Consider the following 101,230-nt stretch of genomic DNA (forward strand, 5'->3'; position numbering starts at 1 on the left):
CTGCTCTTCGGTTCAAGCGCGGGGGCAGGGGCGAGCTTCGCCTCCGGCTGCGGCGCTGGCGTCTCGGGTATCGCGGCAAAGCTCACCGGCGTAGCCAACGGCGCCGGCTCCGGCTTCTTCTCAAGGGATGTCTCGAGCCGCTTCAGCCGCTCGTTCACTTCGCGGATCGTCGCGTCGAGTGCCGTGGTGTCCTCGGCCGGCTTGTCCTTCGCGGCCGCCTTCATCACCTTGCTGACGCGCTTTTCGATTTCGGCATAACCGGCCTCATCGAGCCCGGCCTTGCCCGGCGCATCGAGTTGCCGCATCGCATCGGACGTGCGGGCCGCCACCATTTCCGCCAACTGGTCGAAATCCGGCGGCTCGGCTGCGGCTGGCGTCGAGTACATCTTGGCGAGGCCGGTCAGCTGCTCGCCGGTCTGGTCCATGCGCGCCACCAGCTGGCGCACTTGTGCCTCGAGCTGGCTGACACTGAGGTCCGCCGGGCGATCGCTCACCTTGTCGCTCAGCACCTCGAGCTGCTGCTCCAGCGCCGCAAAGCGCGGCTCCAGCGCGCTCACCACCGTGCTGCGCAGCGCTTCCATGTCGAGCTTCAGCCCACCGACTTCGGCACTCCGCCCCTCGACGTCCGAAATCCGATCGTTGAGAGCGTCGATCAGCTCGATCAGCCCCTGCGGCTGCTGCGGCGATTTCATCGCCTGCGCCACGCGGCCCAGTTCAGCCGTGATCTTCTCGAGCTCGGCCGGCGGCATCGCCATGGCCCGCTCGATCGAGTCGACCCGGTCATAGATATTGCGAACGCCGTCCTCGATCGCCGCCATGGCCTCCTTGAGGCCATCCTTCGGGCTCTCGACCCGGTTGGCATACTGCACCTGGAGGTCGGCGAGCCGCCCCACCGTCGCGCTCACGTCGTCGAGCCGCGCCGTCATGCCGCTCATGTCGGAGCGGTCGGCATAGTGCTTCTGCAGCTCCGCGAGCTTGCCCACCGTCAGCGCCACGTCGTCGAGCCGCTTATTCAGCGCCGCCATATCGACCTTCGGGCCCTCGGCGATCAGCTTGGCGAGGCCAGCGATATGGCCCTCGAGCCGCTTGACCTGTCCGGTCTCGCCCACCGCGCCGGCCAAGAGCTCCACCACATGGCTGAGCTGGCTCACCTGTTCGGCGATCTCGCGCACATTGGTGGTCTGGCCCTTGGCCTGCACCCTGAGCTCGCCCTCGAGCCGCTCGAGGCGGGTGGAGATGCCGCCCACGGCTTCCGCCAGCTCATCGAAATGCGGCGAGGCCTGCAGCGGCATTTGCTGCTGCGGCATCTGCATTTGCATCTGCGGGGCAGGGGCGGCCGCGGCCCCGAAATGCCGCGAGCGAATCTGCTGGATCGCCGCCTCGAGCGTATCGCGCGGGTTGGCGTGCTGCAGCGGCTCGTCGCGATCGGAGAATTTCTCGATCGCCCGCTGTACCGAGCGCAGCGCTTCACGATGGCGCGTATCGGGCTCGGCTTCCGTCACCTGGTGGCGCAGGTCGCGCATCCGCTCGGCGAGGCCCTGATAGGTCGGCTCGGGCCGCGCCGTGCGCGCCACCTGGGTTTCCACCTGGTCGAGCAGGGCCACCAGTTCGCCACGCAGCTCCTGCCATTCGCCGGAGGCTGGCTGGCCGTAGTCTTGCGGTTGGAACGTGGAAGTCGCGCGGGCCATCGGTCGATCCCAAGCACCTGAAACAGAACACCTCAGACCCAGTTCGGGCCATGAGCATCGGTTACTCTTGGGAAAACATGGTAAAGATCGCGTTAAGCTCCGTCGCATTTTGCGAATCGATGCGACTGGGCTGTGGAAGAAAGCGAGCTGGCTTCCCGGCAGCGATCCCTCGACAAATCTGAATCCCCACGCCCGTCTTAAGTGGGATACAAAAGCCGTTAGCCGCTTGTTAGGTAGGGCCCCCAGGAGTCCACGCGTTCATGACCACCCGTCGCATCATCATCGTCGACGACCATCCGCTGTTCCGCGCCGCGCTGCGCCAGACGCTGGCCGGCGGCGATCCCTCGATCTCGGTCGAGGAGGCGGGCGACCTCCCGGCCCTCAGCGCCGCGCTCGAAGCCGACCGCGATTGCGACCTGGTGCTGCTCGATCTCAACATGCCCGGCGTGCGCGGTTTTTCCGGGCTCTTGCTGCTGCGTGCCCAGTATCCCGAGATCCCAGTGATGATCGTCACCGCCGTCGAGGATGGCGGCATCGTCCGCCGCGCTTTCGAGCTCGGCGCCTCGGGTTACCTCCACAAGTCGGTCGGTCCCGCCGACATCCGCCGCGCCATCGAAACGGTGCTGTCGGGCGAAGTGTACGTGCCGGAGGGCATGGAGTTCCCCGCCGAGGATTCCCAGTCCGCCCTGATGCGGCGTCTCGCAACGCTCACCCCGCAGCAGGTCCGCGTGCTGATGATGCTCAGCGACGGCCTGATGAACAAGCAGATCGCCTACGAGCTCTCGATCTCCGAAGCGACGGTGAAGGCGCACGTCTCGGCGATCCTCCAGAAGCTCGACGTCGACAGCCGCACCCAGGCGGTGATCGCAGCCAGTAAGATCGAGGATGGCCAGTTCGACGAGTTGCTCAGCGGCGCGTAGGCGCAAGGCCGTCGAGCAGGAAGTCGAGGCCTTTCCTGAAGGCCCCGTCCCAATCGCTATCCAGCAGCAGGCGAGTGCGTTCGATTGTCGGATAGCGTTCGCTGAGATCTGTGAGGCGCTGCTGCGCGGCAGCCCTGTCCTCGTCCGAACGCTCAAAACTCCCGCGGGTGACGGTCGCGCCCATGACATAGTTCCACAGCGACCAGATCGCGACATTGAGATCTGCCTCCGCCACGCCGGCCTTGGACAAGGCCTCGCTTAGCCGCTCCAGGCGGCTGAGGATGTTCGGGCCGAGCGCCAGGCGCGGCAACAGCGCCGCCGACCAGGGATGGCGCAGCATCGCGGCGCGCCAGTCTTCGAGCAGATGAACGACTTCCCCCCGCCAATCCTCGGAGCCAGCCGTTTGCGGCGGCTCGCGATACTCGAGCACCGCGTCGAGCGCCAGGTCGAAGACCTCCTCCTTGTTGCCGACGTGCCAATATAGGCTCATCGCGCCCGAGCCGAGGCCATCGGCCAACCCGCGCATCGTCAGTCCGTTGACCCCGTGGGCATCCAGCAATTCTACCGCAGTAGCCACGATGCGCTCGAGCGAGAGCGGCGGCTCACCGCGCTTCTCCTGTACGGGCTGGACGCCCGTCCGCTGAGCTCCCTTTCTCCCAGCACCGCTCCGTTTGCCGACCATCCGTCTTCCTCGCTGCTCCGAGCACCGATCTAGGCCGGCAGCGCGACCGCTGTCGATCCCCGACCGATTGACTCGTACGTGGTACGATGTCATCACTCGTACACCGTACGAGTTCTATCGCAAGGACGAGTCGAAGTTCAACCTCGAGGCCGCAAGGCACGCTACTTGCGGTCTTCGGAGCCGAGAGAAATCATGTCACGCACAATCAGGCAGCTGCTTGCCGGAGGACTAATCATCATGACCATGGGCGTTCCCACTGCGACGACGGCCGGCGAGAGCGATCTCAAGCTGACCATCGTCAACCCGCCAAACCTCGGCGACCCCTCGGCCAATGGCTACAGCACGGCAGTGATCGCGCCCGCCAATGCCCGCGTGGCCTATATCTCGGGGCAGGGCGGCCAGGACAGCACGGGCGGCCTGTCGCCCGACTTCGCCGCGCAGGTCAAGCAGGCCTACGCGAACCTGCGCACCGCCCTCGACGCGCTCGGCGCAAAGCCGGATCAAGTCGCCAAGCTGACGACCTACGTGGTCGATCACGACATGTCCAAGCTCGGGGTGCTGACAAGGAACGTCGTAGAAATGTTTGGCGAGGCGCTCCCGGCGCAGACCCTGGTCCCCGTCCCCAGGCTGGCCGTCGACCCCATGCTGTTCGAGGTCGAAGCGATCGTTATCCTGGACTAGGGAGCGCCGCGAGAAATTCGTGCGCTCGCTGCCAGGCGAGCGCACTGGCATCCCGGTCAAGGGCCGTAGCGCCCGAGCCGTGCCGGCCCTAGGCCTCCACCCGCTTCCGCCCGCGCTGCCCGGCAAGCTGGCTGATCGTGGCCCTGAGCGCCGCCGGCTTCACCGGTTTCGTCACCACCGTGATGCCGCGATCCTCGGCGAGCGCCCGCACTGCCGGGCTGCGGTCGGCCGTCACCAGTGCCGCCGGCAGGTGCCCGCCCACATTGTGCCGCAGCCACTCGATCGCATCGAGGCCGGAGGTCTGGTCGAGGTGGTAGTCCATCAGCACCAGGTCGGGCAGCCAGCCGAGCAGCAGCCCGTCCTTGTCGATATCCTTGAGCGAGCGCGCCGAGCGCACATCGCACCCCCAGCCGCCAAGCAGCCCCTCCATCGCATCGAGGATCGCCCGCTCATTGTCGACGCAGAGGATCCTCAACCCGCTGAGGTTCGATGTCGGCTCGCGTTCCGGGCTCGCCTCCGGCACCACCTTGGGCGAGCGGTGGTGCGGCAGGTAAAGCGAGAAGCGTGAACCACGGGCTTCCTTGCTCTCCAGCTCCATCGTCAGCCCCAGCGCCGTCACCAGCCGCTTGACGATCGATAGCCCCAGCCCCAGCCCCTGCGCCATCCGCGCGCCGTGCTCCAGCCGGCTGAACTCGGCGAAGATCAGCGCATGCTGGTCCTTGTTGAACCCGATGCCGGTATCGATCACGTCGAACCGCACGCGTCCGCCCTTGAGCCGCGCCCCCACCAACACCCGGCCACCGGGCCGCGTGTACTTGATGGCGTTGGAAACGAGGTTCTGGATGACGCGCGCCGTCAGCGCCCGATCGCCAACCACCGCGAGCGACGTATCGACCAGCCTGAGGTCGATCTCCTTTTTCAGCGCCAGCGGCGCGAACTCGACATCGACCTTCTTGAGCAGGTCGCGCACCTGGAACGGCGTCGCCGCCGGCTTCACGGCGCCCGCATCGATCCGCGAGATATCGAGCAGCGCCGCCATGATCTCCTCGACCGCCGTCAGCGAGGCCTCGATCGAGTGCGCCAACTCGTCGAGCCCGGTGCCGCCGGCCCGTTCCACCAGCGTCGAGGTGTAGAGCCGCGCCGCGTTCAGCGGCTGCAGCAGGTCATGGCTCGCCGCCGCAAAGAACCGCGTCTTGTCGCGATTGGCCGCATCCGCCTTGGCCCGCGCCACTTCGAGCTCGGAGTTCACCCGGATCAGCGCCGCAGTGCGTTCCTCGACGCGCCCCTCGAGCGTCTGGTTCATGCCCGCGAGTTCGGTCTCCGCATCCACCCGCGCCGTCACATCGGCAAAACTGATCACCAGCCCGCCATCCGGCAGCCGCGCCGAGTGAAACTCCAGCACCTGGCCCTTGGCCCCGAGCCGCTGGCTCACCGTCGTGTGCGATTGTGTCAGCGTCTGCACGCGCTGCACCGCCAGCGAGATCGCATCGCCGGCCCCCAGGTCGCCGCGCCGCGCCACGAACAGCGCCATGTCGTACAGCGGTATCCCCGGTCGCAGCAGCTCCTGCGGCACTGCCAGCAATTCGCCATAGCGCGCGTTGCAGGTGACCAGCCGCAGGTCGCGGTCGAACACAGCCACACCCTGCGGGATGTAGTCGATCGCCTGTCGCAGCGAATCCTGTAGGTCGGTCAGCGTCTCGATCATCTCTTTTTTCGCGCCCGTCCCAAGTATCTGCCCCGCGTCATCCCCTCGCAAGGCCGCACAAAGTCGCGTTGCGCGCTCCTGATCCTCCCCGCGGGGCGGGGGAGGGGGACCACCCGAAGGGGTGGTGGAGGGGGCGGCCACACGCGCCGACTGCCAGCCGGCTGCGGTTGCTTTGGGGCCCGGTGCTCCACAGCGCCACCTCCAACTCAACAGTTGAGTTGCTTTGTCGACAAGAAGCGGAAAAACTCCGGTGAGGGCGCGGCTTGGGGTCATTTGCCGCAACGGGAGGGCCGGTCGGCGCCGCCAACCAAGGGGACTGACATGTTCAAGGAATTTCGCGATTTTGCCTTGAAAGGCAACGTCATGGATCTGGCCATCGGCGTGATCATCGGCGCGGCGTTCGGTGCCATCGTCTCGTCCATCGTCGATGACCTGTTCATGCCGATCATTGGCCTGATCCTGAACGGGATCGACTTCTCGAACCTGTTCTTCGTCATCTCCAACCCCAACAACCTGCCGGTGCCCTCTGTCGCCGCCGCCAAGGCCGCCGGCGTCGCCACCATCAACTACGGCCTGTTCATCAACGCTGTGGTGAAGTTCACCATCATCGCCTTCGTCCTGTTCCTCGTGGTCAAGGGCATCAACCGCCTCCGCCGGCAGGAAGCCGCCGCCCCCGCCGCCCCACCGGCCCCGACGACGGAAGAAAAGCTGCTGACCGAGATCCGCGACGCGATCAAGGCGCAGAAGTAAGCGCCAGCTCGCCCGCCAGTTCGAACGCACGTCCGGCCGTCAGCCGGACGTGCCTTCTACTATCAGATAGGACAATAGTCCTTGACGTGCGCCACACAGGCATTTATCCCTATCATCATTAAGGGCTCCCGCATACGTAGTTCTTCTAATCGGAGTGCGCGGGCAGTTGTTGCATGGTGCGCGACGATAGTTCGTTGCGTTGGTGTGGGCTGAATACTCGTAAGAACAGCGTCTTGTATCGTGCGTCACGGCGTCCACGCAGAGCTTCCGGCTCGCGTTGAGCCAGAGCGCGCAATCTCGTCTTTACGTCGTTTGTTGCCGGAGGACGTCGTGACTGAGTCATTTTACTATCCGTCATTTCTGCACCGGGATCGCTTGATCCACGTCCTCGATGCCGACGCCTCCACCTGTGAGGCGTTGAGCGTCCTGTTCCGGCTCGAGGGCTTCCAGACCGCATTTTCGGTCGATGCCGCGCATTTCCTGAGCGGCGTGGAACGCCGCCGGCCCGACGTCGCCATCATCAATATCCGCATCGGCAACGAGGACGGTTTGGCCATCCTCAAGCGCGTCAAGACCCTGCGCACGGGGACACCGGTGTTCATCCTGGAGGATCGGCCGGAGGTCGATTCCGCCGTGCTCGCGATGAAGGCCGGCGCCACCGATGTCTTCACCAAGCCGATCGATTCCGAGCGCCTGGTCCGCGCGGTGCGCGAGGCGCTGAGGCAGGACATCCAGCTCGGCGCCGTCGTTGCGGGCGGCCGCCGCCATATCGAGGTGCGCGGCTTCGATCAGCTTACCCCGCGCGAACGCGAAGTGCTGCAGCTCATCACCAACGGCCAGTCCAACAAGGAAGCCGGCCGCGAACTCGGCATCTCCCCCCGCACCATCGAGGTGCACCGCGCCCGCGTCATGGAAAAGCTCGGCGCCCGCAACACGGCTGATCTGATGCGCATCGTGCTGACGAGCTGAGGCGCCGGCGGGTACAGGGCTTCGGCCGGCGCTAGCCGACCCCCACCCCTGTCCCCTCCCCTGAACAGGGGGAGGGAGCCGATAACCTCGGTGTCAGTGCCAGGCATCTCCCTCCCATATTTAGGGGGAGGGGACAGGGGTGGAGGTCGGCTCGCGCCAGGCGTTCGGGTCCGCCGGGATCGTGGCGCCTACCCAGGAAAGTCCACCTGTGTCTCCGGGCGCGCGGCCACGAACTCGGGCAGATCGCGACAAGTCGCATCGAGCGCCCCGAGCAGCGGGTACGGCGCCAGATCACACCCGAACCGCCGGGCATTGGCCATCTGCGGTACGAGGCAGGCCTCAGCCAACCCGGGCGCATCGGTGAACCCATAGCGCGTCGACCGTGTCCGCCGCGCCAGCGCCGTCTCGAGGCTCTCGAACGCCGTCGCCACCCAGTGCCGATACCAGCCGTCCACCTGCGCTTCGCTCGCGCCCATCGGCCCCGCGAGGTACTTCCGCACCCGGTTATTGTTGATCGGGTGCAGATCCGCCGCGATCAGCAGCGCAAAGGCCCGCGCCTCCGCCCGCTCGATCGGATCGTCCGGCAGTAGTGGGGGCTCAGGATAGAGCTCCTCCAGTAGCCCGATGATCGCCATCGACTGCGCCACGATCCGCCCGTCGATCTCCAGCGCCGGCATCAGCCCCTGCGGGTTGATGGCGCGATATTCGGGCGAACCGGCGGAAGGCACCGGCACGTACTCGTAGCCGATGCCCTTGAGGTTCAGCACGATACGAACGCGCTGTCCGGCGGAATTCTGATAGCGGGAGTGGAGGCGCAATTGCATGCCGGCACCTTGGCGCGTGGCCTTGTCACAATCCAGCCTTTGACAGACTCGCCGCCGCGACTATCGTGGCTATCGGGCTGGTGCAGCCCGCCGCTCGCGCCCTCAGGGGAGAGGTGAATGCACCGTCTGAAATGCCGGGTTTGAGCCCTCAACGGACAGCCCGTCGGCAATGCGAGCACTGACCTTGCGTGCTGTCCGCCAGAGGATCAGACCATGCATAGCTTTCTCGACTCGAAGGTTATGGCTAAGGCCTTGCGCCAGGCCCTCGCCGAACGCGGCCAGGAGATTTCGCACTCCGACGCGCTCGAACTCGTCGCCCGCCAGTTCGGCTTCGCCAACTGGAACATGCTGTCGGCCCGCATCGACGCCGCCCAGCTGACCGCGCTCGGACTCCCGCCCGGCTGGCACGTCGCCGGCCATACCGACGAGCGCAACTACCGCCTCGGCCTCGACCCGAAAACACCGAGCGCCGCGCTGATCGAGAGCCGCCCCGACCGCAACTATGCCATCGACCGCGCCGCCGGCGAGACTGCCGTCCTGATGCAGTCGATCCTCGCCGACCCCTATCGTGGCAGGCGGCTGAAGCTCACTGCCGAGCTTCGCACTGAAGACGCCGATAGGGCGACCTTGTGGATGCGCGTCGATGGCGCCGACAACCGCCTCCTCCACTTTGACAACCTCTCGCGCCGCCCGGGCGGTCCGCTCGAAGGCAGCAACGGCTGGACCGAGCGGCACATCGTGCTCCCGGTGCCCGACAATGCCGCCACCATCCATTATGGCTTCATCCTCCGCGGCAGAGGCAAGGCGTGGGCTCGCCGCTTTACCCTCGAAGCCGTCGGCGCCGAAGTCGCCACCACCGAGCCGGAGCCCCGCTACCTGAGCCGTCCCACCAACCTCGATTTCGGCGGTGAGCGGCCCACCGCGTGACGCCGTTGACTTCGGGCGCGCGAAGGTGACATTGAGCGGCAGGCCCGTGCAGCCTGCCGCTCGCACCCCTCGGGGACGGTGAACCGCGCGACTTCATCCTTGTGGTTTGACCTCGGGCAAGCCGTCAGCAACGCGAGCACTGACCCTCATCGCTGCCCGGTGAAAGGTTCAGACCATGCAGACTTTCCTTGATGCCAAGCAGATGGCCCGCGCGCTCCGCCAGGGCCTCGCTGAGAAGAAGCTCGAGCTCGGCCACTCCGATTGCCTCGAACTGGTGGCGCTGCAGTTCGGCTTTGCCGACTGGAACACGCTCGCCGCCCGCATCCGCCTCGAAGAGTCCCCACCAACCCTGCCGGCCGGCTGGACCCTCACCGGCATCGGCCGTGGCAACGCCTATCGCGCCGGCCTCGATCCCGACATTCCGGACGCCATGCGCGTCGCCTCTACCAGCCCCAACGGCATCGTCGATGTCGACGAGTTCGGCGGCCTGATGCGAACCATCCCGGCCGACGCCTGGCGCGGCAAGACAGTGCGGTTCGGCGCCGAACTGATGGGCAAGGCGGTCGAGCGAGGCGCCATTTGGCTGAAGCTCGACGCCGCTGACGGCCGCCCGATCAACGTGGCGAACACGCCGGCACGGGGCGATTTCGGCTGGACCGGCCGGGAGGTGGTGATGGCGGTGCCGGAAACCGCGGCGCTGATCCGCTATGGGCTGCAACTGGCAGGGAGCGGGGAGATCTGGGCACGGGGGTTCAGGCTGGAAGAGGCGGTTTAGGCGTAATGGTTCGGTGATCGCCTTCTCCCACAAGGGGAGAAGGCGATTATCTCAGCCGCCAGCGCCCGTCAGCGTCAGATCCCCACCCATCAGCTTGTTCGAGCTGACCTTCTCGGTCGGCCGCTCGCGCGGCAGCTCGAGGCTGGCCCAGACGCTCACCAGCGCGTGGCGCAGCTCGATGATCATCTCGTCGGTGTGCAGCGGCGTCGGCGTGATGCGCAGCCGCTCGGTGCCCTTGGGCACGGTGGGGTAGTTGATCGGCTGGATGTAGATGTTGTGCTTTTCGAGCAGCATGTCGCTCGCCGCTTTGCACAGCCGCGCATCGCCGACAATGATCGGCACGATATGCGTGTCGGTCTTCAGCACCGGCAGGCCGGCATCGCCGAGAATGTCCTTGGTCAGGTGCGCCTGGCGCTGCTGGCCCTCGCGCTCCACCGTTGAGGTCTTGAGGTGCTCGATAGAGGCGCGCGCCGCCGCGCACAAAGCCGGGGGCAGGGCGGTGGTGAAGATGAACTCCGGTGCATAGGAGCGCACCGCGTCGATGATCGCCTGGTTGGCGGCGATATAGCCGCCCATCACGCCAAAGCCCTTGGCCAGCGTGCCCTCGACGATGTCGATCCGGCCCATCAGCCCGTCGCGCTCAGCCACGCCGCCGCCGCGCGGGCCGTACATGCCCACCGCGTGCACTTCGTCGATATAGGTCAGCGCGCCGAATTCCTCGGCCAGGTCGCAGATCTCGGCGATCGGCGCCACATCGCCGTCCATCGAGTAGATCGACTCGAAGACGATCAGCTTGGGCCGCTTCTTGTCGACCGAGGCGAGCAACTCGCGCAGATGGCCCGCGTCGTTGTGCCGGAAGATCCTCTTTTCCATGCCCGACTGGCGCACGCCCTGGATCATCGAGGCGTGGTTGAGCTGGTCGGAAAAGATCACGCAATCCGGCAAGAGCCGCGCAATGGTGGCGATCGCGGCTTCGTTCGAAACGAAGCCGGAGGTGAAGACCAGGGCGCCTTCCTTGCGGTGGAGGTCGGCGAGCGAACGCTCCAGCTCGACCAGCGGACGGTTGGTGCCCGAGATATTGCGGGTACCGCCGGCGCCGACGCCGAGCTTGGCGGCGGTCTCCTGCATCGCAGCGATGGTCACCGGATGCTGGCCCATACCGAGATAGTCGTTCGAGCACCAGATGGTGATCTCGCGCTGGTTATCGGCATTGTCCCGGAAGATGGCTCGGGGAAAACGCCCGGCAATTCGTTCGAGGTCGGCGAAAACGCGGTAGCGTTTTTCCTGCCGCAAGGTGTCGACGGCGTCCTCGAAAAACCCGCGATAGTCCATTGTCCCACTCTCGAAGTGCAGGCTATGCGCCCTGTGGCGAACCCACCTGCGAACCGATAGCTAGTCCTGCGGCATCGGCATTGACATAGGTCAATTCGCCGCGCGGCGACCAATACAAGTCATTGGCCGGACTGAGCCTTGCCAGCGAACCTTGGAACCATCCTAAACAATGGGGCGGCCGCTGCCAATCAAACAGATGTGCGTGGGGTTGTCGCATCGGCCTTGGCCTGCCGGTGATATTCGCCGTTCAGAATGGGTTCAGCGCGGCCATGTCAGTTCCCCTGTCACTGGCCGTCTTACCGAGTTAACGGCCCCGATGCCTTTCCGTTGACCCGGCCTTGGCGTCCGATAGTATCAACCATACGGAAACAGGGGGATCCGCCATGAAGAGCTTCTCTTCGTCCAGCTTCGCCAACGACCACGCCGAGGTTCTCGACCTAGCGCTGGCCGCCGTCAACAAGCACCCGCAGGCGCTGTTCACCGATTTCCAGTGGTTTCTCTACGAGGCGCGCGACACGGTGTTTTTCACCGCCGCCTCGAAGTCGCATTTCACCAAGGACTCGCTGGCCAATCTCGTCGCCGACATGGTGGCGCTGGCCCCGCAGCTGAGCCACGGCTTCGTCGGCGCCCGTCCCGGCCAGCCGTTCCCCAAGCATCTGCTCGATGCCATCACCCATGTCGAGGAAGTCGACGAGTTCGACGGCTACCCCGACAAGTGGGTGTCGAAGTCGCCCGATATCTTCGGGCGTGACGACCTGCCGCTGTTCCGCGTCTCCGCCGTCGTCCGCCGCGGCGGCCCCGATGCCGAAGGCCGCGCCTCGATGATCCAGGTGCGCTCGAGCCACGCGCTGCTCGAAGGCTCGGACTCGGCGCTGCTCACCCGCTCGGCCTCCGCCGGCCACGGCGTCATGTCCGACAAGTCCAACAAGGTCGGCCTCGGCGCCCGCATCAAGGGCACGCTCCGCGGCTGGGGCATGACCTTCATGTACATCACCCTCGCCAACATTCTCGCTCCGGCCGAAAAGCCGTGGGGCTTCAAGACCCTGGCGCTGAAGCGTCATCGTCTGCGGCTGCTTGCCAACAAGCTCGGCGTGCGCCAGCGCTCGCTGATGTTCGCGCTCGTCACCCACGCCCTCAACGGCGAGGGCGAGGATCGGCACATGTCGAAAAAGGTGATCGGCGCCGCCTACACCATGCTCGATGGCAAGCGCCACGACGCCGATGACGATTTCTTCCGCGTCCGTGCGCTCGAGGCCAAGTTCGAGGTGATCGACGATTTCGTCGAGTACGTCCGCAAGGTCGACGACACCATCGACAAGATCGAGAAGAAAGACATCACCAAGTTCCAGGTGATGATGAACTCGATGTTCAAGTCGCTGCGCACGCTGAACCGGCTGGTCCCTGCGCTGCCCAACAAGCGCTTCTGGCGCTTCAACGGCGGCATCCACATTGTGCTCACCCTGGTCCCGCCGCACCGCACTTACGGTCCGATGACTCACGGCATGATGGAGCCGATCTACTGCGGCGCCTGGCACCCCGCCGCCAACATCTGCACCTTCTGTCCCGGCCGCGAGTACATCACGCTGAACTTCTCGATGGAGACGCGGCATATCGCCAATGTCGAGAAGATCGAGCAGCTGCTGCAGAAGGTCGAGGCCATGGACGTGGCGCCGACGGGCAAAGTGATCGTCGAGGACGACTCGGTCTGAGCCGCGCAGCGGCACAGACCCGTGACTAACGAAAGGGCCCTCACCGGGCCCTTCGCATTTTCAGTGGTTGGTAGGGTGCCTTACATCACCAACTCCGCCCTCACCGGGTAGTGATCCGACCCCACATCCCCTAACACCTCATACCGCCCCGCCTTGATCCCTCGCGTCAGCACGTGGTCGATCTGCACCGCCATCCACGACCTCGCCGCCGGCCACGAATAGCCCAGCCCCGAACCCGCCGGCCACTGCACCCCCAACCGCATCAGCGGCTCGATATTGCCCGACCACAGCGTCGTATTCAGATCCCCGGCGATCACGACCGGCAACGTCTCTGCCGCAACTCGCTCCGCCAGCCGCGTGAGATACTCGCGATTGTCCGCTGTCAGCCGCTGTGAGGCCGGTGGCATCGGATGCGCCACATAGACCACCATGTCTCCGAAATCCGCCCGCAGCAGCGGCAGCCCCCGCTGCCCCACACGCTCAATGGTCCCGGCAAGCGGACGCTTTGCATAAAGCGCCACTCCGAACACCCCGAGGTCCGTCGGCGCAAAGCTGTAGGGATACCGATCCTTCAGCCCATCCAGGGCCGCTACCCAATCCGCAGTCGTCTCCGCCGCCGCGAAGATGTCGGCGTCCTCTGACCGCACCAGTGCCGTTACCTTGCCGAACTCTCGATTGTTGGCCAGCACATTGGAGAACATCAGGCTCACCGCCCGCCCCGGCGCCGTTTCCGCCAGCACTGGCCGATCGATCACCCGCAGCGCCATCGGCAGCACGCTGATCGCCACCACGACGCCGGCCAGCCCGATGACCCTCGGCCCGCGCAACGCCACTGCCACACCGAGCCCGATCAGCGCGGCGATCGCCAGTTGCACCCGGAACGGCGCAATCATGTCACCGGGCCACGCGCCGAACAGCGGCACCAGCGATAGACCAAGCAGCGCCAGCAGCCCCAGCGTGGCCATAACCCGCAATGCAATAACGATCATTTGCCCATCCCCATGCCCGAGGACAGCAATCCCACCTATTGCGTCAGCACGATGGTCGCGTCGCGCTCAGCGCGCAAAGCCGCCGATCTTCGCCACGACCATGTCGTGATCCGACAGCACCTCGCCATCGGGCGCCACCGACGGCACGATGCGACTTTCCTCCACCACCAGCCCGCGCGTCAGTAACCAGTCGAGCTTCCACGTCCCGCGCGGGCTGCGGCTTACCCGGCTCGGTCGTGTCGTCGTTTGCCCGATCGGCCCGCCATGCCGTACGAAGCCGCACCCATAGGCATGCGCGAACAGCGTCTCCTTCTCGAAGTCGCCGCCGTCCGCCAGCCCGGTATTGAGGTCGCCGCCGATGATGACAGGTGTGTCGCCCGCGAGTTGGTCGATGGCGTCGATCAGCCCGCGCACCTGCGCCTCGCGGTAGCCAGCGTCGCCGCGGTTCTCGAGATGCACCGACACCGCATAGAGCGGACCTTCGGTGGTCATCACGCTCGCCGCGATGGCACACCGCGTGCCCACCCGCCGCGCCGGGCTCTCGGGCGTGAACCAGTGCCCATGCGCTTCCAGCCGGATCATCACCGGCGCCTGCAGCGCCGACCGCGCCAACAGCGCGTTGCCGTGAAAACCATGCCGGTTGAAGTTGTCCTTGCAGAACTCGAGTTCCACTTCGGCGCCAAGCTCCAGTTCCAGGAATTCCACCCCGAACGCGTAAGCCATATCCAGCTCCCCGGCGACATCGCGCGACGTGTGCCGCTGACCGGTCCGCGCCATGCCGTTGTCGACCTCCGACAGCAGCGCGATGCCAGCGCCCTCGCGCTTCAGCATCGCGGCGGATTGCTCCACCGCATAGCAGCGCTCGAGGTTCCAGGCAGCGACGGTCAGCGGAAACGCCAGCACCTCGCTACCGCCCGTCGCCGGTGCCTCCACCCGCTGCAGGCATTCGAGCCCGGCCATCGCCGCGGCATGGTTGGCCTCGGTGCGCTCCAGCGCATCGAGTCGATCCCGCTCCGCCTGCGGCGGACCATTGAGCAGGGCAATCTGGGCGGGCTTGACGAGATCGAGGGACATGGCGCGCGGACTTCATGAGGGGGAGGGAAGCGCTCCCTAGCCAGCGGATATGTCTTCCCGGTGACAAATCGTGCCTCCGCGTACCCTCGCGTACGGAAGTCGCCTTGCCGCGCGGCGCCCCTCACGCTAAATCCCCCGCAACAACAGTTTTCCGGGGGTTTCCGTGTCCGACTACGCCATTTATCCCAGCCTCAAGGGCGTGCCCGTCATCGTCTCCGGTGGTGCCTCCGGTATCGGCGAGGGCGTTGTCCGCGCTTTCGCCGAGCAGGGTTCGAAGGTCGGTTTCGTTGATATCGCCGACGAGGCCGGCAACAAGCTCGCCGCCGAACTGAACGCTGCCGGCGCCACCGTGAAGTTCACGCGCTGCGATATCACCGATATCGCCGCCTACCAGGCCGCTATCCGTGATTTCGAGGCGGCGCACGGCCCGGCCCTGGCGCTGGTCAACAACGCGGCCAACGACACGCGGCACACCATTGCCGAGATGACGCCCGAGGCCTGGGACCGCAACATGGCCGTCAACCTCAAGCACGCGTTCTTTGCCACGCAGGCGGTAGCGCCGGGGATGATCGCGGCGGGCAGGGGCTCAATCATCAATTTCGGTTCGGTCAGTTGGATGACCAACACGCCCGAGTTGACCGTCTACACCTCGGCCAAGGCGGGCGCCCATGGCATGTCGCGCTCGATGGCGCGCGAGTACGGCAAGCACGGCATCCGCGCCAACACGCTGGTTCCGGGGTGGATCATGACCGAACGGCAGCTCAAGCTCTGGGCCACGCCCGAGGCGTTCGCCATGCTGGAGCAGGTCCAGCCGGTGAAGGGCCGGCTCTACCCTGACGATATCGCCCGCATGGTGCTGTTCCTCGCTGCCGACGATTCGAAGATGATCTCGGGTCAGGATTTCCTCGTCGACGGTGGCTGGGCGCACGGCTGATTCATCCGCAAAAGGACCGCTTCAACACAACGCGATCCTGATCTAACGTCGGCGCGGGCAAATGGCAGAAGGCGAACACCTTGCTGCCGCAATCGGTGGCGAGAACCAGCGCCACACCTACGGGGGACGTCCATGAAATCCAAGATTCTGATCGCCGGCCTCGCGGCCCTGTCGCTGAGCGCCTGTACTTCGATCAATCCCTATACCGGCCAGAGCCAGCTCTCGAGCACCACCGGCGGCGCCCTGATCGGCGCGGGCGGCGGCGCAGTCGTCGGCGGCATCATCGGTGCTGCTACCGGCAATGACCCGCGCGTTGCGGCGTTGATCGGCGCGGGCGTCGGCGGCCTCACCGGCGCGGCCATCGGCAGCTATATGGATCAGCAGGAAGCCGAGCTCCGCGCTCAGCTGCAGGGCACCGGCGTGTCGGTCACCCGCGTCGGCCAGCAGATCATCCTCAACATGCCGTCCAACATCACCTTCGCCACCGACTCGGCGACCGTGCAGCCGCAGTTCAGCGAAACCCTGGTTTCGGTCGGCCTCGTGCTGAAGAAGTTCAACAAGACCGTCATCGACGTCTACGGCCACACCGACTCGCAGGGTTCGGACAGCTACAACCAGGAGTTGAGCCAGCGCCGCGCCACCGCGGTCGCGACCATCCTCGCCAGCCAGGGCGTCGACCAGCGCCGCTTCTACATCACCGGCAAGGGCGAAGAGGATCCGATCGCCTCCAACGGCACCGAGTCCGGCCGCGCGCAGAACCGTCGCGTCGAAATCCAGCTCTCGCCCATCCAGGGCTGAGTCTCACTTCGATCAAGTTCGAGGCCCGGGCACCTCCCGGGCCTTTTTCATTGCGCGGTCGTCGTTGCCGCGGGTGCGGTCACCGGCGCGCGGGTATTGCTGGCAAGCAGCTGAAACCCGAGCAGGATCACCACGACGATCCCCACCCCGATCAGCCCCATTTGCCACCAGTTGGTCGGCCCGGTCGCGCCGATCGTCTCCTCGACATCGCGGGTGACCTGCAGCGACGAGTCCTCGGGCAGCGAAATCGGCATCCCGTTCTCGTCGATGACCTGGTCGACTTGCGCCGCCTTCGGCGTCCCTTTCGTCCTCACAGCAGCCATTCCATTCCCCTCCCGTGGCTAGTGTTCAATGGCCGTCCCGGCGCTTTGGTTCCTGCTGAATACCGCGCTCAGCCGACGTTCAGGCGTCGCGTCCCAGCATCACCGGCATAGAACCAGCCGAGAGGATCACGACCATGCTCCGCATCGTTCTGCTTTCCGCCGTTCTCGCTGCCACCCTGGGTGCCGGCCCCGCTTCCGCCGGGCGCAACAACAGCGACAGCATCCCGCCAAACTGCACCCTCGATCCGTTCACCGGCAAGATGACCTGTCACATCTGGCCGACCTGTACGCTCGATCCCTTCACCGGCAAGATGAACTGCCCGGTCCCCAAGGCGACGATGACGCGCCAAAGGGACTAGCTAGCCGTTGACGATGATCGGCGTGCCGACGGAAACCCGCGAGTAGAGATCGATCACGTCCTGGTTGATCAGCCGCACGCAGCCCGACGACACCGCCTTGCCGATGCTCCAGTACTCGCGCGTGCCGTGGATGCGGTAGATCGTGTCCACCCCGCCGCGATAGATGTACATCGCCCGTGCCCCCAGCGGGTTGTTCGGCCCGCCAGGCATGCCGCCCGCAAACTCCCGCGTCTCGGGCTGACGCTGCATCATCGAGGATGGCGGATACCACGTCGGCCACTGCGCCTTGCGCCCAATGCTGCCGCGCCCCGACCAGGTGAACCCGTCGCGCCCGATCCCGACGCCATAGCGGATGGCACGGCCACCGTCCTGCACCAGGTAGAGGTAGCGCTGCGAGGTCTCGACGACGATGGTGCCCGGCCGCTCGCCCGTCGGGTCGTCCACCTCGGTCCGCAGGAACGCCTGGTCCACCTTGTTGAGGTTGACCGCCGGCACCGGGTACCGCTCCTCCGGCATCGCGCCGTAGATCTGCAGATAGTAGGGCGAGATCACCGCCGGCAGCAGGTTGGGCAGCGTCATCTGCCGGCTGCCCACCATCGCCGAGCAGCCGCTCAGCGCGAGCCCGCCGAAACTCGCCGCACCCAGAAGAAACGCCCGCCGCGACGGGCCGTTATTGCCGATCGTCTTTGTCTGCACGGAACCCGCCCCCGTAAAAGGCCGCCCACCAGAACGTTCTACTACTTCAGCTTGCGCACCATTATGGCGCCGCGAAGTTGGCTGTCGATCAATTTATCGTTCGGCCCCACGCCGCCCGCGCCAGGTCGCGCAGCTGCAGCGATTCCGCCCAACGGTCGGTCAGGTCCGCCCCGTCCGCCCCGGCAATGGCGTAAGGCTGCGGTCCCAGCTCGCACACGAAGCTCAGCGCATCGTCCGGGCCAGCCCGGTTCTTCCAGTCGGCAAAGCCGTTCCGCCACCAAGTGCCGAACTGCTCGAGCCACGGCGCATGCTGCGGGAACGACAGCGGCAGCTGCACCTGCTCGCTGCTCGCCACCCGGCCATGGAAGGCCCAGCAATGCTCCAACACCGTCGCGATCTGTGCCTCGATCTCGTCGGACACGGGGAGGACGATCTCCCGACCGACCACATAGTGAGAGAGGTCGCCGAGCAGCTTCAGCTCCGGCAGGGCGGCGATCAGGTCGAGCGTGAAATGGAGGTCGTTGGTCATCCGGTCGCGATGCGTCTCGACATAGACCGGGAACGCCACCTGTTCGCTGATCTTCAGCCAGCCCTCGGCAATCCGCACCGCCTCGGCCAGCGTACGCGGCCGAAGGTTGGGCTGGATGTTGATATGGTGCACGCCGAACGCCGCGCCCCATTCCAGCGCCGGCAACAGACTCTCGACATCGGTTGGAAAGCACAGCCCCTCGACCACCAGCCCAGCCGATTTCGCCAGCCGCGCGGCCCGCTGCGCCTCGTCCGGGTCGACCCACAGCGTGCCGAACCCGTCGAACCCGGCATTGGCGATCATCTCGACATTGGCCTCGAGTGACCGCTCGGGCGGCGCGCCCTTGAGGCCGAGCATGGACCAGAGCGACTGGAGGATGAGCAGCTTCTGCATCGCGAGCGCTCCTAGATCAGCACCACGCTTTCCTGCTCGTTGGGGTCGGTTCGCGCGATCAGCGCCCGCGCCATCTTGCTGGTCGGGTTGAACGGCTGATGCGGCACGCCTGCGGGGATGTAGACGTAGTCGCCCTCGTTCACGACGTCGGTGAACTCGAGGTTCGGCCCATGCCGGAACGACGTCGAGCCCTCGATCTGGAAGATCGCCGTCTCGTGCGCCTCGTGATAGTGCGGCTTCGCCTCGGCCCCCGGCGGGAGCACGGCCATGTGCATGCAAATGCCCTTGGCGCCCGCCGACTCCGCCGAAACGCCGGCGAAGTAATCGAGCCCCTGCTTGCCGTGAAAGCCCAGGCCGCCACGAATAACCTTGCACTCAGCCGCCATTCTACTGTCCTCCGCCACTCCGCCCACCGTATTGAACGGTAGTCACAGCAGCAAGACGGTCGGGCTGGCGCTTGGTTCTTCCATCCCCACCCACCGCCGTCATCCCCGCGAGGGCGGGGACCCAGCGGCACGCTCAGGTTCCGGTTGTTGAGAGATCGCACTAGGTTCCCGCCTTCGCGGGAATGACGCCGGTGGAGGGGGCCCCTACCGCGCCTCCGGCCCACTCGGCCGCTGCGTCAGCACGGCATCCAGTTCCAGCAGCCGCCCCTGCCGCAGCACCTGCAGCCGCACCCGCCGCCCGATAGCGTCCGCCGTCAGCATCCGCAGCAGCGGCCCCGGGCCTTCCACTGGCCGCCCATCGAGGCTCAAGAGCACATCGCCCTCGCGCACTCCGGCCCGCGCCGCCGGCCCGCCCTCGACAATCGAGTGCAGCACCGCGCCGGTGCGGCTGCCGACATGCGCCGCATCCGCAACTCGCCGCGGCAGGTTCACCGTATCGGCGGCAACGCCCAGATAAGCCCGCCGCACTTCGCCGTGCTGCAGCACTTCGCCTAGCACCAGCTTCACCGTGTTGCTCGCCACCGCAAAGCAGATGCCCTGCGCGCCGGCGATCATCGCCGTGCTGATGCCAACCACCTCGCCAAGGCTCGAGACCAGCGCGCCACCCGAGTTCCCCGGGTTCAGCGCCGCATCCGTCTGAATCACATCCTCGATCGGTCGCCCCGACGGCGACCTCAAGCTCCGCCCCAGCGCCGAGATCACGCCCGCTGTAACGGTGGACTCGAATCCCAGCGGATTGCCGATGGCGATCGCGATGTGCCCGCGCTTCAGGCTGCCGCTATCCCCCAGCGCCGCGATCGGCAGAGCGCTGCCATCGACTTTGAGGATAGCGAGATCGGTATCCGGATCCGCCCCCAGCACTCGCCCGGCCAGCCGGTGACCATCGGGCAGCGCGACGTGCACGTCCTTGTGGTTGCCCACCACGTGCGAGTTGGTCACCACCAGCCCGTCCTGCGACAGCACTACGCCCGAGCCATGTCCCTTGCCGTCGGTCGTCACCATGCCCACTGCCGGTCCGACCGCCTCGGCGACTTCGGACACAGTGAGCGAATAGACATCGAGCAGGCGCTGGTCGGGGGTGGGAAAGGGCAGGGCTTGCGGCATCGGAATACTCCGGATTTCGTCCCGCTAATGTGGGTTTCGCGAGCCAGCGCGGCGATCCTGCCCATATGGGGAGCTTTCGAGCCGGCCGGTCCGGGCGCAGATTTTCGGCAACATCGCAACAAGGCCACTCACATGTCCTTCCCCGAACTCCAGGCGCTTTCCGCCTCCCTCGCAGCTCTCACTGCGTCAATCGCTCCCCGTATCATCGCCATCCAGGGCCGCGATGGCCGCGAACTCTCGGGCTTCATCTGGCGCACCGGCCTCGCCATCACCGCCGACGAGGCGCTGGAAGCCGAGGACGAAGTCGCCGTTCTGAAGGCCGACGGCAGCGTCGTCTCGGCCCAGATCGCCGGCCGCGACGCCACCACCGACGTGGTGCTGCTGAAGTTCGAGACCGGTGAATTCCCCGACTGGACGCAGGCTGCGCAGCCCGAGCCCGGCTCGCTCGCCGTGCTCGTCGGCCGTGGCGAACACTCCGTCCTCTCCGGCCTTGCTTCCGTCACCGAGGTTGGCCCCGCCTGGCGCAGCATGCGCGGTGGCGACATCGATGCGCGCATCACTCTCGGTCTCCGCCTTTCGACCCGCAGCGAGGGCGGCGCGGTCGTCGCGCCGGATGGCAGCCTCATCGGCATGGCGGTCACCGGCGCCCGCCGCCGCACCCTTGCCATCCCCGCCGCGACCATCGCCCGTGCCGTCGCCACCCTCAGCGAAAAGGGCTATATCCCGCGCGGCTGGCTCGGCGTCAGCCTCCATCCGCTCGGCAAGGACGGCGGCGCCATCGTCGTCGGCCTCGAGCCGGATAGTCCTGCTGCACGCGGGGGCTTCCTTGTTGGCGACATAATCACCACATGGGGTGGTGACCAGGTGCATTCCGTCGGCGACGTCGCCGATCGTTTGAGCACCGGCACCGTCGGGACGAATATCAGCTTGGGAGTGCTACGCGGTGGCAGTGCATTGGAACTCGAGATCAACATCGGCGAGCGCCCTCGAAACTGAGGGCCCGGTCGCCCAGTCCGTCCTTGGCGGACTGGTCCTCGGCGTCGCGTTCGATCTCACCGATCCGGCCCTCGAACAGGTGCTTCGCACGCTGATCGCCGGTCGCCACGACCTATACGAAGCGGACGCGGAAGAGGCGGCCGTCACCATTACCGATCGCCCGACGTCGCTGGGCGGCGTCACCGGCCCGCACCGCGTGCTGCGGATCGGCGCAGACGAAGCGCGCCGCAACGCCATCGATAGCCTGGATCCCGGCCTGATCCTCGCCGCTGCAACCCTCATTGGCGCCGGTTATGCGCTGGAGCGCGAAACCGTCGAGCGTGCCGACAACCAGCGCCTTCCCGCCTCGCTGCTGCCGCGCCTCAGCCAGCGCGAGCGCCAGGTCGCTGAACTGCTGGTCGATGGCGCCTCGAACAAGGTCATCGCGCGCGCGCTCGATATCTCGGTGCACACGGCCAAGTTCCACGTCACCGCGATCCTTGAAAAGCTCCACGCCCGCAACCGCGCCGACGCGGTCTCGATCATCCTGCGCGAAGGCCTGGTCGCGATCTAGCGACCGGCCGTCAGTGCGGCTTGGGCGGCGCCATCAGCGTCGAGAAGATCCGCCCGATCAAGGTCTGTTCGCTCGGCTTGTCCGCGGTTTCGCCGTTGAGCTGCACCAGCAGTGCCGAAGTGGCATCGAGCCGCTGGCTCTGCAGCATGGCGATCCGCAGCGCCAGCTCAGGGTGCTTCTCGAGAATGCGCATCGCATCCCGCACCACCCGCACCTTGCTGTCGCGTTCGGCCCGCACCGTGGCGCTGTGGGGCCTACCGAGCAGCACCGACATCTCGCCGATCATCGCATCCGAGTGCTCGATCGTCGCGATCTCGACGCCATCGCGCTCGACCACGAACTTGCCGCTCTCCAGCACATAGAGATCGCGCCCGGGCATGCCCTGGGTGACGAGCTCTTCGCCACGGGCAACATCGAGCGTCGGCGAGGAATAGGTGAGGGTAAGCAGGCTGGCCATTGTCATCCCCACGTGATCAGGCAGCGGGAAGCCTAGCGCGTCCCGCTCGCGCCATGAAGGGCCATTGTGAGCTAGACCAGCCGCAACCGCACGTCCTCCACCAGATGATCGCTGCCCTTGCGGAGGATCAGGTCGGCGCGCGATCGGGTCGGCTCGATATTCTCGACGAGGTTGGGCAGGTTGATCGAGCGCCAGTTGTCGAGCCCGAACTTGCCGGCTTCCTCTTCGCTCATGTCGGCATAGCGCTTGAAGAACGACGCCGGGTTGCGGAAGGCCGTCTCCCTGAGCCGGAAGAACCGCTCGAGATACCAAGCCTCGAGGTCACCCGCGTCGGCGTCGATGTAGATCGAGAAGTCGAGGAAATCCGAGGCGTAGAGGATCGGCGCGCCGGCCTTTCCGGGCAGCCCCGGCTGCAGGATGTTGAGTCCCTCGACGATCAGGATATCGGGCTGGTCCACCACGATGTGCTCTCCCCGCACAACGTCATAGACGAGGTGCGAGTAGATCGGCACCTCGAGCGCCGGCGCACCCGATTTCACCTCCGCCAGGAAGGAGACCAGCCGTCCCCGATCGAAGCTCTCGGGAAACCCCTTGCGACGCATCAGGCCGCGTTCGTTCAGCACCGCATTGGGGTGCAGGAACCCGTCGGTGGTGACGAGATCAACCTTGGGGCTCGACGGCCAGCGCTGCAGCAGCGCGCGGAGGATGCGCGCCGTCGTCGATTTCCCCACCGCCACCGATCCGGCGACGCCGATGATGAACGGCACTTTGCGACCGTCCGTGTTGAGAAAGCGCGAGGATACTCGGTGCAGCCCTTGGATCGCCTCGACGTATAGCGACAGCAGTCGCGTCAGCGGCAGGTAGACCTGCTCTGCTTCCGCCAGCGAGATGGGGTCGGACAACGCCCTGAGCCGCACCACGTCGTCGGCGCTCAGCGTCATCGGCTCGCCGTCTCGCAGCGCCACCCATTCCGCCTTGGTGAAGTGATGATAGGGCGAGAGCTCGGCGGACTTGGTCATGCGCCCTTGAGCCGTTCGGCGATCACCTCTGCCAGGCGCTCCGCTACCTGCTGCTTGTCCATCTCCGGCCACGCCTCCGCGCCGTCGCTCGTCAGCAGCGTTACCCGGTTCCGGTCCCCGCCCATCGCGCCGCCGGCCGCCGAAACATCATTGGCAACGATGATGTCGGCGCCCTTGCGGCCGAGCTTCGCCAGTCCGTTCGCCACCACATCCTGCGTCTCGGCGGCAAACCCCACGACGACCGCCGGCCGGCGCACATGATGCCCGATCGTCGCGAGGATATCGGGGTTTTCCACCATGCTGAGGCTCGGCGCCCCACCGCCGCCCGGCTGCTTCTTGATCTTGTCCGTCGCAACGCTGTCGACCCGCCAGTCCGCCACCGCCGCAACGAACACCGCGCCGTCGGCGGGCAGGGCGCTCTCCACCGCCGCCAGCATCTCGCGCGCCGTCTCGACACGCGTCGTGCTCACTCCGGCCGGATCAGCCACGGCCACAGGCCCACTCACCAGCCGCACCTCTGCCCCCAGCCTCGCCAGTGCCGCAGCAATCGCATGCCCCTGCTTCCCCGACGAGCGATTGGCGATGTAGCGCACCGGATCGATCGGCTCATGCGTCGGCCCCGACGTCACGATGAATTTCCTGCCCGCCAATGGCCCGGCACCCCCGAGCCGCGCCACCACCGCAGCGACGATCTCGTGCGGTTCAGCCATCCGCCCCTCGCCAGCTTCGCCGGCCTCCGCCATCGCCCCAGCATTCGGCCCAACGAACTGCACCCCGTCGCCCAGCAGCGTCGAGCGGTTCCGCCGTGTCGCCGGATGCGCCCACATCCGCGGGTTCATCGCCGGCGCCATCAATATCGGCTTGTCGGACGCCAGCAGCACCGCGCTCGCCAGATCGTTCGCCGCACCTGTCGCCAGCTTCGCCATCAGGTCCGCCGTCGCCGGCGCCACCACGATCAAATCGGCCTCGCGCGACAGCCGGATGTGGCCGACATCGTGCTCGTCATTGCGGTCGAACAGATTGGAAAACACCCGGTCCGCGCTCAGCGTCCCCACCGACAGCGGCGTCACGAACTCGGCCGCTGCCGCGGTCATCACGCAGCGCACCCGCGCGCCCTCATCCCGCAACCGCCGGATCACCTCCAGCGCCTTGTAGGCCGCGATCCCGCCGCCGATGATCAGCAGCACCCGTCGATTCTGAAGCTTCATGGCCAAGCCACCGCATCATGAGACCGCTAGCCGTCTACACGATGTGACAGCGAACTCCTACCCGTCAAAGGGCGAGGCTGGCATGCTTGCTTCAGGGAAGACCGGGCAATAAGAGCGGGAGTTCCACCGCGCCTTTCAACGGGCGCTATTCCGTGCTTTGATCCGGCCATTGGAGGCTCAGGACATGCTGCAAGGACGCTATAGGTGCGCTTAGAATGAAGATTATTATGGTTGTTTGCCTGACGGCGCTGGTCGCCGGCTGCGCGAGCACAGGCCAGGTCCTTACCAAGGAAGTCGCCTACCTCGATAAAGACGGCAAGGTGAAAACCAAGACCGTCGAGTACACCGTGCCGGCACCCAAGAAGGTGCCCATGGTTACCACGTACGGTAACCAGTCCCTCGCATTCGGCGGCTGACCCGCACGAGCCCGCTCGAGCGGTGATCCTCTACTCATCCGCTCCACGATCGGCAGCACCTCGGTGCCAAGCCTAGAGCGGACCCGCGGTCGCCGCTCGACCGGCTGTCTGTTTCCACATGGTGTGCGTCGGCACGGACAGTGCCCGGCCGCTTGCGATGTAGCTCGCCGGGTCGCGAGCCTTCGCTGCGGGCATCCCGCTGGGACGATAGAAATGGAATGGAAAAGTGGTGCCCGGGACCGGAATCGAACCAGTGACACGCGGATTTTCAATCCGCTGCTCTACCAACTGAGCTACCCGGGCAACCGTGGCGCCCGAGGGCGCTAAGTCGGGCGGTTTATAGGGGGCATTGCCGGGGTGTGCAAGCGGGTTTTGCCGGTTGCCCCGCAGCTTGTGGAAGGGCCCGCGCGGGGCCCTTCCGGATTGGCCTTGCCGCTACTCGGCGAGGTCGCGTCCCTTGGTGTCGCGGAGGAAAATCCCGCCCACTACCACCGTCATCAGCGCCACGACGATCGGGAACCACAGGCCGAAATAGATGTTGCCTGCGGCCGCCACCATCGCCGTCGCCACCAGCGGCAGCAGCCCGCCGAACCAGCCATTGCCGATGTGGTACGGCAGCGACATCGAGGTGTAGCGGATCTTGGTCGGGAACAGCTCTACCAGGTATGCGGCGATCGGCCCGTACACCATGGTCACGAAGATCACCATGATCCACAGCACCCCGATGGCCATCCACCAGTTGATGCGCGACGTATCCGCCGGCACCGTCGCATACTCGATCACATCCACCGAGGTCGCGGCGGCGTCCACCGCCGGCACGGCCGTCACCGTGGCCAGCTTCTTGGCCGCCGGATCGGCCGCGACCCGTGCCGCATTGAGCGCGGCAATCGCGTCGGTCGGCTTCTTGTCGGCCTGCGCCTGGGCAATGGCCGCTGCCTGCTCGGGCGAGATCGCGATCGTCGACGGTGTCGCCTTGAGGTTCGGATAGCCCGAGTCGATCAGCGCCTGGTTCCAGCTCGGCGCCGTGAACCCGGTCACCGTGGTGCCGTTGATCGTCAGCGTCGCCGGCGACCCTGCCGGCAGCGCCACCGAGTTGAAGCTCAGTCCACCCTTGGTGAGCAGGTCCTTGCCGCGGTCGCAATCGCCGAACACCGTGCCCGGGAACACGAACACGTTGAAGTGGCACTGCGCCGGATCGGCCGCCACTTCGATCGTGGTCTTCTGCTGGTATTCGTAGAGCGCCGGGTTCACCGCCTGCGCCAGCCAACCGAACAGGGTGAAATAGCTCAGCGCCGCGATCAGGCACCCCGCGAGGATGATGTAGAGCCGCCCGATCCGGTCGCTCAGCGAGCCGAAGAACACGAAGAATGGCGTGCCGAGCAGCAGCGCGAGGCCGACCAGCATGTAGGTCGTGAGGTAGTCGACCTGCTGGGTGATGTTGATGAAGAACAGCGCGTAGAACTGCCCCGTATACCACACCACGCCCTGGCCGGCGGTTGCCCCCAGGAGCGCCAGCAGCACCAGCTTGTTGTTAGGATATTTGAGGAAGCTGTCGGTCAGCGGCGACTTCGAGCCTTTGCCCTCTTCCTTCATCTTCTTGAAGATCGGGGATTCGTTGAGCTTCAGCCGCACCCACACCGAATAGCCGAGCAGCACCACCGAAACGAGGAACGGGATACGCCAGCCCCAGTCTGCGAATACCGCAGTGGGCATCGAGGTGCGCGACAGCCCGATCACCAGCAGCGACAGGAAGAAGCCCAGCGTCGCCGTGGTCTGGATCCAGCTGGTCGCGTAGCCGCGCCGGCCGGGCTGCGAGTGCTCGGCCACATAGGTCGCCGCCCCGCCATACTCGCCGCCAAGCGCCAGGCCCTGCAGCAGCCGCAATAGCACGAGCAGAATCGGCGCCGCCCATCCAATGGTCGCGTAGGTGGGCAACAGGCCGACGGCGAAGGTGGAAATACCCATCACCAGCACGGTGATGAGGAACGTGTACTTGCGGCCGACCAGGTCGCCGATCCGGCCGAAGAACAGCGCCCCGAACGGCCGGACCAGGAAGCCCGCGGCATAGGTTGCAAACGCCGACAGCAGCGCTGCCGTTTCGTTGCCGGGTGGGAAGAACAGCGCCGCGAAGAACGGCGCCAGCGTGGCGTAGAGATAGAAGTCGTACCACTCGAAAATCGTGCCGGTCGACGACGCGACGATGACGAATCGTTCGTCCTTCGTCAGGCCGGACCCTCGGCCTGACGTTACGGCCGTGTCTGCAGTAGCCATTGGTTCCCCCTCAGGACCAGCAGGCCGGCCCCCCACGGACCGGTGCAGAGCGACTGTTGCGATGATCTGATGACAGTTACAGCAGCATCGCTGACGTGTCCGCGGTTTGGTGATGCGCAATGCACCGTTGTTTGCGGCCTTGCGCTCCGGCCGACGATGCTTAGTCTCTCGCGACGTTTTGGAGGATGAAGATGCTGGAAGATCTCAAGGGGAAGCGCGCGCTGGTGACCGGCTCGTCGACGGGTATCGGCGCCGCGGTGGCGCGTGAGCTCGGCCGGCTGGGCGTCGCCGTTGCAGTGCATGGCAACAAGAACGCCGAGGCCGCCGAGGCCGTCGCCGCCGAAATCCGCGCTGCGGGCGGCAAGGCCGTGGTGGTCATCGGCGACGTCAGCAACTCCGCCTCCGCCGCAAAGATCGTCACCGATGCGGTCGCCGGGCTTGGCGGGCTCGATATCCTCATCAACAATGCAGGCGCCATCCTCGATCGCGTCACCAATGCCGGGTTCGATGAGGCCATGTACGAGCAGGTGTACAATCTCAACGTGCGCTCGGTGCTGGCGGTGACCAAGGCGGCCTACCCGCATTTGAAGGCAGCCGGAGGTGGCTCCATCGTCAACACCGGGTCGATCGCTGGCCGCTTCGGCGGCTTCGCCGGCTCGTCGGTCTATGCCTCGGCCAAGGCCGCGGTCCACTCGATCACCCGCAACGCCGCCCGCGAATTCGCCCCCGACCACATCCGCGTCAATGTCGTCGCTCCGGGCTTCATCATCACCCCGTTCCACGACAAGACCCCGCAATCGGTGAAAGACACCGCCGCCGCCCAAATCCCGATGCAGCGGCTGGGCACCGCGGAGGATTGCGTCGGCGCGTATGTGTTCCTGGCCTCGGACTCGATGTCCGGCTACATCACGGGGCAGATCATCGATGTGAACGGCGGGCAACTGATGCCGTAGGGGTGGGGCGGGAACCTCAATGCTTCCACACCCCGGTGGTTGAAACGGCGGTTAGGCAAGGGCGCGCCCGCCTACTCCTCGTCGTCCCCCGCCTCATCGACCTTCGGGACCCCGTCCTCCTCATCCACCTCAACCGGCTCCGCCGGAATCACATAGCTGCCGCTGAGCCAGCGATTGAGGTCGATATCCTGGCAGCGCCCGGAGCAGAACGGATGGTGCTGCTGGCTCGACGGTTTGCCGCAGATCGGGCAGGGCCGCGTCGGCTTCAGCTTGATGATTTCGGCAGTCATCTCAGACCGCCGTCAGGCTCGACTGGTTGAGCCAGTTGAAGTGCACCGGATAGCCCTCGCCCGCTAGCAGCCCCACCGTCTCGTTGAGCGGGAGGCCAACCACGGCCGAGTACGAACCCTGCAGCTTCAGCACGAACGCCCCGGCAATACCCTGGATGGCGTACCCACCCGCCTTGTCGCGCCATTCGGCGCTGGCGAGGTAGCTTTCGATCTCGCGCGCCGAAAGCCGCTTGAAGCGGATGCGCGTCTCGACCAGGCGTTTGCGCATCTGGCCCGACGGCGTCAGCATGGTGACGGCGGTGAACACCCGGTGCGAGCGGCCCGAAAGCACGCGCAGGCACTCGGAGGCTTCTTCCATCGTCTCGGCCTTGGGCAGGATACGGCGGCCCACGGCCACCACCGTGTCGGCAGCCAGCACCAGCGCATTGCCGGCGATTCCGGTGCTCTTGGCCTTATGCTGCGCGGTGATCGCCTTCTGGTCGGCGAGACGCTGCGCCAGCTTGCGGGGCAGCTCGCCCTTTTCGGGCGTCTCGTCGATATGCGCCGGCACCAGATGCTCGGGCTCGATGCCGATCTGGTTCAGCAACGCCAGGCGTCGCGGCGATGCGGACGCGAGAATGAGCTCGGGACGGCTGGCCATGGAGTGCCCTATTTGAAGCGGTACGTGATCCGGCCCTTGGTCAGATCGTAAGGTGTCATTTCGCACAACACCTTGTCGCCCGCCAGCACGCGGATACGATTCTTGCGCATGCGGCCGGCAGTATGGGCGATGATCTCGTGCTCGTTTTCGAGTTTTACCCGAAAGGTCGCGTTGGGCAGCAGTTCCGTTACCACCCCCGGAAACTCGAGCACTTCTTCCTTGGCCATACTGTCTCCATCGGAGGCGCGCGATGGCTCTGCCGCCGCGCTCCCGAACTTACCTGAAGCGGTAGTTGATCCGGCCCTTGGTCAGGTCGTAGGGGGTCATTTCAACCAGCACTTTGTCGCCGGCAAGCACGCGGATGCGGTTCTTGCGCAACCGCCCGGCCGTATGGGCGATGATCTCGTGCTCGTTCTCCAGCTTCACCCGAAAGGTCGCGTTGGGCAGCAGTTCCGTGATCACGCCCGGAAATTCGAGCACTTCTTCCTTAGCCATTCTCTCTCCTGAGACGGCCCCGCGAAACACGATACTGACAATGTCGGGGGCTTGAATTGGGCGCCACCTATACTGGATGCCGCCCGGTTTGTGAACCACCCGTGGGTGGGGATGCTATGTTCATATGGTGCAGCGCGCTGGATTTGAGAAGTAGGCCACCTCCTACCTTCTCCCCTTGTGGGAGAAGGTGGCGCGAAGCGCCGGATGAGGGGTCCGCGAAACGAAGTGCCGCGCGGTCGGAGCGATGCGACGAGCGACGGCGTTCTCGGAGGCAACCCCTCATCCGCCCTTCGGGCACCTTTCTCCCACAAAGGGAGAAGGCAACTCCGCAACGTCTGCGTTAAGCCGCCTTGGTCGGCGCTGCCACCAGCTTCTCCAGCCGCTCGCGCACCCGCTGCTGCAGCGTATCCCTCAACGTGCGGTACGCACTCAGCACCGCCTCACGGTTCCCCTCCGTCTCCGTGGGGTCCGGCATCGGCCAATGCTCGATCGCGCCCATCTCCAGCCCGCGCCGCTCCACCGCCTCCGGCGCATCGTTGGACAGCGTAATCACCAGGTCGAAGTGGTTGGCCACCAGCTCGTCCATGGTGTGCGGGGTGTGGACGCTCATGTCGACGCCGATCTCTTCCATCACCTCGTGCACGAACCCATCTGCCTTGCCCGAGCGAACGCCAGCTGAGCGCACGATCAGCCGCCCGGGGAAGAACCGGCGCGCCAGCGCCGCGGCGATTGGCGAGCGCACCGAGTTCATCGAGCAGACGAACAGCACCGTCGGCAGCGTCGACTCGCGCTCATCGATCCGGCTGGCAAACGGCTGCACCGCGCAGATCAGCGTGAAGAGGCGCCTTGCCGTGTTGAGGTCCATCTCCAGCTTGTTGTCGAGCCGGGTGCGCAGCAGCTCCGCAGCATCGTTGTGCAGTCCGCGCCGCGCCATGTCGACGGTTTCGATCTGGTAGGTCGAGCCAGTCTTGATCGCGTCGTAATAGCTCTCGCGGATGCGGAAATAGTCGCGGATCAGCCGGCGGAACGGCGTCAGCGACAAATAGTGCGCGGCGATCGGCTCATAGGTGTCCGGGTTGCGCACATCGAGCACGATGTAGTTGCTGACGATCGAGACGTGCAGCGCATATGGCCCCGTCGCCTTCACCCGCGCCGGGGCGAAGACGTTCTCCTCGACTAGGTCGTAGATGGCGATGCGCCATTCATGCACCTCGTCGGGATCGACCGAGGTGATCGTGTTGGGATCGAGGGTCACGGCGACGATGCGATCGCTCTTGGGATCGAACTGTCGCGGCGAGAGCGCCATCTACCGATTGAGCCTTATCGATATCGAGCGCGCATGCGCCTCGAGCCCTTCTGTCGCCGCGAGCGTCCGCGCCGCCGGCGCCAGTTCCGCCAGCGAAGCCGGGTCGCATTGCAGCACCGACGTGCGTTTCATGAAATCCAGCACCCCCAGCCCCGACGCATAGCGCGCCGAGCGAGCCGTCGGCAGCACGTGGTTCGAGCCGCCCACATAGTCGCCGATTGCTTCCGGCGTGTGATGCCCGAGAAAAATCGCACCAGCATTGCGAATCTTGGGCAGCAGCGCCTGCGGATCGTCCACCGCCAGCTCCACGTGCTCCGAGGCAATCCGGTTGGCGAGCTCCACCGCTTCCGCCATCGAGGCAACGGTGATCACCGCGCCAAACTCTTCCCAGCCGGCGCGGGTGATCTCGGCCCGCGGCAGCAGTTCGATCTGCCGCCACACCTCGTCCTCGACAAGGTCGGCCAGTTGCTGGTCGGTGGTGATGAGGATCGATTGCGCCCCGCCGCCATGCTCGGCCTGCGCCAACAGGTCCGCCGCCACCCAGGCCGGGTTGGCCGACGAGTCGGCAATGACCAGCACTTCCGAGGGCCCGGCGATCATGTCGATGCCCACCGTGCCGAACACCTGGCGCTTCGCCGCCGCGACATAGGCATTGCCCGGCCCGACGATCTTCGACACCGCCGGGATCGTCTCCGTGCCATAGGCCAGCGCCCCGATCGCCTGCGCCCCGCCGATGCGGTAGATCTCGGTCACCCCGGCAATCTTCGCCGCCGCGAGCACCGCATCGTTGGCCTCGCCGCCCGGCATCGGCACCACCATGGCGATCCGGCTGGCGCCGGCAACCTTGGCCGGCACCGCGTTCATCAGCACCGACGACGGATAGGCCGCCGTGCCGCCCGGCACGTAGATGCCCACCGCCTCGACCGGTGTCCAGATCGTCCCCAGCGTCACCCCGAGGTGATCCTGGTAGACATGGTCGAGCGGCTTCTGCTTTTCGTGGTGCGCGCGGATGCGCTCATGCGCCACCGTCAGCGCCGACAGAACATCGCCAGACGTTCGTGCGCTGGCGTTGGCTATTTCCTCGTCCGTGACGCGGATAGACCATAGATTTGCAGCCGGTTTGTCGAACCGCTCGGTGTATTCGATCACCGCCTTGTCGCCACGCGCCTTCACATCGGCAAGGATCGCGGCAACCGCGCTACCCACTTCCTCCGAAGCTTCCCGCTTCGAATTCAGCAGCGTTTCAAAGGATTTAGCAAAGCCGGCATCGCGGCTATCAAGCCTTACCGGCATTAGGAAGCGTGCTCTGGCTTGGCCTTCGCCGCCCAGGCCGACCCCAGGTCCTGCAGCCGCGCCTCCAGCACCTCCACCTCCAGCCGAACCGTCCCGCCACCGGCAAAAGCCAAGTCAACCCAACCACTTGGCGCTTCGCTCTCGGTGAAGCGAATGGTCAGCAATTCCAGCGCCCCCTCGACCGAATTGGTATCTATCCCCGCCACTTTCACCCCGGTCACCCGGTCGAAATGCAGCGCCGCGCGCTTCCGCACCCCGGCCTTGGCGTTGCCGCCATCTTCCCATGCGTAGCGGTTCATCAGCAGCGCGAAACGCCTGTCGGCCTTGGCGTAACCCATGTCGCCGACGCGCACGATGGCGTCCTGCGTGGTCGCCGAAATCACGTCGAGGTCTTCGCTATCAAGCGCCAGAAGCTTGAGATCGGTCATATCTAGGGGGTCCGGAAACGGTGAAGTTGACCAGCAAGTGGGGGCCCGGAAGACGATCTACAAGTTTGAGGGCAGGGGAGCAATCGGAGCTTTGCGCGAAGCGGCCGTCAGCGCCCGGGCGCGCATGACTACGCCGACCACGAACCCCGCTATTGCCGGGAGGCAGAGGCCGGCAGCAAGGGTGGCAGTGTCCCACAGCTCGCGTTGCTCGAGTTCGGAAAGGACCGTGTCCCGCACACCGGTCAGGAACTCGCTCAGCAACCTGACCAATAGCAGAACAAGCGTAGCTCCACCCACAACCGTCCACACCCGAAGACTGCGTCGACCAGGCATGACGCCGCCCAGGGCGGACAACACAATCCCGAACACGGTTCCGCCTAGCAGGCTGAATGCCAGAAGCGCAAGGTTATGCAGAAGACCGGGCACTACGGCGCTTAGCCCGCGATCCGCTCGATTTCCGCGCCCACGGCGGATAGCTTGTCCTCGAGCCGCTCGAACCCCCGGTCGAGGTGATAGATCCGGTTGACCACCGTCTCGCCCCGCGCCGCCAGCCCGGCGATCACAAGCGAAACCGAGGCCCGAAGGTCCGTCGCCATCACCTGCGCACCCTTGAGCTGAGGCACCCCGGTCACCGTAGCCACCTGGCCGTCCACCTTGATATCGGCCCCGAACCGCGCCAGCTCCGCCACATGCATGTAGCGGTTCTCGAAGATCGTCTCGCGGATCTGCGAGGTGCCGTTCGCCATGGTCATCAGCGCCATGAACTGCGCCTGCAGATCGGTCGGAAAGCCCGGGAAGGGCTGGGTTTCCGCATGCACCGCCTGGATGCCGTTGCCGTTGCGCCGCACCCGGATGCCGCCCGCTTCCTGGCTGACATAGACGCCCGCCTGGCCCAGCGTATCGAGCGCTGCCTGCAAATGCTCGGCCCGCGCATGCTTCAGCAGCACGTCGCCGCCCGCCATCGCCGCCGCCATCGCATAGGTGCCGGTCTCGATCCGGTCCGCCACCACCGAATGGGTGGCGCCGTGCAGCTCGTCGACACCCTCGATGGTCAGCGTCCGCGTGCCGACGCCAGAGATCCTCGCGCCCATCTTCACCAGGCACTCGGCCAGATCGCTGATCTCCGGCTCCATCGCCGCGTTCTCGAGCACCGTAGTGCCCCTCGCCAGCGTCGCCGCCATCAGCAGCACATGCGTCGCGCCCACCGTCACCTTGGGGAACACCACGCGCGCCCCGCGCAGTCCGCCCTTCGGCGCCCGCGCCACGACGTAGCCTTCGTCGATCTCGATCTCGGCCCCGAGCTCCTTCAGCCCATAAAGGAACAGGTCCACCGGCCGCGTGCCAATGGCGCAACCGCCCGGCAGCGACACCCGCGCCTCGTGCGCCCGCGCCAGCAGCGGCCCGATCACCCAGAAGCTCGCCCGCATGGTCGAAACCAGCTCGTACGGCGCCGTGGTGTCGACAATCTCGGCGGCCTGCAGCGTCATCCGCTGGCCATCCAGCGTCGGCGCCTTGCGGCCGTGCACGGCGATATCGACGCCGTGGTTTTCGAGGATTTTCTCGAGCTGGTTGACGTCCGCCAGCCGCGGCACGTTCTCCAGTACCAGCGGGTCCTTGGTCAGCAGCGAGGCGATCATCAGCGGCAGGGCCGCGTTCTTTGCGCCCGAGATAGGGATTTCGCCCCTCAGCTCGTTGCCCCCGACCAGACGAATGCGATCCATGTGTACTTCCCGACTGCGAGGCGTTCTGCCCCTTGCCCTAGCTATCCGAGTCAGGCCCCGGCTTCAACGCATCCCCCACCTCCGCGTCCTCAGGCGATGTCCTGACCGATTCCTGTTTACCGGCAGTTGCCGACCGAGCCCGCGCCTGTTCCTTCCGCCGCTTCAGGTTCTCCCGAAGCTTGGCGGCCGATCTCTGCTCCCGCCCCGTCCTGCTCTCCGACATGCAAGTCCTTGTTTCGTCGGCGCCCATATCCACCATCGGCGCGGCGAACCAGAAACGCCGTGTCGCACGGTGCACCAAATCTACCAGCAACCACCGATCAAGGCTGTACCCCGTTTGCAAGCTTTTTTGCGCTTGCGCGGTGCCAAGCCCTGTGGCAGTAACCGCCCCACGCCGCCGGGGGCCTCGCCACCCGGCCTCAGCGTTAGCTGCAGTAGCTCAGTGGTAGAGCACTCCCTTGGTAAGGGAGAGGTCGAGAGTTCAATCCTCTCTTGCAGCACCATCTTTTTCACCTTGTAAATCATCGCCTTACGGAAACTGCCGGGCTTGTCCACTTCCGTCTGATACGGGAAGGTGATACGGCATGGGTAAAGCGAGGCGCTGGACGATGGCGGGACCTTGGCGTCACCCCAATGGCATCTGGTACTACCGAAAAGAGCTACCCGGCGACCTTTGGGAGGCCCGGGAGAGATTAGCCCAGCTTGGCATCCGGATCGGTGGCAAGGAAGTTCGTCGGTCTCTTAGTACCCGCGACCGGCCTGCTGCCGAGGATCGGTATCGTGAGCTCTCTTCGCAACAGGAGACCAGTTGGGCGGCATGGCGCGATGCCTTGGAAAACGGCCCTGCTGCGCTCAGTGAACGTCAGGTTGCGGCGATTGCTGGGACCCTCGCGAAGGCCCATCTTCGACGGCATGAGGAAAATCCCAGCCAAGGGATTGAGCCGCCAACTCATCCGGCCCCTGCAGTCTCGACAGACCTTCTCGCTCGCGTCGAGGCCTTGAAGCCATACGATCAGCAGCGGCTTAGGGCGCAACTGGAGGCGGCGCTCTCAGACCTAGATCGAGCGGATATGCCCAGGCTGCTTGCGCAGATGGAGGCGTGGAACAAAGACCCGGCCCTGTCGATAATCAGCAGGGCGATCATCGAGCCGCTGGTGAACATACTGGTGGTCGATCATGGGGCGGACCTTGCGGACGCGCTGCAGACGCAAGGCATCGTCCCCGACACGTCTAGCCAGGCGGCCCTGCTGGTCCAAAGTGCGCGGCTCCAGGCTCGTGCTCGTGACACGCTGCGGACGATGGCAACTTCCCTCGACTACAGGGAGCCCGACTGGGCCAAAGGCATCCCGGACATCGCCCGTCCCGCTGCCAAGGTGCGTTCTTTCAAGGACATCATAGACGAAGAAGCGAAGCGACGTGGTCTTGGTCGCGACAGTGTGCCGATGCGCGAAAAGACCATCAGCAAGTATCGTTCGATCTGCGCCGAGTTCGCGAGGTTTCGAGGGAAGGGTGGAACAGACCCTGCCACCATCACCGCCGACGAGCTGGAGCGGTGGAAAACCAAGCTGTTGAGTGCCGGCAAAGTTGGCAACCGAACGGTCGGCCACAAGCTAGGTGCTATCAAGACCGTAGTCCGCTGGGCGCAACGGCTCCACCGTGGGGAATTCAAAAAAGCGGCGGCAGACGTCGCGGAAGTGCTGTTGCCGGGCTTCACGCCGAAGCCCTCCGACAAGTCGGCCGTGCATCCGGACGAGGCCACTGTGATTCTTAAAGCCGCCCGCCAAGAGACCGAGATGCGGCGGCGGTGGTTGCCGTGGCTGTGCGCCTATACCGGTCTGCGCATCTCCGAAGCCAGCCGGCTCGAAACTGGCGACTTCTTCGAAAGCGAGGGCCATTGGTTTTTCGAGGTGTCGCTCAGCGGCAAGCGAAGCCTCAAGACCGTGAACGCCCGCCGCACCATCCCCGTACATCGGGCGCTACTGGAAGAGGGCTTTCGAAAGTTCGTCGAGAGTGCTCCCAAGGGCAGGTTGTTCGGTACGGGTGCATCCAACGTCATTCAGCGGTGGGTGAGGAGCGATGCGGTGGGCATCGTGCGTCCCGAATTGTCGCCCAATCACGGGTGGCGCCACTTGTTTGAAGACCTTTGCCGTCGGTACGAACTGACCGACGATGCCCGCCTCTATCTTGCCGGCCACTCGACGGGTGGGGCGGACCAAGGCTACGGCAGGACGCGGGCAATGTTGCCGGGGCTATGGCGTCAGGTGGAGAAGATCGAACCATTCAAGTTGAATGAGACGATGCCGACAGGTTGAAGCGGCAAGCCCAATGCTACCGCGCTGTTAGGTCAGTGAAGGTGTGAGGGATGGGGGCCCCTTCATCGCCAAAACTTATGGGGGGGCCCACCTAGGGCATAGGGGGAGAGTTATCTCGCCAGAGCAATCTTGCCGGTTCGATCCGATAGAGCTTTCTAAACTCGGCAAGCACCATCACAAGCGTCGCCTCAAAGCCGCTTTGGTCGAAGCTCGTGTTCTTTGTCTCGTGAATGTACCGCCAATCAACAAACGCGTCCTTGTGCTGCAAGAGTATGTGACGGATGCCATAGTCGATGAAGAGCCCGCTTGGGTGTAGCGGCGCGACTGACCGCTTGAACTCCCCGTCCAGTTTGTCCTGACTCTCTGGCCTTAGTCGCCCGAACAACTTTGCTAGGTCGTGGGTTTTCGGCACTTTAGGGTCGTCGTAGTCGAAGACGAACCACGCCTTAAGCGCCAACTCCATTGCAAGCGCAAAGAGCATCGGCTCCACTCCGATATGGTCGTAGTCACTCGGTCCGGCCCCTTCCCCGAATCCTGTGGTTGGGAAGGTCTTGGTCTTCCGGAGGATCGCGTGCGCGGCATCGCCCATCCTAATTGCGGTCGATAAGCGCGCACTCATCTGCGGTTCCTTGCACGAGGTAATATTCCTAATGGAACTTATGCGAGGCGGACGAGCAGGTGAAGGCCGCAGACTGGCAAGGCAGAGCCCTTCTCTGGGCTCCCCGCGTAGGGCCGCACTAGCGGCGCCTTGAGGCTAGTCGCCCTAGCCGCGGACGGTTGAGGGTCAAGACTGGCCTGCATCCCCTGCCAATGTGACTATGAGCAGGCCGGGGGGCTCCACCTAGGGCATAGGGGGAGAGTTATTTGTGCCCCGTGTCGTCTTCCCAGACCTTGGGAGCGGCTTGGACTTGACCGGTAGCTCCACCCCAACGATTACTCGCGAAGCATCTCGCATCGCAGCCAGCGCAAGGTTCTGCTTTGAGATCGGCACCATGATGCCGTCGTGAATAGGTAGCGCCGCAATGCCTTGAGCCATGAGATCGCGTAAGGTGCGCATCAACACTTTGCTCTCAGTGAACGCGAGGTCCAGCGCGATGCCAATGCCGAACAGATGTTGGATCGGTGAATGTCGTTCGCGTAGCGCCGCCTCCAGCTTTGCTCCAGTCCAGTCAGGCCCGAGTTGCAGCTTCATCTCGTGCGGCATCCGGAACATGCGCCCCTGGCGGGAATAGAGGGCGTTAAGGCCCTGCTTGATGGCTTGGCGGACCTGCGCACGCTCGACGGGATCAGCCACTCGGTTGAGTTCCAGGCCGGGCACGCCATCATAGGGATCGCCCTCCGGTAGCTCTGCGCCCGCCATGAGATAGGCGAGTTGTGTGAACATGGCCGTGAAGTCCAGATCGGCAAGCTCCTCCCCTGCAATACGAAGCCGATAACGTTGATCGCGATGCATGTTGATCCAAGGGCCGCCATAGAGCCGACCGTGTCGGGCAAACGTTGGCAGCTGTTGTGCAGAGTCGATGAGGAATTGGCGGGTGAGCTGGTAAGGCGCGAGCGGAAGTCCGTCGACCGTAATGTCGGCGTCCTGAAGGAAGTCACGCACACCTGCTAGCTCATCCCTCAGGCGGCGGGTCTCAGCAGTGTCGCGATAGTCGATCAGGGGCTTCGGCAAGCCACGGCCGGCAGCGCGGGCCTTGAGAATGATGGTCTCTCCGCCGACAAGCCGACCCACTTCGTCTAGCGTCGCGCCCGATTGTGCGAGCCGTTGCTTAAGCTTGCGGCTCGGCTTGATCGTCGAACGTGGCCCGTGATGCGCACCGGGCTCTAGCATCAGCCATCCAGTCTCAGAGAGGGCGTGCACTTCTTCCGCAACAACCTGACGGGGGAAGTCGCGGCGGTCGTACCGGGTGAGAGGATCATTCTTGGTCGACACCATCAGCCCCCTACCCAGGCCCGGCTGTAATGCTTGGCTAGTCAGGCTCGCAACGAGATTGTCAACGATCTGTCTGCGTCTGTCTTCAGCGTCTCTTCGTGGTCGGCGTGGAGATGAAGGACGAAGCATCTCGGTGTCCATGAAGAGGTCCATGGCGATTGACTGTAGGCGTGCCCCCGAACAGATAAGCCAAGGGTCATGGTTTGAGTCGCGCCCTGAGTGCGGCTCGTCATGACCTTCCCAATCCGGCCACCAGGGCATCACTTGGCGCCGTGCTGGCGACGCAACTGAAGCCGATACTGAGCCAACCTTTGAGGACCCATTCCAGAGTGCCGCGCTCGCTCAATCTCTCGCGCGATGGCTTCCCTCGCCAGCGCCAGCTTTGCCGCTCGCTGTTCGACCATGACGGCTCCGGGTCGAGCCATCGCAGCCACCTCGTGCCGCGCATCTTCATCGGCAGCTATTGCCGCTATGGCCCATATGCGATGCCCGAGGATTCGCAGGACGCGACCAGCCGACGGGGCGTACTTGCTGGGCATCAGGAAGCCCGAGGTCGAGCGATGGGTTCCGCTTGCTAGCCGATGCACCAGCTTGGCGACCTGCACATCGCGAAACCCGGGATCGTGTGGCCCGTCATACTCGACCTTGGCGCTCACCGTCAGGGCGATCTCCAGGAGCCGCGTCCCGGTAACCTCGACATCGCGCACACGGGCCATGGAGATGCGCGCCTTTTCAGCCGGAGACATGAACCGCAAGTCGTAGGCGCTTTCGGAACGCCCGGCGCCAGCAAGCAACCCTTCGAGCGCAGCGATCACAGCCTCGACCTTGGCCTCTCGCTTATGCCGTCTCAGCCAGAGTCGTGCGGCGGCGCGATACGGGGCCAGCTCCCAGACGAGGTAGCTGCGACGCCAGTAGGAGCCGTGCCGGCGATGGAACTCGACATGCACCTTGCAATAGAGTCTCGAAAGCCCCTTGGCGGCTGACCGCTGCGTCGGGCGATGGCAGCCGGGGACGTGGCAATTGACAACCTTTCCGTCTTCTCGCTCTCGAGCCCGCCGCACAATTCCAGCCGGCTCGGTCAAAGACGTCCGGCTTTCGCTTTGGCTTCCTTTTGGAGCGCCTTGAGGATTGCGTGTTCCTGGGTGGTTTGTGCTGTCCGGTAGGTGATTTTGACGAGGGATGCGACTTCCAGGCCGGCCTTCCACAATTCGTAGTCGGGATGGTCTTTGAGAGTGTCGTTGTTAAGCCAGTCCCAAACGTACCCGTCGAGGTACTGTGTGAACCCTGTCGAGGGAACCACCAGGACCACCTCTGGCATAGAGTCCCCCACGGCGACTGCTAGACACTCAGTTACGATGTCGGGGAATGCCGCCACGTTCAGCGCTTCGGAGTTTTGAGCCTCCGCCGTGCCAAGATGAACTTCGTTGGTACCGGCGAATTGAAACGCGCAGGCGCCCGGAAACGGGCCTCTGCTGCGTCCTTTCATTTTCAAGGACACAGCCTGGAATACAGTCGTCATTTCGGGTCTCCTTTCGGGGAGTGTCCGGGGTCTGGGGGAGGGGTTTCCGCGGGGTCGGCTGATCGCGACGGTTCGTTGGGTGTGTCTCCACGCTGCGACTTGAGGATCGCATAGACGCTCGACGCGCTGATCGAGAGGGTGCGGGCGATGACCTCAATGCTGAGGCCCTTGCGGCGAAGCTCCAATATCTGTGCGGTCTTCTCCTGCGCGGTCGGTTTTCGCCCCTTGTACTTGCCTTCGCTGCGGGCTCGCTGGATGCCGTGCTGCTGGCGATCCTGCGCAAGTTGCCGTTCGAAATTCGCCAGTAGATGTGTGGTCGTAACGAACCGTTCGCCATCGGAAGCGCCGGTATCGATGCCCTTGTCGACAATACGGACGGTCGCACCCAAGTGGCCGATGCCCGTGAGGATAACGTCGAGTTCTCTGATGGACTCGGCGAGGTGAAAGAGCGAAGGCGTGACAAGCACGTCATGGCGCCTCAGGCCTGCAATCGCCTTGTTGTAGGCAGCTTCGCGCGGGTTCGCGTCCGCACGGTCTATGAAGACGTTGTCCTCCGTACATCCCCCGTTGCGGAGCACTCGGCGGCACCGCTCCTCATCCGCCTCGGGATTCATGGCGGACAATCGTGCAAAGCCAATCAATGTCATCGGATCGTCCGGTGTGGTTGCTGACTATTCCAAATAGGGTGTATTCCAGATGTAATCAAGGGGGGTTTCCAATGTGGCGGTTGCCAAGCATGATATCGGGAGCCATCCGTAGCCCGCGGCAGGTGCCTGCTTAACTATTCCACGTGCCAGCAACTACTCCGCCTCGGCGGGGTGTTCGCGATCCGAAGTATCCGTTTAGCGGGCTCATCCTGCGGCCCGAGCAATCGCGGATTTCCGGTCGATCCCGAGGCGAGTGAGCGAGCACACGGTGGCGAGATGGTTCCGCGTGAAGCTGGGGTTGCGGCCGCGATGTTTGGTCTCCCGGCACTATCCTTGGCGGGGTCGATGCCGGCCTTCTGAGCAGTCGTGGTGGCTCCTCCCGGTCTTGAGCGGTCGCGGCCCTGAAGCTGTCAACACGTCCGCACCGTTTGCTGGATCGGGTCTTTCCTCTTTCGGTCAGCGGGGAGGGAGCTCCATGCCCCAGGCCCGGAACAAACGCAGAACGCATCCTTCCCATTGTGTATCGTCTGTGGCATGCTCAGATGCGGGCTTGAAAACGGTTGCTCCAGGTGGTGTTTCGCTCTCTGGACGCGGTGCAGGCGGCCGAGGTGTTCAGTTGTGGTCGCCCGTTATGGGATACGGCGCGGTGAGAGTTCTGAATGGGTGGGGCAATGCCTGACTATGAGAAGCTTAGCAGAGACGAACTTGTCCATCTCCTGACCGAGCGCGAGGGGGAAGACCTTGGCGGAATACGTCTGACCTACCCGGGCCAAGCCCCGCCTTGGCAGATCATTCGCCGAGTTCAGCCGCGCAGCCAAAAAATCGAACGAAAGCTCTGCGTCGGCTCTGAGCAAGAGCAGGCCGAGAACCTCATTGTCGAAGGCGAAAACCTTCAGGCGTTGGTGAGCCTGTACAAATATCGTGGGCAGGTCGACCTCATCCTCACGGACCCGCCCTACAATACAGGGCAAGACTTCCGGTATAACGACAAATGGGATGAGGACCCCAACGATCCCGACCTTGGACAGTTGGTGCCGGCGGATGACGGTTCGCGCCATTCCAAATGGCTGCGATTCATGACGCCGCGACTCTGGATGATGAAGGAGATGCTTCGACCTGGCGGAGTGCTTGCCATCTGCATCGACCACCGCGAGCTGTTCCGACTGGGAATGCTCCTCGATGAGATGTTCGGCGAGCGAAACCGCATCGCGATCATCAACTGGCAAAAGAGCTACGCTCCGCGGAACGATCAGAAGCATATTTCGACGGCAACTGAATACGTGCTGGTCTATTCAAAAAACATCGATCGCTCGACCACGGCGCTGCTGCCCCGCACAGCGGCCATGAATGCCCGCTATCGGTCAACCGACGGCGACAATCGGGTATGGAAGCCGGGTGATCTCACTGCGCCCGGCGCTGAGACACACGCCGGCATGGTCTATGCCGTGCAATCGCCATTTACCGGGGAGCTGCACTACCCCAGCGACGGTCGCTGCTGGAGTTTGGAAAAGAAAAAGATCAAGGACGCCCTCTCGGCGTGGGGCTCAAGCTATGTTGAGAAGGATCTCCGTGACGGTCGCGCGAAGGCGCTGATCATCAAGGGCGGATCGCTTCCGGATCAGGATGGCTTCAAGAGCAACGCTGCGCTAAAGGCGGCTCGGGCGGCAGCCGAACAAATACGTGATAGGGGGAACTGGCCGGCTGCCCATTGGCGTGACAATGGTATGGGCACCTTCGGGATGAAAAAGTACCTCGAAGATGTCAAGCAAGGCATGGTGCCAACCTCCTACTGGTCGGACGATGACTACGATGAGCCGCTAGAGTTGGGCACCACGTCGTGGGAGCATGCACAAAGCGGCCATAGCCAAGCAGGCGTGAACGAACTGAGTGCGATCGTCGGCAAGGACCACAGCTTCGAGACAGTCAAGCCGATGAGGCTTGTTAAGAAGATCATCCAAATCTGGTGCCAACCGAACGGTATCGTTCTGGACCCCTTTGCGGGTTCCGGAACCACAGCTCACGCTGTGCTAGAGCTCAACAGGGAGTCCATTGCGAACCGTCGTTTCATTCTAGTCGAGCAGGGGCGGCCGGAACGAGGGGACTCGTACGCCCGCAGCTTGACCACCCTCCGGGTGACTCGAGCCATTTCCGGCGAGAGGGCGACGAAGAAAGGAAAGACAAATTCGGCGACCCCACTGCCTGGTGGCTTCCGCTTCTCTAAGCTGATGGATCAGGTCGATGCCGCAGCCGTCCTCGCGCTTGAGCGGGAGGAGATGATGGACCTCCTTTTGACATCGCATTGGGACCAGAGGGATCGAAACGCTGCCCACTTGCATCGACTCCCCGCCGGCAAGCACCAGCATCTCTTCGCCAAGAGTTCGAAGGGGGAGGGCTTCTTCCTAATTTGGAACGGCCCTACACAGCCGTCCGTCCTAAATAGGGAAGCGTTCAGGGCAATAGTTAAAGAGGCCGCCGATGAGGCCCTAACGCAGCCATTCCATGTCTACGCTCGCATGTCGACGTACAGCGGCCCAAACATCGAATTCTACCAAATCCCGAACCGCATCCTGGAAAAGCTCGGCTTCAACGAGGCCACGCAGGTCTATGGCGTCGGCAAGGATGAAGATGATGCCGCCGAGGATGCGGCATGAGCTTTGAGCTACTCCCCTTCCAAACTCGATGTGCGGATCAGATAGTTCGAAGATTCCTTCTGCTAACGTCCGACCGTCGCCGGCCGATGGAATATGCCGATTGGGCGACCCCATTCTATCAGGCGCTGGCCGGTCTCACTGGCTCAGGAAAGACTCCCATACTCGCGGACACCGTTTCGCAGATCAGGCCATATCTTGGCGCCGAGCCCATCGTACTGTGGATGTCCAAATCAAAGGCGGTGGTCGACCAGACCTACGGCAACTTCGAGCCTGGCGGCAAATACGAAACACTGCTTGAGGGATTCACCGTCAGCTATTTAGCCGACATGAACGCCGACAGGATCAAGGATTCTACTCAGCCGGTCATCGCCCTGACCACCGTGGGCGCGTTTAATCAGCGCCAGAAGGGAGAAGGCACGCTCCGGGTGCACAAGATCGACGAAGACCTGAACGAGGAGCCACTGTGGGCGATGCTCACGGAGCGCAGGGGCACCAACGATACTCAACGCCGACCGCTTGTCATTGTATATGACGAGGCACAAAACCTGACCGATCAACAAACCGACCTATTGCTTGAGCTGGAGCCCGACGTGGTGCTAGTCGCGTCAGCTACCATGAAGACGCCCGGCCGGCTTGGCGAGGTCATTGATCGCCTTAAGCGAGCCGGCTGGTCCGATGACACCCTCGAAGATACAGCAAATGATCCACAGAAGGGCCTCGTCACCGCGGTGCGCAGCATGGACGCCGTGGATGCTGGGCTAGTCAAGAGGCAGGTCGTTCTTGGCGGCTATGCGACTGAAATGGAGGCAGCCCTCGGCGACATGCTCGCCGACTTCAAAGTGACCACAGTGAAGGCCGACAAATTGGAGGCCGGTTTCACGCCAAAGGCGATCTATGTGTGCCGCACGAATGTATCTCAGGAGGACGGGGCAGCCGACAATCACAATCAGCCGTTCAACTCGCGCAAAGCGCCGCCTATTCTAATTTGGCGGTATCTCGTCGAAGAGCAGGGCATCGACCCCGAGGACATTGCCGTCTACTGCGATCTGAAGATGGATAGAAAAAACTATCCGCCCCCTCCAGGCTTCCGACTCTTTTCTGGCGGAGAGAATGACTTCGCTGCGTTCACGCAGGGCGATTTTCATCACATCATCTTCAACCTAGCCCTTCAAGAAGGCTGGGATGATCCATCTTGCTGCTTCGCATATATCGACAAGTCGATGGGCTCGGCGGTGCAAGTGGAGCAGGTCATTGGCCGTGTGCTGCGACAGCCAGGTGCCCGGCACTATCCCGACCCTGACCTGAATACGGCGAACTTCTTCATAAGGATCGACAGTCGTCAGGAATTCCCCAAAATCCTAGAGGTGGTCCGAAAGAAGATCGCGGCTGAAATGCCTGAAGTCCGGCTTGATGGATACAGCGACCCACGTGACCGTGGACGCTCGCGGTTGGAGCCGAGGCATCAGGCGCAGATTCCAGAAATCCATATTGATGCCGATGCGGCACTGGGGCCGTTGCAGGCGGTTATCGGTAGTATCAACGACTATACCACCCCGTCGCCGAACAACTATGGTCCTGGCGACCTTACCCGCGCTCGACAGGCCGTGGGTGATGGATCGCAGGCAGTCCTTGAAACGAGGAGCCGCGAGCACTCAAACCGCGTGGTCGCCCGTTGGCTCATCCGTCGATCGATGCAAACCCTTTATCCAGAAGCGGCCAAGACGGTCGATTGGGCCGATCCCCGATTTGAGGCGCAGATCGAAGTTACTAGCCGAGCCGCCCTCGACCTACGAGAAAAGGCCGAGAAATTGGTGGACGCGTATCTGGAGAACGCGGAACTCGCCTTCGAGGATGCCAACCCCTACACGGTAGCCAATGTCATCGTGAAGCCAGAGGAGGTTGAAGAGTTCAAGAACTCCCTGCATCCCGGCTACAGCGATCTCCGTGGTTTTGAGCCTGAGTTCGCGCGAGCGATTGACGCGACAGGGCTCACGTGGGTTAGAAACCCGTCTAACGGGGGCTACTCCATTCCACTTCTAGACAAGGGCGAGTCGAGGCGATTTTTTCCCGACTTCATAGTCTGGAAGGGTGACCTGATCTACGCCATCGACCCGAAAGGCGACCACCTCATATTGAAGGACGCTGGTCGAAAGCTTCTCAACATCAGGGATGAGACTGGCAGTGAGCGGGTCATCGTTAGGCTGATAACTGAAGGCAAATGGGATGCCGATCCCATCAAGCCGAAGGGCGGTGGCGGCTATAGCGTGTGGCGAATATCCTCGGGCGGAAAGCTCCGATGTACTCATCACGCCACTCCCGATGACGCCATTCGCCGATGCCTCGATGAGCGCACCTGAAGCTTTCGGCATTGCCCTGAATGAGCTGGAATCAATCTGTATTGGGCAGGTCGATGATAACATCCGCCCCAAAGCGCAGTGACATTGCCCGGCAAACCTCTCGGATGATTCTGATCTTCTCCCGGTTCGAAATGTTTAGGCCAACTAGCCAGCCGGGACTGAACTCAATTGCACGCGCCAAGTCTGGTCGCGCGGGATAGATTTCGGCGACGGTTTGAGCAATGTGGTTTCGGGAGCGCCCCCTTGCGGCTCGGGCCGCGGCCGGCAGCTTCTCCGGAGCGTGTTTTGCTAGGGTAGTTAGTATGTCCACAAGCGCTTCACTGGCGTTACGGGCGGTCTTCGAGACCCCGAGCACTGAGTAAGTTAGTTCTCCGGACCGATGGGTGATGGAGACTTGGGGCGACTGGGTTGCAGGCTGTGCAAGCTGTGCTGGCCCTTTAACCACCACCTGTGCGGGCGGTGCACCACGAACGTTGAGACCTTGCAGAAATAGAACCACTTCGGCGCTCGATGGACGGGCACCGCTCAGCTTCTCTGCCTCCTCTGCCACTAACTCAACAAGAAGGTCCTCAGGCGCAGTCACCAGGCGACTCCATGCGGCAGGGATGCTCTTAGCTGCCTGTCTACTGGCAGCGAGGTCGCGATAGTCGCGGATGGCGTCTTCAAGAGCATCCCCCGATCGGATCCTCTCCCGGCCCAGATATCGCGTCAAGATTCTGGCGCTTTCTGTCGTCGGGCGGTCCGGGAGCTGTAGCCTGAACAGCCTTCGTTCCTCATAGCTGCCCTGCCCCCCGGGCAAATAGAAACTCCACTCGCGACCATCGGTTAGCACACACAGCGGAATGCCCTCGTGAAAGGCGTACTCGAACAGTTGACGATCGCCTTCGAGAGACCTGCCGACGCCCTTCACCTCGATGAAAACACTCGGCCGCCCGGGATGACCGCACAAGGCAAAGTCCACGCGACGGCCCGCCTGGGCGTACTCCGGCATGACCTGCAGTGGATCGCTATCGTCCCATCCTAGCGCTCTTAGAACCGGCAGCAGGATACTCAGGGAGACCGCGGCTTCATTCGGGTACGCACCGGCTTCTAAGCGCGTCCTTATAGCTGCTAGTTGATCCTCAAAGGTCACAATTCACTCCGCTCACGCATAGGCCGGAACGATCTGCTCGTCCCTCAGGAACTTCTGAAACGCCTCAGTTAGAACCAAATCGGGAAGGTTGTAGGTGCTAAGCTTGGTCCTTAGCTGCTTTAGGCGTTTTTCCTCTTTGACTGCCCGGTTCCAGATTCCGCCAAGCGTCGATGGGAAGCGCTCCCGGAACTCTCGCTCTGCAATTCTCATGCTTGAGAGGTCGACATCATACGTCGCGATAATCCGCAACACGATGTCAGCAAATCCAATTGTGCCTCTGAAACTCAATTTGACCGGCTCACCTACTGCAAAGATCGGGCTATGTTCGGGAACTTCAGCTACTCCGCCAAGTGCGGCCGTAGTGGCGATCGCTGAGAATGCCGTATAGGCCGTCAGTGCATTGGCAGTCGCTCGCCCGCCGTTATGGGCAATCGAATTTCTTATCTCCTTGAAGTATCGGTAGCAGACAAGAAGGTTGTCTACGTTGCTGCCGGCATAGCGACCAGAGACTTTATGGTCCCAATCAAAGGCAGCTTGCATCGCTGAGGATGCCGGCCCCAACTCCCCGTAAGCAGTCGACCTGTCGCGCCCGCCGCCGGGCCGTTGAGGGAATTGCAGTGCCTTCGCTACATCGGCTTGCTTGCGTGAGCTGCCTCCTCCGAGCCTGGCCAGGCCCGCAGTAACGTCCTCGAAGGCTGCAATAACGTTGATTAGTGTGATGCTGGCTAGCATCTCCTGCTGTTCACTCCACGGGTGATCCACAAACACACGTTTGAGCGACCCGCCGCGGATGCCGGACCCCAAAGCAAATCTCGATGAGAGATCATCTGACGATGCTTTCGGAACGTTTGCCAGATACCCCTGGACCTGCCACCGCAAATTCCAGACCGCGATCGCTGCAGGCTGAATGAAGTCGAACAGGCCGGTTATTTGAGCGTGTCCATCATACGACGCTCGAAAAACGTACTTCCTAGAATCTGCCATTTGCGCCCCCCTTCTCAGCAAATGCAGATTGCCGCGCTGGCTTCAAGTGTGCGTCGAGAATCGTACCTTTATGTATACTTTCTAGCACGCCGCCCTTGACGTGTACCCTTTGCGTCCAGTAACATTGTGTCCAGCATTGTCTTTAGGCGAAGGGTACAGCCAATGGCTACTGTGGGATACGCCCGCGTCTCAAGCGGGCAACAGGATCATGCACTGCAGGTCGAGAGGCTCCAGGCAGCGGGAGCTGACAAGGTGTTTGCGGAGAAGCGATCCGGACTGGATGGGGACCGCTCCGAGCTGTTACGTTGTCTGGACTACGTCCGGGAAGGCGACGTCCTGCTCGTCACCAAGCTTGACCGTTTGGCCCGCTCGACGGCTGACCTCTACAAGATCGTCACCGGGCTCGAGGCCAAGGGTGTAGCGTTCAAGGTACTTGATGACGCAGCGGTAGACACCACAACCCGCACCGGCAAGCTAATAATGGGCATCCTGGCCCTCATAGCCGAGTTTGAGACCGCTATCCGCAAAGAGCGTCAGATGGAGGGCATCGCCAGAGCTAAGGCGGAGGGGCGTAGCGGCGGCCGTCCCAAGCAGGTCACCGAAGCGGTTCGCGAAAACATCCTAAAGCTGCGTGCCAACGGTAGCAGCATCCGCGCGATCGCCGCAGAGGTGGGAATGTCAAAGGCCACAGTTCAGAAGATCGTGCCTCCGCTGGTGGGCGGCTCGTCTGACGGCTGATCGCAAATGGCTCAGTCCGCTTCATTTCCAAACTCATGCTGACGGGCATCCGCTTCCGACACTACCCGGTCCCTAGTGAAGCTGTCCGTCTTGCAGTTGTATCGGTGACAAAACTTGGTAAAGCGACGGCCACCATATCCATCGTCGTATTCTGCAACGCCCCAAACGAAGCAGTATGCGTCCGGCTTCTGGAGGATGGGGGGCGAGCCTCGGGCCATCGACGAGCGACCCACGACAAGTTGGTTCCCCCGCCTCTCGGTGGGTATCTTAAAGTCCTGTCGGTCGCCATTCGCGGACATTTCGATCTGAAGTAGCCAAGTGAGACGCCTTGCCGGCAATATCCCGGCGTTCGTGATCCTCACATGCCCCAGAAACTGATCGCTGGTTCCTCTCCACGGAGCGAGCCCACCTGGCTCAACGGACACGTACGCCCTGTTGTTCAGCCGGGCGTCCTCCAACTGCCGTCGCGAGGCTAGCCACAGCTCAACAGTCGCGGCGCAGAGCACCCCTGTGAAGGCGGCCAGGAGCAGTGTGTACGCCTCCATGGCGGCGCTTGGGTTCTTCGGGCTGCCGTTGATTAGGATAGCGGCTATTATAACCGACGCGACGACTACCGCTGCCCAAAGGGCAATCCGACGCTTCATACGAGGCTCCTCTTTGGCCTTCCGGATCGAGCGCTGCAGAGGCCATGGGGGTAATTTCGTTTGCGGCAGCGCGAATGTGAGGTGTCGCGTGATCTGCCCTTCGGCGTTATCTCCCCGGCACCGCTAGCCGCTGCTCGCGCCCTCCTAGTGGTCTTTGAGCTTTAGCTTGTAGAGCTTCTTCAGTACCGCCTCGACTACCGTTCTAAAGTCCACCAGATCGGATGCGCTGACAGTGGCGGTTGATCGACGATGGATCAGGTTATTGCGCATATCGCTATAGTGTTTGATTTTCCCCCAAGTCACCAAGTCAATCGAGACGTACTTTTGTAGCTCCGTGTGTACCTTATGACGCGACCCGAAGATCACTAGTAGTTGCGCATCTGTGTAGTGTGTACCGGACTCATTCACGAGGTACTCTTTGAAGGCGATCTCAAGCGTGCTGTCGAGCACAATCAAAGCGATGCGGTTCCCCTGCTCGAGGGGCTGTCTGACGATCAAGTCGGCCGCAATAACACCCTCGTACAGGCCGCGCGTCCAGGGCTTATTCTTCACGACACTGGCATTGTCCGCCGTTACCTGCTCGGCGTATCGCGGACGAGACTTTGGCATGGGCGGCAGGTAAGACTTCTTGGCCGCTGGGAAATCCCCAACTGGGACATCGACGATGCTCCCCTTTTCGTACTGAAATACCTTCTCTGGCCAGTCGCCCATCCAGATGCGAGATAGGGCGGCGTAGTCCTTTACAACTTCGTTTAGCCAAGCGTGAAGTGCCTGAAACACTTCGTGTTTGGTGCTTATGTCAGATTTGCTGCTGTTCCAGGGCATGTCCCGAGCGTCACCGTTGAGCGCGACGATGACCTTTGTAAGCGATACCTTGGGATGGGGCAGGCCGGCATATCCCTTCATAAATCCGACATCGAACGATTTCAGAGCCCGAGCGACGAGGCGGTCGTTACAATAGAAGTACACTCCGTATTCACCGGCAGCGGGGCTGGACTCGTTGCTAAGCCCGGCAGTGGCATCAACCCTAACAACTCTACCGTCGGATAAAGGGAGGTCGCCGTGATACCGCCGGGGGTGGAAGTCCGGAGGAAAGGACCAGTTGTCAAAGAAAATGGGCGTTAGCGGGATCCCATTGAGCAAAATCGAGACGTGGTCGTTGGTCAGAAATCGAGCGTACGTGGCGCCAAGGTGCTCTCGCAGATTCTCAAGCGCCTGATCGCTTATGGGGACCCGAAGCTTCTGCAGTTCGACGACTGTCGTCCCCTCAGCGATTGCGTCGACCTGATAGAGTGGCAGCTCCCAGTCTTCGGACGCGAGCCATTTGTCATCGAAGTCGATTTCAAAAGTGGCGGCATTCTTGTGCCGAGTAGTAATGCGAATGTCTTGAGCCAGCGCAACGACGGCACGCTTGGTTCCAACCCCAAATATGCCAATTGTCTCGTCATAGTCGCTAGAGCCTGTCTGCCCGGGACCCACGATGTAGCGAAGTTCAGTGCGTGGCAATCCACCGGCGTTGTCTCGAACCGAGATCGTTTTCTGATCCAAGTTCACCTCAACGTCGATAGCTATGGGACCGACGCGTCCAGCCCGGACCCAAACGTCTAGCCCATTGTCAACCAGTTCGCATATCGATCTATTCAGGTCGTAGTCTGCGATAATCGACAGGAAGAGTCGCTTTGACGGCACGGCGTCAAGCTTACCAACGTCTTTCTTCATGGCACCCCCCCCCCGGTTACACCTTAATACTGAGGCAAGCCGCCATTTTCAATAAAGAGTCTAATGGCCTCCTTGCCGAGTGTCGGGCTCACCGCTCAAAGAAGCGGTCGCCGAACCGAATCCTTCACGCTGCATTCAAACGGGCCGAAGGTGCCTACTGGACACTAGCCGCAACCAGACATCTTGCGGCAGATAAGGAGAAATGGTCGCCGCTCCCTCTATGTTCTCGGGGGCAGCGAACAGAACTACGTTCGTCCCTTTCTGTCCGGTAGCGCTGCGGTAGCGCACACCGTCGATAGGCCCACCGGAAAACGGATAGTCTCTTAGGTATTCGGTGAAGACCTGGGTCGGCACGTAGTCCACGTTGACGCGATTATTTCGCTCTACGGGCTCGACAATCATCTTCGCGAAGGCGCGAATAAACTTAAGTCTCAATCTTTCAGTCCTCGGAACGTCCGAAAAGAATCCAGGCTGTTTTGGCAAATGCGCCAGATCGAGAAGTCGAATATCGCGCAGTGCTTCGAACGTGCCAAGCGAAACTCGCTCATTCCGGGTTTCCGCAACGGCCAAACTGCGGCGGTCCGCACCATAGAACATAGAGATCCCAGGCGGGTTCATTCGATTGGACTGTGTGGCGAACTCCGGTGGAGGCGGTCCGAGGCTTGCTGGCGTCCTATGCCGCTCACCTATGGATCGAGGTCTAGCTCGATACATGCGCTGTCCAGCCACAAGGCTTTTAATAAGCCCATGAGCGTCAATGTACGAGCAAATTTCGCTGAGGAATTCTAATGGTGACCTGCTATCTGGATCGTCTGAACCGTTTCCTGCGCCAACATTATGGAAAAAGAAACGTCTGCGAGTCTTGACGATACTGCAAAATTGATCCCACGAATATTCTAGACTATCATCAGGATTGAGTACAAGCCAATCAAACTCACACCACGTCTCGTCCCCAATTTCATTAGCGAGGTCCCAACGAAGTTGGTCACCGGTGTCCCGAGGTAGATCAAGCCCTACGGTATCAAACAAAAGATCATGCGTATCGCTCGTCCAACCTTGATAGCCACCCTCAGCTGACTCCCACGGTAATTCATCAGCTGCCTTGCTATAGTTACTTTCCAGATGCTCGCGAACATAGTCAACGAACTCGTGGTACTCAATCGTCGTAGCGTCCCTGCGGCCACAAAAGGAGCACCCTCGCGGACCTGACGCCGCCCTGATGAATGCCGCGAGGTCTGGATCATCTACACAGCGGCAGCAAATCCGGCGCGGTGAATAGCGAGCGTACATGAGGTCGTCTCGAGTTGTGCCTAAGGACGTAGCAGATTACGAGCTGCGCCGGTCGCCTACGGCCTCGCGGATTGGCCTCTCATGAGGCAGCAGAGTGCATATTGGGTGGTGTCCCGGCAACTGCTAGGTTGATACGCATAGGTGATACGGCTATAGAGAATTGGCAGCGACGCAAGACGTTGATAAGCAAGAGAAAACCCTGCAAACGGACCGAGTTCAATCCTCTCTTGCAGCACCATTTTCCAAGCAGATCAGTAGCACACCACTACGTCCGCTCTCCGGGGTTGTGCCCGCATCTGCCGCACGCTGTCCGAGGAGCGATGCGCAACGGTGAATCGGCCGCGCCGCGCCCAAGCTCCGACTAGCCGTGCGGGTGGTCGTTTCCTTTGCCGGCCTGTCCGCCGGCGAGGCTCAGTAGCTCGGAGCGCGAGCCGACGCCGAGCTTGCGGAAGATGTTGTGGAGGTGAACCTTGGCGGTTCCTTCCGAGACCTTGAGCCGGAACGCCAGGTTCTTGTTGCTTTCACCCGACAACACCAACTGGACGATCTCCATCTCGCGCGTCGTCAGCAGTAGCGAGAGCTCTTTCCACACCTTTCGGCGCGTCGCCTCGCGCAGTGCCGCGGCGTCCGTACGCTCGACCGGCAGCCATCGGCCGCCGGCGGTAACGACGTGAAGGCAGTGGAGCAGGCTTTCCGTTGCGCTTTCCTTGAAAACAAGGCCAGCGGCGCCGGCGGCCAACAGATCGTAGATTTCAGCGTCACTCGCAGATGCCGCGAGGATCACTGCGCGGGTGGGCAATGCCCGCTCGCGCAACTGCTGGAGAACCTCGAGGCCCGAGCGCCCGGGCATGTTGAGATCCAGCACCGCGATATCGGGTGCGCTCGCGCCGATGGCTTCGAGCGCCAGCGCGCCGTCCGCGCAGGTTGCAACTACGCGAAAGTCAGCGTCCCCATCGATGAGTGCCGACAGGCCCTTGAGTACGATTGGGTGGTCGTCGGCGATCACCACCGTCGCTATCTTCGCGCCTGTTTCCGCGCCTGGTGGATCTGGTCCATCGCGGAGGCTGGTGACATAGTGGCGGAGCAAACCGTGTTGTTCGCGAAGAATGCCACGTGCGCGCTCGATCGCCGGCTTCGCGCCCGGCTCGGCGGCATCAAGCAGCACCTTCAACGCAAAGTCGGCAGCTGTAAGCTCCTGAAGGATGCCGTCATGCAGCTCCGCGGCAATACGAAAGCGCTCGGCGCGCGCCGACTTGTCTCGCGCAACCGCAGCGTGTTCCTGCCGCACCGGACTACGCTTGGCCCCACTCTGAAGGTCAAGACTAGTCAATATTACCTATCCACTCGTTCTACTTCTTGCAGTTGGCGCACCAAATGGGTGCCTGCTGGAGACCAAGGTAGCCTATCCGGCTACAGACGGAAACGTGGCTGTCGTCGAATAGTAAAGTTGTGATCAAGCTACGCCGGCCGATGCCGCCGCCAGGGCCTCGGATGACTTGTCCCGTCTTGGTATGGGGGAGGGCTCTGCTGTCAGGGTCCTGATGGTTAACGGTTCGTATACCTGCAGGTATATGGATAACGTCTGGCGGATGCGCCATTCATAGCGGACCGACTAGACCCGCCCCGGCCGTGCGGCGGAGGCGGAAGGGTCTTCGGCACAACATGTTCGAAGGTGGAGGGCCGCGCGCGGGGGCGTTGCGCACATCCACCGTCCTGAACGATGGGAGTGTGCGATGACCGACCTGACCAGCCCTGGTTCTTCCGTGACGCTTGCGACCGTGAGCGGCGGCGATGCGATCTTCCAATATGACGTTCCCGTTGGTTCGGGAACCGGCATTTACAACACGTTCCTCGCGACGCAGTCGACCGACGGCACCGCCGAGGGGTTCAATTCCGACGATGGTGGTAATCTTCTCGACACCAACTCGGCCAAGACAGAGAGCATCCAGCTCAGCAGCCTGCAGACAAGCGTAGTGGATGGTGTGACCTACTACATTTTCAGGCTCGACCTGAATGAGTCGCCCGATCTCGTGCAGCTCAACAAGCTCAAGGTGTTTGTTTCTCCGAACCAGGCGGCTGCCGGCGATTTCAACAACACCACCGACACGTTCAGCAACACCTCGCAGACCTATACGCCGATCTTCGACCTCGATCAGACATCCGACCAGACCCTGATCCTCACCGAACATTCGAGCGGCAGCGGCACGGACGACTATGCGCTGCTGATCCCGGTCGATGCGTTTCCTGCATCGGGTTACGTCACGATCTACACCAACTTCGGGGCGCCCAGCCACGGCAACGTGAATGACCCCAACGCCGAGGACGGCGGCTTCGACGAATGGGCCGCCTTCAGCAAGCCCAGCACCGATGACGGCGCGCCTGCCATCCAAGTGGTCAAGACCGCCAGCGTCGGTTCGATCGTCGAGGGCACGCCCACCGACATCACCTACACCTACGAGCTGACCAACACTGGAGCGGCGACCGATCCTCTGACGATCACGGGTCTCGACGACGACATCCTGGGCGACATCCTGGCCGACGGCACCTTTGTCGGCGGTGACGATGGCGATGGTCTGCTCGAGACCGGCGAGACCTGGACCTACCAGATCACCGCCGAGGACGTGGTCAAGAACGTCGGCGAAGACATCACCAACACGGTGACGGCGACCGGCACTGACGACGAGGGCGAAGAGGCAACCGACACCGACGACGAGACCGTCACGGTGACCGGCGTCGCGGCCTCGATTGCCATCGTCAAAACCGTCGATGCCAATGGGGACAACATCTTCAACGACAAGGAGACAGTTCAGGCCGGCGGCGACTCGGTCACCTACATGTACCAGGTGACCAACACCAGCACGGCAAACATCGATCCGCTGACGCTGGACGACCTCGTGGACGACATGGGCAGCTTCGCCGACGTCAACCTGATGGTCAACGGCGTCCTCCAGGCCGGCGTGTCCCTCGTGAAGTCCGGAGGCGATCAGGACAGCCTGCTCGAAACCGGCGAGACCTGGACGTTCAAGTACACGACCAATGTCAACATCGCCGGCGGCCAGACTCTCACAAACACGGCCACCGTCAGCGCTGTCGACGACGACGGGTCAACGGCGTCTGCATCCGATACGGCAGCGGTCGAGGCTGTCGCCGGCCCCGGCGTCCGCACTCCCGGTTTCTGGGGCAATCTGGGCAAGATGTTCTGGGACGGAACCGTGGGCAACGAGACGAAGTCCGGTTCGAACTTCGCTTCAGGCGAGTTGGTCTACAAGGTGGACTCGAACAACGACGGTGCCAAGGATAACACCGCCGGCCTGTTGATCGGCGACTACAACAAGGATGGCGTCACCAACAATGGTGAGGACACATTCTTCATCTCCCTGGCCGATGCCGTGAAGGTTATCAACTCGTCTACCAAGGACCAGCAGGACACCCGCTTCGTGCTGGCAAGGGATGCTGTCGCGACCTGGCTCAACTACCTAGCCGGCAATCCGATCGGCGATGCCTCGGATCCGAACAGCCCGCACAAGTACCTCGACCAGGCAATCGACTGGCTGCAGGTAACCAATGGTGGCAATGCCGGCTCGAGCTGGGAGAACTGGGGCGGCGGTTCGGCGGTCAAGGCAGGTGGCGGGACCATCTGGAACAACGCGTCCAACACGGAGAACGCCACGGCCGGCAACGAGCTGTCGGGTGATACGATCCACTCCGAGCTCGATTTCTTCAACAACACCGGCATGACGTTCCTGGGCGTGAATACCTTCGTCTATGCCAATGACGGCGGCTGAGTGGGGCAACCGCCAGGAACAAGGGCGACTGCCCGCGTAAGTGGGCAGTCAGCCAGTGAACCGCGATCATGGCAACAAAACCAAAAAGCGATGAGATCCGCCGGGTAATGGCGGCGTGCCGGGGCTACTTCCAGGCCGCCGCCTTGTTCAGCTTCGCAACCAACGTGCTCTACCTGGCTGGCCCGATCTACATGTTGCAGGTCTATGATCGGGTCGTTTCCTCCGGCAGCGTGACGACGCTGGTCATGCTCACCGTCGCGCTGGCCCTGGCCTTCATCGCCCTCGCCGCATTGGACGTGGTTCGCGCCCGCATTCTGACCCGCGCAAGCGTGCGGCTCGACACCATGCTGGCGAGCCGGGTGGTGGCCGCCAGCGTCGACCTGCAGGGAGGCTCGGCATCCAGCAGCCAGCCACTGCGGGACTTCGACAGCGTTCGCCAGTTCATAACCGGCAGTGGCATCCACGCGATCCTCGACCTGCCGTGGGCGCCCATCTACATCGCGGTCATCTTCTTGCTCCATCCCTGGCTGGGCTTCTTTGCCCTGGGATCGGCGCTGGCCCTGATCGTGCTTGCTCTGCTGACGGAATGGCTGGTTCGCGCACCCATGAGCGAATCCAATGCGGCGGCGTCGAGGAACTACGCCTTCACCGAGATGAGCCTGCGCAACTCCGAGGTGGTTCGCGCCATGGGCATGATCGGTGGGCTCCTCAATCGCTGGAGCAGGGATCGCAACAGGGTACTTGACCGGCAGGTGACCGCCAGCGACCGCGCGGCCACCATGCAGAGCTTCGTCAAGTTCGTTCGCCTGGCGATGCAATCGGCAATTCTGGGACTGGGCGCCTATCTCGTCATCGAGCGGCTCGCCACGGCCGGCGTGATGTTCGCCGCGTCAATCCTGCTAAGCCGCGCGCTGCAGCCCGTTGAGCAGACCGTGGGCCAATGGCGCGGCCTCGTCTCTGCGCACGGCGCATGGCAGCGGGTGCGGGACCTGCTGATCGCGAACCCCGGCTCAGAGCGCACCACCGCCTTGCCTCGCCCACAGGGCAGGTTGGCCGTCGAGGGCCTGCTTTACATCCCACAGGGCAGTCCCCGGCCAATCCTACGCAACGTCACTTTCAGTCTCGAGCCCGGCGAGTCCATCGGCATCATCGGGCCTTCCGGGGCCGGCAAGTCCACTCTGGCGCGCCAAATGGTTGGTGTGCTGCGCCCGAGTGCCGGCGCCGTCCGCCTCGACAGCGCCGATGTCACCACCTGGCTGGCGGGCCAGCACATTGGTTATCTGCCGCAGGACATCGAGCTGTTCTCCGACACAGTTGCCGCCAATATCGGACGTTTCGCCACTGAGGCGGACGACCGGATTGTCGAAGCTGCCAAGCTCGCCGGCGTACATGACATGATCCTGCGCCTGCCCGCTGGCTATGACACCGAGATTGGCGGAGGCGGCGTGGTGCTCTCAGGCGGGTTCCGGCAACGGGTGGCCCTCGCTCGCGCTGTCTTTGGCAATCCGAGCCTGGTGCTCCTCGACGAGCCCGGCTCCAACCTCGATACCGAGGGGGACCAGGCGCTGGCCGAATGCGTTGCCCAGCTCAAGCGGCGAGGGACGACCGTCGTCATCATCTCGCATCGTGCTGCCTCGCTCGCAACGGTCGACAAGATACTGGTCCTGCGCGATGGCGCCGTGGAGGTGTTCAGCGAACGAAGCGAATTCCTGCGTCGGCTGAACGTGCGAGCGACCACGGCACTGCCCAGGGAAGAGGGGGCTGCCGAGACGGCAGCGACCGGCTGATGTCGCAAGCTTTCGCCAGCCTCCCGCCGCCAGCTGCCATGCGCTCCAATCCGGGGCAAACCAGCGATTCCGCAGCCGGGCCGATCCGGGCGGGGTTTGTCATCCTGACGCTGTTCTTTGGCGGCCTGGGCGGCTGGGCCGCCCTTGCGCCGCTCAACGCAGCGGTGGTCGGCGAGGCGGTCGTCAAGGTCGAAGGCAACAGGAAAAGCGTGCAGCATCCAGATGGCGGCGTCGTCAAGGAACTGCGGTTTCGCGATGGCGACACCGTTGCGGCCGGCGACGTGCTGATCGTCCTCGATGACACGGCCACGCGCGCCGAGCTCGACATCCTGCAGCAGCAGACGATCAATCTGCGGGCCATGCAGTCCCGCCTCCTGGCCGAGCGGGACGCCGCACCGACAATCGCCTTCCCGCCGGAACTCACCGAAGCAACCGCCGGCGCCGCGATGGACAACCAGCAGCGCGAGTTTGAAAGCCGCCGCGCCGCCATCGAGGGCCAGACACGCATACTCGGTGAACGCCGCTCGCAACTGAGCGCACAGATCACCGGCAGCGAGTCGCAGGCGCAGGCGCTGCGCGACCAGTTGGACTCGGTAGTGACGGAACGCGCCAAGCTGCAGGAGCTTTACGACAACGGTCTCATCGAGCAGCCGCGCCTGTTGCAGCTCGATCGGACGGCCAAGGGCATCGAGGGACAGATCGCCTCCCTGGAGGCGACGGTTGCGTCCAACCTGCGGGCGATCGAGGAGAATGCCCAGCAGGTCTCGCAACTCTCACGCGACCGGCTCGCCGAGGTCACCCAGCAGCTCTCCGAGGTACAGTCCAAGCTTCTCGATCTCGCTCCGCGTCAACACGCGGCCGCCACCGCGCTGGCAAGGACGCAGGTGCGTGCCCCCTATGCCGGTCGCATCGTCGACCTTGCCGTGTTCTCGGTAGGCGGGGTGATCGCCGCGGGCGAGCGCCTGCTCGATATCGTACCCGAAGAGCGATCGCTGATCGTCGAAGCGAAAATACGCGTCGAGGACATCGCCGACATCGCCCCGGGGATGCGCGCCGAAGTTCATTTCATCTCCTACAAGCAACGGATCACTCCCCTGATCCACGGCAACGTCACCAACATCTCGGCCGACCGGCTGACCGATGAGCGGACCCAGGTGCCGTACTACGTCGCCCGCGTGGCGGTCGATGCGAACGAACTCGCGGAAAGCCCAGAGATTCAGCTGTATCCCGGCATGCCGGCAGCAGTGATGATCACCACCAAGGAGCGCACGGCGCTCGACTACATCGTGGGGCCGCTGTTTGCAGCACTCGACCAGTCATTCCGCGAACGCTAGGGCGCGCAACGACAAGGGCGCGCCACAAAAAAGGGACGGCAGGAGAGGTTTGATTCTCCTGCCGCCTTGCAATTCTCCTATGTCCTTTCGGACGAATTTGAACTGCAGCACCACAACGCGGCGCGCCCCGGATGGTTCCTGCGTTTTCGACGGGGAACCCGCCCTCACGCCTTAGTGAACCGGTGAGGCTGCGATCGAGGGCACTAACTGCGGTACCGGAAAACCTGGAACGAATGCGGACATCGATCATTGCACTCCGTCATAGGAGCCGCGCCGGTTCCGCGGCCAGGGAGCAGGCACCATGTCGCTCACCATCAGCAGTCCGGCCTTCACCGAAGGCGCGACCGTCCCCAGGAAATACACCCGCGACGGCGAGAACCAGGTGCCCCCGCTGACATGGACCGGCGCCCCGGAAAACACGCGCAGTTTCGCCCTCGTTGTCGAGGACCCGGATGCGCCGAGCGGCACCTTCCGCCACTTCGCAGTCTACAACATCCCTGCCAACCAGGATCACCTGCCCGAGAGCATGGATGGCGGAACCGATCAGGCCCTGCGCTATGGCCGGAACGATTTCGGCAATGCCGGCTACGACGGACCAGCACCGCCGAAGGGGCACGGGGTGCATCACTATCATTTCCGACTCACCGCGCTCGATGTGCCCACCCTCGCCATTCCTGCCGATCTCGATGCCGAAGCAGTCTGGCGCGAGGCTCGCAAGCACGCCATCGAGGAAGCCGACCTCGTCGGCACCTACGAGCGCTGACATCTGCCGCGCTCTGTCCGGTGCGTGGCTGATAGTGCAGTTCATCCGGCCGAAAAGCGCAACCTAGCGCCCGCGCAGTCGTTGATTTTCATCAAGTCGGGAGAGCGAAATGGCCCAGTACCAACCTCAGGAACTTGCGAACAAGTTCGGCATCTCGCGCGCCAGGGCCGCAGCGATCATCGGCGAGGCCGGCGATAGCCGGGAACGCGCGGAGACCGGTGCGGAGATGCTTGCCGAGCAGATCGACGACAACCAGGACGATTTCGGCCGCGATCTCAACGATCACGGCAACCGCATCGGCGACAAGGCCACCGTCGACAAGGCCGCCGAGGTCAAGCCGCAGCCGCATTCCTAGGCCCCCGAGTCACCCGCTAGGACGCGACAACGGCCTTCGTGTTACGCGCCGCTATCGAGGCCGCGATGTCCTGCACCATGGGTTCGTCGACAGTAATGCCGATGGCACGTAGCGCGAGGACGATAGCGCCCACCGACCCGTCGCCGGCGAGGCGGATGTCGGGGACGTGCCCGGCGGCCCTGATCACCTCGCCGACTGCTGCGGGTAGCCCCTTGAGATGCGGAATGATGCCGCCGCCGAGCGCGACCGGCCCGGGCATTTGCGGATCGAATATCATCTTGAAGTCGGCGAGCAGGTAGCGTTCGGCCTGGGCGAGCAGCCGATCGGCGACCGCATCGCCACGGTGCGCGATGACCAGCTGAGCGAAGCGTGCCAATTCGATCGGCCTGATCGAGTAGACCGCGTCGATGAACAGCCGCAGTGGCACAGCCCGGCCGTCGGGCGCCTGCTCATCGGACCAGGGAATGTTGAACGCCTCGAGCATGGCGGCCGAAAGCGAGGTCTCTTCACCTCGACCCTCGAGCGCCGCGGCGACGGCAATGGCAGCATGGTGGCCGAGCCAGTACCCCGAGCCGAGATCACCCACCAGCCAGCCCGCTGCGTCGACCACCCCTTCGATGACGCCGCCGCGCAGCCGCACTCCACCGGCGCCCGTACCGCAGACGAGGCAATAGCCATCCGCCGCGGCGGTGACCGAGGCGAACATCGCTGCGAGGTCGGCCCCGAAAACCAGCGGACCACTCAGCCCCAGTCCCCGGAACGCCTCCTCGAGGCGGCTTTGCGCCACGCGGACGCGCGGACCAGCGAGTGCGATCAGCGCCACTGCGATGTCGAATGGGCCGTTCCCCGCATCGGCTACGGCCGCCTCGACGGCCGAAATGATGGCCGACGCCGCCTGTTCCGGCGTGTTCGAAGCCGGGTTACCGCCCAGATTGCGGCCCTGGCCGAGGCAGCGGCCGGTCTCGTCGACAAGTGAGGCGCGCGAGGTTGATCCACCGACATCGATGGCCAGCAAAACCCTGCTCATGGCGTCAACGGCCCGCTTGCAAACGCCAAACTTGCTGGATAAGAATTGTTTTCACTCACTCGCAGGCCTTCTTGAGAGCAATTTTCAGAGCAAGGGTTCGCTAGCATAGATGACCGCCGCCGCAAAGACGTTCAGCGTTCTGGATCGCATCGAGACCTTACAGTCTCAGATGCCGGCGACGATGACCAAAATCGCAGCTGTCCTCGCTGACGATCCGACCGCTCCGCTGAGCCTCTCGATCACCGAACTCGCCGAGCGCGCCGGCACCTCCGCCGCCAGCGTAACTCGGTTCTGCCGGACCATCGGCTATACCGGCTATGCCCAGTTGCGTGTCGCCATCGCCGAGGATGTCGGTCGCGGCGGGGCGCAGGCCGCCTGGATCGCCGACATCGGTCGCTCCTTCGGCCCGCACGATGCCCCCGATGACATCCGGCGGGCGCTGCTCAACACCCACGTGCTGTCGCTGCAGACCACCTCCGGCCTCCTCGACATGCCCACCGCGATGCGCGTGGCCGACACCATCGTGAAGTCGCGCCATGTCGACGTCTATGGCGTCGGCGGCAGCGCGCTGACCGCGCTGGAGACGGAGTCGCGGCTCTATCGCATCGGCATCAACGTTCACGCCTGGGCCGAGGTGCACAACGGGCTGACCAGTGCCGCTATCCTCGACAAGAAGTGCGTGGCGATCGGCATTTCCAATACCGGCCGCACCGAAGAAACCATTGAGATGCTGACGCTCGCCAAGACCACGGGCGCCTACGCGGTGGCGATCACCGGCAACCCGGACTCGCCGCTGGCGCGGGTCGCCGACGAGGTGCTGATCGCGGCTTCGCCCGATGGCTACCTGCAGCCCGCCGACCTCTCGGCGCGGCATTGCCAGCTGTTCGTGGTGGACCTGCTCTACCTGCTGATTGCGCAGTCCAACTTCGACCGCACCACGCGGCTTCTCGCCGCCTCTGGCGCTGCCGTTGCACCCCGACGCCGCCCGCTGCGCGGCGCGCCTTCGTTCCGGCCGGCCACACGCGGCCCGGCCAACCAGTTGTCCTGAAACCGAGTTTATTATGACCGATTTGACGACCCAGTTCCTGCATGAAGTCACGAGCCGCCTCGAGCGCCTGGCGGCGGCCAAGGGGCCGATCGACGACGCGATCGCGCTGATCACCGACGCAGTGGCGGCCGGCGGCGTGGTGCAGGCTTTCGGCACCGGCCACTCGGAGGCCTTTGCGATGGAGATCGCCGGTCGCGCCGGCGGTCTGATCGCCGCCAACCGCATCCCGCTGCGCGCCCTGGTGCTGCGCGGCGGCAGGGACATCTCGATCCTCGGTGGCGCTGCGCTGGAGCGTGACCCCAACGTCGCCGAGAACCTCTTGTCGCTCTACGACATCGACAAGAATGACATCTTCATCATCGCCTCCAACTCGGGCGTCAACGGCTCGATCGTCGGCCTCGCGCTCGCTGCCAAGGCGCGCGGTCACAAGCTGATCGCCGTCACCAGCCTCGAGCACACCAACCGCGTCACGCCCAAGCATCCGAGCGGCAAGCGGCTCAGCGAAGTGGCCGACATCGTCATCGACAACCTGGCACCCTTCGGCGACAGTACCCTCGAATTGGAGGGTGGCATGGGCGTAGGCGCAGTCTCCTCGATCACGGCAGCCTTCATCGCGCAGCGCATCACCATCGGCGTGGCGCAGTCGCTGCAGCAGCGCGGCAAGAAGCCGCCTCTCTACATTTCGGCAAATATCCCCGGGGGCGACGAGCACAACCGCGCCCTCGAAGATCTTTACGGCAAGCGGATCCGCGGGGAATCCTGAGGGATTGCGGCTCGTTTGGCGTGAGGCCTAACGACTAAAATACTTGGAGAAGGGAAGGAACTAAATGTTCAAGAAAACTATCGATCGCCGTAGCTTTTTGCTCGGCACGACGGCCCTGGCGGCGGCAGCGCCGTTCGGCGGGCTGCTGGGTTCGACCAGCGCGCTCGCTCAGGATGCCGCCAACCCGTTCGGTCTCGCCGACGGCTCGGCCGTTGACGCCGTGATTTTCAACGGCGGCTACGGCATTGACTATGTCGAGTTCGCTGCCGCCCTCGTGCAGAAGAACCACCCGACCGTCACCGTGAAGGTGTCCCCGTCGACCCAGATCGCTCAGGAACTGCAGCCGCGCTTCCTTGGCGGCAACCCGCCTGACCTGATCGACAACTCCGGCGCTCAGGCCATCGGCTTTGCGGCCATCATCGACCAGCTCGAAGACATGAACTCGGTGCTCGACGCTCCGAGCCTCGAAGGCGTCAAGATCCGCGACACCCTGGTGGGTGGCGTCGAGAAGCCGGGTACCTTCGGCGACAAGTTCATCGCGCTCAACTACGTGATGACCGTCTACGGCATCTGGTATTCGGCTCAGCTGTTCGAAGACAATGGCTGGACCCCGCCGACCACCTGGGCCGAAGCCATCGAGCTCGGCAAGAAGGCCAAGGAAAAGAACCTCTACCTGTTCGGTTGGGGTAAAGAAGCCGCCACCTACTACCGCACCACCGCAGTCGCCTCGGCGATCAAGGCGGGCGGCGACGAGGTGCGTCTCGCCGTCGACAACTTCACTCCGGGCTTCTGGTCGCATCCGGCGTTCCAGTCGGTCTTCACCTCGCTCTATGAGATCATCCAGGGCGGCATGATGAAGCCGGGTGGCGCTGGTACCCAGTTCACCGCTGCCCAGGCGCAGTGGTCGAACGACCAGTCGTTCCTCCTCTACCCCTCGGGCTCGTGGATCGAGAACGAGATGAAGCCGGCGACCAAGGAAGGCTTCCGGATGACCGGTATGCCGGAACTGTCGATCGACGAGAACGATAAGCTGCCCAAGACGGCTCTCCACGCCACGGCGGGCGAGCCCTTCATCATCCCGCTCGGGGCTCTCAACCTTGCCGGTGGCAAGGAACTGCTCCGCACGATGCTCTCGAAGGAAGCCGCGACGAACTTTGCCAAGACCAAGCTCGCTCCGACCATCGTCAAGGACACCGTTCCTGCCGACGGTTTCGGTTCGACCGCTCTGGTCTCGCAGAGCAAGCTCCTGGCCGACGCCGGCAACGACGTCTTCACCTGGAACTCGTTCGATCTCTACGGCACGAACCAGGACGAACTCGTCGTCTGGAACAGCTTCCTCGATGGCAAGCTCGACGTGGCGGCCTTCACCGCTGCGTTGCAGGCGATCACTGACGCCGTGTACAATGATGCCTCTGTCACGAAAGTCGAAGTGAAGTGATGGAAGGCACGATGGCGAGCGCACCGGTCACGACGACAACCCGCCGGTGGAAACTACCAAGCCTCGAGAACAGCAGCTTCGCGCTGGTGTTCCTCGGACTTCCGCTGGCGATCTACGTGATCTTCGTGATCTCGCCATTCGTGCAGGCCTTCTACTACTCGATGACTGATTGGTCAGGCTTCTCGAAGAAGATGAACTTCGTGGGCCTGACCAACTATCTCACCTTGCTGAGCGACCCGGTTTTCACCAAGGCCGTCTACAACTCCATTGTGCTGGTCCTGGTCCTGCCGCCGCTCGTCATCATCCTGTCGGTGACGCTGGCCACGCTGGTGACCATTGGCGGCGTGACCCGCGGGCAAATCCAGGGTCTCAAGCATTCCGGCGTCTACCGGGTCATTTCGTTCTTCCCCTACACCGTCCCGGCGATCGTCATCGGCATCCTCTGGGCGCAGATGTATGACCCCTCCAGCGGCCTCTTGAACGGTATTCTGACGGCGCTGGGGTTCGATTTCTTCAAGTCCTTCGCCTGGCTCGGCGACGAGCGCACCGCCATGGGCGCTTCGATCTTCGTCATCGCCTGGTCGATGGTCGGCTTCTACATGGTGCTGTTCATCGCAGCGATCAAAGGCATTCCAGCCGAGGTCTACGAGGCGGCGCGCGTCGATGGGGCAGGGCGCTTCCGCACCGCCATTTCCGTCACCGTGCCGATGATCCGCGACAACATCCGCACGGCCTATGTCTATCTCGGCATCCTCGCGCTCGACGCCTTCGTCTACATGCAGGCGCTGAACCCGTCGGGTGGCCCTGCCAACTCCACCGTCGTCATCTCGCAGCACCTGCTGAACACGGCCTTCAAGAAGGGCAAGTTCGGCTACGCAACGTCGATGGGCGCAACCCTGGCGATCATCACGCTGGTCTTCGCGGCGCTGGTGTTCCTCGTCTTCTGGTGGACCGGTCGCCCGCCCAAATCGGAGCCGGTCAGCACTTCGGTCGCGCCGCTGGTTCGCGCAGCTCCCGTCGCGACGCAGGCAAAGCCGATTGGCCAGCTCGAGCATCCGGTGGCGAAGAAGACCATCTGGACGGACAAGACCGTCGCCACGATTTCGCACGTCGCCCTGATCGCCTGGGTCGTCATCATCTGCGCGCCCTTGCTCTGGGTGCTGATGAGTTCGTTCAAGACCACCCAGCAGATCTTCGGGTCGCCCTTCACGCTGCCCACCAGCTTCAACTTCGACAACTACGTGTCGGCGTGGACCACGGCGAGCATCGGCACCTATTTCGTCAACACGGTCATTGTCGTCGGCTGTGCGCTCGCCATCGTCATGCTGCTTGGCTCCATGTGCGCCTATTACCTGGCGCGCTACGAGTTCAAAGGCAGCAAGATCATCTACTACCTGATGCTGGCCGGGCTGACGTTCCCGATCTTCCTCGCCGTGGTGCCGCTGTTCCAGACGCTCAGGAGCTTTGGCCTGCTGAACACCTTCCCCGGCCTGATCATCACCTATGTGGCGTTCGCGCTGCCGTTCACGGTGTTCTTCCTCTACGCCTTCTTCCGCACACTACCGCAGGAGATTGCCGAGGCGGCGATGATCGATGGGGCCGGCCCGTGGCGCATCTTCTTCACCATCATGCTGCCCATGGCCAAGCCCGGCATCGCGTCTGTGGCAATCTTCAACTTCCTCGGCCTCTGGAACCAGTTCCTGCTGCCGATCGCGCTCAACACCAACACCGCCAACTACGTGCTGAGCCAGGGCATGGCGTCGTTCGCCTCGCAGGCAGGCTACGCGGTCAACTTCGGGGCGCTGTTCGCCGCCGTCGTGATCACCGTGCTGCCGGTGCTGGTGACCTACATCATCTTCCAGCGCCAGCTGCAGGGTTCCGTGCAAACCGGCATGCTGAAATAGCTCAGCCCAAACGCTATTGCGCCGCGCATCCGTGCGCGGCGTGAGGGCTCGGTGGTTAAGCTCGTGCGATCACAGCCGCTTGCATGAGCTGCCCGGCACGAACTTCGGCGCCAGGACGAAGTCCTGAACCGGATCGGCGGCGCCTTCCGGGCTCATGCGATGGAGGATCCGGCGGGCGATGATGCCGCCCAGCTTCATCGTGTCCTGGATTACCATGGTGATCCGCGGGGTGATCACGCTGCTCCACTGCACATCGTCGATCATCGCCAGCGAAATGTCGTCCGGGCAGTTGAAGCCAAGCTCCTGCATCGCCTGCAGCGCCGCGAGGGACACCGCATTGTTGGCGCCGATGATCGCGGTCGGCCGCTCCGGCTGGATCAAGAGGCGCATTGCGGCCTCATAGCCGGCACCGCGGGTGAACTGGCCATCCACCACGAGATTTGGGTTCACCTCGACCCCGGCGCTCGCCATGGTATCGGTGAAGCCGCGCAGCCGCTCGGAGGCGGTGTGCATGTGCTTTGGGCCGGCGATGAAGGCAATGCGCCGATGGCCAAGCTGCAGCAGGTGCTCGGTGAGCATGGCGCCGGCGAGGTGATTGTCCGAACCGACGAAATCCCGCTCTATGCCGGCCACCTTCTGGTCGAAGCATACCGTCGGGATCTTCAGCCCCCGGATGAAATCCACATACTCCCGGTCGTGTCCCGACGGCGCCAGAGCCAGCCCGGCGACCTTGAGGCCGGAGAGATGTTCCACCAGTGCCCGCTCGCGGTCGGGCTTGCCGGACGAGTCCGTGATCAGCACGAAGTGGTTGTGCTCGATGGCATAGTTCTCGAGCTCGCGCCGGATATCGCCGAAGAACGGGTTACCGACATTGCCGACAACGAGGCCGATCAGGCGGCTGCGGCCTCGGGCAAGGCTCTGGGCCAGTGGATCGGCGACATAGCCCACCGCCTCGACGGCCGTGCGTATCCGCTCGAGTGTCTTCTGGCTGACGCGGCCCGGGTTGCTCAGGGCCAGCGAGACGGTCGAGACCGAAACGTCGGCCAGTCTCGCAACATCACGAATTGTGGCCATTGATTTTGTCGAACCGCTTCTATGGCTTAGCGGCACGAGCACCTAGGTGCCCGGCCCGCCCGGGAATGCCAGATTGGTAGCATTCGCGTGGGGTTCTGCAAGGGAAATCTCAAATTCCGATAGCCGTTCGGAATGGGGTTGACTCCGCCACCATCCCAAATCAAGTTACCGATCGAACCGGTTCGATATGCATTCGATGCGAAGCCGGGATATGGGAGGAAAGATTGAATAGTACTGCGGCAACCAACGGTCGGGTCGGGTCCGAGGGCGGCAAAGCCTGGTTCACGGATGACCGTTTCGGCATGTTCATCCACTTCGGCCTGTACGCGATGGCCGCGCGGCACGAGTGGGTGCAGCACCGTGAGGAGATCCCCGCGGAGGACTACGCCAAGTACTTCGAGAACTTCGACCCCGATCTCTACGATCCGCGCGAATGGGCGCGGCGCGCCCGGGAAGCCGGGATGAAATACGTGGTGCTGACCGCCAAGCACCATGAAGGTTTCTGCCTGTGGGACAGCGCCTTCACCGACTACAAGGCGACCAATACCCCCTATGGCAGGGACCTCCTGAAGGCCTACGTCGAAGCGTTTCGCGCCGAGGGCCTCAAGGTCGGCTTCTACTATTCGCTGATCGACTGGCACCACCCGGAATTCCCGATCGACGGCATCCATCCCATGCGCAATCACCCCGATGCGCTGGAGATCAACAAGAGCCGCGATGTCCGGAAGTACGCAGCCTACATGCGCAACCAGGTCACCGAACTGCTGACCAATTTCGGCGAGATCTCCGTCATCTGGTTCGATTTCAGCTATCCCAAGCGCGAATATCGCGGCATGCCCGGCAAGGGGCGCAACGACTGGGAGAGCGAAGAGCTGATCGCGCTGGTGCGCCAGCTGCAGCCCAGCATCATCGTCGGCGACCGCCTCGACCTGCCGACGGACGGCAACCATCCCAAGGACCTCGCGACCCCCGAGCAGTATACCCCGCGCGTTGCGCCGACCTGGCAGGGCAAGCCCGTCCGCTGGGAAGTCTGCCACACCTTCAGCGGCTCGTGGGGCTACCACCGCGACGAGAGCACCTGGAAGGATCCGGGCCAACTCATCAACCTCCTGATCGACTCCGTGGCGCTTGGCGGCAACCTCCTGATGAATGTCGGCCCCACCGCCCGCGGCACCTTCGACGTGCGGGCCGAGCAGGCGCTCGGCGTCTATCGCGACTGGATGCGGGTGAACGCACGTTCGATCTACGGGGCAGGGCCCTCGGACTTCACCCCGCCCAATGGCTGCAAGTTCACGCAGGTTGGCGACCGGCTCTACGTCCACGTGCAGACCTGGCCGTTCCGCCACATCCATATCGATGGGCTGGGCGGCAAGGTGAAGTACGCGCAGTTCCTGCACGATGGCAGCGAGATCCACTGGCTCGATCCGAAGGCCGAGGTGGATTCCAACATCGGCGTCGCCGTCGGCAGCGGCATGCTGACGCTCGAGCTGCCGGTCATCAAGCCGAACGTCGTCGTGCCGGTGATCGAGCTGATCCTCAACCCCTGAGGGCCGGCAGATGAGCTTGGAGGAAGAACTGTTCGCCACGATGACCCCGGTCATCGCGGAACTGGCGGAAAGCGGCGACGGCGCGGTGTCGCTCGGCGGATCGCGGGCCAAGCACCGCTCGGACTCGCAGTCGGACTACGACTTCCGGGTCTATGCCGATCGGTTCAAGGGCCCCGAACTGCGCCAGACCAAGGCCTGGAAGCAGTTCGACGAAGTGCTGCAGGGCTGGGAGGCCAAGGGGCTGCGCCTCGACGGCGTCTGGGCCCGCAGCTACGCCGGCGTGCAGGCTGACCTCGATGCGTGGATCGCCGGCCGCGGCGCCACCAAGCACTATGAGTGGACGATCTGGGGCTACCACCTGCCCACCGATCTCGCCCACCAACAAATCATCGTCGACCCACAGGGTATCCTGGCGGGCTGGAAAGCCCAGCTCGCCACCTACCCGGATGCGCTGCGGGACTCGATCATCACCCAGCACCTCTCGGTGCTGCGCTACTGGGCCGCCGACTACCACTACGCCAGCAAGGTGACCCGGCGCGATCTGGTGTTCCTGGTCGGGCTCACCGGCAAGCTGGTGAACGCGATCAACCAGGTCGTGTTCGCCATCAACCGCACCTACTACCCAGGCGACGGCTGGAATCTGGCCATCGCCAAGGACTTCGCTCGGCTGCCGCCCGATTTCATCGCGCGAATGACGGCCATTCTCGAGCCGGGCGACGACTGGCAGCGCCAGCGTACCGAACTGATCGCCGTCATCGCCGATCTGGAGGTGCTGGTCGCCGAATAGGTCCGCTCCGCACGTCGCCGCGCCAAGTGAGGAGGGCGCCCTCGTGCAGGACCAAGACACACGTGCCTGAACAACCAACGACATCCCGAGGAGGAACTATCGTGAAACTATCTCTGATCTTGGCCGCCGCCGCTCTGGTGGGCAGCTCGGCCTTCGCACTTGAGGTGCAGGCGCAGGACGCCCCCGTCAATCTCACCTGGCAGATGTGGGGTGACGAAAAGGACACCGCGCTATTCCAGAGCATCGCCGACCTCGTGACTGAGGAATATCCCAACATCAAGGTGACGCCGCAGTTCTCCGGCTGGACCGACTACTGGACCCGCCTGCCGGTGCTGGCCTCGTCCGGCCAGATCGCCGACCTCGTGGCCATGCAGTCGATGCGCATGCCGAGCTTCTACGGCGTGCTCGAGCCGCTCGATCCGTTCATTGCTGCCGACAACTTCGACAAGTCGGTGTTCGAGTCTTCGATCATCAGCGGCCTGTCGCAGGATGGCGTGCAATACGCCCTGCCGTATGACGTCGGCCCGTGGCTGGTGTTCTACAACCGCGACAAGTTCGCCGAGGCCGGGCTCGCCGAGCCCAAGCCCGACTGGACCTTCGACGACTTCAAGGCCGCCGCCGAGAAGCTCACCAGCGGCGACAATTACGGCTACGCGGTGCAGGCATTCGACTTCATCGCCCAGCCGGTCGCCCTTGGGGCCGAGTACTTCAACGATGGCAACCAGTTCGACCTGACCAACCCCGGCTACGCCGCCGCGGTGGGCAAGCTCGTCGACCTCGTAGCAGTGGCCAAGGCCTCGCCGGTCTTTGCCTCCGGCGCCGGCGCCCAGACTGGCAGTGGCCGCTTCGCTGCCGGCAACGCGGCGATGGTTATCGACGGCCCGTGGTCGCTGCTGACCACCCAGGCCTCGGTGGGCTTCAAGGTCGGCGTCGCACCGCTGCCACGCGGCGAAGGTCCGTCGCGCTACATCACCGCCGGCTCGGGCTGGGGCATCTCGGCCGCCAGCCAGCATAAGGACGAAGCGTATAAGGCGCTCAAGGTGCTGACCGGTCCCAAAGCGGCGGAGATCCTCGCTTCGGCCGGCCGTGCGCTGCCCGGCCGCCTCGCGGAGCAGAAGTTCTGGTACGACGTGGCCGCCAAGGATATCGCCGGCGCACGCGAGACGCTGCAATATTCCTTCGAGCATTCGACCCCGTTCCGCATCAACGAAAGCTGGAACGAGTTCGAGAACCTGATCACCCAGTACATCCCGCTGGCCCTCAACGGTGACAACACCACGGACGCGGTTCTGGCCGATATCCAGAGCCAGCTGCCGTAAGCCCTGGCGCCCGGCCGGTCAGCAGCCGGCCGGGCGCCTCAGCCGTGCATCGGCGCCAACGCGGCGCCGCCAGGGAGGAGGTGCCCATGACGATCATCCAGGATACCGCGGTCGCCGCCAGTGCGCCCGCCGCCCGCCAGCGACGGCGCAGCGGACCGCGCGACGGCCGCACGGCCTTCTTCTTCCTCCTGCCCAGCCTCTTGGGCGTTATCCTCTTTCTCGTCGTGCCGATCATCGCCTCGCTGGCGCTGAGCTTCACCAACTGGAAGCTGCTCGGCAAACCCGCTTTCGTCGGCGTTGCCAACTATGTCCGGCTGTTCACCGCCGACCCGCAGTTCTGGACCGTGCTGCGCAACACCCTGTTCTTCACCGTCGAATACCTGGTGCTGAACATCATCATCTCGGTTGGGCTCGCCACCTGGATCGCGAGCCTCAAGCGAGGGCAACGGTGGTTCCGGGTGGTGTTTTTCCTCCCCACCTTCACGCCCGGAATCGCCGTTGCCATTGTCTGGATGCTGATCTTCGCGCCGGGCGGGTTTTTCGACTTCATCATGAAGTCGCTGTCGCTGGGCGTACCGAACCTTCTGACCAACCAGACGCTCGCCATGCAGGCGGTGATCATCGTCTCGCTCTGGGCCAATGTCGGCTACAACACGGTGCTGTTCAACGCCGCGCTCGACATGGTGCCGCCGAGCTACCTCGAGGCGGCAAAAATCGACGGCGCCAGCGCCTGGGACCGCTTCTGGAAAATCCGCCTGCCGCTGATCTCGCCGACGCTGTTCTTCGGCACGGTGATGACTGCCATCACCTCGCTGCAGGTGTTCGACCAGATCTACGTGATGACCCGCGGCGGTCCGGGCAACGCCACCGCTACGCTGGGCTATGCCATCTACCAGCGCGGCTTCCAGAACTTCCAGATGGGCTACGCCTCTTCGATCGCCTGGGTGATGTTTGCGCTGATCATGGCTCTGACCGCCCTCCAGTTCTGGCTGCAGCGCAAGTGGGTGCACTATGACAACTAAGGCCCGTTCCCGCGCCGCCCTGGCGCTCGATATCCTCAACCATGGCGCGCTCATCCTGGTGGCGCTGCTGTTCCTGTTCCCGTTCTTCTGGATGGTGTCGAACGCGGTGCGCTCCAACGCCGAGGTGCTGGCCATCCCGGTGCGCATCCTGCCGCACGAGTTCCAGTGGGACAATTTCGCCAAGGCCTGGTCGGAGCTGCCCTTTGGCCGGTTCTTCCTCAATTCGATGATCGTCGCCGGCAGCGTCACTGTGATCACCGTGGTGGTCTCGTGCCTTGCCGGCTACGCCTTTGCCCGCCTGAAATTCCCTGGCCGCGATGCCCTGCTGCTGGGCTATGTCGGCACGCTCATGGTGCCCTCGATCATGCTGATCATCCCGCTGTTCCTGATCGTCAACAGCCTCGGGATGGTCAACACCTTCCAGGGCGTCATCCTGCCGGTGGCCTTCGGCACCTTCGGGGCGTTCCTGCTACGCCAGTTCTTCCTCTCGATCCCCGACTCTCTCGAGGAAGCGGCGCTGATCGACGGGGCCTCGCGGCTGCGCATCCTCATCAGCATCATCGTGCCGCTGTCGATGCCGGCCATCGGGCTCCTCTCGCTCTTCACCTTCATCGCCCAGTGGAACAACTTCCTCTGGCCGCTGATCGTGATGACCGGCCAGGAAAACGCGACCCTGCCGGTCGGCCTCACCCACTTCCAGACCCAGCAGGGCACGCAGTGGAACTACATCATGGCGGGCGCCGCCCTCTCCATGCTCCCCGGCATTGTGCTGGCAATCCTGCTGCAGAAGCTGATCTACAACAGCATCGCCCTGAACGCCGGCATGGGCGGGCGGTAGCGCCCGTCCAACCCGCTAGATCGCAAACCTCGCGACAGCGACGCCCTTGGTTGCCGTTTCGAAGCTGACCATGGCGCCGCAAAGCGGCCAGCGGGCCAGGTCTTCCGCGGCAACCCCGACGCTGAGGCTGGTGACGAACAGCGTATCGAGGTCAGGGCCGCCGAAGCAGGGCATGGTGGGGCGCAGGTTCGGCAGGTCGATCCAGTCGAGCAGCACGCCGTCGGGTGAGAAGCGATTGAGCCGGCCCGCCGAGGCGCCGCCCGACCAGTAGTTGCCGTCAACGTCGCAGGCGCCGCCGTCGGGGCGGCCGGTGGCTTCGTCGAGGTCGAGCCAGCGCCGGCGGTTGGTGGCCGCGCCAGTGGCCGGATCGAAATCGAGGAGGTCGACCCAGATGCCACGCGAGTCCGAGTGGTACATGCGCGTCCCGGCCGCATCCCAGGCGAGTCCGTTCGATATTCTAAAACCCTCGGTGATCACCGCCACGCTGCCGTCGGGCGCGAAGCGATAGAGCGTGCCGGCCGGGTTGGCGTCGCCGCTCGCATCCATCGAGCCAACCCAGAACGCGCCATCCGGGCCGACCTTGCCGTCGTTGAGCCGCATCTCTGGCTTGGCGTGCGTAACCGACGCGAGCGCCTGCCGGCTGCCGTCGCGCGGGTCGAACAGGATCACCGTGTCGCGCAGTGCGACGACGAGTTGCCCCGATTGGCAGAGCCCCAGCGCACCCACCGGCTCGCCCATCTCCCAGCGCTGCCGCGCGCCGGTGAGCGGATCGATCCGATGGATGATGCCGGGATTGATGTCCACCCAGTAGAGCAGCCCGGTCCGATCGTCCCACAGCGGGCTCTCGCCGATCTCGCAGCGATCGGCGGCGACGGTGCTGATAGCCGGTGCGCTCATTCGTGGCTGTCCTGCGCGAGGCTCCACTCGCGATAGCGCCGGCGGCCACCCTCGAGGTGCTGCCGCATGGCCAGACGCGCCTCGTCGGGCTTCCGATCGCTGATGGCGTCGAAGATGCGCTGGTGCTCGGCGCGGATCACGTCGAGGAACTCGGACTTGCTCTTGTCGTCGGAGAAACTGGCCCCCAGCGCGCGGCGCGGGATCAGCCGCTCGCCCATCTCGTCGACGAACAGGCGGAAGCGCTTGTTGTTGGTGGCGTCGGCGATAGCGCGATGGAAGGCGCGGTCGGCGTCGGTGGCGAGCGTATTGTCGCTGAGGTGGCGGTTGAACTGGGTCATCGCCTGCTCCATGCGCAGGAGGTTCACTTCCGTCCGGCGCTCGGCGGCGAGGCCGGCCGCTTCGACCTCGACGCTGATGCGGAACTCGAGGAAGTCGAGCACGTCGCCGATCTCTTCGGGCGCTGCCATCAGCATGGAGAGGCCGCCGGCGGGCAACGGTGGCTTGCTGACATAGACGCCGCTGCCGCGCAGCGAGCGCAGCCGGCCCTCGGCCTTGAGGCTCGCGATCGCCTCGCGCACCACGGTGCGGCTCACCGAGAACTGTTCGCAGAGCCGGTCTGCCGGCGGCAGCTTGTCGCCGGGGTTCAAGCCGGTGGTCTCGATCAGCCGCAGCAGGTCGAGCTTGACCCGGTCGGTGAGGTGGATGGCAGGGCTGGGGGACATCAGGTTGGGTTGCCGTTTATCTGTCGTTCAGGGAGCATTCATAGGCGTGGCAATCTGGCAGCGAAAGAGGGGCAGCGCATCGCCACGGTTGCCCACATGATGAAACTATCATACTGCTTTGAAGAAGTCATATTTTTGGAGGGGTTGAATGTACGTAGGCACACAACTTGGCGGGGACCAGTTCGCCAAGGTCGGGGATCGTTACCTCAGGCAGCTGGCCCAGCTGGGTGTCCGGCATGTCTGCATCGACCCGGTGGGCGACCCGTGGCAGTGGAATCGTGACATCCTGATGCGGCATGTCGAGCATGTCTCGAAGTTCGGGCTGGTGCTCGACATGGTGCAGCTGCCGCTGCCGTCCTCGGGCATCGAGCGCAACCACCAGGCGCCGGGGATCGTCCTGGGCAAGCCGGGCGAGCGCGACCGCGAGATCGACGGCATCTGCCGCATCATCGAGGCGCTGGCCGAGGCCGGCATCGGCGCGGCGAAGTACAACTTCAACGTGCTCGGCATTCCGCGCACCGAGTCCGAGACCGGACGCGGCGGGCAGAAGCTCTCGACCTGGCGCGCCGACAAGGCGACTGACGGCGACACGCTGACGATTGCAGGAAAGGTCTCGTCGGAGGAGTTCTGGGAGCGCATCGAGTATTTCCTCGAGCGCGTGGTGCCGGTCGCCACGGCGAACAAGGTGCGCCTCGCCTGCCATCCGCATGACCCGATGACGCCGCCTGGCTATCGCGGCTTCGAGAGCCGTGTGCTGTCGAGCGTCGAGGGGCTGATGCGGTTCGTCCAGACCTGCGAGAGCCCCTATCACGGCCTCAATTTCTGCCAGGGCACGGTGGCTGAGGGCATGGAGAATCCGCGTGCGGAAATCGGCGAAGTGATCCGCTGGTTCGGCAGCCGGAAGAAGATCTTCAACGTCCATTTCCGCAACATCAAGGGCGGCCGCTACTCGTTCACTGAGGAGTTCCCGGACAATGGCGACATGGACATGCCGGCGGCGCTCAAGATCTACCACGAGGTCGGCTATGACGGCATGATCATGCCCGACCACGTGCCACACATCGATGCCGACAACTCGATGGAAACCGCCTTCGCGTTCTGCTTCGGCTACATCATCGGCCTGTTTCAGGCGAACGGCTGGGACCCCTACGGCGCCTGAGGTTTTCGCGCAAATGCAAAGGCCCGGATCGCGAGATCCGGGCCTTTTCGCCTCGGGCTGGGAGAGTGCCGTCAGGCGTTGGCTGAAATCAGATCCGCGAGGATCTTGCGCTCACTCGCATCGAGTTCGGTCAGCGGCGTGCGCACCTTGCCGGCGGACCGGCCGACGAGCTCTGCACCGGCCTTGATCATCGAGACGGCGTAGCCGCGCTTACGGTCGCGCAACTCGATCAGCGGCAGGTAGAAGCTCTTCATTAGCCCGTCGATCACCTGCGTGTCGCGCTGCCGCACGGCGTTGTAAAAGCGCAGCGCCAGCTCGGGCACGAAGTTGAACACCGCCGACGAATAGGTGGTGACGCCCATCTCGAGATAGGGCTGCGCGAACACCTCGGCGGTGGGCAGGCCTCCGATATGGACGACGCGATCGCCGAGCCGGTGGGCGACGCGCTGCATCAGCTGCAGGTCGCCGATGCCGTCCTTGTAGCCGATGAAATTCGGGCAGGCTTCAGCCAGCTTCTCAAGCCCGGCGGGTGACAGCCGCGTGTTGTCTCGCGCGTAATAGATGACGCCGAGTCCGACGGCATTACATATCGCCTGCATGTGGGCGATGACGCCCTCTTCTTCGGCGAACATCAGGTAATGCGGCAGCACCAGGATGCCGGCGGCACCCGCCGCCTCGGCGCGCTTCGCCAGATCCACTGCCATCCTCGTGCCATAGCCGACGCCGGCCAGCACCGGCACATCGGCAGCGCTGTTCTCGACCGCCGTGCGGATCACCGCGTCGTACTCGTCATAGCCGATGGAAAAGAACTCACCTGTGCCGCCCGCCGCAAACAGTCCCGCGGCGCCATAGGACGAGAGCCACTGCAGGCGCTTGGCGTACGAGGCCGCATCGAACTCGCCATCGGCGCCAAAATCGGTCACCGGGAAGGAAAGCAGCCCCGAGCCGATCTTCGCTTTGATCTCGTCAAAAGTCACCAGGCGTCTCCATGGCGGTCAGAGAATTAGTACTATTTCTTTCTGCTACCACCCCAAAAACCCCGCTGTCAACGCAACCAGGGGTATGTCATCCACCCCCCACGTCAAAGAAGTATGATTTATCGTTTGACAGCGCCATTGCAGTCATACCACATTGCCACCACCGACGCTGAAGGAGAACGCTCCCGGCGTTCGGAAGCAATTCTCACGGGAGGGTGAATTGAAGCATTTCCTTATGGCTTCGCTGGCCGGGGTATCGATGCTGGCATTGGCCGGCGCTGCGCTGGCAGCCGATTACAAACAGGCGCCGATGCTTGACGCGGCCGTTGCCGACGGCACGCTGCCGCCGGTAGCCGAACGTGTCGGTGCCTCGCCGCGCGTGATCACGCCGGTGAGCGAAGTCGGCCAGTATGGCGGCACATTCCGCGGCGGCATGGTGGGCGGCAATGACCGCAACATGCTCTTCACCTACTTCGGCTACGAGCCGCTGCTGGCCTGGGATGCCGAGTGGACGGGCGAGGTCGTGCCCAATATCGCCAGCGGCTACAGCGTCAGCGAGGACAGCAAGTCCTTTACCTTCACGCTGCGCGAGGGGATGAAGTGGTCGGACGGCACGCCCTTCACCGCCGATGACGTCGCCTTCTTCGTTGAGGACGTGCTGCCGGACGCGAAGCTGTTCCCGACCAAGCCCGGCTGGCTGACGGTCGAGGGCGAGCTGCCGACGATCTCCGTCGCCTCGCCGACCGAGTTCACCCTGTCCTGGACGAAGCCGAACGGCCTCTTCGTTCTCAACGCGGCCAGCGTCTACGGCGTGCAGCTGACGCTCCTGAGCAAGGCCTATTGCAGCCAGTTCTTGCCCAAGTACAACCCGGATGCCGATGCCCAGGCCAAGGCGGCAGGTGTCGCCGACTGGGCCGAGCAGATGGTCAACATGTGCGGCGTCGGCATCGAGAACATCCAGCGCTGGCGCAATCCGGATCGCCCGACGATCGAGGCGTGGCGGATCACTGAGCCATACGTTGCTGGGGCCACCCGCGTCTCGCTCGAGCGCAACCCCTACTACTGGAAGGTCGACACCGCCGGTAACCAGTTGCCCTATATCGACGGGCTCTCGATGTCGGTGAATGCCGAAGCGCAGACGCTGCTGCTCAGCGTGCTGGCGGGCGAGATCGACTACGAAGTCCGCCACACCGCCAACACCACCAACCTGCCGGTGCTGTCGGAGGGCCAGGAGGCCGGCAACTTCCGCCTCAGCCCGCGCGAGTCCCGCGTCGGTAATGCGCTGACCATCTCGGTCAACCTCAACTCGCACGATGCGGTGAAGGCGCCGATCTTCTCGAACAAGGACTTCCGCATCGCGCTGTCGCATGCGCTCGACCGCCAGGCGATCATCGATACGGTCTACCTGGGGCAGGGCACGCCGCGGCAGGTCGCACCGCTCGAGGGCACGCCGTTCTACAACGAGAAGCTGGCGACCCAGTATCTTGAGTTCAACCCGGATGAAGCCAACCGCCTCCTCGACTCGATCGGGCTCGATAAGCGCGGCGCCAACGGCCTGCGCCTTGCACCAGATGGCAGCCCGCTGGTGGTGAACGTCGCCGCGGTGACTGCGCTCGGCAACATGGCCGACGTCGCGGAACTCCTGGTGCAGTACTGGCAGGCGGTCGGGGTCGATGCCCGCTTCACCGCCATGGATCGCACCCGCTTCTACGAGGAAAAGACCGCCAGCCAGCACGATATAGTGGTGTGGGGCGCAACCTCGGGCGGCATCGACGTCTATATCGATCCGCGCGACTACTTCCCGTTCTCCACGGAGTCGAACTTCGCCGTCGACTGGGCCAAGTTCTACATCAAGGACGGTGGGGTCGAGCCGCCGGATTACGTGAAGCAGCAGTGGTCGCTCTACGACCAGATCAAGGCCACGTCGAACGTCGACGAACAGGCGAAGCTGGTGAGCCAGCTGCTCGATATCAGTGCTGAGCAGTTCTACCAGATCGGCGTCAGCTCGGCGATCCAGGGCTTCTCCGTGGTATCGAACAAGCTCGGCAACGTGCCGGACGATACCCCCACTGGCTGGATCCATCCGGACCCGGGTACGCTGAATACCGAGCAGTTCTACTTCAAGCAGTAGTCACCGAACGCGCGATCTGGCGGAGTCCATCCGCCGGATCGCCCAACGCACGGGCGGTTCATGCTCCTCTATATCCTCAAGCGAATAGCCGGCATGGTTCCGGCGATGGTGGCGATTTCGATACTCGCCTTCACCGTCATCCAGCTGCCGCCGGGTGACTACGTCTCGACCTATGCCGCGCAGATCGCGCAATCGGGCGAGACCGTCGACAGCGCCCTGCTCAGCAGCCTCCGCGAGCGCTACGGGCTCGGTGAAAATGTCGTGGTGCAGTACTTCAAGTGGATCGGCGGCATCGTCACCCGCGGCGATTTCGGCGACAGCTTCGAGTGGAACCAGCCGGTCACCGAGCTGATCTGGGGCCGCATGGGGATGACGGCACTGATCTCGGTGCTGACGCTGATGTTGATGTGGGCCTTCTCGCTGCCCATCGGCATCTATTCGGCGGTGCGGCAGTACTCGGTCACCGACTATGTGGCGACCGCCTTCGCCTTCCTCGCCATGGCGACTCCCAATTTCCTCCTCGCCATCGTTCTGCTCTATGCCACCACCATGTGGTTCGGCGTCTCGGTCGGCGGCCTGTTCTCGCCGGCCTTCGAGAACGCGCCGTTCTCGTTTGCCAAGGTGTGGGACTTCATCACCCACGCCTGGATCCCGATCTTCGTTCTCGGCACCGCCGGCACCGCCTCGCTGATCCGTGTGATGCGGGCGAATCTCCTCGATGAACTGCACAAGCCCTATGTCGAGGCGGCCCGTTCGAAGGGGCTGCCCGAGATGCGACTCATCCTCACCTATCCGGTGCGCGTGGCGCTCAACCCCTTCATCTCCACAGTCGGCTGGGTGCTGCCGGCGCTGATTTCGGGCGAGCTGGTGGTCTCTACTGTGCTCAACCTCCCCACCGCCGGCCCGCTATTGCTGCAGGCGCTCAAGAGCCAGGACATGTACCTCGCGGGTGCCTTCATCCTGTTGAGCGGCGGGCTCGTGCTCATCGGCACGCTGGTTTCCGACATCCTGCTCGCCATCTCCGACCCCAGGATCCGGCTGTCATGAGCGCGCCCACCGAAGCCACCGACATCGAAGCCGGTCTGCTCGATCAGCAGCTCACAGCCGGGCGCTTGCAGGCCGCCGGCCAGTGGACCCTGTTCTGGCACAAGTTCAAGAAGCACAAGCTGGCGCTGCTCTCGCTGTTCGTCGTCGCGCTGATCTATTCTGTCGCGCTGTTCGCCGAGTTCCTCGCCCCACAGGATCCGGCGAAGTTCGATCCGCGCTTCACCTACGTGCCGCCACAGACCATCGGCTGGTTCGTCGACGATGGCGCCGGCGGCTCGACCTTCCAGCCGCATGTCACCGGCTTCAATATCAAGGTCGATGCCAAGAGCTTCCGGCGCGTCTTCACGCCCAAGCCGACCGAGATCATCCCGATCGGCCTGTTCGTCCGCGGCCAGAGCTACAAGATGTGGGGGCTGTTCGACGCCGATCTCCACCTCATCGGCCCGCTCGAGAAGGGCAAACCCTTCTTCCTTGCCGGCGGTGACCGGCTAGGGCGTGACCTGCTTAGCCGCACCATCCACGGCACCCGCATTTCGATGTCCATCGGGCTGGTCGGGGTCACCCTGTCCCTGGTTATCGGCATGATCCTCGGCGGCATTTCCGGCTATCGCGGCGGCATGGTCGATCGCGTCATCCAGCGCGTCATCGAGTTCATCCGCTCGGTGCCCACCATTCCGCTCTGGCTCGGCCTCGCCGCCGCCATGCCGAAGGACTGGCCGCCGCTGCAGGTGTATTTCTCGATCCTCGTCATCCTGTCGCTGATCGGCTGGACCGAGATCGCGCGCGTGGTGCGCGGCCGGTTCCTCAGCCTTCGCACCGACGATTTCGTCATCGCCGCGCGGCTCGACGGGGTCAGCGAGTTCCGGCTGATCATGCGGCACATGATGCCGAGCCTCTACTCGCACATCATCGCGGCGGTCACCCTCGCCATCCCGCACATGATCCTTGCCGAAACGGCGCTCAGCTTCCTCGGCCTCGGCTTGCAGCCGCCGATCGTCAGTTGGGGCGTGCTGCTGCAGGACACGCAGAACCTCGGCGCCATCACCCAGGCGCCCTGGTTGTTCGTGCCCGGCATCTGCGTCGTCGTAGCCGTGCTGTCGCTCAACTTCCTCGGAGACGGCGTCCGCGACGCCGCTGATCCCTATGCCAAGTAACGACACGCCCAACGCCAAACCGGTCCTCGTCGTCAAGGATCTCGCCGTCGAGTTCCCGGTGCACAAGTCGGTGGTGCACGCGGTGCGCGGGGTCAGCTTCAGCCTGTCCCGCGGAGAAACGTTGTGCCTCGTCGGCGAAAGCGGCTCGGGCAAGAGCGTCACCGCCCGGGCCATCCTGCAACTCGTCGCCGCGCCCGGCCGCATCACCGCCGGAGAAATCCTGCTCGATACCGGCAGTGGCGAGGTCGACATCGTCAAGCTCGGCGCGCTCGGCCGCGGCATCCGCGAGGTGCGGGGCCGGCGCATCGCCATGATCTTCCAGGAGCCGATGTCGAGCCTGTCGCCGGTTCACACCATCGGCCACCAGATCATCGAAGCCATTCTCCTACACGAAAAGATCAGCAAGGAGGAGGCCCGCAAGCGCGCCGCTGCGCTACTCGATCGCGTACGCATCCCCAATCCGGAAGCGGCGCTCGACCGCTACTCGTTCGAGTTCTCTGGCGGCATGCGGCAGCGCGCGATGATCGCCATGGCGCTCTCCTGCAACCCGGAAATCCTCATCGCCGACGAGCCGACCACGGCGCTCGACGTCACCACCCAGGCCGAAATCCTGTCGCTGCTGCGCGAGTTGCAGCGCGACCGCGGCATGGCCGTGCTGTTCATCACCCACGACATGGGCGTCGTCGCTCAGATCGCCGACCGCGTCATGGTGATGTTCAAGGGCGAGATGGTGGAGCAGGCCGACGTGTTCGACCTGTTCGAACGCCCGCAGCAGCCCTACACCAAGGCGCTGCTCGGCTCCGTGCTGAAGCTCGAGACCCCGGCGCCCCGCCCGCCGCGTCCGGCTGAGGAATCCCCGATCGCAGAGATCAGCGACCTGTCGCTGCATTTCCCGCTCAACCTCGGCATCCTCGGCAAGCCCACCGCCTATCTCAAGGCCATCGACGGCGTCAGCCTCACCATCAACAAGGGCGAAACCGTCGGCGTCGTCGGCGAGAGCGGCTCGGGCAAGACCACCCTCGGCCGCACGCTGCTCCGCATCTACACGCCAACCGGTGGGCAGGTGAACTACTGGCGCGGCGACGGCGTCGAGGTCGACATCGCGCGACTGTCGAAGCGCGAGATGAAGTCGCTCTACAGCGAAGTGCGTATGGTGTTCCAGGACCCGCATTCCTCGCTCAACCCGCGGATGACCGTCTACCAGATCATCTCCGAGCCGTTGCGCACCAACACCACGATGACCGAGCGCGAGATGCGCGACCGGGTGGCCGAACTGCTGATGCGCGTCGGCCTTCCTGCCGATGGCGGAGAGCGTTATCCGCACGCCTTCTCCGGCGGCCAGCGGCAGCGCATCTCCATCGCCCGCGCCATCGCGCTGCGGCCTCGCCTGATCATTGCCGACGAGCCCACTTCGGCATTGGACGTTTCCCTGCGCCACCAGGTGCTCGACCTGATGCGCGGGCTGCAGGACGAGTATGGCCTCTCCTACTTGTTCATCAGCCACGACATCTCGGTGATCCGCTATTTCTGCGACCGCGTCGCGGTGATGAAGAACGGCAAGATCGTCGAGATCGGCGATGTGGCGCAGATTTGCGAGCGGCCCGAGCATCCCTATACTCAAACCCTGATCCGCGCCGTCCCCCGCCCCGATCCGCGCCTGCGGCTCTCGGCTCCCGCCTGAGGAAAACAATGCCGCAAGTCCTGTTGACTGGAGCCGCCGGCAGGCTCGGCACGCACTTCCGGTCGAGGTTGGCGGAATCGGGCACGGCGTTCCTTGCGACTGACATCGCAGCGCCGGCGGATGGCGGTGCGGTGGTCCTCGCCGATCTCGCCGATCGTGCGGCGGTCGACGGGCTGATGCGCCAGGACATCTCAGCCGTGGTGCACCTTGGCGGTATGTCCAAGGAGGCGCCGTGGCAGCAAATCCTCGATACCAACATCGTCGGCACCTACAACATCTTCGACGCGGCGCGGAAGGCCGGGGTCAACCGCGTCATCTATGCGTCGTCCTACCATGTGCTCGGCATGCACCCGTCCACCGAGGTGCCGCTCGATATCCACGCCGAGCTGCGGCCGGATACCCTGTACGCCGTCAGCAAGCTGTTCGGCGAAAACCTCGGCCGGCTCTACCACGACAAGTTCGGCATCGGCTGCATGAGCATCCGCATCTGCGCTGCCAACCCGTCCAACAACCAGCGCGACCTGAAGCTCTACGTCCACCGGGACGACCTGTTGAGCCTCGTGACCACCGCCCTCGACGCCCCCGACCTCGGCTACCGCACCGTCTTCGCCATCTCCGACAACGAGAACGCCTGGTACCTCAACGATCCTGACCAGACCCTCGGCTGGCGTCCGGAGCACTCATCCAGCGAACAGCCGCTGCCCGAAGGCAAGTCCGAGTGGCCGCAGCCCGACCCCGTCGTCACTCGCCTGCAGGGCGCCGCCTTCGCCAATTGGGGCCACTTCGACGACTGACGGCTACAACCGGACGCCACTCGCCGCATCGAACCGGTGTATCTCGTTGGGTCTGAGGGTCAGCACGTCGCCCACGTCCACATCGAGGCGTCGGTGGAACATGGCGATGATCTCGGTCTCGCCCACCTTGCCGGTGATCTGCGTATCCGACCCCATCGGCTCGACCAGCGTCACATTCATAGCAATGCCACTGTCGGCAATCTCGAAATGCTCTGGCCGTACTCCGACGGTGATGCCCGCCGCCTTGCCGAGCACCGGACCGGGAATGAAATTCATCGCCGGAGACCCGATGAAGCCTGCCACGAACACGTTGGCCGGCCGGTCGAACAGCTCGGTCGGCGTGCCGATCTGCTCGACCTTTCCGGCGTTCATCACTACGATCTTATCCGCCATGGTCATCGCCTCCACCTGGTCGTGCGTGACGTAAACGGTGGTGGTTTTCAGCCGCCGGTGCAGCCCCATGATCTCGCCGCGCATCACCACGCGCAGCTTGGCATCGAGGTTCGACAGCGGCTCGTCGAACAGGAACACCTGCGGGTTGCGCACTATGGCGCGGCCCATGGCCACGCGCTGCCGCTGGCCGCCGGAGAGCTGGCCCGGCCGGCGCTGGAGCAGGGTGCTCAGGCCCAGTATGTCGGCTGCCCAGTTCACCCGTTCGGCGATCTCGGCTTTCGAAGCACCACGATGCTCCAGCGAAAAGCCCATGTTCTTTTCCACCGTCATGTGCGGGTAGAGCGCGTAGTTCTGGAACACCATGGCGATGTCCCGGTCCTTGGGCTCGAGCTCGTTGACCACCCGGTTGCCGATCTCGATCTCGCCGCCGGTAATCGGTTCGAGCCCGGCGATCATCCGCAGCAACGTGGACTTGCCGCAGCCGGAGGGGCCGACCAGCACCACGAATTCGCCGTCCGCCATGTCGATGTCGACGCCGTGGACTACCGCCGCGCCGCCATAGCTCTTGTGGACCGATTTGAGGGTTACGGGCGCCATGCGATATTCCTTGTCAGCCCTTGAGGCCGGTATGGGCGAGGCCTTCGACGAACTGCTTCTGCGCCACGATGAAGACGATGAGCACGGGGATCGCCGTCATGGTCGCGGCAGCGAGCTGCACATTCCACATCGGCCCGCCATATGCGTCGGTGAACTGGGTGAGAGCCTGCGGCAGGGTGAACTTCTCGGTCGCCGAAATGAAGACGATCGGTTCGAGATAGAGGTTCCAGCTGCCGAGGAAGGTGAAGATGGCAACCGCTGCCAGCGCCGGCCGCGCCAGGGGCAGGGCGATGGTCCAGAAGATCTTGAACCGCCCGAGCCCATCGACCCGCGCGGCTTCCTCGAGCTCCACCGGCAGCGAGATGAAGAACTGCCGCATGATGAAGGTGGCGAACACCGCCGGCGCCCCGAAGATCGGCACGAGGATCAGCGGCCAATGCGTGTTGATCATCCCCCATTTGAGGAACATCTGGAACAGCGGCACCAGCGTCACTTCCGACGGGATCAGCAGCCCCACGAGCACCACCATGAAGATGGCATTGGCGCCGGGGAAGCGGATGCGCGCGAAGGCGTAGCCTGCGAGCGACGCCACCGCCATCGTCCCCACCGTAACGATCGCCGCGATATAGGCCGAGTTCCAGTATTGCTGGGCAAACGGCTGGATCTTGAACACGTCGGCATAGGACGAAAAGTCGAAGGCACGCGGCACGATGTCGGGCGGAAACGCGAAGATGTCGCTCACCGGCTTGATCGACGAGGTGACCATCCACCAGGTCGGAAATACGAACGGGATCAAGAGGATGCACATCACCCCGTAGATGAGCACCTGGGCGCGTGGGCTGAGCTCAGTTTTCATAGAACACGAACTTTCTGCGCAGCTGCCACTGGATGAAGGTCAGGGCGCCTACGATGACCAGCAGCACGATCGACACCGTCGAGCCGTAGCCGAACAGGTAGAACTGGAACGCCTGCTGGTAGAGGTAATAGACCAGCACCGTGGTCGAAAAACCCGGACCGCCCTGGGTCAGGATCATGATCTGCGCGAACACCTGCAGCGCCCCGACAATGGTGACGATCGAGGCCAACAGGATGGTCGGCGAAATCAGCGGCAGGGTGATGCGATAGAACTGCTTGAAGCGCGGCACGCCATCGACGCGCGCTGCCTCGAACAGCTCCCGCGGCACGCCCTGTAGCGCCGCGAGGAACAGGATCATGTTGAGCCCGACATTCTTGATCGCCTGCACCACGATCACCGAGATCATCGCCGTGGTCGGGTGGCGCAGCCAGTTCGGGCCCTCCACGCCGATCAGCTGCAGCAGCCCGTTGATGCCGCCATTGTCCTGCAACAGGAAGCTCCAGACGATGGTCCAGGCGACCAGCGACACCACTACCGGCGAAAAGAACAGCGTGCGGAAGATCACCATGCCGCGTAGCTTCTGGTTGAGCAGCAGCGCCAGCCCCAGCGCCATCCCCATGTTGAGAATGGCGAGGCCGAACGAGAACACCGCCGTGACGCCCATCACCTCGCCCAGCGCCGGGTCGCTGAGCAGCTTCTGGTAGTTGGCCGCGCCGGTGAAGCGGAACGATCCGGCCAAGACGTTCCATTCGTGCAGCGAGTACCAGAACACCAGCCCCAGCGGCGCCAGCACGAAAACGACGATGCCGATCAGTTGCGGCGCGATGAACAGGTAACCCGCGGCGGCGTCGCGGCGCGCCATGGTCCAGAACGGACGCCTGGCCGGTGCAATATCCTCTGTGCGCGTCGCGAGGGTCATTGAATGGTCCTGAGTATAGGGAAGGTTGGGCGGCGGTGCTCGCCGCCCAACCTCCGGTCAGTTCGCCGCCAGCAGCGGGTTCACACGGTCGCAAACCGTCTTCAGCACCGCCGCAACATCCGCATCCGGCTGCCACATGCCGTCGAGCGCGGCGCGTACGGCCTGATCCAGCTGGGCGAAGTTGCGAACCTGCTGCGCCGACACGCCAGTCGATACGCCATGGATGACCACCGCTTCGAGCTGCGCCGGCGTGAGCAGTGGATTTGCTGCGGCCAGCACGTCCACGGTCAGGAGACTCTGGCGCGCCGGCGGGAAGAACCGCGACAGCTTCTGCACATTGGCCTTGTTCGAGAAGAACGCCAGGAAGTCGGCAGCAGCCTGCGGATTCTTGCCGCTGGCGAGCACGCCGATACCGGCGCGGCCGACAAAGCCATACTCGCCGACGGGACCGGCAGGCAGCGGCACCAGGTCCCAGTCGAACGCCTTGTCGTCCTTGGGCAACAGCGAGGCCCGGCTGATCTGTGTGATGGTCATGGCGCCGTCGCCGGCGAAGAAGTCGGCGGACACGCCCGGTCCCGGCAGTGCCTTCTTGGTGAAGATAGCGTCATGGATGAAGGTCATCGCATCGACCATTTTCGGGTCGGTGAAGGCACAGGTCTTGGTATCGTCCGACCACGGGTGGGCGCCCCAGCCGGTGTAAATCGCTGCCAGGTTGCCCCAGGCCTTGTATTCGAAGTCGCGGACAATCAGCCCCTGCTTGCCGGTCTTGGCGACGGCCTCGGCGGTGGCGATGGCATTGTCCCAGGTCCATTCGCCTGCCGCGATCATCTCTGCCGGGGTCTTGGCGCCGGCCGCGCGGACCATGTCATTGTTGACGAAAATGCCGAACGGCGAGGTCGAGAACGGATAGAGATACTGCACCCCGTCCTGCGACCAGGCGGTCAGCGTCGCCGGAGCGTAGTCGGCGAGATCATAGCCCTCGGTCTTGGTGAAGGTCTCGGTGAGCGGGAACAGCGCGCCGGCAGCCATGAAGTCGGGCGCCGTGGTTTCGAAGGTCCAGGCGAGATCGGGCGGATTGCCGCCAGCGATCTGCGTGGTCAGCGTTGTCGTGAAACCATCGAAGGGCAGCGAGTCGAAGGTGACGGTCACCCCGGGATGGCTGGCCTCATACTCGTCGGCGATCTCGTTGAAGAGCGCCAAGTGTGCCTCATTGGCACTCCAGATCGCCATGCGCAGTTCTTGCGCCATTGCCGGGGCGGCAAGGGCGGAAAGGGCGGTAGTCGTCATCGCCAGTCCGGCGAGAATGGTCCTCAGTCTCATCATGTTCCTCCTTGTGCAGTCTCTGTGCCGTTTCTTGGTTGTGGGTTCCGCTAGTAGCCGCGCACGTCCGGCCAGCGGATTTCGATCCCCTCGAGGGCGAGGTGAGCCTGGAAGTTGCCAAGCTTCGCGTCATCGGCCTGCACCTGGTGCGGCGTCAGTCCCTCGTTGAGGCAATGTGCGGCGAGCACCCCGGCGGCCTCACCGATGTTCCATTCGATCGGGTGCAGCCGGTAACAGCCGTTGGTGATGTGCGTGGTGCCGATGTTCTTGCCGGCCGGCAGCAGGTTGGTCATCCGCTGCGGCAGCAACGCGCCGAGCGGGATCTCGAACGGGCACGAAGCCACGTCGATGTAGTTGTCGCCGCCGGTCGAGGGGTGCAGATCCAGCCGGTACATGCCGATACCGACGCTGTCGCGATAGTTCACCGCGCCCTGCTCGCCGCGCGTCGCATAGGACAGGTCCTGCTCGACGATGGTGGTCACCGCCCGGATGCGCCGGCTCTCCCGGATATAGGGCGCCATCGCAAGTCCGTGGCTGGTGCCGGTGACATCACCGCGCAGCCGCAGGCCGGGGAACCCCTGGCCGCCGTCTTCGCGCGGTGCCTCGGTCTGTAGCCAGTAGAACACCGACATCGACAGCTCGGCCGCCTCGGCCAGCCGCGCCTGGTACACGTCCTCGGGCACGTCGATGATCGGCGCCTCGAAATAGTCGAGCATCGGCCAGTTCACGAGGCAGATGTCGGATTGATAGGCGCCGGGCACAAAGTTGCCCCGCGCCGCGATGCGCCGGAACGTCCACAGGTTCCCGTCGCCCGGGTTCTTGCGCTGGTCCGCGTCGACCAGCGTCGGATCATCGTCCGGGTTCGGCGTGAAGCTGCGCACCGTCGGCAGGAGCGTGCGCGGATGCGGGGCGCGGAAGCCGATCAGCGGCCCGCCCCAAAAGCTCGGGGTCAGCGCGCGCCACTTCTCGTAGTTCTTTGGCTTATCGATCCGCTGGTCGCCGTCGACATGGTCGATGGCAAAGCAGATCGATACCGCCTGCTGGTTGTCCGGCTGCGCCACATCAGGCGCCGACGGCTCACCTGTCTCGGCCTGGGACTCGAAGCCGTTGACGTATTCCGTGCCGGTCATCGGCAGCAGGTCGCCCAGTTCCGTCGCGTCGATGATGTATTTCGCCGACACCACGATCCGCTCGCCGCTGTCGCGATGCCTGAGCGTCACCGCGCGCACCCGGTCGCCGTCGGTCTCCGCCGATACCGGCTTGTAAGGCTGCAGCACGGTGAGCTTGCCGCCGCCGCGATAGGGCATCAGCATCGCTTCCATCACTGCCAATCCGACCCGCGGCTCGTGGCAAAGCCGCGACACAAACCCGCCGCCGGGGTTGAGGTCGCCCCAGGCGCGGCTCTTCTCGGTCAGCGGAAAATGATCGCGATAGTACTGCCTGATGCCGTTGCGCAGCGCGCGATAGCTGCGGGTGATGCCGAACTGTTCGACCCAGCTGTGCTCGTCGGGCGGCACGGCCTGGCTGGTCATCTGCCCGCCGATCCAGTCGTATTCCTCGGTCATCACAACGGTGCGCCCGCGGCGCAGCGCCCCGAGCGCTGCCGCCACGCCGCCGAGGCCGCCGCCGATGATCGCGATATCTGCCGAAAACTCTTTCACTTGAAATCCGCCGCTAGGTTGGGAGTGCCGAGGGTTTCCCCTTCGACCGGTTCGCAGGCGAGCAGCACTTGCTCGCCCTCGGAATTGGCTTCGATCCGCTCGGCCAGCATCTGCGTGGCGCGCCGCGCCATCTCTTCGCGCGGGATCGAGAAAGTGGTGAACCGCGTCCCGGACTGCACCGGCCGGATATGGCTGCCGAGCACCACGATCGAGAGGTCGCCCGGCACCGACAGCATCTGCGAACGCGCCGCAGCTTCGACCACCACGGCGTCCGCCAGTTCGGTGAAGAACACCACCGTGGCACCGGACTTGCGGATCGCCTCGAGCACCGGCAGGGCAGGGCCGCCCACCTCGGGGATGTGCAGCGCCAGCTCGGCGTCCCCGAGCGCGGCGTTGAACCCGGTCCAGCGATCGACCGACGACTCCGCGCCCTTGCTCGGACCGACAAAGGCGAGCCGCGTGTGCCCCTTGGCCTTGGCGCGGCGCACCATCTCGGCGGTGCCGGTGACATAGTCGGCGCCGACATAGGGCACCGGCGCGCCGACCGGATCACGGCGGCCGACGGCGACGAACGGGTAGTCCCCCTGCACCAGGCGCTTCAGCTCCGCCCGGTCGAACTCGCGCCCGAGGATCAGGCAGCCGTCAGCGAGGCGTAGCCGGTTGTTTTCGTGGAAGATCTTGCGCTTGCCGCGCTGGCTCGGCGCCCCGGTGAGGAGCAGCAGGTCGTAGCCCAATGTCTGCGCCGCCTCCTCGATGCCGAACAGGAAGGGTGCGAAGAAGTCGGCCTGCGCGCTGGGGAAAGCCGGCTCGTAGGTGAAGACGCCGAGGATGCGGTTGAGGCCCTTGGCCATGCGGCGCGCGATCGGATCGGCGACATATCCGGTCTCGCGGATCGCCTTCTGCACCCGCTCGCGCGTCTCTTCCGGAATGCGCCCTTCGGCCGCTTTGGCGTCGTTGAGCACCAGGGAAACCGTGGCCTGGCTGACCCCGGCAAGCCGGGCAATGTCCCGCTGCGTAAGCCGTCCGCCCTTGGCCAATCGATCCTCCAAAATCCGCTAATACGTATTAGCAGTTAATGCGTATTAGCAGCGATGGCGGAGTGGAGTCAACCGGCGCTGGCGCGGCTGTGGAAATGGGTGGCTTGAAGGTCAGGCCGCGGCGATGAGCGCTTTGGTGTAGTCCGCGGCGATGGCGCCGGAGCGCAGTTGCTCGCGGGTCAGCGTCTCAACCGGCTGGGCGTTGCGCATCACCATCAGCCGCTCGCACATGTAGCTGATGACCGCAAGATCGTGGCTGACGATCACGAACGTGAGGCCGAGCTCTTTCCGTAAGCGGTTGAGCAGGTTGAGGATTTCGGCCTGGATCGAGACGTCGAGCGCCGAGGTCGGCTCGTCCAGCAGCAGCACTTTCGGGCTCAGCGCCAGGGCCCGGGCGATGGCGACGCGCTGGCGCTGGCCGCCGCTGAGCTCGTGCGGGAAGCGGAACTGGAACTTGGCGCCGAGGCCGATCAGCTCCAGAAGTTCGGCGGTGCGGCGCTCCGGGTTCGCTATCCCATTGATTTTCATGGGTTCTGCGATCTGCTGGCCGATGACGTAGCGCGGGTGCAGCGAGGAGTAGGGGTCCTGGAACACCATCTGGACCACCTTGGCGAGTTGTTTTCGCGGGGTTTTCCGGACGTCGAGGCCATCGACCGCGATGCTGCCGGTCCAGTTGGCGTTGAGGCCCATGATGGTGCGGAGGATGGTCGATTTGCCCGAGCCGGATTCGCCGACAAGGCCGAAGCTTTCGCCGGAATCGACTAGAAATCCAGTGTTTCGAACGGCCAAAGTGCCGCTGAAGTCTACACTTAGATCATGAACTTCCAGCATGCTTCAGGCCTCCGCCCAACTTGCGTCGCGATTGAGCACGGGCAGCGGTTCCAGCGTGCCGTCGATGGCGGGCAGACACGAAAGTAATCCCCGCGTGTACGGGTGTGTGGCCTCGTGCAGGCGGCTCGCTTCGATGCTCTCGACGATGCGCCCCGCATACATGACGATCACCCGGTCGCAGAACTTGCTGACGAGGTTGAGATCGTGGCTGATGAAGATCAGCCCCATGCCACGACGAGTCACCAGCTCATCGAGGATCGAGAGCACCTGGGTGCGAACGGTGACGTCGAGCGCCGAGGTGGGCTCGTCTGCGATCAACAGGTCCGGCTCGCGCACCACCATCATGCCGATCATCACGCGCTGGCCCATGCCGCCCGAGAGCTCGTGCGGGTAGAGCGAGAACACCCGCTCCGGTTCGCGGATATGCACCGCCTCGAGAATGCCGAGCGCCTTCTTCTTCGCCTCGCTGCCGGAGATGCGGTGGTCGCCGATGCGGATCGCCTCGACGATCTGCTTGCCGACGGTCATCACCGGGTTCAGCGAGAATTTCGGATCCTGCAGGATCATCCCCATCCGCCCGCCACGCAGCGAGCGGCGGAGCTTCGGACTGGCCGACTTCAGGTCGATGCCGTCGAACATCATCTTGTCGACGCTAATCCGCGCATAAGGCGGCAGCACGCCGAGCAGGGCGCGGCCGGTCAGGCTCTTGCCCGATCCGCTTTCGCCGACGATGCCGAGCTTCTCGCGGCCGAGCGACAGCGACACGCCGCGCACCGCATCATTGTACCCACCTTCGTCGTTGCGGAAGGCGATGTGGAGGTTCTCGATCTCGACGAGATTGCTCATTTGCGCTGCCTCAGGTGCGGGTCGAGCAGGTCGCGCATCGCGTCGCCGAGCAGGTTGAAGCCGAGCGACACGGTGAAGATCGCGATGCCGGGCACGGTCGCCACCCACCACTGATCGAAGATGAACTTGCGGCCGGTGGAGATCATCGCGCCCCACTCGGGCAGCGGTGGCTGCGCGCCGAGCCCGATGAAGCCGAGGCCGGCGGCGGTGAGGATGATGCCCGCCATGTCGAAGGTCATGCGCACGATCACCGAGCTGAGGCACATCGGGATGACGTGGAACACGATGATGCGGAATTCGCTGGCACCGGCGAGGCGCACGGCGTTGACGTAGTCCGAGTTGCGCACCACCAGCGCTTCGGCACGCGCGAGGCGCGCATAGGGCGGCCAGGCGGTGAGCGTGATGGCGAGCGCCGCGTTGGTGATGCCCGGTCCGAGCGCCGCGACGAACGCCAAAGCCAAGAGCAGCTTGGGGATGGCAAGGAACACATCGGTGACGCGCATGAAGATCACGTCGACCCAGCCGCCGACTGTGCCGGACACAGCGCCGATGATCAGCCCGATCGGTGCCGAGGTGACGATCACCAGCGCCACAATCAGCAGGGTCAGCCGCGAGCCGTAGATGACGCGCGAGTAGATATCGCGGCCGAGCTCATCTGCACCGAGCCAGAAGGTGGCGCTCGGGGCCGCTAGCCGATCGCCGAGGCTCGGCAGATACGGATCATGGGTCGCGAGCAACGGCGCAAAGGCGGCGCAGAACAGCAGCACCACCACGATAACCAGCCCGACCACGCCCAGCGGGTTGCGCATGAAGCGGCGGCTGAAGATCTTGAACTCGGCCCAGCGGGCGGCGCGCACCGCGCGCTTCGGATCGTCGACGAGATCGGGGGTGACGCTCATTTCGCGAACTCCCGCGAGCGCGGATCGAGCGCGCGGTAAAGCACGTCGCTCAGCATGTTGAGAAGGACGAACACCACGCCGACCAGGAGCGTGCCACCCAGCACGGCGTTCATGTCGGCTGCGAACAGCGAGGAGTAGATGTAGTTGCCGATGCCCGGCCACGAGAAGATCGTCTCGATCAGCACCGAGCCCTCGAGCAGCCCGCCATAGGAGAGCGCGATCACCGTCACCAGCGGGATCGCTGCGTTACGCAACGCGTGCCCGGCAACGGCGCGGAGCTCGCTGGCGCCCTTGAGGCGGGCGGTCAGCACGTACTCGCGGCTCAACTGGTCGAGCATCACCGAGCGGGTCATGCGCGAGATGTAGGCGAGGCTGTAATAGCCGAGCAGCAGCGCCGGCAGCGTCATGTGGCTGATGGCGTTGAAGAAGATGTCCCACTCGCCGGCGATGGCGCTGTCGATCAGGATCGAGCCGGTGATGCGGTCGACCACGCCGACATAGAACACATCGAGCTGGCTCGGGCCCGAGACCCAGCCGAGGAGGTAGTAGAAGACGAACAGCCCGACGAGGCCGAGCCAGAACACCGGCACCGAATAGCCGACGAGGCCGACGACGCGCAGCACGTGGTCCGGCCACTTCTCGTGCCAATAGGCCGAGGCGACGCCCATCGGCACGCCGAGCAGCACGCCGATGATCAGGCCGATGGTGGACAGTTCAAGCGTTGCGGGGAAGAAGTTCATGAGGTCGGTCAGAACCGGCCGTGAGGTCGAGAACGACGTGCCGAAGTCGCCGCGCAGGAGCTTGCCCAAATAGTCCCAGAACTGTGCCCAGATCGGCTTGTCGAGTCCGAGCTCGAGATAGACCTTCTGGTACACCTCCGGCGTCGCTTTCTCGCCCACGATCGAGAGCACCGGATCGATAGGCAGCACGCGGCCGATAAAGAAGGTGAGGGCAGCAAGGCCGACGAGAGTAATCGCCACCGTGATCAGCCATGAGCCGATGTCGATGAAGATGCGGAGGGGGCGGTTCATTGGGTTGCCCCGGTTGCTGATGGGCTTGTGAGGGAAACGTACCCCCACCCCTGTCCCCTCCCCTCAAGGGGGAGGGAGACGCTAACCGCAGACGCGGTGTCTGTGGGACGAAGACAGGTCGTGAGGGTCTCCCTCCCCCTTGAGGGGAGGGGACAGGGTTGGGGGCAGTTTTGAGAACTGATGTTCGCCAAGAGTCGCTCCGAGGAGAACCGGAGGCCGGTGGCCTCCGGTTCAGGATTGTGAGTTATTCCTTCGTCACGCCGCCATAGCGGTCGTCGGAGAAGGTGATGCCGAGCACCACGCCCTTGACGTTCGAACGCATGGCAACCTTGCGGCTGTCCTGGAACATGAACACGAACGGCGAGGTGTCGGTGTGCAGGCGCTGGGCCTCATCGTAGAGCGCCTTGCGCTTTTCGACGTCCTGTTCCTGCACGGCCTGGTTCACCAGCTCGGAGACCTTGCCCGAGTCCCAGCCGAAGCGATCGGCGAGGTTGCCCTTCTGGCCATCCGGATCCGACGGATCATGGTTGCCGAAGGCCTTGGCGTTCGAGTGCGGATCGGGATAGTCCGGGCCCCACAGGCCGAACCAGATGTCGAGATCGTGCGAGCGGTAGCGATCGAGCCACGGGCCGCCGTCCACAACCTGCAGGTCGAGATCAACGCCGATCTGCGACAGCGTGGCCTGCACGGCCTGCGCGTAATCGGGGTAGGGCGGCACGTTCCAGACAACGGTCGCGAGCTTGATCGGCGTGGCAACGCCGGACTCGGCGATCAGCGCCTTGGCCTTCTCGATGTTGAGCGAGTAGGGGTTGTAGTTGATGCCACCGCCCAGGAACCCGTCCGGGATCATGGTCTGGTGCACCTTGATGGTGCCCTTGCCGATGGTATCGGCGATGCCCTGGTAGTCGACGGCCCACTTGATGGCTTCGACGACCTTCGGATTGCTCAGCGCCGGGTTACGCACGTTGAGGCCGAAATAGTACATCGTCGAGGACACGCCCTCGAGCACCTGCACGTCGGGGTTCGCCGACACGGCGCCGATATCGTCGGGGCCGAGCTTGTTGGCGATGTCGATGTCGCCCTTCTCGAGCGCGAGACGCTGCGTCGCCGACTCCGGCATGTGCTGCAGGAAGACGCGGTCGACGCCCGGGGCGGTGCCCCAGTAGTTCTCGTTGCGGCTGAGCAGGATGGAAACCTTCGGATCCCACTTGGTCAGCACGTACGGGCCCGAGCCGGCCGAATTCTCGGACTTTAGCCAGGCGTTGCCGTAGTCGTTGGAACCGTCTTCCTTGGTCCCCTCGTGCTGCTTGACGATAGCTGAGTCGACGATGCCGCCGGTGAAGGACGACAGCACGTAGAGCACGAAGCTCGGAGCGTACTTCTGGTCGACGACGAGCTGCAGGGTCTGCGGGTCGATCGCCTTGATGTTGTCCTTCACGTTGTCCTTGTTCAGGCCGAACTGCGTGAGGATGAACGAAATGCGGCTATCGAGCAGGATGACGCGCTGTAGCGAATACTCGGCATCGGCCGCCGTCACCGGATTGCCCGAGGCGAACTTGGCCTTCGGGTTCATCTTGAAGGTGAAGGTCTTGCCGTCTTCCGACACCGACCAGCTCTCGGCGAGCACGCCGGTGATCTTGGTCGGATCGGCCGGATCGAAGCTGACCAGCGGCTGGTAGATCTGCTGGCTGGCCAGCACGCCGCCGACTTCCGACACTTCGGCCGGATCGAGCGTGATGATGTCGTCGATCGCGTCGGCGATGACGAGGGTATTCTTTGGTGTTTCGGCGATCGCTCCGGACGCGGTCATCACCGCGCCGACGGCAACCGCCATAAGCGTCTTGAACAAACGCATGACAGTCTCCCTGGTTGAAATCTTGAGGCTCCGGCTGATGAGGCCGGTTGTCGTCGTAGTCGTCATCTCTCGCTGATCTCCTGGGTCAGTTTACTGATCCCGCCTGGGTCAGTTTATTGATCCCCTGGAAGGTGAAGGTCAGCGCAGCGATGGGTAGAAGGGTGTGGATGGCGGCGAGTGCCGCCTGGGTGAAAATGCCGGCATCGCCGAGCAGCGCCACGACGCCGCGCGTCTCGCCGGCAATCACGATCGGGAAGCACGAACAGGCGCCATAGCCCATGGCGACGAGGCCATCCGTCTCGGGCAGGAAGGCGGCCATGCCGGCTACGCTGTTGCCGACGAGGGGCTTCATCTGCTTGAGGATCGTGTTGTTCCAGACGTCGTCGCCCACCGGGTCGACATTGCCGATGGGAAAATCCACGGGGTTCGAGGTGCCGATCCGGTGCGTGACGCTCTTGTCCGGCGCCGTCGCGATGAAGGTCGCGGTGCGGATGCCGGGGATGGCGGTGAAGAGCTCCGACAGCACGGCGAACAGCTGCGTCGGACCAGCTGCGAGGGCTGTACCGAGCTTCTTCGCGATCATCGGGTCGACAACGCTCATTCGGGGAACAGCCTCATCGTTCCCACCCAGAGTTCGAGTGCCGTGCCGGTGCCGATATTGGTGCCGCGATGCGGCTTGCGGCTGTCGAAGTGCAGAGTGTCACCGGGGCCGAGGCGATATTCGATGCCATCGACCTCGTAGAGCATCTCGCCTGAGACGAGATAGACGAAGTCCTCTCCCTCGTGGCTCATCATCTCGGACGCATGGCCGGGCGGCACGTGCGACAGGCAAGCATTGAGCTTGGCATCGGGGAAGCCGCGCTCGAGGAACTCATAGAAGCGCGAGGTGCCGCCGACCTTGTAGGTCTGCCGCTTGCCGGAATGGCTGACCACGCTGTGCTTGCGCGCCGGGGCGGAGGACACGAACATGTCCACCGTGGTTTCGAGCGCCTTGGCCACGTTGTAGAGCGAGGCCAGCGACGGCGTGGAGATGCCGCGTTCGATCTGCGAGATGAAGCCGACCGTCAGCGAAGCTTCTTCGGCCACCTGCTGCTGCGTCTTGCCCAGTTCCTTGCGACGGTCGCGCAGGCGCTGGCCGAGGCTGGGGTCGATCGGAGTAACCGTCTCGGCCGGATCGGAACGTTTTTCGAACTTCAAGACTGGCACGGGCGCCCTCGCGATTTTAGTGACACTAAAGAAGCGCGCGCCCGAGTCAATCCCGGCAGAAAAAGGTCGGCTATCGGGATCGCTAGCTCTGTCTCAGCTCCCACTCGATGGTGCGGCGCAACGCTTGTTCCTCGGGAACGATTTCACTGTAGCCCAGTTCCGCCCGGATACGAGCGGAATCCAGCGTTAATGGGTAGCCGAGATCACTGGAATCCGCACGATCGGCCAACGCTCCGCCGGCCTCGGCGTCGACCAGCACGATTTCGCTGTCGATACCCATCACCGTCAGGATGGTGCGGGCCCAGTCGGCTTGCGTGCGCACGAACGGCTGCGCGGCGTTGTAGATACGGCCGGCTGCCTCGGGTAGGGTGGCCGCCAGCGCCAGTGCCTCCGCCACATCGTCGATATAGGCATAGGAGTTGAGCCAGGCTGCACCCCGCCGGTCGAGGCGGAAGGGCTCGCCCGCCTTGGCGCCCTTGATGGCCCAGCCGAAGCGATGCTGCTTGTCGTCCGGCCCAAAGATCATCGGCAGCCGCATCACCGTTGCCTGCGGCGCCCCGTGCGCGAGTGCGAACTCCTCGATCGGGATCTTGTCGTAGTCCTCGAACAGGTCGTCCTCGACCCCCTGGGGCCGGCGCGAATTGCCGCGATAGGGGTAGCGCAGGGAGCGTAGCGGCGAGTCTTCAGTGGCCGGCTCCGGCCGGATTGCCGGGCTCTCCTTTTTCAAGAGGCCGCCATAGTTCGAGTAGACGTCGGTCGAGCTGACCATGATGTAGCGCGCCCCGGCCTTGGCCGTCGCCTCGATCACCGGCTGCGTGTTGCGCAGGCTGATAGTGAAGATGTCGATGACAGAGGTGACGCCGTTGGCCTGCAGCAGCTTGGCCAGCGCCTCGCCGTCCGTCCGGTCGGCCTTCTCGAATTTCACCCCGTCGGCTAGCGCCACCGGGCTCTGCCCGCGCGCCACGACCAGTACTTCGTGTCCGCGCTCCCTAAGCCGCTTCGCCGTAGCGGTGCCGAGAAATCCCGTGCCCCCGATGATTGCGATGGTCATGCCGCCGACTCCTTTTTTCGTCAAAGAGCCGGGAGATTGTTCGACAGGGGAGGGGCCGCGCAACCCCGAATGTCCCGGATGGGACATCCTGCCTGACCTAGTTCAGCAGCCGCCCGTGGTGTCGCAGCACCAGCCCGACCGCGCCCATGCAGGCGCCGTTGTCGGAGAACTGGCTGGGCCGGAGGATGGTGCGGGCCATGTCGGGAACGTCCCCATGCTTGACCAGCGTGTAGCGCTCAAAGCTCTCGGCCAGGGGCCGCATCAGGATGTCGCCGGCCATCGCTAGCCGGCCGCTGACCACCACCAGCGTCGGATTGAACACCGAACCGATCAGCCCGAGGCCGTGCCCGCCGGCTTCCCCCGCCCGCGCGATCAGCCCGCGACAGGTGGCGTCGCCGGCAACGGCCAGGTCCACCACGTCGGTGAGGCGCATCGAGCGCCCGAAATGCCGTTCGGCCTCGGCCAGCGGCTCGCGGAAGCTGGCATAGACCTCAATGCAGCCGCGGTTGCCGCAGCGGCAGAGCGGGCCGTGCGGATCGAGCACCACGTGCCCGAATTCACCGGCGCCGCCGGCGATGCCCCGCAGCACCCGGCCGCCCGAGACGATGGCGCCGCCGACCCCGAGATCGAGCGTATAGACCACGAAATCGTCGTGTCCCTGCGCCGCGCCCCAGGTCATTTCGGCGATGGCCGAGCAGTTGGATTCGTTGTCGCAGAAGATCGGCACGCCTTCGAAAATCGGGCCGAACAGCTCGCGCATGTCGACGCCGGCCCAGGTCGGCATGCCGCCGGCGCGCAGCACCTTGCCGGTCACCGGATTGACGGGGCCGCCCACCGCGATGCCCACTCCGAGCAGCCCATCGCGACCCTGCCACTGGCCCTCGTAGGCCTCGGCGATCAGCTGCCGGACGTGCTGGATAGCCGTTTCCGGCGAATAATCCAGCTCGAGATTGGCCGAACGGTCCGACAATACGCTGTGGGAAACGTCGGCGAGGATCACCTGGATTTCCGTCTGCCCGATGAGGATGCCGATGCAGGTGCCGGCCCGCGGATTGAGCGTCAGCGCCGTCGCCGGCCGACCGACGCCGCCGGCAGATTCGCTGCCGACCTCGACCACCATCTTCGTGCGACGAAGCTCGGTGAGGGCCGTGGAAACGGTCGATTTGGCTAACCCGGTCAACCGGGCAATCTGTGTTGCGCTTAGCGCGCCGCGCTCGCTCAGGGTGCGCACGATACGGCCGGACGGCGTGCCTAAAGCACTGTCAGCCAGTAGAGATTTGAGCTCGATCCGGTTCACGCTCTCCCCTCCCCAAGCGCGTTGACAAGCCGAATAAGTTCACCATAGAACTAATACGACGGTGCGCAGGAGGATGTGCACCGCCGGGAGAAAAGCGCAAGTAGCCACAGAGGTCGGCCATAAGAGCCGGGTGGGAGACGGGCGCTTTCAAGGGAGAGAGACACAAATGAACTTCAGGACCAAGGTCGCGGTTTCCGCGGCCACTTTGCTTACGGCTGCGCTGCTCTCGGGCACCGCAATGGCCGCCCCCAAGGTGCTCATGCTGCACCAGTGGGCATCCGGCAACGACGCTGCCTCCATTGCCAAGCTCGGTGAGATGTTCACTGCTGCCGGCGGCACCTGGGAGCAGACCGCCATCGCCGGTCACACCGCCAACACGCTGGCAAAGCTCCGCGCCGACGTGGTTGCCGGCAACGCCCCCGCTGCCGTGCAGCTGAAGGGCCCGGAAATCGCCGAGTGGAACGCCACCGGCGGCACCGCCGACATGGACGAGCTCGCCAAGGCCGAGAACTGGGATGCGGTCGTTGCGCCCGAACTGCTGCCGGTGATGAAGCCGGAAGGCAAGTGGGTCGCGGCCCCGATGAACATCCACCGGATCAACTGGATCTGGGGCAACAAGGCCGCCATGGAAGCTTCCGGCGTGACCGAACTGCCCAAGACCTGGGCTGACTTCAACGCCGCCTGCGACAAGGCTGTCGCCGCCGGCAAGGTCTGCCTCGCGCACCTTTCTGCCGACTGGACCGACGCCACCACCTTCGAGACCATCGTCTACGGCCAGGACCTGGAACTCTACAAGAAGGCCTTTGTCGAGGCCGACGTCGACGCCCTGCGCTCGCCTGGCATGATCAAGGCGTTCGACCAGATGCGCCTGATGGTTTCGAAGTACATGGACCCGGCCATCGCCGGCCGTGACTACGACACCGCCTCTAACATGATGGTCAACGGCGACGCGCTGTTCTTCATCATGGGCGACTGGGAACTGGGCGCGATCAAGTCGGTGGGCCATGAGCCCGGCGGCGACATCCTGTGCGGCCAGTCCCCAACCGATTGGGCCGGTGACGGCTTCATCCTGAACTCGGACTCGGTGGTGTTCTTCAAGCAGAAGGATCCCGACTACCAGGAAGGCCAGAAGCTGCTCGCCAGCCTGATCCTGTCGCCGGAATTCCAGAAGGTGTTCAACATCACCAAGGGCTCGATCCCGGCTCGCCTCGATGTCGATCTGAAGGACGGCTTCAACGTCTGCCAGCAGCAGAGCCAGGCTTCGCTCAAGGCTTCGATCGAAGGCGGCACGCTGGTCCGTTCGATGGCCCACAACATGACGGTGCTCCAGAAGTATCGCGGCGCGATGATGGACACGATCACCGAGTTCGTGAACACGCCTGAGATGACGTCGGAAGAAGCGGCCAACCTTATGGCGTCATCTCAGGCGTGTTCACGAACTCGGTGATCGTGTCCATCATCGCGCCGCGATACTTCTGGAGCACCGTCATGTTGTGGGC

General features: G+C 63.9%; 93 protein-coding genes, 2 tRNA genes and 1 pseudogene (1 of these 96 running past the window's edge). 40 read left to right on the forward strand and 56 right to left on the reverse strand.

Going from position 1 to position 101,230, the window contains the following annotated elements; genetic code table 11:
* Window positions 1-1,688, reverse strand: partial view of a peptidoglycan-binding protein gene (locus AC1DYL_RS16720; protein ID WP_477174036.1) — the start only. 2,128 nt of this gene lie to the left of the window's left edge; the window shows 1,688 of its 3,816 coding nt (coding positions 1-1,688); the start codon lies at window positions 1,686-1,688; the stop codon falls past the left edge of the window.
* Window positions 1,689-1,948: 260 nt separating this feature from the next.
* Here AC1DYL_RS16720 and AC1DYL_RS16725 point away from each other — a divergent pair, with 260 nt between their 5' ends.
* Entirely contained in the window at window positions 1,949-2,608 is a 660-nt protein-coding gene (locus AC1DYL_RS16725) for a response regulator (RefSeq protein WP_477150403.1), read from the forward strand.
* On the opposite strand, the gene AC1DYL_RS16730 is transcribed toward AC1DYL_RS16725, so the two are convergent.
* The gene (locus tag AC1DYL_RS16730; RefSeq protein WP_477174037.1) at window positions 2,595-3,290 is read right to left on the reverse strand and encodes a TetR/AcrR family transcriptional regulator C-terminal domain-containing protein; all 696 of its coding nucleotides are present in this window, start codon (window positions 3,288-3,290) and stop codon (window positions 2,595-2,597) included. The two genes, AC1DYL_RS16725 and AC1DYL_RS16730, sit on opposite strands and share 14 nt — an antisense overlap.
* A gap of 192 nt (window positions 3,291-3,482) precedes the next feature.
* On the opposite strand from AC1DYL_RS16730, the gene AC1DYL_RS16735 reads away from it, so the two are divergent.
* Window positions 3,483-3,971 (forward strand): RidA family protein, encoded by a 489-nt coding sequence (locus AC1DYL_RS16735; protein ID WP_477158668.1) that lies wholly within the window; start codon window positions 3,483-3,485, stop codon window positions 3,969-3,971.
* A gap of 88 nt (window positions 3,972-4,059) precedes the next feature.
* On the opposite strand, the gene AC1DYL_RS16740 is transcribed toward AC1DYL_RS16735, so the two are convergent.
* On the reverse strand, window positions 4,060-5,676 hold the full coding sequence (locus AC1DYL_RS16740; protein WP_477158669.1) for a hybrid sensor histidine kinase/response regulator: 1,617 nt from the start codon (window positions 5,674-5,676) through the stop codon (window positions 4,060-4,062).
* A 321-nt stretch (window positions 5,677-5,997) separates the two neighbouring features.
* Here AC1DYL_RS16740 and mscL point away from each other — a divergent pair, with 321 nt between their 5' ends.
* The gene (gene mscL / locus AC1DYL_RS16745; protein ID WP_477150406.1) at window positions 5,998-6,426 is read left to right on the forward strand and encodes a large conductance mechanosensitive channel protein MscL; all 429 of its coding nucleotides are present in this window, start codon (window positions 5,998-6,000) and stop codon (window positions 6,424-6,426) included.
* Window positions 6,427-6,756: 330 nt separating this feature from the next.
* Complete coding sequence (locus AC1DYL_RS16750; protein ID WP_477174038.1) at window positions 6,757-7,395, forward strand: response regulator transcription factor; 639 nt, start codon at window positions 6,757-6,759, stop codon at window positions 7,393-7,395.
* Window positions 7,396-7,583: 188 nt separating this feature from the next.
* Here the strand turns inward: AC1DYL_RS16750 and maiA are convergent, their stop codons facing one another.
* A complete protein-coding gene (gene maiA, locus AC1DYL_RS16755) occupies window positions 7,584-8,219 on the reverse strand; it encodes a maleylacetoacetate isomerase (RefSeq protein ID WP_477174039.1) in 636 nt (211 codons plus the stop codon).
* A 213-nt stretch (window positions 8,220-8,432) separates the two neighbouring features.
* Here maiA and AC1DYL_RS16760 point away from each other — a divergent pair, with 213 nt between their 5' ends.
* Both AC1DYL_RS16760 and AC1DYL_RS16765 read left to right on the forward strand, forming a co-directional pair.
* Window positions 8,433-9,146: a glyoxalase superfamily protein gene (locus AC1DYL_RS16760; RefSeq protein ID WP_477174040.1), complete on the forward strand. Its 714-nt coding sequence runs from the start codon at window positions 8,433-8,435 to the stop codon at window positions 9,144-9,146.
* A 175-nt stretch (window positions 9,147-9,321) separates the two neighbouring features.
* Entirely contained in the window at window positions 9,322-9,921 is a 600-nt protein-coding gene (locus tag AC1DYL_RS16765) for a glyoxalase superfamily protein (protein ID WP_477174041.1), read from the forward strand.
* A 51-nt stretch (window positions 9,922-9,972) separates the two neighbouring features.
* On the opposite strand, the gene hemA is transcribed toward AC1DYL_RS16765, so the two are convergent.
* Window positions 9,973-11,253, reverse strand: a complete 1,281-nt coding sequence (gene hemA / locus AC1DYL_RS16770; protein WP_477174042.1) for a 5-aminolevulinate synthase — start codon at window positions 11,251-11,253, stop codon at window positions 9,973-9,975.
* 383 nt (window positions 11,254-11,636) lie between these two features.
* On the opposite strand from hemA, the gene AC1DYL_RS16775 reads away from it, so the two are divergent.
* Window positions 11,637-12,962, forward strand: a complete 1,326-nt coding sequence (locus tag AC1DYL_RS16775; protein WP_477174043.1) for a WS/DGAT domain-containing protein — start codon at window positions 11,637-11,639, stop codon at window positions 12,960-12,962.
* An 80-nt stretch (window positions 12,963-13,042) separates the two neighbouring features.
* On the opposite strand, the gene AC1DYL_RS16780 is transcribed toward AC1DYL_RS16775, so the two are convergent.
* Entirely contained in the window at window positions 13,043-13,951 is a 909-nt protein-coding gene (locus tag AC1DYL_RS16780; protein WP_477174044.1) for an endonuclease/exonuclease/phosphatase family protein, read from the reverse strand.
* Window positions 13,952-14,017: 66 nt separating this feature from the next.
* Entirely contained in the window at window positions 14,018-15,025 is a 1,008-nt protein-coding gene (locus AC1DYL_RS16785) for an endonuclease/exonuclease/phosphatase family protein (RefSeq protein WP_477174045.1), read from the reverse strand.
* A 163-nt stretch (window positions 15,026-15,188) separates the two neighbouring features.
* On the opposite strand from AC1DYL_RS16785, the gene AC1DYL_RS16790 reads away from it, so the two are divergent.
* Both AC1DYL_RS16790 and AC1DYL_RS16795 read left to right on the forward strand, forming a co-directional pair.
* Window positions 15,189-15,959 (forward strand): SDR family NAD(P)-dependent oxidoreductase, encoded by a 771-nt coding sequence (locus AC1DYL_RS16790; protein WP_477174046.1) that lies wholly within the window; start codon window positions 15,189-15,191, stop codon window positions 15,957-15,959.
* A gap of 132 nt (window positions 15,960-16,091) precedes the next feature.
* Entirely contained in the window at window positions 16,092-16,757 is a 666-nt protein-coding gene (locus AC1DYL_RS16795) for a YiaD family glycine zipper/OmpA-like lipoprotein (RefSeq protein WP_477174047.1), read from the forward strand.
* Window positions 16,758-16,804: 47 nt separating this feature from the next.
* On the opposite strand, the gene AC1DYL_RS16800 is transcribed toward AC1DYL_RS16795, so the two are convergent.
* A complete protein-coding gene (locus tag AC1DYL_RS16800) occupies window positions 16,805-17,080 on the reverse strand; it encodes a hypothetical protein (protein WP_477150416.1) in 276 nt (91 codons plus the stop codon).
* Window positions 17,081-17,214: 134 nt separating this feature from the next.
* Between AC1DYL_RS16800 and AC1DYL_RS16805 the strand changes: the two genes are divergently transcribed.
* On the forward strand, window positions 17,215-17,439 hold the full coding sequence (locus tag AC1DYL_RS16805; RefSeq protein ID WP_477150417.1) for a hypothetical protein: 225 nt from the start codon (window positions 17,215-17,217) through the stop codon (window positions 17,437-17,439).
* Here AC1DYL_RS16805 and AC1DYL_RS16810 read toward each other — a convergent pair whose 3' ends face one another.
* The 4 genes from AC1DYL_RS16810 to AC1DYL_RS16825 all read right to left on the reverse strand — a co-directional run bounded on the left by AC1DYL_RS16810 (window position 17,440) and on the right by AC1DYL_RS16825 (window position 20,607).
* Window positions 17,440-18,135: a L,D-transpeptidase gene (locus AC1DYL_RS16810; protein WP_477174048.1), complete on the reverse strand. Its 696-nt coding sequence runs from the start codon at window positions 18,133-18,135 to the stop codon at window positions 17,440-17,442.
* An 88-nt stretch (window positions 18,136-18,223) separates the two neighbouring features.
* Complete coding sequence (locus AC1DYL_RS16815) at window positions 18,224-19,057, reverse strand: sugar phosphate isomerase/epimerase (protein ID WP_477174049.1); 834 nt, start codon at window positions 19,055-19,057, stop codon at window positions 18,224-18,226.
* A gap of 11 nt (window positions 19,058-19,068) precedes the next feature.
* Window positions 19,069-19,443 carry a cupin domain-containing protein gene (locus tag AC1DYL_RS16820; protein WP_477150420.1) on the reverse strand — a complete coding sequence of 125 codons (375 nt, stop codon included), beginning with the start codon at window positions 19,441-19,443 and terminating at the stop codon, window positions 19,069-19,071.
* Between the two features lie 204 nt (window positions 19,444-19,647).
* The gene (locus AC1DYL_RS16825) at window positions 19,648-20,607 is read right to left on the reverse strand and encodes a S1C family serine protease (RefSeq protein WP_477150421.1); all 960 of its coding nucleotides are present in this window, start codon (window positions 20,605-20,607) and stop codon (window positions 19,648-19,650) included.
* Between the two features lie 132 nt (window positions 20,608-20,739).
* Here AC1DYL_RS16825 and AC1DYL_RS16830 point away from each other — a divergent pair, with 132 nt between their 5' ends.
* Both AC1DYL_RS16830 and AC1DYL_RS16835 read left to right on the forward strand, forming a co-directional pair.
* Window positions 20,740-21,603 carry a S1C family serine protease gene (locus AC1DYL_RS16830; RefSeq protein WP_477150422.1) on the forward strand — a complete coding sequence of 288 codons (864 nt, stop codon included), beginning with the start codon at window positions 20,740-20,742 and terminating at the stop codon, window positions 21,601-21,603.
* Window positions 21,551-22,156, forward strand: coding sequence for a helix-turn-helix transcriptional regulator (locus tag AC1DYL_RS16835; protein ID WP_477158678.1), 606 nt, complete (start codon window positions 21,551-21,553; stop codon window positions 22,154-22,156). Before AC1DYL_RS16830 ends, AC1DYL_RS16835 begins: the two co-directional genes overlap by 53 nt.
* A gap of 10 nt (window positions 22,157-22,166) precedes the next feature.
* Here the strand turns inward: AC1DYL_RS16835 and AC1DYL_RS16840 are convergent, their stop codons facing one another.
* The 3 genes from AC1DYL_RS16840 to coaBC form a co-directional block, all read right to left on the reverse strand.
* Entirely contained in the window at window positions 22,167-22,613 is a 447-nt protein-coding gene (locus tag AC1DYL_RS16840; RefSeq protein ID WP_477150424.1) for a cyclic nucleotide-binding domain-containing protein, read from the reverse strand.
* A 71-nt stretch (window positions 22,614-22,684) separates the two neighbouring features.
* Complete coding sequence (gene coaA / locus AC1DYL_RS16845) at window positions 22,685-23,632, reverse strand: type I pantothenate kinase (protein WP_477174050.1); 948 nt, start codon at window positions 23,630-23,632, stop codon at window positions 22,685-22,687.
* Window positions 23,629-24,840 (reverse strand): bifunctional phosphopantothenoylcysteine decarboxylase/phosphopantothenate--cysteine ligase CoaBC, encoded by a 1,212-nt coding sequence (gene coaBC, locus AC1DYL_RS16850; protein ID WP_477174051.1) that lies wholly within the window; start codon window positions 24,838-24,840, stop codon window positions 23,629-23,631. The genes coaA and coaBC overlap by 4 nt, the downstream gene beginning before the upstream one ends.
* Window positions 24,841-25,055: 215 nt before the next feature.
* Here coaBC and AC1DYL_RS16855 point away from each other — a divergent pair, with 215 nt between their 5' ends.
* Window positions 25,056-25,256 carry a hypothetical protein gene (locus tag AC1DYL_RS16855; RefSeq protein ID WP_477150427.1) on the forward strand — a complete coding sequence of 67 codons (201 nt, stop codon included), beginning with the start codon at window positions 25,056-25,058 and terminating at the stop codon, window positions 25,254-25,256.
* Between the two features lie 227 nt (window positions 25,257-25,483).
* Here AC1DYL_RS16855 and AC1DYL_RS16860 read toward each other — a convergent pair.
* Both AC1DYL_RS16860 and AC1DYL_RS16865 read right to left on the reverse strand, forming a co-directional pair.
* Window positions 25,484-25,559 (reverse strand) — tRNA-Phe (locus AC1DYL_RS16860).
* 132 nt (window positions 25,560-25,691) lie between these two features.
* Complete coding sequence (locus AC1DYL_RS16865; RefSeq protein ID WP_477174052.1) at window positions 25,692-27,527, reverse strand: MFS transporter; 1,836 nt, start codon at window positions 27,525-27,527, stop codon at window positions 25,692-25,694.
* A 191-nt stretch (window positions 27,528-27,718) separates the two neighbouring features.
* Between AC1DYL_RS16865 and AC1DYL_RS16870 the strand changes: the two genes are divergently transcribed.
* Entirely contained in the window at window positions 27,719-28,480 is a 762-nt protein-coding gene (locus AC1DYL_RS16870) for an SDR family NAD(P)-dependent oxidoreductase (protein WP_477174053.1), read from the forward strand.
* Window positions 28,481-28,551: 71 nt separating this feature from the next.
* On the opposite strand, the gene yacG is transcribed toward AC1DYL_RS16870, so the two are convergent.
* The 8 genes from yacG to murA form a co-directional block, all read right to left on the reverse strand.
* Window positions 28,552-28,770, reverse strand: a complete 219-nt coding sequence (yacG, locus tag AC1DYL_RS16875) for a DNA gyrase inhibitor YacG (RefSeq protein ID WP_477174054.1) — start codon at window positions 28,768-28,770, stop codon at window positions 28,552-28,554.
* Between the two features lies 1 nt (window position 28,771).
* The gene (locus tag AC1DYL_RS16880; RefSeq protein ID WP_477150432.1) at window positions 28,772-29,410 is read right to left on the reverse strand and encodes a Maf-like protein; all 639 of its coding nucleotides are present in this window, start codon (window positions 29,408-29,410) and stop codon (window positions 28,772-28,774) included.
* 8 nt (window positions 29,411-29,418) lie between these two features.
* Window positions 29,419-29,637 (reverse strand): translation initiation factor IF-1, encoded by a 219-nt coding sequence (gene infA / locus AC1DYL_RS16885; protein ID WP_035082742.1) that lies wholly within the window; start codon window positions 29,635-29,637, stop codon window positions 29,419-29,421.
* 49 nt (window positions 29,638-29,686) lie between these two features.
* The gene (gene infA, locus AC1DYL_RS16890) at window positions 29,687-29,905 is read right to left on the reverse strand and encodes a translation initiation factor IF-1 (RefSeq protein WP_055048078.1); all 219 of its coding nucleotides are present in this window, start codon (window positions 29,903-29,905) and stop codon (window positions 29,687-29,689) included.
* Between the two features lie 340 nt (window positions 29,906-30,245).
* Window positions 30,246-31,211, reverse strand: a complete 966-nt coding sequence (locus AC1DYL_RS16895; RefSeq protein WP_477150433.1) for a UPF0262 family protein — start codon at window positions 31,209-31,211, stop codon at window positions 30,246-30,248.
* Window positions 31,212-32,504, reverse strand: a complete 1,293-nt coding sequence (hisD, locus tag AC1DYL_RS16900) for a histidinol dehydrogenase (protein WP_477174055.1) — start codon at window positions 32,502-32,504, stop codon at window positions 31,212-31,214.
* Window positions 32,504-32,932 carry a DUF2948 family protein gene (locus AC1DYL_RS16905; protein ID WP_477174056.1) on the reverse strand — a complete coding sequence of 143 codons (429 nt, stop codon included), beginning with the start codon at window positions 32,930-32,932 and terminating at the stop codon, window positions 32,504-32,506. The genes hisD and AC1DYL_RS16905 overlap by 1 nt, the downstream gene beginning before the upstream one ends.
* 434 nt (window positions 32,933-33,366) lie before the next feature.
* Window positions 33,367-34,653 (reverse strand): UDP-N-acetylglucosamine 1-carboxyvinyltransferase, encoded by a 1,287-nt coding sequence (gene murA / locus AC1DYL_RS16910; RefSeq protein ID WP_477174057.1) that lies wholly within the window; start codon window positions 34,651-34,653, stop codon window positions 33,367-33,369.
* 428 nt (window positions 34,654-35,081) lie between these two features.
* Between murA and AC1DYL_RS16915 the strand changes: the two genes are divergently transcribed.
* Together AC1DYL_RS16915 and AC1DYL_RS16920 are read left to right on the forward strand one after the other, a co-directional pair.
* Window positions 35,082-35,156: transfer RNA gene (locus AC1DYL_RS16915), tRNA-Thr, on the forward strand.
* A gap of 81 nt (window positions 35,157-35,237) precedes the next feature.
* Window positions 35,238-36,965: a DUF6538 domain-containing protein gene (locus AC1DYL_RS16920; RefSeq protein WP_477174058.1), complete on the forward strand. Its 1,728-nt coding sequence runs from the start codon at window positions 35,238-35,240 to the stop codon at window positions 36,963-36,965.
* Window positions 36,966-37,056: 91 nt separating this feature from the next.
* Here AC1DYL_RS16920 and AC1DYL_RS16925 read toward each other — a convergent pair whose 3' ends face one another.
* The 5 genes from AC1DYL_RS16925 to AC1DYL_RS16945 all read right to left on the reverse strand — a co-directional run bounded on the left by AC1DYL_RS16925 (window position 37,057) and on the right by AC1DYL_RS16945 (window position 41,064).
* Window positions 37,057-37,584 (reverse strand): hypothetical protein, encoded by a 528-nt coding sequence (locus tag AC1DYL_RS16925; protein WP_477174059.1) that lies wholly within the window; start codon window positions 37,582-37,584, stop codon window positions 37,057-37,059.
* Window positions 37,585-37,806: 222 nt separating this feature from the next.
* Window positions 37,807-38,901, reverse strand: a complete 1,095-nt coding sequence (locus AC1DYL_RS16930; protein WP_477174060.1) for a hypothetical protein — start codon at window positions 38,899-38,901, stop codon at window positions 37,807-37,809.
* A 257-nt stretch (window positions 38,902-39,158) separates the two neighbouring features.
* Window positions 39,159-39,845, reverse strand: a complete 687-nt coding sequence (locus AC1DYL_RS16935) for a hypothetical protein (RefSeq protein WP_477174061.1) — start codon at window positions 39,843-39,845, stop codon at window positions 39,159-39,161.
* Between the two features lie 131 nt (window positions 39,846-39,976).
* The gene (locus AC1DYL_RS16940) at window positions 39,977-40,417 is read right to left on the reverse strand and encodes a hypothetical protein (protein WP_477174062.1); all 441 of its coding nucleotides are present in this window, start codon (window positions 40,415-40,417) and stop codon (window positions 39,977-39,979) included.
* Complete coding sequence (locus AC1DYL_RS16945; RefSeq protein WP_477174063.1) at window positions 40,414-41,064, reverse strand: recombinase family protein; 651 nt, start codon at window positions 41,062-41,064, stop codon at window positions 40,414-40,416. Before AC1DYL_RS16945 ends, AC1DYL_RS16940 begins: the two co-directional genes overlap by 4 nt.
* A gap of 671 nt (window positions 41,065-41,735) precedes the next feature.
* Between AC1DYL_RS16945 and AC1DYL_RS16950 the strand changes: the two genes are divergently transcribed.
* A complete protein-coding gene (locus AC1DYL_RS16950; RefSeq protein WP_477174064.1) occupies window positions 41,736-43,715 on the forward strand; it encodes a site-specific DNA-methyltransferase in 1,980 nt (659 codons plus the stop codon).
* A gap of 86 nt (window positions 43,716-43,801) precedes the next feature.
* Complete coding sequence (locus AC1DYL_RS16955) at window positions 43,802-46,072, forward strand: DEAD/DEAH box helicase (protein ID WP_477174065.1); 2,271 nt, start codon at window positions 43,802-43,804, stop codon at window positions 46,070-46,072.
* A 31-nt stretch (window positions 46,073-46,103) separates the two neighbouring features.
* Here AC1DYL_RS16955 and AC1DYL_RS16960 read toward each other — a convergent pair whose 3' ends face one another.
* Window positions 46,104-47,204 carry a hypothetical protein gene (locus AC1DYL_RS16960; RefSeq protein WP_477174066.1) on the reverse strand — a complete coding sequence of 367 codons (1,101 nt, stop codon included), beginning with the start codon at window positions 47,202-47,204 and terminating at the stop codon, window positions 46,104-46,106.
* 12 nt (window positions 47,205-47,216) lie between these two features.
* Window positions 47,217-48,188, reverse strand: coding sequence for a hypothetical protein (locus AC1DYL_RS16965; protein WP_477174067.1), 972 nt, complete (start codon window positions 48,186-48,188; stop codon window positions 47,217-47,219).
* Window positions 48,189-48,350: 162 nt separating this feature from the next.
* Between AC1DYL_RS16965 and AC1DYL_RS16970 the strand changes: the two genes are divergently transcribed.
* Window positions 48,351-48,926: a recombinase family protein gene (locus tag AC1DYL_RS16970; RefSeq protein WP_477174068.1), complete on the forward strand. Its 576-nt coding sequence runs from the start codon at window positions 48,351-48,353 to the stop codon at window positions 48,924-48,926.
* An 11-nt stretch (window positions 48,927-48,937) separates the two neighbouring features.
* Here the strand turns inward: AC1DYL_RS16970 and AC1DYL_RS16975 are convergent, their stop codons facing one another.
* The 4 genes from AC1DYL_RS16975 to AC1DYL_RS16990 all read right to left on the reverse strand — a co-directional run bounded on the left by AC1DYL_RS16975 (window position 48,938) and on the right by AC1DYL_RS16990 (window position 53,909).
* Window positions 48,938-49,570, reverse strand: coding sequence for a hypothetical protein (locus AC1DYL_RS16975; protein ID WP_477174069.1), 633 nt, complete (start codon window positions 49,568-49,570; stop codon window positions 48,938-48,940).
* A gap of 144 nt (window positions 49,571-49,714) precedes the next feature.
* The gene (locus tag AC1DYL_RS16980; RefSeq protein WP_477174070.1) at window positions 49,715-51,289 is read right to left on the reverse strand and encodes an ATP-binding protein; all 1,575 of its coding nucleotides are present in this window, start codon (window positions 51,287-51,289) and stop codon (window positions 49,715-49,717) included.
* Between the two features lie 135 nt (window positions 51,290-51,424).
* Complete coding sequence (locus AC1DYL_RS16985) at window positions 51,425-52,579, reverse strand: HEPN-associated N-terminal domain-containing protein (RefSeq protein ID WP_477174071.1); 1,155 nt, start codon at window positions 52,577-52,579, stop codon at window positions 51,425-51,427.
* A 361-nt stretch (window positions 52,580-52,940) separates the two neighbouring features.
* Entirely contained in the window at window positions 52,941-53,909 is a 969-nt protein-coding gene (locus tag AC1DYL_RS16990; RefSeq protein WP_477174072.1) for a response regulator, read from the reverse strand.
* 403 nt (window positions 53,910-54,312) lie between these two features.
* Between AC1DYL_RS16990 and AC1DYL_RS16995 the strand changes: the two genes are divergently transcribed.
* The 5 genes from AC1DYL_RS16995 to AC1DYL_RS17015 all read left to right on the forward strand — a co-directional run bounded on the left by AC1DYL_RS16995 (window position 54,313) and on the right by AC1DYL_RS17015 (window position 60,603).
* Complete coding sequence (locus tag AC1DYL_RS16995) at window positions 54,313-56,364, forward strand: DUF7507 domain-containing protein (protein ID WP_477174073.1); 2,052 nt, start codon at window positions 54,313-54,315, stop codon at window positions 56,362-56,364.
* A gap of 68 nt (window positions 56,365-56,432) precedes the next feature.
* Window positions 56,433-58,151, forward strand: a complete 1,719-nt coding sequence (locus tag AC1DYL_RS17000; RefSeq protein WP_477174074.1) for a type I secretion system permease/ATPase — start codon at window positions 56,433-56,435, stop codon at window positions 58,149-58,151.
* Complete coding sequence (locus AC1DYL_RS17005) at window positions 58,151-59,485, forward strand: HlyD family type I secretion periplasmic adaptor subunit (RefSeq protein WP_477174075.1); 1,335 nt, start codon at window positions 58,151-58,153, stop codon at window positions 59,483-59,485. Before AC1DYL_RS17000 ends, AC1DYL_RS17005 begins: the two co-directional genes overlap by 1 nt.
* 301 nt (window positions 59,486-59,786) lie before the next feature.
* Window positions 59,787-60,248, forward strand: coding sequence for a YbhB/YbcL family Raf kinase inhibitor-like protein (locus AC1DYL_RS17010; protein ID WP_477174076.1), 462 nt, complete (start codon window positions 59,787-59,789; stop codon window positions 60,246-60,248).
* Window positions 60,249-60,357: 109 nt separating this feature from the next.
* Entirely contained in the window at window positions 60,358-60,603 is a 246-nt protein-coding gene (locus AC1DYL_RS17015) for a hypothetical protein (protein WP_477174077.1), read from the forward strand.
* 16 nt (window positions 60,604-60,619) lie between these two features.
* Here AC1DYL_RS17015 and AC1DYL_RS17020 read toward each other — a convergent pair whose 3' ends face one another.
* On the reverse strand, window positions 60,620-61,630 hold the full coding sequence (locus AC1DYL_RS17020) for an N-acetylglucosamine kinase (RefSeq protein WP_477174078.1): 1,011 nt from the start codon (window positions 61,628-61,630) through the stop codon (window positions 60,620-60,622).
* A gap of 109 nt (window positions 61,631-61,739) precedes the next feature.
* Between AC1DYL_RS17020 and AC1DYL_RS17025 the strand changes: the two genes are divergently transcribed.
* The 4 genes from AC1DYL_RS17025 (at window position 61,740) to AC1DYL_RS17040 (ending at window position 66,783) form a co-directional block, all read left to right on the forward strand.
* Window positions 61,740-62,678, forward strand: a complete 939-nt coding sequence (locus tag AC1DYL_RS17025) for a MurR/RpiR family transcriptional regulator (protein ID WP_477158343.1) — start codon at window positions 61,740-61,742, stop codon at window positions 62,676-62,678.
* Between the two features lie 13 nt (window positions 62,679-62,691).
* On the forward strand, window positions 62,692-63,441 hold the full coding sequence (locus AC1DYL_RS17030; protein ID WP_477174079.1) for a sugar isomerase domain-containing protein: 750 nt from the start codon (window positions 62,692-62,694) through the stop codon (window positions 63,439-63,441).
* A 64-nt stretch (window positions 63,442-63,505) separates the two neighbouring features.
* A complete protein-coding gene (ngcE, locus tag AC1DYL_RS17035) occupies window positions 63,506-64,879 on the forward strand; it encodes an N-acetylglucosamine/diacetylchitobiose ABC transporter substrate-binding protein (RefSeq protein WP_477150446.1) in 1,374 nt (457 codons plus the stop codon).
* An 11-nt stretch (window positions 64,880-64,890) separates the two neighbouring features.
* The gene (locus AC1DYL_RS17040; RefSeq protein WP_477174080.1) at window positions 64,891-66,783 is read left to right on the forward strand and encodes an ABC transporter permease; all 1,893 of its coding nucleotides are present in this window, start codon (window positions 64,891-64,893) and stop codon (window positions 66,781-66,783) included.
* A gap of 69 nt (window positions 66,784-66,852) precedes the next feature.
* On the opposite strand, the gene AC1DYL_RS17045 is transcribed toward AC1DYL_RS17040, so the two are convergent.
* The gene (locus AC1DYL_RS17045) at window positions 66,853-67,857 is read right to left on the reverse strand and encodes a LacI family DNA-binding transcriptional regulator (protein WP_477174081.1); all 1,005 of its coding nucleotides are present in this window, start codon (window positions 67,855-67,857) and stop codon (window positions 66,853-66,855) included.
* 224 nt (window positions 67,858-68,081) lie between these two features.
* On the opposite strand from AC1DYL_RS17045, the gene AC1DYL_RS17050 reads away from it, so the two are divergent.
* The 5 genes from AC1DYL_RS17050 (at window position 68,082) to AC1DYL_RS17070 (ending at window position 73,370) form a co-directional block, all read left to right on the forward strand.
* On the forward strand, window positions 68,082-69,404 hold the full coding sequence (locus tag AC1DYL_RS17050) for an alpha-L-fucosidase (protein WP_477174082.1): 1,323 nt from the start codon (window positions 68,082-68,084) through the stop codon (window positions 69,402-69,404).
* A gap of 10 nt (window positions 69,405-69,414) precedes the next feature.
* The gene (locus AC1DYL_RS17055) at window positions 69,415-70,191 is read left to right on the forward strand and encodes a DUF4037 domain-containing protein (RefSeq protein WP_477174083.1); all 777 of its coding nucleotides are present in this window, start codon (window positions 69,415-69,417) and stop codon (window positions 70,189-70,191) included.
* Between the two features lie 101 nt (window positions 70,192-70,292).
* Window positions 70,293-71,510, forward strand: a complete 1,218-nt coding sequence (locus AC1DYL_RS17060; RefSeq protein WP_477158339.1) for an ABC transporter substrate-binding protein — start codon at window positions 70,293-70,295, stop codon at window positions 71,508-71,510.
* Window positions 71,511-71,596: 86 nt separating this feature from the next.
* Complete coding sequence (locus AC1DYL_RS17065) at window positions 71,597-72,532, forward strand: carbohydrate ABC transporter permease (RefSeq protein ID WP_477174084.1); 936 nt, start codon at window positions 71,597-71,599, stop codon at window positions 72,530-72,532.
* Window positions 72,522-73,370: a carbohydrate ABC transporter permease gene (locus AC1DYL_RS17070; RefSeq protein ID WP_477150453.1), complete on the forward strand. Its 849-nt coding sequence runs from the start codon at window positions 72,522-72,524 to the stop codon at window positions 73,368-73,370. The genes AC1DYL_RS17065 and AC1DYL_RS17070 overlap by 11 nt, the downstream gene beginning before the upstream one ends.
* Before the next feature lie 15 nt (window positions 73,371-73,385).
* Here AC1DYL_RS17070 and AC1DYL_RS17075 read toward each other — a convergent pair whose 3' ends face one another.
* Window positions 73,386-74,267 carry an SMP-30/gluconolactonase/LRE family protein gene (locus AC1DYL_RS17075; protein WP_477174085.1) on the reverse strand — a complete coding sequence of 294 codons (882 nt, stop codon included), beginning with the start codon at window positions 74,265-74,267 and terminating at the stop codon, window positions 73,386-73,388.
* Complete coding sequence (locus AC1DYL_RS17080; RefSeq protein WP_477174086.1) at window positions 74,264-74,989, reverse strand: FadR/GntR family transcriptional regulator; 726 nt, start codon at window positions 74,987-74,989, stop codon at window positions 74,264-74,266. Before AC1DYL_RS17080 ends, AC1DYL_RS17075 begins: the two co-directional genes overlap by 4 nt.
* Window positions 74,990-75,137: 148 nt before the next feature.
* On the opposite strand from AC1DYL_RS17080, the gene AC1DYL_RS17085 reads away from it, so the two are divergent.
* Window positions 75,138-76,148, forward strand: a complete 1,011-nt coding sequence (locus tag AC1DYL_RS17085) for a mannonate dehydratase (protein WP_477174087.1) — start codon at window positions 75,138-75,140, stop codon at window positions 76,146-76,148.
* Window positions 76,149-76,219: 71 nt separating this feature from the next.
* Here the strand turns inward: AC1DYL_RS17085 and kdgD are convergent, their stop codons facing one another.
* Window positions 76,220-77,125 (reverse strand): 5-dehydro-4-deoxyglucarate dehydratase, encoded by a 906-nt coding sequence (gene kdgD, locus AC1DYL_RS17090; RefSeq protein WP_477150457.1) that lies wholly within the window; start codon window positions 77,123-77,125, stop codon window positions 76,220-76,222.
* A 220-nt stretch (window positions 77,126-77,345) separates the two neighbouring features.
* Here kdgD and AC1DYL_RS17095 point away from each other — a divergent pair, with 220 nt between their 5' ends.
* The 5 genes and pseudogenes from AC1DYL_RS17095 (at window position 77,346) to AC1DYL_RS17115 (ending at window position 83,932) form a co-directional block, all read left to right on the forward strand.
* On the forward strand, window positions 77,346-79,256 hold the full coding sequence (locus tag AC1DYL_RS17095; RefSeq protein ID WP_477174088.1) for an ABC transporter substrate-binding protein: 1,911 nt from the start codon (window positions 77,346-77,348) through the stop codon (window positions 79,254-79,256).
* 60 nt (window positions 79,257-79,316) lie between these two features.
* Window positions 79,317-80,303: an ABC transporter permease gene (locus tag AC1DYL_RS17100; RefSeq protein ID WP_477174089.1), complete on the forward strand. Its 987-nt coding sequence runs from the start codon at window positions 79,317-79,319 to the stop codon at window positions 80,301-80,303.
* On the forward strand, window positions 80,300-81,457 hold the full coding sequence (locus AC1DYL_RS17105; protein WP_477174090.1) for an ABC transporter permease: 1,158 nt from the start codon (window positions 80,300-80,302) through the stop codon (window positions 81,455-81,457). Before AC1DYL_RS17100 ends, AC1DYL_RS17105 begins: the two co-directional genes overlap by 4 nt.
* Window positions 81,447-83,182 (forward strand): annotated as a pseudogene (locus tag AC1DYL_RS17110) (ABC transporter ATP-binding protein); the annotation flags it as partial. The gene AC1DYL_RS17105 and the pseudogene AC1DYL_RS17110, both read left to right, overlap by 11 nt.
* Window positions 83,183-83,206: 24 nt before the next feature.
* A complete protein-coding gene (locus AC1DYL_RS17115; protein WP_477174109.1) occupies window positions 83,207-83,932 on the forward strand; it encodes an NAD-dependent epimerase/dehydratase family protein in 726 nt (241 codons plus the stop codon).
* Window positions 83,933-83,935: 3 nt separating this feature from the next.
* Here the strand turns inward: AC1DYL_RS17115 and AC1DYL_RS17120 are convergent, their stop codons facing one another.
* The 15 genes from AC1DYL_RS17120 to AC1DYL_RS17190 form a co-directional block, all read right to left on the reverse strand.
* Window positions 83,936-84,922 carry an ABC transporter ATP-binding protein gene (locus tag AC1DYL_RS17120; RefSeq protein ID WP_477174091.1) on the reverse strand — a complete coding sequence of 329 codons (987 nt, stop codon included), beginning with the start codon at window positions 84,920-84,922 and terminating at the stop codon, window positions 83,936-83,938.
* Between the two features lie 13 nt (window positions 84,923-84,935).
* Entirely contained in the window at window positions 84,936-85,778 is an 843-nt protein-coding gene (locus tag AC1DYL_RS17125) for a carbohydrate ABC transporter permease (protein ID WP_477174092.1), read from the reverse strand.
* Window positions 85,768-86,697: a carbohydrate ABC transporter permease gene (locus AC1DYL_RS17130; protein WP_477174093.1), complete on the reverse strand. Its 930-nt coding sequence runs from the start codon at window positions 86,695-86,697 to the stop codon at window positions 85,768-85,770. Before AC1DYL_RS17130 ends, AC1DYL_RS17125 begins: the two co-directional genes overlap by 11 nt.
* A 57-nt stretch (window positions 86,698-86,754) precedes the next feature.
* Window positions 86,755-88,017 carry an ABC transporter substrate-binding protein gene (locus AC1DYL_RS17135; RefSeq protein ID WP_477174094.1) on the reverse strand — a complete coding sequence of 421 codons (1,263 nt, stop codon included), beginning with the start codon at window positions 88,015-88,017 and terminating at the stop codon, window positions 86,755-86,757.
* A 50-nt stretch (window positions 88,018-88,067) separates the two neighbouring features.
* Entirely contained in the window at window positions 88,068-89,678 is a 1,611-nt protein-coding gene (locus tag AC1DYL_RS17140; protein ID WP_477174095.1) for an FAD-dependent oxidoreductase, read from the reverse strand.
* A complete protein-coding gene (locus AC1DYL_RS17145; RefSeq protein WP_477174096.1) occupies window positions 89,675-90,715 on the reverse strand; it encodes a LacI family DNA-binding transcriptional regulator in 1,041 nt (346 codons plus the stop codon). The genes AC1DYL_RS17140 and AC1DYL_RS17145 overlap by 4 nt, the downstream gene beginning before the upstream one ends.
* Before the next feature lie 111 nt (window positions 90,716-90,826).
* Window positions 90,827-91,546, reverse strand: coding sequence for an ABC transporter ATP-binding protein (locus tag AC1DYL_RS17150; protein WP_477174097.1), 720 nt, complete (start codon window positions 91,544-91,546; stop codon window positions 90,827-90,829).
* A gap of 3 nt (window positions 91,547-91,549) precedes the next feature.
* Window positions 91,550-92,392, reverse strand: coding sequence for an ABC transporter ATP-binding protein (locus AC1DYL_RS17155; protein WP_477174098.1), 843 nt, complete (start codon window positions 92,390-92,392; stop codon window positions 91,550-91,552).
* Window positions 92,389-93,291 (reverse strand): ABC transporter permease, encoded by a 903-nt coding sequence (locus AC1DYL_RS17160; RefSeq protein WP_477174099.1) that lies wholly within the window; start codon window positions 93,289-93,291, stop codon window positions 92,389-92,391. The genes AC1DYL_RS17155 and AC1DYL_RS17160 overlap by 4 nt, the downstream gene beginning before the upstream one ends.
* On the reverse strand, window positions 93,288-94,322 hold the full coding sequence (locus AC1DYL_RS17165) for an ABC transporter permease (RefSeq protein WP_477174100.1): 1,035 nt from the start codon (window positions 94,320-94,322) through the stop codon (window positions 93,288-93,290). The genes AC1DYL_RS17160 and AC1DYL_RS17165 overlap by 4 nt, the downstream gene beginning before the upstream one ends.
* Window positions 94,323-94,566: 244 nt before the next feature.
* On the reverse strand, window positions 94,567-96,177 hold the full coding sequence (locus AC1DYL_RS17170) for an ABC transporter substrate-binding protein (RefSeq protein WP_477174101.1): 1,611 nt from the start codon (window positions 96,175-96,177) through the stop codon (window positions 94,567-94,569).
* Between the two features lie 85 nt (window positions 96,178-96,262).
* Window positions 96,263-96,778 carry a GAF domain-containing protein gene (locus AC1DYL_RS17175; RefSeq protein ID WP_477174102.1) on the reverse strand — a complete coding sequence of 172 codons (516 nt, stop codon included), beginning with the start codon at window positions 96,776-96,778 and terminating at the stop codon, window positions 96,263-96,265.
* Window positions 96,775-97,374: a helix-turn-helix domain-containing protein gene (locus AC1DYL_RS17180; RefSeq protein ID WP_477174103.1), complete on the reverse strand. Its 600-nt coding sequence runs from the start codon at window positions 97,372-97,374 to the stop codon at window positions 96,775-96,777. The genes AC1DYL_RS17175 and AC1DYL_RS17180 overlap by 4 nt, the downstream gene beginning before the upstream one ends.
* A gap of 91 nt (window positions 97,375-97,465) precedes the next feature.
* Window positions 97,466-98,434, reverse strand: a complete 969-nt coding sequence (locus AC1DYL_RS17185; protein WP_477174104.1) for an NAD-dependent epimerase/dehydratase family protein — start codon at window positions 98,432-98,434, stop codon at window positions 97,466-97,468.
* Window positions 98,435-98,531: 97 nt separating this feature from the next.
* The gene (locus AC1DYL_RS17190; protein ID WP_477150476.1) at window positions 98,532-99,731 is read right to left on the reverse strand and encodes an ROK family protein; all 1,200 of its coding nucleotides are present in this window, start codon (window positions 99,729-99,731) and stop codon (window positions 98,532-98,534) included.
* A gap of 166 nt (window positions 99,732-99,897) precedes the next feature.
* Between AC1DYL_RS17190 and AC1DYL_RS17195 the strand changes: the two genes are divergently transcribed.
* Window positions 99,898-101,178, forward strand: a complete 1,281-nt coding sequence (locus AC1DYL_RS17195) for an ABC transporter substrate-binding protein (RefSeq protein ID WP_477174105.1) — start codon at window positions 99,898-99,900, stop codon at window positions 101,176-101,178.
* The last annotated feature ends 52 nt before the right edge of the window (window positions 101,179-101,230 follow it).

It is taken from the genome of Devosia sp. P1_H9, assembly GCF_056405135.1.

What these genes read in the sequence shown, in the direction of transcription:
- AC1DYL_RS16825 (WP_477150421.1), bottom strand. Translation starts at nt 20,607, where the DNA reads ATGCCGCAAGCCCTGCCCTTTCCCACCCCCGACCAGCGCCTGCTCGAT.
- AC1DYL_RS17025 (WP_477158343.1), top strand. Translation starts at nt 61,740, where the DNA reads ATGACCGCCGCCGCAAAGACGTTCAGCGTTCTGGATCGCATCGAGACC.
- AC1DYL_RS16995 (WP_477174073.1), top strand. Translation starts at nt 54,313, where the DNA reads ATGACCGACCTGACCAGCCCTGGTTCTTCCGTGACGCTTGCGACCGTG.
- AC1DYL_RS17045 (WP_477174081.1), bottom strand. Translation starts at nt 67,857, where the DNA reads ATGGCCACAATTCGTGATGTTGCGAGACTGGCCGACGTTTCGGTCTCG.
- AC1DYL_RS16965 (WP_477174067.1), bottom strand. Translation starts at nt 48,188, where the DNA reads ATGGCAGATTCTAGGAAGTACGTTTTTCGAGCGTCGTATGATGGACAC.
- AC1DYL_RS17195 (WP_477174105.1), top strand. Translation starts at nt 99,898, where the DNA reads ATGAACTTCAGGACCAAGGTCGCGGTTTCCGCGGCCACTTTGCTTACG.
- AC1DYL_RS16985 (WP_477174071.1), bottom strand. Translation starts at nt 52,579, where the DNA reads ATGTACGCTCGCTATTCACCGCGCCGGATTTGCTGCCGCTGTGTAGAT.
- AC1DYL_RS17175 (WP_477174102.1), bottom strand. Translation starts at nt 96,778, where the DNA reads ATGAGCGTTGTCGACCCGATGATCGCGAAGAAGCTCGGTACAGCCCTC.
- AC1DYL_RS16785 (WP_477174045.1), bottom strand. Translation starts at nt 15,025, where the DNA reads ATGTCCCTCGATCTCGTCAAGCCCGCCCAGATTGCCCTGCTCAATGGT.
- AC1DYL_RS16905 (WP_477174056.1), bottom strand. Translation starts at nt 32,932, where the DNA reads ATGACCGATCTCAAGCTTCTGGCGCTTGATAGCGAAGACCTCGACGTG.
- AC1DYL_RS16840 (WP_477150424.1), bottom strand. Translation starts at nt 22,613, where the DNA reads ATGGCCAGCCTGCTTACCCTCACCTATTCCTCGCCGACGCTCGATGTT.
- AC1DYL_RS17105 (WP_477174090.1), top strand. Translation starts at nt 80,300, where the DNA reads ATGAGCGCGCCCACCGAAGCCACCGACATCGAAGCCGGTCTGCTCGAT.
- AC1DYL_RS17010 (WP_477174076.1), top strand. Translation starts at nt 59,787, where the DNA reads ATGTCGCTCACCATCAGCAGTCCGGCCTTCACCGAAGGCGCGACCGTC.
- AC1DYL_RS17055 (WP_477174083.1), top strand. Translation starts at nt 69,415, where the DNA reads ATGAGCTTGGAGGAAGAACTGTTCGCCACGATGACCCCGGTCATCGCG.
- murA (WP_477174057.1), bottom strand. Translation starts at nt 34,653, where the DNA reads ATGGATCGCATTCGTCTGGTCGGGGGCAACGAGCTGAGGGGCGAAATC.
- AC1DYL_RS16830 (WP_477150422.1), top strand. Translation starts at nt 20,740, where the DNA reads ATGTCCTTCCCCGAACTCCAGGCGCTTTCCGCCTCCCTCGCAGCTCTC.
- AC1DYL_RS16920 (WP_477174058.1), top strand. Translation starts at nt 35,238, where the DNA reads ATGGGTAAAGCGAGGCGCTGGACGATGGCGGGACCTTGGCGTCACCCC.
- AC1DYL_RS16980 (WP_477174070.1), bottom strand. Translation starts at nt 51,289, where the DNA reads ATGAAGAAAGACGTTGGTAAGCTTGACGCCGTGCCGTCAAAGCGACTC.
- AC1DYL_RS16970 (WP_477174068.1), top strand. Translation starts at nt 48,351, where the DNA reads ATGGCTACTGTGGGATACGCCCGCGTCTCAAGCGGGCAACAGGATCAT.
- AC1DYL_RS16945 (WP_477174063.1), bottom strand. Translation starts at nt 41,064, where the DNA reads ATGACATTGATTGGCTTTGCACGATTGTCCGCCATGAATCCCGAGGCG.
- yacG (WP_477174054.1), bottom strand. Translation starts at nt 28,770, where the DNA reads ATGACTGCCGAAATCATCAAGCTGAAGCCGACGCGGCCCTGCCCGATC.
- AC1DYL_RS17165 (WP_477174100.1), bottom strand. Translation starts at nt 94,322, where the DNA reads ATGAACCGCCCCCTCCGCATCTTCATCGACATCGGCTCATGGCTGATC.
- AC1DYL_RS16870 (WP_477174053.1), top strand. Translation starts at nt 27,719, where the DNA reads ATGCTGGAAGATCTCAAGGGGAAGCGCGCGCTGGTGACCGGCTCGTCG.
- infA (WP_035082742.1), bottom strand. Translation starts at nt 29,637, where the DNA reads ATGGCCAAGGAAGAAGTGCTCGAGTTTCCGGGGGTGGTAACGGAACTG.
- AC1DYL_RS17005 (WP_477174075.1), top strand. Translation starts at nt 58,151, where the DNA reads ATGTCGCAAGCTTTCGCCAGCCTCCCGCCGCCAGCTGCCATGCGCTCC.
- AC1DYL_RS16780 (WP_477174044.1), bottom strand. Translation starts at nt 13,951, where the DNA reads ATGATCGTTATTGCATTGCGGGTTATGGCCACGCTGGGGCTGCTGGCG.
- infA (WP_055048078.1), bottom strand. Translation starts at nt 29,905, where the DNA reads ATGGCTAAGGAAGAAGTGCTCGAATTTCCGGGCGTGATCACGGAACTG.
- AC1DYL_RS16760 (WP_477174040.1), top strand. Translation starts at nt 8,433, where the DNA reads ATGCATAGCTTTCTCGACTCGAAGGTTATGGCTAAGGCCTTGCGCCAG.
- AC1DYL_RS16730 (WP_477174037.1), bottom strand. Translation starts at nt 3,290, where the DNA reads ATGGTCGGCAAACGGAGCGGTGCTGGGAGAAAGGGAGCTCAGCGGACG.
- AC1DYL_RS16805 (WP_477150417.1), top strand. Translation starts at nt 17,215, where the DNA reads ATGCTCCGCATCGTTCTGCTTTCCGCCGTTCTCGCTGCCACCCTGGGT.
- coaBC (WP_477174051.1), bottom strand. Translation starts at nt 24,840, where the DNA reads ATGAAGCTTCAGAATCGACGGGTGCTGCTGATCATCGGCGGCGGGATC.
- AC1DYL_RS16925 (WP_477174059.1), bottom strand. Translation starts at nt 37,584, where the DNA reads ATGAGTGCGCGCTTATCGACCGCAATTAGGATGGGCGATGCCGCGCAC.
- AC1DYL_RS17100 (WP_477174089.1), top strand. Translation starts at nt 79,317, where the DNA reads ATGCTCCTCTATATCCTCAAGCGAATAGCCGGCATGGTTCCGGCGATG.
- AC1DYL_RS17085 (WP_477174087.1), top strand. Translation starts at nt 75,138, where the DNA reads ATGTACGTAGGCACACAACTTGGCGGGGACCAGTTCGCCAAGGTCGGG.
- AC1DYL_RS17015 (WP_477174077.1), top strand. Translation starts at nt 60,358, where the DNA reads ATGGCCCAGTACCAACCTCAGGAACTTGCGAACAAGTTCGGCATCTCG.
- ngcE (WP_477150446.1), top strand. Translation starts at nt 63,506, where the DNA reads ATGTTCAAGAAAACTATCGATCGCCGTAGCTTTTTGCTCGGCACGACG.
- AC1DYL_RS16955 (WP_477174065.1), top strand. Translation starts at nt 43,802, where the DNA reads ATGGAATATGCCGATTGGGCGACCCCATTCTATCAGGCGCTGGCCGGT.
- mscL (WP_477150406.1), top strand. Translation starts at nt 5,998, where the DNA reads ATGTTCAAGGAATTTCGCGATTTTGCCTTGAAAGGCAACGTCATGGAT.
- AC1DYL_RS17040 (WP_477174080.1), top strand. Translation starts at nt 64,891, where the DNA reads ATGGCGAGCGCACCGGTCACGACGACAACCCGCCGGTGGAAACTACCA.
- AC1DYL_RS16740 (WP_477158669.1), bottom strand. Translation starts at nt 5,676, where the DNA reads ATGATCGAGACGCTGACCGACCTACAGGATTCGCTGCGACAGGCGATC.
- AC1DYL_RS16940 (WP_477174062.1), bottom strand. Translation starts at nt 40,417, where the DNA reads ATGACGACTGTATTCCAGGCTGTGTCCTTGAAAATGAAAGGACGCAGC.
- AC1DYL_RS16895 (WP_477150433.1), bottom strand. Translation starts at nt 31,211, where the DNA reads ATGGCGCTCTCGCCGCGACAGTTCGATCCCAAGAGCGATCGCATCGTC.
- AC1DYL_RS16975 (WP_477174069.1), bottom strand. Translation starts at nt 49,570, where the DNA reads ATGAAGCGTCGGATTGCCCTTTGGGCAGCGGTAGTCGTCGCGTCGGTT.
- AC1DYL_RS16800 (WP_477150416.1), bottom strand. Translation starts at nt 17,080, where the DNA reads ATGGCTGCTGTGAGGACGAAAGGGACGCCGAAGGCGGCGCAAGTCGAC.
- AC1DYL_RS17070 (WP_477150453.1), top strand. Translation starts at nt 72,522, where the DNA reads ATGACAACTAAGGCCCGTTCCCGCGCCGCCCTGGCGCTCGATATCCTC.
- AC1DYL_RS17075 (WP_477174085.1), bottom strand. Translation starts at nt 74,267, where the DNA reads ATGAGCGCACCGGCTATCAGCACCGTCGCCGCCGATCGCTGCGAGATC.
- AC1DYL_RS17130 (WP_477174093.1), bottom strand. Translation starts at nt 86,697, where the DNA reads ATGACCCTCGCGACGCGCACAGAGGATATTGCACCGGCCAGGCGTCCG.
- AC1DYL_RS16775 (WP_477174043.1), top strand. Translation starts at nt 11,637, where the DNA reads ATGAAGAGCTTCTCTTCGTCCAGCTTCGCCAACGACCACGCCGAGGTT.
- AC1DYL_RS17020 (WP_477174078.1), bottom strand. Translation starts at nt 61,630, where the DNA reads ATGAGCAGGGTTTTGCTGGCCATCGATGTCGGTGGATCAACCTCGCGC.
- AC1DYL_RS16865 (WP_477174052.1), bottom strand. Translation starts at nt 27,527, where the DNA reads ATGGCTACTGCAGACACGGCCGTAACGTCAGGCCGAGGGTCCGGCCTG.
- AC1DYL_RS16950 (WP_477174064.1), top strand. Translation starts at nt 41,736, where the DNA reads ATGCCTGACTATGAGAAGCTTAGCAGAGACGAACTTGTCCATCTCCTG.
- maiA (WP_477174039.1), bottom strand. Translation starts at nt 8,219, where the DNA reads ATGCAATTGCGCCTCCACTCCCGCTATCAGAATTCCGCCGGACAGCGC.
- AC1DYL_RS17120 (WP_477174091.1), bottom strand. Translation starts at nt 84,922, where the DNA reads ATGGCGCCCGTAACCCTCAAATCGGTCCACAAGAGCTATGGCGGCGCG.
- AC1DYL_RS16880 (WP_477150432.1), bottom strand. Translation starts at nt 29,410, where the DNA reads ATGGCCAGCCGTCCCGAGCTCATTCTCGCGTCCGCATCGCCGCGACGC.
- AC1DYL_RS17150 (WP_477174097.1), bottom strand. Translation starts at nt 91,546, where the DNA reads ATGCTGGAAGTTCATGATCTAAGTGTAGACTTCAGCGGCACTTTGGCC.
- AC1DYL_RS17185 (WP_477174104.1), bottom strand. Translation starts at nt 98,434, where the DNA reads ATGACCATCGCAATCATCGGGGGCACGGGATTTCTCGGCACCGCTACG.
- AC1DYL_RS17170 (WP_477174101.1), bottom strand. Translation starts at nt 96,177, where the DNA reads ATGCGTTTGTTCAAGACGCTTATGGCGGTTGCCGTCGGCGCGGTGATG.
- AC1DYL_RS16795 (WP_477174047.1), top strand. Translation starts at nt 16,092, where the DNA reads ATGAAATCCAAGATTCTGATCGCCGGCCTCGCGGCCCTGTCGCTGAGC.
- AC1DYL_RS16855 (WP_477150427.1), top strand. Translation starts at nt 25,056, where the DNA reads ATGAAGATTATTATGGTTGTTTGCCTGACGGCGCTGGTCGCCGGCTGC.
- AC1DYL_RS16725 (WP_477150403.1), top strand. Translation starts at nt 1,949, where the DNA reads ATGACCACCCGTCGCATCATCATCGTCGACGACCATCCGCTGTTCCGC.
- hemA (WP_477174042.1), bottom strand. Translation starts at nt 11,253, where the DNA reads ATGGACTATCGCGGGTTTTTCGAGGACGCCGTCGACACCTTGCGGCAG.
- AC1DYL_RS17065 (WP_477174084.1), top strand. Translation starts at nt 71,597, where the DNA reads ATGACGATCATCCAGGATACCGCGGTCGCCGCCAGTGCGCCCGCCGCC.
- hisD (WP_477174055.1), bottom strand. Translation starts at nt 32,504, where the DNA reads ATGCCGGTAAGGCTTGATAGCCGCGATGCCGGCTTTGCTAAATCCTTT.
- AC1DYL_RS17125 (WP_477174092.1), bottom strand. Translation starts at nt 85,778, where the DNA reads ATGAAAACTGAGCTCAGCCCACGCGCCCAGGTGCTCATCTACGGGGTG.
- AC1DYL_RS16735 (WP_477158668.1), top strand. Translation starts at nt 3,483, where the DNA reads ATGTCACGCACAATCAGGCAGCTGCTTGCCGGAGGACTAATCATCATG.
- AC1DYL_RS17160 (WP_477174099.1), bottom strand. Translation starts at nt 93,291, where the DNA reads ATGAGCGTCACCCCCGATCTCGTCGACGATCCGAAGCGCGCGGTGCGC.
- coaA (WP_477174050.1), bottom strand. Translation starts at nt 23,632, where the DNA reads ATGACCAAGTCCGCCGAGCTCTCGCCCTATCATCACTTCACCAAGGCG.
- AC1DYL_RS17000 (WP_477174074.1), top strand. Translation starts at nt 56,433, where the DNA reads ATGGCAACAAAACCAAAAAGCGATGAGATCCGCCGGGTAATGGCGGCG.
- AC1DYL_RS17155 (WP_477174098.1), bottom strand. Translation starts at nt 92,392, where the DNA reads ATGAGCAATCTCGTCGAGATCGAGAACCTCCACATCGCCTTCCGCAAC.
- AC1DYL_RS17030 (WP_477174079.1), top strand. Translation starts at nt 62,692, where the DNA reads ATGACCGATTTGACGACCCAGTTCCTGCATGAAGTCACGAGCCGCCTC.
- AC1DYL_RS16765 (WP_477174041.1), top strand. Translation starts at nt 9,322, where the DNA reads ATGCAGACTTTCCTTGATGCCAAGCAGATGGCCCGCGCGCTCCGCCAG.
- AC1DYL_RS17135 (WP_477174094.1), bottom strand. Translation starts at nt 88,017, where the DNA reads ATGAGACTGAGGACCATTCTCGCCGGACTGGCGATGACGACTACCGCC.
- AC1DYL_RS16930 (WP_477174060.1), bottom strand. Translation starts at nt 38,901, where the DNA reads ATGGTGTCGACCAAGAATGATCCTCTCACCCGGTACGACCGCCGCGAC.
- AC1DYL_RS16815 (WP_477174049.1), bottom strand. Translation starts at nt 19,057, where the DNA reads ATGCAGAAGCTGCTCATCCTCCAGTCGCTCTGGTCCATGCTCGGCCTC.
- AC1DYL_RS16820 (WP_477150420.1), bottom strand. Translation starts at nt 19,443, where the DNA reads ATGGCGGCTGAGTGCAAGGTTATTCGTGGCGGCCTGGGCTTTCACGGC.
- AC1DYL_RS17080 (WP_477174086.1), bottom strand. Translation starts at nt 74,989, where the DNA reads ATGTCCCCCAGCCCTGCCATCCACCTCACCGACCGGGTCAAGCTCGAC.